The following is a 115,343-nucleotide window of genomic DNA, read 5'->3' as shown; positions in this document are numbered from 1 at the left end:
GGTGCCGTGATGACGTTCGCGCTCTTCGGGTGCTCGGTCGTCCTCACCGCGTGCTTCTTCGCGTGGGTGCCGCGGCGGAAGATGTGGTTCACCGTGCTGGGCGCGGGGACGCTGTACGGCTACCTGCTGCACGGCTTCATCGCGAAGGGCTCGCGGTTCTGGGGCTGGTTCGACGACTACGCCTGGCTGCACAAGCCGCTGGGCGAGGTGTTCGTGACGGTCGTCGCGGCCTCCCTGATCACGGTCCTGTGCACTCCCCCGGTCCAGCGGATGTTCCGGTTCGCGATGGAGCCGAAGATGGGGTGGGCGTTCAAGAAGGACGCGGCCGAGGTGGCGCGGGACCGTGGGCGGGCCCGCGCCTGAGGGCGCGCCGTCGCGGTTCGTCGGGTGCGGGCGCGGGTGCGGCTGCGTGAGAGCTTGTCGCGCAGTTACCCCGCGCCCCTTGTCAGGGCGCGTCGCCTACGCGGTTTCGTCGATGCCCAGTAGCGATCTCATCCCCGCGTACTTCCTTGTCAGGCGCTCTCTCGTCGGTGTGTCCAGGACCGCCAGGCGGGTGGGGTCCGCGTTGTGGGCCAGGTCCGACTCCTTCACCAGCAGTGCGCCCGGAGTGGCCAGAATTCGTTGCGCGTAGGCCTCTTGAGGCTCTCCGGGGCGCTTGGTGAGGGCGAGGACGACGGCCTTCGTGCGGTCCGTGAGGTCCGCCGCGGCCAGCCACTGGGGCGAGAGCGCGTCGTCCTCGATCGCGTCGTGCAGCCAGGCCGCCGCGATCTGCTCGTCGTCGCCGCCCCGGGCGCGTACACCTTCGGCGACCGCCTCCAGGTGCTCCGCGTAGGGGCGTCCGGCCTTGTCCGTCTGGGTGGCGTGGGCCCTGCGCGCCAGGGCCTCCACCTCGGCGAGGGTCAGCATGCGGCCGACCCTACGGGCCACGCGGGGGCGCCGCGGTGTCCGGGTGTACGGGCGGGGGCCGTCAGGGTCGTCATGCGGGCGGCGATCGTCTGCGCGGGCGCGCCGTTCAGCTGGTCCACGATCCGGCCGTCGGCGAGGAACAGGACGCGGTCGGCGTAGGCCGCGGCGGCCGGGTCGTGGGTGACCATGACGACGGTGGCGCCCATGCGGTCGACGGCAGTGCGCAGAAGTCCCAGGATGTCGGCGGCCGTTGTCGTGTCGAGGGCTCCGGTCGGCTCGTCCGCGAAGACGACGTCGGGGCGGGTGATCAGGGCGCGGGCGATGGCAACGCTCCCCCAGTGCCTCAAGGGCCTGGGGGGACCCTCAGCTGCTGGCCGCCGGAGAGCTCGCCGGGGCGCCGCCCGCCCTTGTCGCCGAGGCCGACCCGGGCGAGGACCTCGGCGGTTCGGCGCCGGTCGGGGCGGTGTCCCGCGAGGCGCATGGGCAGGACGACGTTCTGCTCGACAGTGAGCGAGGGCAGCAGGTCGAACGCCTGCAAGACGAAGCCGAGTCGGGTGCGGCGCAGGGCGGTGAGCCTGTTCTCACCCATACCGGTGATGAGGGTGCCGCCGAGGTGGACGGTGCCGTCCGTGGGTCCGTCGAGGCCGGCCGCGCACTGGAGGAACGTGGACTTGCCGGAGCCGGAGGGGCCCATGACGGCGGTGAAGCTGCCGCGGGGCAGGGCGGGGTCGATGCCGCGCAGGGCGTGCACGGCGCCGCCGCCGCGACCGTACTGACGGCGCACTCCGCGCAGCTCGACGACCCACCTGTCGTCACGCGGTGCCACGTCGTGCCGCTTCCTGCCCAGGCCCATGCCGCCCTCTCGCACCCTGCCGGATCCGATGCCCCGAACGTACGGATCGAGGGCCCTGACCGGCCATGAAGGCCGCTGGCGAAACGGGGGTGGGGTTCTCCCCACCTCGACCTCAGAAATGATTTGGTAAGCTAACTATTGACGTGTTCTTGACCTTCTCTTGACCCGAGCGGGTCATCCGACCAAGCCAAGAAACGAAAGAGGAGCGGGCCCATCGGACACGCAGACACCTTGATAGCCATGGGCGGCGCCTTCCTCGCCGCCGCCGTCCTCGCCCGCCTCGGCGGACGCATCGGACTTCCCACCATCCCCCTGTTCATCCTGGCCGGGATCCTCCTCGGCCCGCACACACCCGGCATCGTGCTGGTCGCCGACCCGCACGACCTGGAGATGCTCTCCGCGCTCGGCCTGGTCCTGCTGCTCTTCTACCTCGGCCTCGAATTCCATCTGGACGACCTCAAGGCCGGCGGCCGCAAGATGGCCGCAGCCGGCGGGACGTACCTCGCACTGAACGTCGGCGCGGGCCTCGGTTTCGGATTCGCCCTCGGCTGGGGCACCTCCGAGGCTCTGGTCCTCGCCGGGGTACTGGGCATCTCCTCGTCGGCGATCGTCACAAAGGTGCTGGTCGACACCGGCCGCCTCGGCAATCCGGAAACCAGGCCGATCCTCGGGATCATCGTCGTCGAGGACATCTTCCTGGCCCTCTACCTGGCCGCGCTCCAGCCCATCCTGTCCGGCGCGGACAGCCTGGCGTCGGCGGTCATGGACGGCGGCAAGGCGTTCGGCTTCCTCCTGCTGCTCGCCCTCGCGGCACGCTTCGGCACCCGCGTCGTGGGCCACCTCTTCAACACCAAGGACGACGAACTCCTCGTCATCTCGTTCCTCGGCGCGGCCGTGTTCGTCGCCGGGGTATCCGAGTGGTTCGGGGTCGCGGACGCGATCGGCGCGTTCATGGTCGGCCTGATGCTCGGCTCCACCACGTCGGGCGAGCGCATCCGCAAGCTCGTGCACCCCCTGCGGGACGCGTTCGGCGCGATCTTCTTCTTCGCGTTCGGCCTCTCCATCGACCCGGGCGACCTGCCGACGGTGCTGTGGCCGGTCCTCGCGGCCGTCGCCGTGACGCTGGTGATGAACGTGCTGGCGGGGCTCGGCGCGGCGCGCGTGTACGGGTTCGGGCCCGGCCCCGCCGCGAACATCTCGACGACGCTGCTCGCCCGGGGCGAGTTCGCCCTGATCCTCGCGACGATGGCGGCGGGCGCGGGGCTCGACTCCCGCCTCTCCCCCTTCATCGCGGGGTATGTGCTGCTGCTCGCCGTGCTGGGACCGCTGGCGGCCGGGCAGTCGCGGTGGCTGGCTCGGATCCTGCCGGGCGGGCGGGCCCCGGATCGGGCTCCGGGGGAGGAACGGATCGGCGCGGGCGTGTGAGCGGTGAGCCGCGGTGCGGGGTCACTCCCCGGACCGCGGCCACCCGGCGGCCGGTCCGACGATCGGGGGCTCCTCGGGCGGCTCGGCACGGGGCGGGGCCACCGCGGCGGGCGCACCGTCCGGGAAGGCGGGCGCACCGTCCGGGAAACAGTGGGCCTGCGCCTCCCGCAGCACCGGGAAGTCCTCCAGCGCCCGCGCGAACAGCAGCGCGTACTCCTCGCCGTACGTCCCCGCTGCCGCCCAGAGGGAGTCCAGTGCCGCCCGCAGGGGATCCGGGTCGGCCGCGGCGTACAACGCCGGGGACGCCACCGCCTGTTGCAGCAGCCGCGGAACGCGGCCGTGCACCATCGCCGCGACCCGCACCGTGGTGTGCTCGATCGCGGGATCCCTCAACAGCCGTTCGACGACGTCCTGTCGAGGCGGGAGCGGAGCCTCGGCCTCCACCGCCCTCATCAGTTCCACGAGCCAGGCGACCCGGTCGAGGCCCGCCCGCGCGAAGGCACGGCGCATCGCCCAGTGCGCCACGCTCCGCTGCGTCGCCGCGTCCACCGCGTCGACCGCGTGCACGAGCGCGGGCGCGATTCGCCTGATCCCCGCGATGTCGCCGCCCACGGCGCGCAGCCGCGGGGTGGGCAGGCGGCCACCCCATTCCCGCTTCTCGTACGCGATCTCCCGGTCCCGCCGCTCGCGCTCCTCGCGCTCCCTGGCCTCCCGTTCAGCCGCGGCGCGCTCCTCGGGGGTCGGCGGCGGAGGCAGGCTTCGGGCGACGTCGTGCTGGTGGGCCGCGCTCCGGGACGTCTGCCTCAGGAGGCGGTCGGGGGCGTGCGGTGCCGGCCAGAACTGGAGCAGATGACGTTCGAGGGATCCCGCCAGGTCCAGGTCGACGGCCTCGGCGTTCCGGGACTCGTCGAGGCCGCTGCCGCAGTAGCGCACCCGGTGGCAGACCCGGTCGAGGCCGAGCGGAAAGTAACCGTCGCCTCCCCACAGGTCCAGGGACACGTCGTCGCCGGCGGGTGTGAAGGAGACTTCGACGATCTCCTCCCACGCGTCGTACGTCCCGTCGAGTGCCGGTGCCGACTCGTGGACCTCGACGGTGAACGGGATGCGGCCCGTGTGCAGGCCGGTGGACAGGTACAGGAACCCCGGCAGTGCGGCTCCGACGAGGCCCTGTGTCTGGCCCGCCATGGCCTCGTGCGGGCCGCCGCCGGAATCCGGGCCGGGGTCACTGGTGACGTACAACTGGCCGTAGCTGACCGAGAGACGCTCGCTCAGCACGGTCCGCACTGCTTACGCGTCCCGGCAGATCAGCAGGAGCGCCCGGTCGTCGTTCACGTCCTTGGCCACCGCTTCGATGAGGTGCCAGGCCGCGCCGTGGAACCCGCCGGAGACATAGCGGTCCGCCTCGCCGGTGAGGCGGTCGATGCCCTCGGTGATGTCGCGGTCGGACGTCTCGACCAGGCCGTCCGTGAAGAGCATCAGGACGTCGCCGGGGCGCAGGGAGCCCTTGGTGGAGTCGAACTGGGCGCCGTCGTAGACGCCGAGGAGCGGGCCCTCGGCGGCCTTCTCCTCCCAGCGGCCGCTGCCCGCGCTGAGCTGGAGGCCCGGCGGGTGCCCCGCGGAGAAGAGTTCGTAGTCGCCCGACTCCAGGTCGAGGACGAGGTGGATGGAGGTCGCGAAGCCCTCGTCCCAGTCCTGGCGGAGCAGGTAGCCGTTGGCTGCGGGCAGGAAGGCGTGCGGCGGCAGGGAGCCCAGGAGTCCGCCGAAGGCTCCGGACAGCAGCAGCGCCCTCGACCCCGCGTCCATGCCCTTGCCCGAGACGTCGGTGAGGACCGCCTCCAGCGTGCGGCCGCCGTTCGTGCGGGCCGCGACGACGAAGTCGCCGGAGAAGGACTGGCCGCCGGCCGGGCGCAGCGCCATCTCGCGGTGCCACCCCTGGGGCAGCTGCGGCAGCTTGCTCTGTACGCGGATGCGTTCGCGCAGGTCGAACAGCATCGTGCCGCCGCGCCGCCAGGGCACGCCGACCCGGCTGCGGAACTGGGCGATGAGCAGGCCGAAGAAACCGCAGGCGGCCACGACCAGGACGGTGCCGGGCGTGACCCGGGCGGCGCCCTCCGCGTACGGGCCGAGTCTGACCGACTCCACGATGAGCGCCGCCGCGGCGGCCGCGTACAGGCCGAGGAGGCTGGCCGGGCGCAGCAGCAGGCCGCCCGCCACGATCGGCAGGACGAGCGCCGTCGGGGAACACCAGACCGGGTTGAGGAGGGTGACGCAGGCGATGACCGGGACCGTGAGGAGCAGGCCCACCAGCGCGACCCAGTCGGAACCGTCGCCGCGAAAGTAGTCGACACCCGATTTGCGCAGGCCGATGCGGGCCCGGTGCAGTCTCATCTTCATCCGGGCCGGAAACGTCTCGGCTTGCGCGCGTCGTCCTGCCATTGCTCGTGGACCTTATCCATCGGGCCAGGGGCTTCGCACGGGAGGTCCCACTTGTCCCTCTTCCAGGCAGCCCCGGGCGCCTTCCGCGGCGGGGAAATTCTCTCGCTTCGCCCGCGGCGCCCTGGTAGGGATGGCTCATGACGATGGACGTACGGGTGCTGCGCCAGGACGAGTGGAACGAGTGGTACGGGAAGCTGGAGCTGGCCTTCGGCGGCGTCCCCGAAGCGCCCGAGGAGCGCGCGCTCTACAACGACCTCACCGAGTTCGACCGGTCCATCGGCGTGTGGGACGGCGACCGGTGCGTGGGGACGGCGGGGGCCTTCACGTTCGGGGTGACAGTGCCGGGCGGGGCCCAGGTGCCGGCGGCGGGCGTCACGATGGTGTCCGTCGCGGCGACGGACCGGCGGCGCGGGGTCCTGACGTCGATGATGCGCCGCCAGCTCGACGACGTGCGGTCATGGGGCGAGCCACTCGCCGTGCTCACCGCGTCCGAGCCCGCGATCTACGGCCGCTTCGGGTACGGGATCGCGACGCGGCAGGCAAGCGTGGAGATCGACTCGACGCGGGTGCGGATCAACGCACCGGCGGGCACGGACGACGTACGGCTGCGTTTCGTCGACGTCGCCGAGGCCGCCGCCCGGTGCGAGGCCGTGTACGTGCGGACGATCGGCACCCGGCCCGGCATGCTCGCCCGCAGGCCCGGCTGGGAGCGGCTGCCGCTGCTCGACCCGCCGTCGGAGCGTGAGGGCGCGTCGCCGATGCAGTGCGTGCTGGCCGAGCGGGACGGGGAGACGGTCGGCTACGTCCGGTTCCACAACAAGCCCGAGTGGGACGCGGCCGGACCCAAGGGCGGGATCACGCTGCGGCACATCGACGCGCTCGACCCGGCGGCGTACGCGGCACTGTGGCGCTTCCTCCTGGACATCGACCTGACGTCGACCGTCCAGGCACGCAACCGGCCGGTGGACGATCCGCTGTTCTCCCTGGTCAGCGACATCCGGCGGTGCCAGGTGCGGCTGCGGGACTCGATGCACGTACGGCTCGTGGACGTCGGTGCCGCACTGGAGGCCCGGACGTACCAGGCGCCGGTCGACGTCGTGCTGGACGTGACGGACGAGTTCTGTCCGTGGAACGCGGGGCGGTGGCGGCTGACCGGGGACGCGAAGGGGGCGTCCTGCAAGCGCACGGGAGACAGTGAGGAAGCCGCCGATCTCGCCCTGTCCGTAAGGGAGTTGGCGGCCGTCTATCTAGGCGACACGTCGCTGGCGGCGCTGGCGGCGGCCGGCCGGGTGCGGGAGCTGCGTCCTGGCGCGGTCGCCGAGGCGGCGCTCGCGTTCGGGTCCGTCGTGGCGCCCTGGCTGCCGCACGGATTCTGAGCGGGCGGGGTGTGGCGGGCCCCGGTCAGCGGGGCGGCTGGCACCTCGGGCACCAGAAGAGGTTGCGGGCCGCGAGGGACGCCGTGCGGATCTCCGTGCCGCACAGATGGCACGGCATCGTGGCCCGCCGGTAGACGTACACCTCGCCGCCGTGGTCGTCCACGCGCGGCGGGCGTCCCATCGCCTCGGGGGTGTGCTCCGGGCGGACGGTGTCGATGCGGTTGTGCCGGACGCCCTCGCGCATCAGGGCCACCAGGTCCGTCCAGATCGCCGTCCACTCGTCGGGCGTGAGGTCCTTGCCCGGGGTGTACGGATCGATGCCGTGCCGGAAGAGGACCTCGGCGCGGTAGACGTTGCCGACGCCCCCGATGACCTTCTGGTCCATGAGGAGCGCGGCGACGGTGGTGCGGCTGCGGGAGATACGGCGCCAGGCGCGGTCCGGGTCGTCGCCGTTCCTGAGCGGGTCGGGGCCGAGGCGGTCGTGTATCGCCTGCTTCTCGGCGTCCGTGATCAGGGCGCAGGTCGTGGGGCCGCGCAGGTCGGAGTAGTACGTGTCGCTCAGCAGCCGGAGCCGGACGGTGTCCGTGGGCGGCGGGGCGGGGGTCTCTCCGATGGCGTATTTGCCGAAGAGGCCCAGGTGGATGTGGATCCAGCCGGTTTCCGCGAAGCCGAGGAAGAGGTGTTTGCCGTGGGCCTCCGTGGTGTCCAGGACCTGGCCGTCCAGGAGGGCGGCGCTGTCGGAGAACTTGCCCTGGGGGCTTCTTACCGTTACCGGGTGGCCGGTGAAGCGGTTTGCGTGGTCCTGGGCCAGGCGGTGGATGGTGTGGCCCTCGGGCACGCGTCTTTTCTCCTCGGATGGGTGGGGGCGGGGCGTTGGGAGGTCTTCTCCCCCGGCCCGCCCCTTCCCGAAAGACCGGGGCTCCGCCCCGGACCCCGCTCCTCAAACTCCCCCGGACTCCGTCCGGGGGACCCAAGGGGCTGGGTCGAGGGGGTGAATGGCCTGCCCGGACGAGTAGGTCAGCCCTGCGGGTGGTGGGCGGGGATTGCGGGGAGTTCGCCCGTTTCCTCGTAGCGCGACAGCATCTCGATGCGGCGCGTGTGGCGCTCCTCGCCCGAGTACGGGGTGGAGAGGAAGATCTCGACGAACTTCGTCGCCTCTTCCTGCGTGTGCATGCGGCCGCCGATGGAGACCACGTTCGCGTCGTTGTGCTCACGGCCGAGGGCGGCGGTCTGCTCGCTCCAGGCGAGGGCCGCACGGACGCCCTTCACCTTGTTCGCGGCGATCTGCTCACCGTTGCCGGAGCCGCCGATCACGATGCCGAGGGCGTCCGGGTCCGCCGCCGTGCGCTCCGCGGCACGGAGGCAGAACGGAGGGTAGTCGTCCTGGGCGTCATAGATGTGGGGCCCGCAGTCGACGGGCTCGTGGCCGTGGGCCTTGAGCCATTCGACGAGGTGGTTCTTGAGTTCGTAGCCGGCATGATCCGAGCCGAGGTACACGCGCATGGGTCCGAGTGTGGCACGTCCCACCCCGGCACGGCGCGGTCGGGTCGTTGTCACCGTTCGTTTACGAGCAAACGTCTCGGAGTCGAAAATCACGATACGGAGTCAGGTCTTCCGTCCGGTACGTCCCTGGGTTTGAATGCGTGGGCTCGTGACCCGAGACTTAAGGATTCGTCCATGACCTCGCAACCCTCCCTTGCGAAGGCCGACCAGGCGCCCCACAATCCTGGAGATTCACAGCCCGAGAACGGTCAGACCGGCACCAACGGTTCCGACGGGCTCAAGGCCGGCCTCAAGAACCGGCACCTTTCGATGATCGCCATCGGCGGTGTCATCGGCGCCGGACTCTTCGTCGGCTCCGGTTCCGGCATCGCCGCCGCCGGCCCCGCCATCCTCATCTCGTACGCGCTCGTCGGCCTGATGGTCGTCCTCGTGATGCGGATGCTCGGCGAGATGGCCGCGGCCCGGCCGACCTCCGGCTCCTTCTCCGCCTACGCCGACCGCGCGCTCGGCCGCTGGGCGGGCTTCTCCATCGGCTGGCTCTACTGGTTCTTCTGGGTCGTGGTCCTCGCCGTCGAGGCCACGGCCGGTGCCAAGATCCTCAACGGCTGGGTGCCCGGTGTCCCGCAGTGGGGCTGGGCCCTGATCGTGATGATCGTGCTCACCGCGGCGAACCTGGTCTCGGTCGGCTCCTACGGCGAGTTCGAGTTCTGGTTCGCGGGCATCAAGGTCGTCGCGATCGGCGCGTTCGTCGCCATCGGCGTGCTCGCCGTGTTCGGGGTGCTGCCGGGCTCGGACAACCCGGGTGACGGGTTCGCGCATCTCACGGATTCCGGCGGGTTCATGCCCAACGGCGCCGGGTCGATCCTCACCGGCGTCCTCATGGTCGTCTTCTCCTTCATGGGCAGCGAGATCGTCACGCTGGCGGCCGGTGAGTCGGAGGACCCGCAGAAGGCCGTCACCAAGGCCACGAACAGCGTCATCTGGCGCATCGGCATCTTCTACCTGGGCTCGATATTCGTCGTTCTGACGCTGCTGCCCTGGAACGACAAGTCGATCGTCGAGGACGGCTCGTACGTCGCCGCCCTGAACTCGATCGGCATCCCGCACGCCGGTGAGGTCATGAACGTCATCGTGCTGACGGCCGTGCTGTCCTGTCTGAACTCCGGGCTCTACACCGCCTCCCGCATGGCCTTCTCGCTCGGCCAGCGCGGCGACGCCCCCAAGGCGTTCGCCCGCACCACCAAGCGTGGTGTGCCGCAGGCCGCGATTCTCGGCTCCGTCGTCTTCGGCTTCCTCGCCGTCTGGTTCAACTACCAGTGGCCGGACACCGTCTTCAACTTCCTGCTGAACTCCTCCGGCGCCGTCGCCCTCTTCGTCTGGCTCGTCATCTGCTTCACGCAGCTGAAGATGCGCGGCATCATCCTGCGCGAGGAGCCGGAGAAGCTCGTCGTGAAGATGTGGCTCTTCCCGTATCTGACGTGGGCCACGATCGCCGGCATCTCGTTCGTGCTCGTCTACATGCTCACCGACGACGCGGGCCGCGAGCAGGTCGTCCTGTCGCTGCTCGTGGCGGCCCTGGTGGTCGGTATCTCGCTGGTGCGCGACCGGGCGCAGAAGCGGAAGCAGGTCTCCGCCTGATCCCCGCCTGACCGTCCCTGGACGGTCTCGCCCAGCGGCCCGACATCGCCTTCGCGGCAACCTCCGCGGATGATGTCGGGCCGCTGTCGCGTACGCGGGCTGGGTGCGGTCATGCGGGCTGGGTCCGGTCACGCGGACCGGTTGCGGAGGGGCTGTACGACGTACAAACGCGGAAGAGGCTCGCCGATGTGAAGGCCGCATGCGGCCCGGCGAACCTCTTCCGGAGGAACTACTGCGGGCGCCGAGCGCCCGTCGCGCGAACTACTTGTCGGCGAACTTCCAGGCCGTGGGCAGCACGCCCATCGCCAGGGCCGCCTTCACCGCGTCGCCGATGAGGAACGGAGTGAGGCCCGCGGCGACCGCCTGCGTGAAGGTCATGCCGGTGGCGGCGGCGAGGTAGGGCACGCCGACCGCGTAGATGATCGCGGAGCCGAGGACCATCGTGCCCGCGGTGCGCAGGACCGAGCGGTCGCCGCCGCGCCGCGCGAGCGCGCCCACGACGGTGGAGGCGAGCAGCATGCCGACGACGTAGCCGAAGGAGGCACTGCCCGCGCCGGAGGTGCCCTGCGCGAACCACGGCATGCCGGCCATGCCGACGAGCGCGTACACGGCGAGGGAGAGGAAGCCGCGGCGGGCGCCGAGCGCGGTGCCGACGAGGAGCGCGGCGAAGGTCTGCCCGGTGACCGGGACCGGCGAGCCGGGCACGGGCACGGCGATCTGGGCCGCGATGCCGGTGAGGGCGGCGCCGCCGAGCACGAGCGCGATGTCGCGGGTGCGCGAAGCGGGGAGCAGGTCGGCCAGGACCTTGCCGGGGCGGGTGGAGACGGCAGCCGTACTCATCGGGACTCCGCGGGGGTGAGGGCAGGTTGGGACACCGTGACGCTATCCCAGGGGCCGATCCCCGATCACGGTCACTGCTCGACAAAGGGGGACGGCGGGTGTTGGTGGGCTCCTCACAAAGGGTGTCACTCATGCGCGACTTGGCGTGATGCTCGTCACTGAGGCCAGCGCCGAAACGGGCTGTTTTGCGCCCGGGGGCGGCCGCCGGGGAGACTGTAGGTTCCTGCCAAACCCGCGCGAGCCCCGAAAGCAGTCTGAACCGCCGATGCACGACCAGCTCCCGTCCGAACCGGAACCGCTCGGAGGCGGACTCAAGCAGCGGCATCTGACGATGCTGGGCCTCGGCGGCGTGATCGGGGCGGGGCTCTTCGTCGGCTCGGGCGCCGGGATCGCGGTCGCGGGGCCCGGCATCGTCGTCTCGTATCTGATCGCGGGCGCGCTCGCGATGTGCGTGATGCGCATGCTGGGTGAGATGTCGGCGGCGATGCCGGCGTCGGGTTCGTTCTCCGTGCACGCGGAACGGGCGCTCGGCCGCTGGGCCGGGTTCAGCGTCGGCTGGCTCTACTGGTTCCTGCTCGTCGTCGTCCTCGCCGTGGAGGCGACGGGCGCGGCGCAGATCGCGAACGGCTGGGCGCCGGGCGTGCCGCAGTGGGCCTGGGTGCTGGTGTTCATGCTGGTCTTCACCGGGGCGAACCTGGCGGCCGTGAAGAACTTCGGCGAGTTCGAGTTCTGGTTCGCCGCCCTGAAGGTGTTCGCGATCGTCGCCTTCCTGATCCTCGGCACGCTCGCGGTCTTCGGGCTGCTCCCGGACACCGACCCGGTCGGCTTCACGAACCTCACCGGGCAGGACGGCGGCTTCCTGCCGCACGGCTGGCACGGCGTCATCTCCGGTGTGCTCGCCGTCGTGTTCGCGTTCGGCGGCCTGGAGGTCGTCACGATCGCCGCCGCCGAGTCCGACGACCCGGTGCGCGCGGTCTCGCGGGCGGTGCGCAGCGCGGTCTTCCGCATCCTGTTCTTCTACGTCGGCTCGATGCTGGTCATCGTGACGGTGCTGCCGTGGACGGCGCAGAAGGCGGGCATCAGCCCGTACGTCACCGTCCTCGACGCGATCGGGGTGCCGTCCGCCGGCCAGATCATGAACATCGTGGTGTTCGTGGCGCTGCTCTCGGCGCTGAACGCGAACCTCTACGGCTCCTCGCGCATGGTCTTCTCGCTGGCCGAGCGCGGTGAGGCGCCCCGCGCGCTGCTGAAGGTCGGCGGCGGGGGCGTGCCGCGCCGGGCCGTGCTCGCCTCGGTCGTGTTCGGCTTCGTGTCGGTGCTGCTCAATCTGAAGTGGCCGGACTCGGTGTTCCTCTACATGCTCAACTCGGTCGGCGCGGTGCTGCTGTTCGTGTGGGCGCTGATCGCGGCGTCGCAGCTGCGGCTGCGGCGGCTCGTCGAACGGGAGGCGCCCGAGCGGCTCGTGCTGCGGATGTGGGGGTTCCCGTGGCTGACATGGGTGACGCTCGCCGCGATGGCGGCGGTCATCGCCCTGATGCTCACCGACGACACGGCCCGGCCGCAGCTGCTGTGGTCGACCGGCGCGACCGCCCTCGTCGTGGCCGTCGCGGGTGTGCGGGAACTGCGCGCGCGGCGTTCCTGAACCTTCACGATGTGTGAGCGTCGTGTCCGTATACCGGTCACGTGTTCCCTGTGGGCGGTGTCGCTGCTCAGACTGTGGGCCTTTCCCCCGTCTCAGCTAATGAACAGGGCACATCCATGACCCGGACGTCCGCGCAGTCGCCGGTCGACGCGCAGCCGATCGATCAGTCGCCGGCCGAGCCGTCGCTGTCGCGCGGTCTCAAGCAGCGCCATCTCTCCATGATCGCGCTCGGCGGAGTGATCGGCGCCGGCCTCTTCGTGGGCTCCGGAACCGCCATCGCGACCGCCGGCCCGTCGATCATCCTCGCCTACGCGATCTCGGGCGCGCTCGTGATGCTCGTGATGCGCATGCTCGGCGAGATGGCCGCCGCGTATCCCGCCTCCGGCTCGTTCTCCGTGCACGCGGAGCGGGGCATCGGCCCGTGGGCCGGGTTCACGTCGGGCTGGTCGTTCTGGTTCCTGCTGTGCGTGGCGGTGGGTCTCGAGGGGATCGGCGCGGCGGGCATCGTGCACGGGTGGCTGCCGGGCGTGCCCGAGTGGGCGCTGGTCGCGCTGTTCATGCTGCTGTTCACCGGCACGAACCTCGCGGCAGTGAAGAACTTCGGCGAGTTCGAGTTCTGGTTCGCGACGCTCAAGGTCGGCGCGATCGTGCTCTTCCTCGTCATCGGCGTACTGGCGATCCTCGGCGTCCTGCCTGACGTCTCCGCGCCCGGCATGGACAACCTCACAGGCCATGGCGGCTTCATGCCCAACGGCACGGAGGGACTGATCGTCGGCCTGCTCGCGTCGGTCTTCGCGTACGGCGGTCTGGAGACCGTCACCATCGCCGCGGCCGAGTCCGAGCACCCGGTGCAGGGGGTCGCGAAGGCGGTGCGTACGGCGATGTGGCGCATCGGGCTCTTCTACGTCGGCTCGATGGCCGTCGTCGTGGTCCTGCTGCCGTGGACGGCGAAGGAGATCCCGACCAAGGGCCCGTACGTCGCCACGCTCGACCACCTGGGCATCCCCGGCGCCGGCCAGATCATGAACGTGGTCGTCCTCATCGCCCTGCTGTCCGCCATGAACGCCAACATCTACGGCGCCTCCCGCATGGCCAGTTCGCTGGTCGCCCGCGGCATGGGTCCGAAGGTGATCGGCAAGGTCACCGGCGGTGTGCCGCGCGTCGCGGTCCTGATCTCCGCCGTCTTCGGCTTCGTCTGCGTCCTGCTCAGCTACTGGCGCCCCGACGACGTCTTCGCCTGGCTGCTCAACACCATCGGCGCGATCATCCTCGTCGTCTGGTTCTTCATCGCCTTCTCGCAGCTGGTGCTGCGCCGCAAGCTGGAGCGCGAGGCCCCGGAGAAGCTCGTCGTGAAGATGTGGGCGTACCCGTACCTCACGGTCCTGGCGCTCGTCGCGATGGTCGTCGTCTTCGTCCTGATGGCCCGTGAGCACGACACGCGCGTGCAGCTGTACTACACGGGCGGCCTGACGATCGTGCTCGCGATCGTCGGCTACGTACGCCAGAAGACGGCACAGTCGCGGGCGGCGGCCACCGCGTAACTCCTCCCCGCTCACGAAGGACCCCCGGGCCGTTCGGCCCGGGGGTCCTTCGCATTGCACCACCAACTACTGCTGCTAGCCTGCACTTGCACATAACTTGCAATAAGCTCAGCGGTACGCAGTCGGAGGGCTCGGACATGGCCATTTACACGCTTCCTGAACTTCCGTACGACTACGCGGCGCTCGAACCGGTCATCAATCCGCAGATCATCGAGCTCCACCACGACAAGCACCACGCGGCGTACGTGAAGGGGGCGAACGACACCCTGGAGCAGCTGGAGGAGGCCCGCGACAAGGAGTCGTGGGGCGCCATCAACGGCCTGGAGAAGAACCTCGCGTTCCATCTCTCGGGCCACATCCTGCACAGCATCTACTGGCACAACATGACCGGCGACGGCGGCGGCGAGCCGCTGGCCGCGGACGGCGTGGGCGACCTCGCGGACGCCATCACCGCCTCCTTCGGCTCCTTCGCCGGGTTCAAGGCCCAGCTGACCAAGGCCGCCGCGACGACGCAGGGCTCCGGCTGGGGCGTCCTCGCGTACGAGCCGGTGAGCGGGCGCCTGGTCGTCGAGCAGATCTACGACCACCAGGGCAACGTCGGCCAGGGCTCGGTCCCGATCCTGGTCTTCGACGCCTGGGAGCACGCCTTCTACCTCCAGTACAAGAACCAGAAGGTCGACTTCATCGAGGCCATGTGGCGCGTCGTCAACTGGCAGGACGTCGCCAAGCGGTACGCGGCCGCGAAGGACCGGGCGTTCAACCTGCTGGTCGCCCCCTGAGCACCTGAGCACCTGAGCACCTGAACCGGTGAAGCGTCCCGCCTCGTGATCGTCTTCTCAACCTTCGCGACGGCGGGCGGACAGAGGAAAGACCCCCGCGAGGACATGACTCGCGGGGGTCTTTCGGTTCACGTGCTTCCCGGGGCACCGTGGGCCCATGACGGACCCCTCAAAACGCTGCCAGAACTGCCACGACGAGCTTCAGCTCTTCCGCCGGCTCGAGCCCGAGGAACTCAAGTACGTCACCACCTGGGCCAAGAAGGGCGAGGCGAACAACTACCGGCGCTGCGCGAACGGCACCTGCCGCAGGGTGCAGCATCACTTCCGGTACTGGGACGGCCGCACCCTCCCCGAGACGTTCGCCTGAGCCCAAGCACCCAGGTCCTGGTCGAGGTCCTAGTCGAAGACCGGCCCCTGCGTCCGCGTGCGCTTGATCTCGTAGAAGCCGGGGACCGACGCGACCAGGAGCGTGCCGTCCCAGAGCCTCGCGGCCTCCTCGCCCTTGGGGGCGGGGGTGACGACGGGGCCGAAGAACGCGATCTGCTCGCCGTCCGCGCCGGGTACGGCGATGACGGGCGTGCCGACGTCCTGGCCGACCTTGTCGATGCCCTCCTTGTGGGAGGCGCGCAGCTCCGGCTCGTACTTCGTGCCGTCCCAGTGGTCGAGGAGGGAGGCGGGCAGGCCGACCTCGTCCAGGGCCGCGGCGACGGCCTCCTTCGTGGGGCCCTCGCCGCCGTTGTGGATGCGCGTGCCGAGCGCGGTGTAGAGGTCGCCGAGGACCTCCGCGCCGTGCTCCTGCTGCGCGGCGATGACGACGCGGACCGGGCCCCAGGCCTTCGTCTCCAGGAGCTCGCGGTACTCCTCGGGCAGGTCGTCGAGCTTGTCCTCGTTCAGGACGGCGAGGCTCATCAGGTGCCACCTGACCTCGATGTCGCGGACCTTCTCCACTTCGAGGACCCACCGTGAGGTCATCCAGGCCCAGGGGCACAGGGGGTCGAACCAGAAGTCGACGGGGGTCTTCTCGGACATGGTTCTCCTCGTGTAATCCGTGTCGTTGACTCCTCTCGGCAACGTCCCGCACGGGCGTGCCATTCCCGCTGTCCGCCGTCAGGGGCACATGGCAGGATCGGTCCTGTCCGCACCACAAGTGCAGCCAGTCGAGTCACAAGGGAGTGCCACCCGTGCCCGGAGAGAATCTTTCCCGCGACGAGGCCCGCGAGCGGGCGGGTCTGCTGTCCGTCGACGGGTACGAGGTCCAGCTCGATCTGCGGTCCGCGGTCGGCGGGACCGAGGGCGAGGGTCCCCGGACGTTCCGCTCGGTGACCACGATCCGGTTCCGGGCCACCGAGCCCGGCGCCGCCACCTTCGTGGACCTCATCGCGCCCTCCGTGAACGCGGTGACGCTCAACGGCGAGGACCTCGACACGGCGGCCGTCTTCGACGGGACGCGGATCGCGCTCGACGGCCTGGCCGCCGAGAACGAGCTGGTGGTCGACGCCCAGTGCGCCTACAGCCGCACCGGCGAGGGCATGCACCGCTTCGTCGACCCCGAGGACGGCGAGGTCTACCTCTACACGCAGTACGAGCCGGCGGACTCTCGGCGCGTCTACGCCAACTTCGAGCAGCCCGACCTCAAGGCGCCCTACCGCTTCAGCGTGCAGGCGCCCGAGGACTGGACGGTCTGGTCGAACGGATCGGGTGAACTGACCGACGGCGTATGGCAGTTCGCCGAGACCAAGCCGATCTCGACGTACATCACGGCGATCGTCGCGGGCCCGTACCACTATGTGACGGACTCCTACGAGCGGGTCTTCGAGGACGGTACGAAGCTGGAGATCCCGCTCGGCGCGCTGTGCCGCAAGGGGCTCGCCCCGCACTTCGACGCGGACGACGTGTTCCTGGTGACCAAGCAGGGGCTCGACTTCTTCCACGACCACTTCGACTACCCGTACCCCTTCGGGAAGTACGACCAGGCGTTCGTGCCGGAGTACAACCTCGGCGCGATGGAGAACCCGGGCTGTGTCACGTTCCGCGAGGAGTTCATCTTCCGCGGGAAGGTGACACAGGCGTCGTACGAGCGGCGCGCGAACGTCATCCTGCACGAGATGGCGCACATGTGGTTCGGCGACCTCGTCACCATGCAGTGGTGGGACGACCTGTGGCTCAAGGAGTCCTTCGCGGACTTCATGGGGACGTTCTCGATGGTCGAGGCGACGCGCTTCACCAACGGCTGGATCACCTTCGCCAACAACCGCAAGGCGTGGGCGTACCGCGCCGACCAGCTCCCCTCCACGCACCCGGTCACGGCCGACATCCGCGACCTGGAGGACGCCAAGCTCAACTTCGACGGGATCACGTACGCGAAGGGCGCGAGCGTCCTGAAGCAGCTCGTCGCCTACGTGGGGCGTGAGGCGTTCCTCGAAGGGGCCCGGCGCTACTTCAAGCGGAACGCGTACGGGAACACGCAGCTCGGCGATCTGCTGTCCGCCCTGGAGGAGACCAGCGGGCGCGACATGGCCGGCTGGTCGCGGGCGTGGCTGCAGACGGCGGGCGTCAACTCCCTCACCCCGCAGGTGACGTTGAGCGCCGACGGGCGCGTCACCGAGCTGGCCGTGCTCCAGGAGGCCGCCGAGTCCCACCCCACGCTGCGGCCGCACCGCGTCGCCGTGGGCCTCTACCGGCGCGACGGCGCGGGCGGCGCGCTCGTGCGGTACGCGCGCGCCGAGGTCGACGTGGACGGACCGCGGACCGTGGTGGACGAACTGACCGGCTCCGAGGCGCCCGAGCTGGTCCTCGTCAACGACGACGACCTCACGTACTGCAAGATCCGCTTCGACGAGAACTCCCTGGCCGCCCTGCGCGAGCACCTCGGTGACATCGAGGACCCGCTGGCGCGTGCGCTGTGCTGGTCCGCGCTGTGGAGCCTGACGCGGGACGGGCTCATGCCCGCGCGTGACTTCATCGGCCTCGTGCTGCGGTTCGCCGGGCGCGAGAGCGACATCGGCGTCCTCCAGATGCTGCACACCTGGGCGAACTCGGCGGTCACGCACTACGCGGCGCCCGAGTGGCGCGCCGAGGGCAGCCGGCAGCTCGCCGAGGGTGCCCTGCGGGAGCTGCGGTTCGCCGAGCCGGCCAGCCAGAACCAGCTGACGTGGGCGCGGTTCTTCGCCTCCGTCGCGTCCACCGAGGCCGACCTCCAGCTGCTGCGCGGCCTGCTCGACGGCACGGCGAAGATCGACGGGCTCGATGTCGACCAGGAGCTGCGCTGGTCGTTCGTGAACGCGCTCGCCGCCACGGGCGCGGCCGACGAGTCGGTGATCGACGCCGAGCTGGCGCGCGACGACACCGCGTCCGGCAAGCGGCACCAGGTGCGCTGCCTCGCGGCGCGCCCCTCCGCCGCGGTGAAGGCGCAGGCCTGGGCGCAGGTCGTCGAGTCGGACGCGCTGTCGAACGCGCTGGTCGAGGCGACGATCGCGGGCTTCCAGCAGCCGGCGCAGCGCGAGCTGACCGCGCCGTACGCGGACCGCTACTTCGCGGCGATCGAGCGTGTCTGGCAGGAGCGGTCCATCCAGATCGGCATGGACGTGGTGAAGGGCCTGTTCCCCTCGCTCCAGGACTCGCAGGGCACGCTCGACGCGACCGACGCGTGGCTGGCCGCACACGAGGACGCGGCGCCCGCGCTGCGCCGTCTCGTCCTGGAGGCCCGCGACGACCTGGCCCGCGCCCTGCGCGGGCAGGCGTGCGACGCGACTGCCGGGATGTAGCCCTTCGGAGCACAACAGGGCGGCTGCGGCCGGGAGTTACCGAACGCGGGTACTTCCGGCCGTAACCCGGCGCCCCGCCTGCCCTTCTCGGCAGTCGAACGCTCGTACTTTAGGGCAGGCTTGTCCCTTTTTGTCGACGGGCGTGTAACAGCGGTTAGAGGCCCGGTCGATGCCGGGAATGGCCGGGTCATGAACCACAACACCCCGCTGTCCCCCCGCCCCCTCCAGCACCTCGACGACCGCCGGGAGCGTGTGCTGAGCACCGCCCAGCTCAAGGCGCACGGAGTCAACTCCACAGCCCTGAACGAGCAGTGCAGGCCGGGCGGCCCCTGGCAGCAGCTCCTGCCCGGTGTGTTCCTGCTCCACCCCGGCCGGCCCACCGCCGACGAGCGACTGCACGCGGTCCTCCTGTACGCGGGCCGACCCCAGACCCGCACCGCGGGCGTGCCCACGCAGGCGGACCGCGATGAGCCGCACCCCCCGCAGACCGCGCCGCAGGCCCCCTACGCCAACGCGATGATCACGGGCCTCGCCGCGCTCGCCCTGCACCGCTTCGTGTCCGTTCCCCCGCTGCTCTCCCTCGACCGGATCGACGTCATGGTGCCGCGCACCCGGCGGCTGCGCTCGACCGGGTTCGCCCGGCTCGTGCGCAGTCACGGGATGCCCGCGCCGCAGCGGATCGCGGGGATGCCGGTGGCGCCGGTGCCGCGCGCCCTCGCGGACGCGGTCGCCCAGCTCGCCGACGCGGGGGCGGTGCGGCGCCTGCTCACCGAGGCCGTCCGCGGCGGGCACTGCGAACCAGCCACCGTGGTACGGGAGTTGAACCAGGCCAGGCTGCTCACCCGCCCGTACGTCATCGACGCCGTGGACTCGCTGCTCGCCGAAGGGCGGGCCATCGCCGAGGACCGGCTGTACGAGATGGTGCGCGAGTACGGCCTGCCCGACCCGCTGTGGAACGTGGACCTGCGCCTGCCCGGCGGCCCGTCCCTCGGCGGCATCGACGCGTACTGGCCCGACCAGGCCGTCGCCGTGGAGCTGGACACTTCCCCGGGCTCCCGGCGCTCGGGCAAGGGAGGTCCCCACGCGCCCCGGCAAGGGCTGCGCGTGGAACTCCAGGAGGAGAGCGACGACCTGGAGTGGTCCGAGTACGCCCGCAAGCGCGAGCACCTGGAGCGCCTCGGGATCACCGTCGTCCACATCACGCCGCGCAAGCTGCGCGAGTCCCTCGAACAGCAGGCGACGGTCGTACGGACCGCGCTGATGGCGTCCGACGACCGCGAACCGGCGGCGTACGTGAGGGTGCTGCCCCGCTGAACTCCGCCGGTCCACGGCCGGTCGACCAGTCGGCGGTCTCGGCTACTTGGAACAGAACTCGGCCTCGATGACGGCCTGGCTGTCGCCCGTCCAGTCGCCGTTGAAGTTGAACGAGAGGGTGTGGCGGCCGTCGGGTGTGGTCACGGCATCCGAGTTGGAGCCGTGGATGCCGCCGCTGTGGCCCCAGATCTCCTTGCCGCAGGTCAGCTTCTGCCGCATGAGGGCGAGACCGTAGCCGACCTCGGGCTCCCCCTTCCCCGTGGGCACGGGGACTGTCTTCTTCATCTCGGCGAGCTGTGCGGCGGGCAGCAGCCGGCCGCGCAGGAGCGCCGAGTAGAAGCGGTTCAGGTCCGCCGAGTCGGAGATCATCTCGCCGGCCGACGAGGCGAGGCTCGGATTGAGCTCGGTGACGTCGTACGTCTTCTTGTCCGGGTCGTCGGGGAACTTGGAGTAGGCGCGGCTCGCCGGGCGGGGCACGGTGACGGTGGTGCCGGGCAGGCTGGTGGCGCGCAGGTGGAGGGGCTCGATGATCCGGTGGCGGATCTCGTCGGCGTAGGAGTGTCCGGTGACCTGCTTCACGATCATGCCGGCCAGCACGTAGTTGGTGTTGGAGTAGTTCCAGGACGTGCCGGGCGCGAAGTCTGGCTTGTGGGCCATGGCTACGGACACGAGCTCGCCGGGTGTCCAGGTGTCGTAGCGGTGCTTCAGGAAGCCGTCGCGTGCGAAGACGGTCTGCTGGAAGCCCTTGTCCGACGTGACGTCGTAGATCCCGCTGGTGTGGTTGAGGAGCTGGCGGACGCTGATCTTCCGGCCGTCGTGGCCGTGCCCGGTGACGACGCCGGGCAGCCAGTGGTCGACGGTGTCGTCCAGGCTCAGCCTGCCCTCGGCCTCCAGCTGGAGGAGGACGGTCGCGACGAACGTCTTGGTGATGCTGCCGACGCGATAGCGGTCCCGGTCGCCGCGCGGGGTGTCCGTCCGCAGGTCCCCGAGGCCCGAAGTGCCCTTCCAGGTCCCCGACTTGTCGGTCACCTGCCCCGTCACCCCGGGCACGCCCGCCGCGACGACGGCGTCCATGGCCTGCTGCGTCGCCCGGTGTCCGCCTCCGTTGTCGCCTCTCGTGTCGGCGAGAGCGGGGGTCGCGAGCGCTCCCGCCGTCACCGACGCCATGACGGCCACGCCCACCAGACCGGTACGTACTGACATCTTGTGTCTCCTTCGCCGACGTCCGACAGCTGTGTGCTGCGGTCGGGTTGGGGGACTCGGGTGTCACAGGCAGGGGTTGAGGGCCGTGTTCGGGTTGAGCGGGATCAAGCCGATCTCGGCGCGTACGCCTCAGGCCTCGCCTCTCAGGCCTTGCGCAGGACGAGTTCCGTGTTGCGGTCGCCGGGGGTGCCGGAGAGGGTGGCGCGGGATCCGGGGGCGTTGAAGGAGAGCTCGCGGTAGAGGGCCGCGAGGCCGGTCTGGCTGAGGTCGGTGAAGTCGGTGCGGTGCGGGGCCGCGGACTCGATGAGCGTGGTGAACAGGGAGACCGTGCCGTCGTGGTTGTCGGTGATCTCGATGACACGGGCCAGCTGCGGGAAGTCGACGTGGGACGCGGTCGAGATCTCCCAGAAGGAGCGGCCTTCGGGACCCGCGTGCGGGGTGATGGCGTTCTTGTGGCTGTGGCCGTTGATCCAGGCCAGGACGCTCCGGTGGCGGCCGAGGAGCGCGAGGAGCTCGTCGCCGCCGTGCCGGGCCTCACCGGGGTGGTGCGGGTCCTGGCGGAGGTTGCGCATGGTCTTGCTGGTGTGGTGGCTGAAGACGAGGACGTGGGAGCCGTCGTTCTTCTCGTGCTCCTTGAGGGTGCGCTCCAGCCAGTTGAGCTGGGCCGTGCCGATGGAGCCCTCGTAGTGGCCGCCGGGGTCCGTCGTGTCGAGACTGATGCCGAGGATGTCGTCCGAGACGCGGAAGGCGTAGTGCTGGGTGCCGGCGTCGACGTTGGCCTGTGTGTAGCCATGGCCGTGCGGGCCCGGACCCGTGTGCGCGGGGTCGAGGTGGGCCTTGAGGTACTCGGCCGGAGTGAAGGGGGCGCGGGACTCGTCCGGGGTGACCGAACGCATATGGCGGGCCTGGGACTTGAGGAGTTCCTTGAAGGCGTGGCCCTTGGGGTCGCCGCCCTGCTTCACGTTGTCCCAGATCGCCTTGCCGGCGGAGTCCGGCAGCTCCATCAACTTCCGTCCGCCCACGGCGAATTCGGCGAAGAAGGAGTCGCCGGGCGCGTAACAGCCGCCGGGCAGCGCGTCGTGGTTGCCGACGGTCGAGTACCAGGGCAGGTTGAGCCCCGGGCTGCGCAGTTCACCGATCGCGGCATCCAGGAAGCCGTTGATGCGGGGGAAGCCGGCCTGCTTGTCGGCGTCGCGCAGGGCGTCGTCCGGGTGCCAGTACAGCTTGAGTCCGCTGTCCTGCACGCCTTCGTAGCGGCGCGGGTCGCCGGTGTTCGGGGTGATGCGGCCGCCGCTCATCGCCTTCAGGAACCAGTCCAGCTCCGACTTGGCGTTGTTGTCGGTGTTGTCGCCGGTCGTCATGACGAAGTGCAGGGGCTGCGCGGTGACGGGCGCCCCGCGCAGCGCGTTGACCCGCTCCACGAGGGAGACCGCCCCGGCGACCGAGAGGGACTCCTGGGGGCGCCAGGCGCTGGCGGTCTGGGAGCGCAGGTACTCGTAACGCAGCGGGTGCTGTACGTCGACCAGGTGCAGGTCGGTGAACTGGACGAACGCGGCGAGCGCGGTGCGCCGGCCCTCGCGCCCGGACTTGGCGGACGCGAGGTCGCCGCGGACGACGCGCTGCCAGGCGGGGCCGTCGCCGAGGCGCCGGTAGCCCGGACCCGCCGGGGCGGCGGCGACGGATCCGAGGGTGGTGCCGCGCGTGTAGGGCGCGAGCGGGGCGGCGGGGGCCCGGCGGGAGACGGCGGCCGGGACGGGGCCTGCGGGCGCGGGGCCCGCGGCCGCACTGCCCGTGGCGGGGCCGCCGAGTGCGTAGCCGATCCCGGCCGTCAGGGAGACGGCTCCGGACGCGGCGAGGAAGGTGCGGCGGTCGAGTGCCGAGGCGATGGAGGCGGCCTTGGCGGCGGTGGCTGATGCAGCGGTGTCGGCGACAGAGCGTATGCGCGGCATGGCGCGGTCTCCCCGAGTCGAACGCGTCGGCAGTGGTCGCGGGGCGCTCGCCGTGGCAGAACCACCCGCTCGTACTGGATCGTTGACATCGGGGATGACCTGCGCGTTAACGCGGCCACAACGGGCAACGCCGATCACGCCACGTGGATCACCGGCCACCCTGCGCGGTCACGCACGCCTCGTGTGCCGGAGAGGAGCCGGTCACTCCATGTTCATTTTTCGGGGAAGATGCGGCCCGCGGGGGGCCGCTCGCGCCACAGTTCGAGGCCCACGTCGACGAGTTCGACGCGGGCGAGGCGGGGCACGTCGTCGAGGGCGTGCCAGGCGGCCAGGTCGGTGGAGCCGTTCACCTCGTGGCGCAGCTCGCCGCCGGTGATCCGGCCCTCGTACACGAGGCGCAGGCCGTGGAAGTCGGCGACGGCCCCCAGCGTGCGCGGGTAGCGGCGCAGGACGGAGTGGACGCCGATCAGGGTGACGGGCTCGACGGCGTAGCCGGTCTCCTCGTCGAGTTCACGGACCACGGTGTCGTACGGGTCCTCGCCGTGGTCCATGCCGCCCCCGGGCAGCGTCCAGCGTCTGGTGCCGTCGCCGGCCACCCAGCGGGCGAGCAGCACCTGCCCGCCCCGTACGCAGACTGCGTAGGCCGCGACCCTCAGTTCCCTGTGCACACGGTGACGTTATGCGGTCGGCGGCGGGTCGGGGTGGTGAACGTACGGGTCGGTGCCCCGGCGCGCGGCACCCCGCGTGGGGCCCGGGCGCCGCACTCCGGCGCACACGATTCCCCGTATGCGGCGCTTTGTCCGCGGTGACGTATGGCGGAAGTACGCCACGGCCTGATCACGTCACGGGCAACTCTCCCCAAACAGGCGTCACTTACGTAAAGCTGACCGGTCATCCGGCACCGAATTCCGGACCCTTTCCGACCTTTACGTACAGGGATGCTGATGACCCTCGATCCCCAGCGCGCACCGATATCCGGAGCGAGACGGGCGGCCCGGCTCGCGGCCGCCGCCGGCCTCGTCGCAGCGCTCACCGCAGCCGGGCCGATACCCCTGGCCTACTCCGCGGACACGGACACCACTCCGGCGGCCGACGCACCCGTCAAGTCGGCCGGTGACAAGCTCGGTTCGGCCGACGCGCAGCTCCTCGACCAGGCCGAGGCGGCCGGCGAGAAGACCGTGACCATGATGGTCGCCACCGCGCCCGGCGCGACCGAGCAGGTCGCGCACCAGCTCGACGCCGTCAAGGGCGGCTCCGTCGGCCGGACCTACGACAAGCTCGGCTACGTCCGCGCCACCGTGCCGACCGGCCGGGCGGACGCCGCGATCAAGGCGGCCGAGAAGCTCTCCTCCGTGCAGGGCATCGACCTGCGCCACGAGATCGAGCTCGACGACCCGACCCCGGCCGGCGACACCGCCAAGGGCTCGACGGGCGCCGCGGGCTCGTACGCCGCACCCGGCAGGAACACCCCGGCGAAGAACCCGTACAACCCGTCCTTCGAGACGGGCGCCGTCGACTTCGTGAAGGACAACCCGAAGGCCGACGGCCGCGGCGTCACGATCGGCATCCTCGACTCCGGTGTGGACCTCGGCCACCCGGCGCTCCAGAAGACCACCACCGGCGAGCGCAAGATCGTCGACTGGGTCACCTCGACCGACCCGCTCGTCGACGGCGACGCCACCTGGCGCGCGATGGTCACGAACGTGTCCGGCCCGACGTTCACGTTCGGCGGCCGGACCTTCAAGGCAGCGGCCGGCTCGTACCAGGTCTCGACGTTCAAGGAGTCCGCCACCACCGGCGGCGACGCCAAGGGCGACCTGAACCGCGACGGCGACACCACCGACTCCTGGGCCGTCCTCTACGACGCCAAGGCCGGCACCGTCACCGTCGACCTGAACGACAACGCCGACTTCACCGACGACACCCCGATGAAGCCGTACAAGGACGGCTACCAGATCGGGTACTTCGGCAAGGACAACCCGGCGACCGACGTCGTCGAGCGGATCCCGTTCGTCGTGGAGATCCGCAAGGACGTCCCGATGGACCCGCTGGGCGGCGACTGGACCGGCAAGAAGGCCGACTTCGTCAACATCGGCGTCATCGAGTCCGAGCACGGCACGCACGTCGCGGGCATCACCTCCGCCAACGGCCTGTTCGGCGGGAAGATGAGCGGTGCCGCGCCCGGCGCGAAGATCGTCTCCTCGCGCGCCTGCACCTGGTCCGGCGGCTGCACCAACGTCGCGCTCACCGAGGGCATGGTCGACCTCGTCACCAAGCGCGGCGTCGACATCGTCAACATGTCGATCGGCGGCCTGCCCGCCCTCAACGACGGCAACAACGCGCGCTCGCTGCTCTACAAGCGCCTCATCGACAACTACGGCGTCCAGCTCGTGATCTCCGCGGGCAACTCCGGCCCCGGCGCGAACACCATCGGCGACCCCGGCCTCGCCGACAAGGTCATCTCCGTCGGCGCGTCCATCTCCAAGGAGACCTGGGCCGCCAACTACGGCTCCGGCGTGACCAAGCGCTACGCCATGATGCCGTTCTCGTCCCGCGGCCCGCGTGAGGACGGCGGCTTCACGCCGACGATCACCGCGCCCGGCGCCGCGATCAACACGACGCAGACCTGGCTGCCGGGCTCCCCGGTCGCCGAGGCGGGTTACACCCTGCCGGCCGGCTACTCGATGCTCCAGGGCACCTCGATGGCGTCCCCGCAGGCCGCGGGCGCCTCGGCCCTGCTGCTCTCCGCCGCGAAGCAGAAGCACATCGCGCTCACCCCGGCGAAGCTGCGCACGGCGCTCACCTCGACCGCGAAGCACATCAGCGGCGAGCAGGCGTACGCCGAGGGCTCCGGCCTCATCGACATCGTCGACGCGTGGAAGTCCATCAAGCGCGGCGCGGGCGCCCACACCTACACGGTGAAGGCCCCGGTCGACACCGCGATCGACTACACGCTCCTGAACCCGGGCTTCGGCACCGGCATCTACGACCGCGAGGGCGGCCTCAAGGCCGGCCAGAAGAAGACCTACGACGTCACCGTCACGCGCACGTCGGGCCCGGACCGCGCGGTCCGCCACGAGCTGTCCCTCAAGAACAACTCGGGCTCCACGTTCCGCATCGTCGGCGACGACACCGTCTCGCTGCCGCTGAACAAGCCGGTCACCGTCAAGGTGCAGGCCGCGCCGAGGAGCGCCGGTCTGCGCAGCGCCATCCTCGAGGTGGACGACCCGCGCACCGAGGGCGTCGACCAGCAGGTCATGGCGACCGTCGTCGTCGCGACGCCGCTGGCGAAGCCGTCGTACACCTTCTCGGACTCCGGCTCCGTGCAGCGCAACAGCACGAAGTCGTACTTCCTGACGGTCCCCGAGGGCGCGAAGTCCCTCGAGGTCGCGATGGGCGGCCTGAAGGACAAGAGCCAGACCCGCTTCATCTCGATCCACCCGTACGGCGTCCCGGTCGACGACACGGCGACGCCGAGCTGCTACCCGAACTACAACCCGGACAACGTCTGCCGCCCCGACCTGCGTTCGTACGCGGACCCGCAGGCCGGCGTCTGGGAGATCGAGGTCGAGGCGCGCCGTACGTCGCCGCAGCTCGACAACCCGTACAAGCTGGATGTCGCCGTGCTCGGCGCGGCCTTCGACCCGGCCGTGCAGACCGTCCCCGAGGCCAAGGTCGGCACCCCGGCCGCCGTCTCCTGGAAGGTGACGAACAAGTTCGCCGCGCTCGACGGCAAGCTGAAGGGCGGCCAGCTCGGCTCGTCGAAGACGGCGCGTCCCTCCCTCAAGGAGGGTGAGACGCAGACCTCCACGGTCGTCGTCCCCGCGGGCGCCGAGCGTCTGGACGTCGCCATCGGCGGTGTCTCCGACAACGCCGCCGACCTGGACCTGACGGTCTACGACCAGGACGGCAACCAGGTCGGGCAGTCCGCCGACGGCGACTCCGAGGAGGCCGTCAGCATCAGCAAGCCGGCCGCCGGCACGTACACGGTCGAGGTCGTGGGCTACTCGGTCCCGTCCGGTTCGACGGAGTACGACTACCGCGACGTGTTCTTCTCCCCGACGCTCGGCCAGGTCAAGGTCGACGAGGCGAAGTCCGTGAAGCTCGGCAACGGTGCCGCGACGCAGGTCACCGCCGAGGTCGTCGCCGCGGCCGCCGCACCGGAGGGCCGCGAGTTCTTCGGCGAGGTGCAGCTCCTGAACGGGCGCGGCACGGTCGCCGGGCTCGGCAGCGTGAAGATCGAGAAGGTCACGCCGTAACGGTGACCGAGTGACAGGAGGGGCGGGCGTCCGTACGGGCGCCCGCCCCTTGCCGTCGGACCGTGGCTCACGCTCCGGGGCCACCGCCCTGGCCGCACTTCAGGCCACGGGAGCCGGGGAGCGCGTTGACGATCATGTCGCGCAGGGGCTTGATCTCCTTGCCCGTGGCCCAGTTGTCCGGCTCGTTCGTGCGCTTGGGGACGGTGATCAGCGTGTGGTCGCCCGGCTTCAGGCGGGGCTCCACGTCGCGATCCATCAGGAACATGACCTTCCCGGATCCGGAGGCCGGTTTGTAGTAACGGGTCACGGTCAGCGTGATGCGGTCGTCCCTCCCGCCGGGCTCGGGCGCGACCCGGTCGACCGTGCCCTCGACCATGAGCCGGGAGCACGCCACGAAGCCCTCCGGGGTGAGGTCACCGCCCTCCTGTGCGCCTCCCCCGGCGTCGCCCTTGGCGTCGCCCTTGGCGTCGCTCGCGGACTTGTCGCTCGCGGATTCGCTCATCCCGGGGCCACCGTCCACCGCGAGCCACGCGAGCCCGGCGAGCATCCCGGCCGCGCACACCGCGGCGAGCGCCCCGAACGCGACGGCGAAGGGCCGCCGCCGGGGCCGCGGCGCCACCAGTGGACGGGGCGCGGGCACCCGGCCCGGCCCGGCCCGCGCCGCCAGCGCGTCCCCGATCCCCCGCAGCTGGTCCCCCAGCAGCGCGACATCCGCCTCGGCCGCCGCGTGCACGGCCACCGACTCCGGATCGTCGCGGTCGTCCGGCGGCAGTGGCTCCCCCGTGAGCACCAGCATCAGCATGCGGTCCTCGTGCTCCATGTCACACCACCTCCCCTTCACGCAGTCGCGCCCGCAGCATCCGTACCGCCGTGTGCAGCCTGCTCTTGACCGTGCCCTCCGGGATGCCCAGTTCCTCGGCTATCGCCCGGACCGGCAGATCCGCGTAGAAGCGCAGGACGACGACCTGGCGCTGGGTGTCCGGCAGCTCGTCCAGGCCCTGCGCCACCGCCAGCGACAGGACCCGCGACTCGGCGCCGTCCTCCGTGCGCTGCTCCTGGCGCAGCGACGCGAGGCGCTCGCCGAGCCGTTCCTGGCGGCGGCGCGCCCGGTGCCAGTCCATCGCGAGGTTCGAGGCGACGACGGCGGCCCACGCCGACACGTCGCGCGGGGCCTCGTCCCCGCGCGCGGCCCGCTCAAGGAGTCGCAGCCGCACCTGCTGCACGCCGTCCTGCAGGTCGCCGTGCGGTACCCCGCCCAGCGACAGGACGGCCCGCACCCGGTCCTCCTGCGCGGCGTCCAGCGGATCGACCGCCTCCGCGCGGCGCGTTCTTCTGCGCAGCAATGCCCCTCCCCTCCCCCTGGCTCTCCCGCGTTTCCCCTAGGACGCCGGGACCGGGCGAAACGTTCGCACCGTGAGACGGGGATGAATGTGGCGTCCCGCACCACGGACAATGGATTGGACAAGGCGGACGGGGACAGACGCATCATGGAACGGCACCCCCGCTTTTCTGTTCGTGTATGTCGTGTATGTACGGAGGAATCCCCTGTGAAGGTCGGAATCGTCGGAGCCACCGGTCAGGTCGGCACGGTCGTGCGCAAGATCCTCGTCGAGCGGGACTTCCCGGTCGACGAGCTGCGCCTGTTCGCCTCGGCCCGCTCGGCCGGGACGATCATCGACGGTGTGACGGTGGAGGACGCCTCGACGGCCGACTACACGGGCCTCGACATCGTCATCTTCTCCGCGGGCGGGAGCACCTCCAAGGCGCTGGCCGAGAAGGTCGCGGCCCAGGGCGCGGTCGTGATCGACAACTCGTCGGCCTGGCGCAAGGACCCCGAGGTCCCCCTGGTCGTCTCCGAGGTCAACCCGCACGCGATCGCGGACCGCCCCAAGGGCATCATCGCCAACCCGAACTGCACGACGATGGCCGCGATGCCGGTCCTGCGTCCGCTGCACGAGGAGGCCGGCCTCGAAGCGCTGGTCGTCGCCACCTACCAGGCGGTCTCCGGCTCCGGCCTCGCGGGCGTCGCCGAGCTGCACGGCCAGGCGCAGAAGGTCGTCGCCGAGGCGGACAAGCTCACGCACGACGGCTCCGCCGTCGAGTTCCCCGAGCCGCAGGTCTACAAGCGGCCCATCGCGTTCAACGTGCTGCCGCTGGCCGGCGCCATCGTCGACGACGGCCTGAACGAGACGGACGAGGAGCAGAAGCTCCGCAACGAGTCCCGCAAGATCCTCGAGATCCCTGGCCTCAAGGTCTCCGGCACCTGCGTGCGCGTCCCGGTCTTCTCCGGGCACTCGCTGCAGATCAACGCCCGCTTCGCCCGTCCCCTGTCCGTCGAGCGCGCCACGGAGCTCCTGGCCGGCGCCCCCGGCGTCGCGCTCTCCGACATCCCGACGCCGCTCCAGGCCGCGGGCCAGGACGCCTCGTTCGTGGGCCGCATCCGCGGTGACGAGACCGTGGAGAACGGTCTGTCGCTGTTCGTCTCGAACGACAACCTCCGCAAGGGCGCCGCGCTGAACGCGGTGCAGATCGCGGAGCTGGTGGCGGCCGAGCTCAAGGGCTGACGCCCGCCCCCTGCCGGGCGCCCGCCCCCTTCCGGACACAAGGCCGTTCTACGACTGCGGCCTGCGCACCTCGAACTGGAAGCAGCCGTACTCCAGGGCCCGCACGTGGACGAGCGCCACGTGCGGGTCTGAGAACGCGTCGGCGAACACCGCGTCGAAGCCGGCCGTCGCGTCCTGCGGGATCTCCAGGAGGCGCCCGCCGATGATGTGCCCCTCGGCGTTGTAGCGGCGCACGGTGCGCAGGGCGCCGGGCCGGTCGAAGGGGTAGCCGCCGGCGCGTGGCGCCGGCCCTTCGCAGTCGTCGGCGTGGATGAAGACCGGGCCCTGCTCGTCGTACGCGCCCGGGTGCGCGCCCGTGGCCTCGCTCCAGCGCCGCAGCGGCGCGTACGAGACGAGCGCGACCCGCTCGCCGAATTCGACGGAGCGCAGACAGCAGCGCAGCGGGGAGCCGACGGACGCGTCGTCGGCGGCGGTGAACGCGACGCAGGGGCGCCCCGCGTCGTCGGTGTCCCGCAGTTCCTTGAGGGTGGCCGGTGCGATGGGCTGTGCGGTGTACGTGGTCATGTCCTCCAGGCTGGTCCCGCGCGCGCGGGTTCACCGGCGGAAAACGGACATCGCGCTGGCCGCTTCCCTCGTGGAAGGATGACCGGAACGTCACAAACGTAGACCGGATCTAGGAGATGACCGCGTGCCTGGCACCAATCTGACCCGTGAAGAGGCGCAGCAGCGGGCGAAACTGCTCGATGTCGAGTCGTACGAGATCGATCTCGACCTCTCGGGAGCGCAGGAGGGCGGCACCTACCGGTCCGTGACCAGCGTGCGGTTCGAGAGCGCCGAGGCAGGCGCCCACACGTTCATCGACCTGGTCGCCCCGGCGGTCCACGAGGTCGTCCTGAACGGGCATTCGCTGGACGTGGCCGCCGTGTTCCGCGATTCGCGGATCGAGCTCAAGCACCTGGAGGCCGGGCCGAACGAGCTGCGGGTCGTCGCGGACTGCGCGTACACCAACACGGGCGAGGGCCTGCACCGCTTCGTCGACCCAGTCGACCAACAAGCCTATCTGTACACGCAGTTCGAGGTCCCGGACGCACGCCGCGTCTTCGCCTCGTTCGAGCAGCCGGACCTCAAGGCGACCTTCCGGTTCACCGTGAAGGCGCCGACGGGCTGGACCGTCATCTCCAACTCCCCCACCCCGGAGCCGAAGGACGACGTCTGGCGCTTCGAGCCGACACCGCGCATCTCCACGTACATCACGGCCCTGATCGTCGGCCCGTACCACTCGGTGCACTCCTCGTACGAGGGCGCGAACGGGCAGTCCGTCCCGCTGGGCATCTACTGCCGTCCCTCGCTCGCCGAGTTCCTCGACTCGGACGCGATCTTCGAGGTGACTCGGCAGGGCTTCGACTGGTTCCAGGAGAAGTTCGACTACGCGTACCCGTTCGCCAAGTACGACCAGCTCTTCGTGCCGGAGTTCAACGCGGGCGCGATGGAGAACGCGGGCGCGGTCACCATCCGCGACCAGTACGTGTTCCGTTCGAAGGTGACGGACGCGGCGTACGAGGTGCGTGCGGAGACGATCCTGCACGAGCTGGCCCACATGTGGTTCGGCGACCTCGTGACGATGGAGTGGTGGAACGACCTCTGGCTGAACGAGTCGTTCGCCACGTACACGTCGATCGCCTGCCAGGCGTACGCGCCGGACAGCCGCTGGCCGCACTCGTGGACGACGTTCGCCAACTCCATGAAGACCTGGGCGTACCGGCAGGACCAGCTGCCCTCCACGCACCCGATCATGGCCGAGATCCGCGACCTCGACGACGTCCTCGTCAACTTCGACGGCATCACGTACGCCAAGGGCGCCAGCGTCCTCAAGCAGCTGGTCGCGTACGTCGGCATGGACGAGTTCTTCCAGGGCGTGCAGGCGTACTTCAAGCGCCACGCGTACGGGAACACGCGCCTGTCCGACCTGCTCGGCGCGCTGGAGGAGACCAGCGGGCGCGATCTGACGGCGTGGGCGAAGGCCTGGCTCCAGACGGCCGGTATCAACATCCTGCGCCCGGAGATCGAGACGGACGCGAACGGCGTCATCACGTCCTTCGCCGTCCGGCAGGAGGCGCCCGCGCTCCCCGCCGGCGCCAAGGGCGAGCCGACGCTGCGCCCGCACCGCATCGCGATCGGCCTCTACGACCTCGATGACGAAAGCGGCAAGCTGGTGCGCGTGGACCGCATCGAACTGGACGTCACGGCCACCGAGCTGACCCAGGTCCCGCAGCTGGCCGGCAAGCGCCGCCCGGACGTGATCCTCCTCAACGACGACGACCTGTCGTACGCGAAGGTCCGCCTGGACACGGAGTCGCTCGCGTTCGTCACGGAGCACCTCGGCGACTTCGAGTCGTCCCTGCCGCGCGCCCTGTGCTGGGCCTCGGCCTGGGACATGACGCGCGACGCCGAACTGCCCACCAGCGCCTACCTGGAGCTGGTCCTGTCGGGCATCGGCAAGGAGTCGGACATCGGCGTCGTGCAGTCCCTGCACCGCCAGGTGAAGCTGGCCCTCGACCTGTACGCGGCCCCCGTGGGACGCGACGGGGCGCTGGCGACCTGGACCGAGGCCACGCTGGCGCACCTGCGGGCGGCGGAGGCGGGCAGCGACCACCAGCTGGCGTGGGCCCGCGCGTTCGCGGCGACGGCCCGCACGCCGGAGCAGCTCGACCTGCTGGAGGCGCTCCTGGAGGGCACGCAGACCATCGAAGGTCTGGCCGTCGACACGGAGCTGCGCTGGGCGTTCGTGGAGCGGCTCGCGGCGGTCGGCCGCTACGACGAGCCCGAGATCGCGGCGGAGTACGAGCGGGACCGGACCGCGGCGGGCGAGCGCCACGCGGCGACGGCCCGCGCGGCGCGCCCCACCGCCGAGGCCAAGGCGGAGGCCTGGGCGTCGGTCGTCGAGTCCGACAAGCTTCCGAACGCGATCCAGGAAGCGGTCATCGGCGGCTTCGTCCAGACCGACCAGCGCGACCTGCTCGCCCCGTACGCGGAGAAGTTCTTCGCCGCGGTCAAGGACGTCTGGGAGTCCCGCTCGCACGAGATGGCCCAGCAGGTGGCGATCGGCCTCTACCCGGCGATCCAGGTCTCCGGGTCCACCCTGGAGGCGACGGACACCTGGCTCGCCTCGGCCGAACCGAACGCGGCCCTGCACCGCCTGGTCTCGGAATCCCGGGCGGGCGTGGAACGCGCGCTTCGGGCACAGGCGGCTGACGCGTAGTCCGCGCAGACACGAAGGCGCCCGGTACCGGATTTCGTCCGGTACCGGGCGCCTTCGTGTCCGGGGGAGATCAGTCGTTCAACTCGGCGTACCGGCGGCTCAGTTCGTCGCGCCCCTGCTCCGTCAGGGATCCGTGCAGGCGCATCCGGGCCACGCCGCCGTCCGGGAAGGCGTCGAGGCGTACGTGGGTGGCCACGGCCTGGGCGTGGAGCTTGAAGCGGTGGACGGTGTCGGGCTGGAGGCGGGTGCGGGGGATGATTTCGTACCACTCGCCCGTGTCGCCGTTGCGGCCGCTCAGGGCGATCCAGCCGGCCGAGTTCCCCTTCAGGTACGCCGTGTCGATCTCGACCGCGCGGATCGCGCCCTGCGCGGCGAGGCGGAAGCGCACCCAGTCGTTCGTGCCGTGCACCCGGCGCCTGCGGTTCTCCCAGCCGTCGTCCATCTTGCGGGACGTGCCGGGCAGGATGATCTGCGTGGGCGAGGAGTAGAACTTGTCCGACGCGTCCTCGTACACACCGCCGTTGAGGACCGAGATCAGGTCGAACGTGCCGAGCAGGTCGAGCCACTCGGGGTCGGGGACGACCTCGCCGTGCACGCGCAGGCGGGCCACGCCGCCGTCGGGGTGCTGGCAGAGGCGGAGGTGGGTGTAGCGGCGCTCCGAGGTGATCGTGAAGCCGTTCGCCGCGTGGCCGCGCACCGGCGTCGGAGCGATCAGCTCCTCCCACTTCACGTCGGCCGCGAGGACGTCCTCGGGGCCCGGGGCGCCCGCCACGCACGCCGCCTGGACACTGATGCGCTGCGGGTAGTTGCCGCGGAAGTGCGCGGTGTCCACGACGATGCCGCGGATCACGCCGGGCGCACCGAGCCGGACGATCGCCCAGTCGTGGTCCTCGGGCGCGGGGAACGGGGAGTCGGCGGTGCCGCGGCGACGGCGGGTCTCCCAGCCGTCCATGATCTTGCCCTTGTGGCCGAAGTGCTCGGGGTCGAACACGGCGGGCTCGCGCACGAGGAGGTTCTCGCGCTGGGCGAAGAACTCGTCGTTCGCCGCGATGACTCCCGCGCCCAGGCGCCGGTCCGCGAGGTCCACCAGCTCCGCGTAGCTCTCGATGTCACCGAAGTGGCGGTAGTCGGCGTACGGGTCGCCGCCGGAGTAGGGGGCGGCGTCGTTGGCGTGGGGGTCCTCGTGGGTGTCCTGCGGCGTGGCGTCAGATGTCGTCATACGTCCACTGTCGGACCCACCGAGACCTTAGGTCCATCGAAACTTTTCGACATATACGTTCAGCTGAGCTGAATGGTGGCGTGAACCGTGGAGGGTGAACCGTGGACGGTGGCCGCCTCAGCGTTCCGCCGCCGCTTCCCTCAGCGCGTCCAGCACCCTCGACACCGCCGGCGCCTCCTCCGACCCCCTGCGCACCGCCGCCACCACATGCCTGACCGGGCGGTCCTCGCCCAGCGCGCACATCACGACGCCCTCACGCCCCACCGCCGCCATGCGTGGCACGAGCGCGATGCCCATCCCCGCCTCGACCATCGCCAGGATCGCCGTCCAGCCCGATGCGCTGTGCGCCTGCTCCGGCACGAACCCGGCGGCCTCGCACGCCGCCCGCGTGATCTCCGACCACGGGCCGGAGCCGCCGAAGATCCAGTGCTCGCCCGCCAGCTCGGCCAGGCGCGGGCCCGCCGCTCCCGCCAGCGGATGCCCGGCGGGCAGGGCCACGTCGAGCGGGTCGGCGAGCAGCGGCACCCGCGTGAACTTGGGGTCCCGCGCGGTGGGCGCGTGCGCGGCGAGCGACAGGGCCAGGTCCACATCACCGGCCGAGAGCAGCTCGTACGCCTCCGAGGCCTCCGCCTCGCGCACCCGGACCGCGATCCCGGGGTGGGCGGTGCGCAGGGCGCGTACGGCGGGCACCACCAGGGCGGGCACGGCGGTGGAGAACGCGGCGACCCGCACCTCCCCGGACTCGCCCTGCAGATAGGCGTCCAACTCCGCGTCGGCGCGCTCCAGTTGGGCGAACACGGCTTCGGCGTGCCGCAGGACGAGGTGGGCGGCGTCGGTGAGGCGTACGCGCCGCCCGTGCGCCTCCAGGAGCGGCACGCCGAGCTGTCTGGCGAGGTTGGTCAGCTGCTGCGACACGGCCGACGGGGTCATGAGCAGCGCCTGCGCGGTGGCCGTGACGGTCCCCCGGTCCCGCAGGGCCCGCAGGATCGCGAGCTTCTTGATGTCCCAGTCGGTGGTGCGCATGGGGTCAACGTATCCGGGTCCCGCTCCGGGTCGCGGAGCCGAGGGCGACCCCCGCCAGGATCAGCGCCATGCAGACGATCTGCAGCGGGCCCATGGCCTCGCCGAGGACCGCGTACGAGAGCAGGGCCACGCACACCGGCTGGAGGTAGTAGACGACGCCGGCGCGGGCCGCGCCGATCTGGGCGATCGCCTTGTTCCAGGCGAAGAACGCGACGGCGGACGAGACCACACCCACGTACAGGAGGGGCGAGACCGTCGCCGCCGTCGGCTCGAAGCCGCCCTGCACGGCGAGGCTGACGAGGAACACCGGCAGCAGCATCAGCGCGCCGAGCACGAATGTCGCGAAGAGGAACGCGGGGCCGCCGATCTCCGCCGGCCGGCGCCGCAGCAGCGCGCTGTACGAGCCGAAGCAGACCGCCGCCGCGACCACCCACAGGTCGCCCACCGTGAAGTCCGGCGCCAGGGAACCCTTGCTGACCAGGAGCAGCACACCCGTGCACGCGATGACCGTGCCGGTCACCCGGCGGGCCCCGAGCCGTGCGCCGCCCATGCGTTCGTACGCCGCCATCAGGACCGGCGACGCGGCCATGATCATGCCCATGTTCCCGGCGGACGTCGTCATCGCCGCCTGGTTGACGAGGGTGTTGTAGACGGTCACGCCGAGCAGCGCGGCGAGCAGGAGGAAGCGCAGGTGGGTGCGGAGCAGCGCCCGTTGCCGCCAGGCGGAGCGCGCCGCGAACGGCGCCACCGCCACGATCGCGATGATCCAGCGCCAGAACGCGTGCTGGATCGGGGGCACGCTGTCGTGCAGCGCGCGAGAGGTGACGAAGCTGCCCGACCAGACCACCGTGGCGAGCAGCGCGAGCGCGAGACCGGTGCCGAGCCCGGCGCCCGCGCGGCGCCCTCGCGCCCCTCCGTTCCCCGCTTCGGGCTTCTCGGCGCCGGTGGATGTCCGGTCCAGGACTGCCATCTCGTATCCCCTCCTGAGCTGCGGTCGTACTACGTCCCGACTACCGTCGCAGCCCTCCACCCGTCAGGTCCATCGAAACTTTTTGGGTGTTCTCTTCAGTAGAACTGAAAGGTCGGGGCTGGGTGACAGGGGCGACGGGGGAGACAGAGGTGACAGCGGTGACAGAGGTGACGACAGGGGTGACAGCGGTGACAGAGGTGACCCGGGGCGGGCGCTGGCCCAGCAGCGTCGCGCCGAACGCCAGCGCCATGCCCGCCAGCTGCACCGGCGTCAGCGCCTGCCCGAGCGCCGCCCAGCCGATCACCGCCGCCGTCAGCGGCGAGAGCGGACCGAGGAACGTGACCTGCGTCGCGCTCAGACGGCCGATGCCGCGGAACCACAGCCAGTACGCGACCGCCGTGTTGGCGAGCGCCAGGTACGCGTAGCCCGCGACGGCCCGGCCGTCCAGCACCGGCGGCGCACCCTCGACGAGGAAGGCGATCGGGGCGATGAGCAGGCCGCCGGCCGTGAGCTGCCAGCCGGTGAGCGCCAGCGGACCCACACCCTCCGGGCGGCCCCACCGCTTCGTGAGGACCGTTCCCGTGGACATCGACGCCGTGGAGGCCAGTGCCGCGAGCGCGCCGACCGGGTCGAGCGCGCCCGCCGCCCTGAGCACGACGAGGCTGACGCCGAGCGCGGCCGCGATGCCGGTCAACAGCGTGCGCCGCGTGGGGCGTTCACCGAGCAGGAGCGTCGCGAGACCGGCGACGAACAGCGGGCCGATCGAGCCGACCACCGCCGCCATGCCGCCGGGGAGGCGGTACGCGGAGAGGAAGAGGAGCGGGAAGAACGCGCCGATGTTCAGCGCACCGAGGACCAGGGCCTTCCACCACCAGACGCCGCGCGGCAGCGTGCGGGCCATCGCCAGCAGGAGGAGGCCTGCGGGCAGCGCCCGCATCAGCCCGGTGAACAGCGGGCGGTCGGGCGGCAGGAACTCCGTGGTGACCGCGTAGGTCGAGCCCCAGGAGATCGGGGCGAGGGCGGTCAGTGCGATCACGGCACCGTTGCGCTTGTTCGTCTTCATCGGGTTCTTCATCGGGCGCTCCCCCCGGGTAGCTTCATTGTAAGTAGCTTAGCGTTAAGCCACTTACAGTCAAGCCACTTCCTTCAGAATTACTTCCCACCGAGCTACTTGCTGTCGATCTACTTTCTTGTGAGCTACTTTCTTGCGAGCGGCCGAAACCGGGTCGCATACTCACCCCATGGACAGCAGCAAGGACGCCGTCGACGCGATCGTCGACCAGTGGGCCGAGGTCAGGCCCGACCTCGACACCACCGCGATGGAGGTCTTCGGCCGGGTGTACCGGATCGCGCGCGCCATCGGCGACCGCATCGACAAGACGTACGCGCGCTTCGGCATCGCACGAGGCGAGTTCGACGTCCTCGCCACACTGCGCCGCTCCGGCGACCCGTACACCCTCTCGCCGCGCCAGCTCTCGGCGACGCTGATGCTGACGACCGGCGGCATGACCGGGCGGCTCGACAAGCTGGAGCGGCGCGGCCTGCTGCGCCGCTCGCCCGACCCGCACGACCGCCGCGGTCTCCAGGTGACGCTCACCGGCGAGGGCCGGGCGCTGGTCGACGAGGCGGTCGGCGCCGGGCTCGCCGTGCAGACCGAGGCGCTCGCCTCGCTCGACAGCGAGCAGGCCGGCCAACTGGCCGACCTGCTGCGTCATTTGATGGCGGGTACGCAGGCCTCCTGAGCCCGCGCGGCCCGACGGTCACATCACCGACACCCCGATCGCGTACGGGTCGATGCCCGCCGGGAGATCCGCCGCCGCGTCCGACGCCCAGGCGACGTAACCGTCGGGCCGCACCAGGAGCGACGTACGGCGGTCGCTCGCCCAGTGGGTGACGGCGTAACGGTCGTCGCCCTTGTCGTGGACGCCCTTGGGGACGATCAGGACGAACGTGCCCTGACGCAGGGCCTCGTAGAGGCGGCCCTCCTTGAGCGTGACGTCGGGGACGCGGGTGCCGACGAGGCGGTGCGCGCCGCGCGGGGCCGGGTAGGCGACGCCGATGCCGGTGATCTGGCCGACGATGCGGGTGCGGGCGGGGCGGACCCGGCCGAGGAGCGCGGTGAGGGCCGTGCGGGCCGCAAGGGCCCAGGGACGGTGGGCCATGGCGAGCCTGACGATGCCGCCGCTGCTGCGCAGGACGGCCTTCCCGACGGGGTGACGCTCGGCCTCGTAGGTGTCCAACAGGGAGTCTCCCGCACGGCCGTTGACGACGGCGGCGAGTTTCCAGCCGAGGTTGGCGGCGTCCTGGAGGCCGATGTTCATGCCCTGGCCGCCGGCCGGGGTGTGGACGTGCGCGGCGTCGCCGGCGAGCAGGACGCGGCCGACGCGGTAGGCAGGAGCCTGGCGCTCGTCGCTGTGGAAGCGGGACATCCAGCGGGCCTCGTGCATCCCGTAGTCACGGCCGAGCGCGAGGCGGGTGACCTGCTTGATCTCGTCGAGGTCGAGGGGGGCGGACTCGGGGACGTCGCGCGCGCGGTTCCAGCCGATCACCCGGTAATAGCCGTCGCCGAAGGGGGCGATGAACGCGAAGGCGTCGCCGACCGCGTTGGCCGTGAGGACGTTCTCGGGCTCCTCGGCGAGCTTCACGTCGGCGAGGACGACGGAGCGGATGACGGACTTGCCGGGGAAGGGAAGCCCGACGCTCTCGCGTACGGCGCTGCGCATGCCGTCGGCGCCGACGACGTACGCAGCGCGCAGCGTCGAGGACTCGCCGTCGCCCGTGCGGACCTGGAGCGTCACGCCGTCCGCGTCCTGGGTGAGGCCGGTGACCTCACTCTCGTACGAGAACTTCACGCCCTCATCGGTGGCGCGCTGCCGGAGGGCGGCCTCGACCTCGTACTGCGGCAGGACCAGGACGTGGCGGAAGCGGGAGGGGAGGCCGGTCAGGTCGATGGCGAGGCGGTTGAAGAACTGGAGCCTGTCGAGGGCCTGGCCCTTGGCCTCGACGCGGTCGGCGAGGCCGCGGGCGTCGAGCTGTTCCAGGGTGCGGGCGTGCAGGACGAAGGCCCGGGAGAGGTTGCTGACCTTGTGGGGGCGCTTCTCGACGACGGTGACGGGGACGCCCGCGGCGGCGAGGTCGCCGGCGAGGAGCAGGCCGGTGGGGCCGGAGCCGACGACGATCACGGTGCGAGGAGTGGTGCCGTTCATGGTGGCCTCCTGGTGCCTGCGAGCTCAGGTCGGTTGTACCCGGTCACGCATTGCCAACGCTTGTTGGTCAACGCTTGTTGGCAAACTTAGGCGCACGGCCCTGGACTGTCAACAAGTGTTGGCCTACGGTTGTTGGCATGACAGGAGCCACCCAGCAGGCACGCCGCTCGGACGCCACCCGCACCGCGATCCTCGCGGCCGCCCGCGAACGCTTCGCCGCCGACGGATACGAGCGGGCCACGATCCGCGCCATCGCCAGGGACGCGGCGATCGACCCGTCGATGGTGATGCGCTACTACGGCAACAAGGAGGGGCTCTTCGCCGCGGTCATCGACCTGGACCTGCGGCTGCCGGACCCCGAGACGATCGCGGTCGACGACATCGGCCGGACCCTCGTGCGGCACTTCCTCGACCTGTGGGAGGAGAACGAGGTGCTCACCACGCTGCTGCGCGTGGGCGCCACCAACGCCAAGGGCGCCGAGCGCATGCAGGACATCTTCAAGGAGCAGACACTGCCGCTCGCCCTGAGCGTCTGCCCCGACCCCGCCGAGGCCCCGGTGCGGGCCGCGCTCTGCGCGTCACAGGTCCTCGGCCTCGCGCTCACCCGCTACGTTCTGCGCTTCGGCCCCGCCGTCGGGCTCGGCCGCGACGAGATCGTGGAATGGCTCGCGCCGACCCTCCAGCGCTACCTGACGGCCGAGCGTCCGTAAGACCCCGCGAACGCCCCGGGAACGCACCGGCGACGCACACCGGAAACGCACCGAGGGCGCCCTCGGTGCGCGGTGCACACGAGGACGCCCTCGGCAAAGACGTGAGAAGTGAGAGGTGCGGCGGTCAGCCCTGCTTCTGCGGCTTGCGGGACTTGTCACCGACGATCACGAGGCCGGCGATCACCAGGAACAGCACGATCGGCGCCGCGACATAGAGGCCGAGGGTCTCGATGACCGAGAGGCCCTGACCGGGGTCGTCGCCGTCGTCGCGCGCCAGCGCGAGCGCGGGGGACGACATGAGCAGCATCATCAGCGTCGTACCGGCAGCCAGGGCGCCGGCGCGCAGGGCGTTCTTCTTGTCCACGGTGCAAACGTAGCGAACACCTAAACGGGCCGCGCGCCCGGGGGTGCCGTACGGGGCAGTCCGGACCGCAGGACCTCGATGAGCGCATGCGTCCTCGGTGAGGCCGTGAGTTCCTCGAAGGTGACCGGACGGCCGGTGGGATCGGCGATCGGGAGCCGCCAGTTCGGATACTCGTCCCAGGTCCCCGGCAGGTTCTGCGGGCGCCGGTCGCCGACCGCGTCGGGCAGCCAGACACCGACCAGGCGGGCCGGGGTCAGCAGCAGGAAGCGATGGACGGCACGGATCTCCTCCTCCTCGCACAGGCCCTCTCCCCCGCCGCCGGGCAGCAGTCCGAGGCGCGCGAACAGGCCGGTCCACTCGGCGACTTCCGCGGTGGCCTCGGCCTCCTCCCGCGCGAGCGGCCGCCCGAGCAGGCCGAGGCTGTCCCGCAGCCGCACATGGTCGCCGGTCAGCCGGGCCGCGGTGGACGGCAGGTCGTGGGTGGTGGCGGTCGCCACGCAGTCCGTACGCCACCGCTCCGGCGGCACGGGGCGGCCCGTCCCGTCCCAGTCCCGCTCGAACCACAGCACGGATGTGCCGAGCACCCCGCGCGCGTTCAGGGCCTCGCGGACGCCGGGCTCGACCGTGCCGAGGTCCTCGCCGATCACCAGGGCGTCGGCGCGGCCGGCCTCCAGGGCGAGGACGGCGAGCATCGCCTCCGCGTCGTAACGGACGTACACCCCCTCGGTCGGCGGCTGTCCGGCCGGCACCCACCAGAGCCGGAACAGACCCATGACGTGGTCGATACGGACGGCTCCGGCGTGGGCGAGCAGCCCGCGCAGGAGCGCGCGGTACGGCGCGTAGCCCGCGGCGGCGAGCCGGTCGGGGCGCCAGGGGGGCAGCCCCCAGTCCTGGCCGCGGGAGTTGAAGGCGTCCGGGGGCGCGCCGATGGACATGCCCGCGGCGAAGATGTGCTGCTGGGCCCAGGCGTCGGCGCCCTGCGGGTGCACGCCCACGGCCAGGTCGTGGACGAGCCCGATGGGCATACCGGCGTCGCGTGCGGAGCGCTGCGCGGCGGCCAGTTGGGCGTCGGTGAGCCAGGCGAGGTGGCTGTGGAAGTCGACGCGGTCCATCAACTCGGCGCGGGCGTGGGCGGTTTCGCGGGATCCGGGGTCGCGCAGGGGCTCGGGCCAGGTGTGCCAGTCGGGGCCGTGCCGCTCGGCGAGCGCGTACCAGGTGGCGTGGTGGTCCAGGTCCGCGCCCTGCTCGGCGAGGAAGTCCCAGTAGGCGGCGCGGCGGCCGGGGCTGAGCGGGACGCGCGCGACGAGTTCGAGGGCGCGGCGCTTGAGGTCCCATACGGCGTCGCGGTCGATCAGGGCGCTCTTGTGCAGGACGCCGTCGCGCAGCCGGGCGGCCTCGGCGAGCAGCTCGCGCACGCGGTCGCGGTCGGCGTCGGGCAGATAGGCGTACTCGGGGATGTCCTCGACGCGCAGATGGACCGGGTCGGGGAAGCGGCGCGACGACGGGCGGTACGGGGAGGGGTCCGTCGGCCCCGCTCCACCGGGTACGGCCGCGTGCAGCGGGTTGACCTGCACGAACCCGGCGCCGGCGGTGCGGCCCGCCCAGGCCGCGAGGTCGGCCAGGTCACCGAGGTCGCCCATGCCCCAGGACTTCGCCGACAGGAGGGAGTAGAGCTGCACGAGCAGCCCGTACGCGCGCTCGCCCGGGGTGCGTACGCGTGGCGGGGCGACGATCAGGTGGGCGTCGGCCGTGGCGCCGCCCGGGGCGGTGGCCCGCAGCCGGTGGACGCCGAGGGGAACGGGCCCTGTCGGTCGCCAGTCTTCGACGCGCTCGCCCTGCTCGGTGGCCAGCTGGAGGTTCACCCCTTCGGGTAATTCCCGCGCCCAGGCCGGGGCGGGCTCACCGGACCACAGGACGACCGTCGGCGGCAGCAGGCGCTCCGCGGCCTCCGCCTCGCGCGCGGCCAGCGCGTCCCGTACGGACTCCGGGGTGCGCGCGTCGACACCGAGGGCGGCGAGGACGGCGACGAGCGCGGCGTCCGGGGCCTCGACCGTGCGGCCGGGGGAAGGGGAGTAGGACGGGGCGACCCCGTGCAGCGCGGCGAGCCGGGCCAGCGTCACCTAGACCCCCGAGGAGTCCAGGCCCGCGACCGGTCCCGAGGGGGTCGGCTCGCTGGTGAGGGGCGCTACGTCGATGAGGGCGGGCTCGCTGGTGAGCGGCTGTGTGTCGGCGAGGGGCGGTTCGCTGGTGAGGGGCAGTTCGGCGCCGAACGCGAACTCGTCCGGCAGCGGCAGGGCGGGGGCGGGCAGGATGACGTCCGCCTGTTTGGACAGGGCCGAGAGCAGAAGGTGCGCTGATGCGGCCATGACGGCCTCCTTTTCGCGGTTCTTCGCGGGTCTTGTCGTCGATCTTTTCGTGAGTGACGGTCTCGGCAGCTCTACCCAGCAAGCACGGCCCCAGACATGAACGGCCCGACAAGGTGTTGGTGGTCACATTCTGTTCCATGGGCGGGACCCGGCCGGTGGACGACGCGAATCACCTTCTCCAGCCACTCCCGGCCGGGCAATTGCGGCACAACGGCCACTCCCGTTGACACTCCGGCCCGGTCAGTGGTGGGCTCGGTTGCCACCCTGGGACACCCGTGACCGGTCCCACCACCGTGCCGAGACCAACGAGGAGTGTGCCGTGCAGCTCCGGCGCCGCAGGAAGGGGGCGGCGGCGATCGCTGTCGCCGTCATCGCCAGTGCGCTCGGGGGAGCCTCCGGTGCGGTGGCGGCCCCGCCCGGGCCGTCGCTCGCCACGGGTGACCGGGACAGCGACACGGGGACGCCCGCGGTGTGGCCCCGGCCGCAGTCCCTGCGTACCGCCTCCGGCGCGGAGTCCGTCACCGTGAGCGACGAGGTCGTCCTCGTCACGGGCCGCGGCGTCGACCGGTACGCGGTGGACGCCCTGCGCACCGCTCTGCGCGGGGCGGGTGCCCGGCACATCACCGAGGTCGACGACGAGAGCCGCCTGCCCGCCGGTCCCGCGCTCGTGGTGCGGATCGGCTCCGTGGCCGCCGGGACCGCCGCCGGCGACGGATGGGGAGCGGCCGAAGCGCGCCCCGGCCGGGGACAGGGCCTGGAGACGGCACTCGGCGCCCTCGGCGCGTCGGCCCGCAAGGACCTGCCGTCCGGCGGGTACAGGCTCGCCGTCGGGCCGACGGACGGCCGGGACACCGTCGCCATGGAAGGCGTCGGTGACGACGGCCTGTTCCACGCCGTGCAGACGTTCCGGCAGCTGGTGAGCGGGCGGAAGGTCGCCGGGGTCGTCGTGCGCGACTGGCCGGGGACGGCAGTGCGCGGGATGACGGAGGGGTTCTACGGGACCCCGTGGACGCGTGAAGAGCGGCTCGACCAGCTGGACTTCATGGGGCGTACCAAGCAGAACCGCTATCTGTACGCGCCGGGCGACGACCTGTACCGGCAGGCGCGGTGGCGCGAGACGTATCCGGCCGCCCAGCGCGCGGACTTCCGGGCCCTTGCCGAGCGGGCGCGCGCCAACCACGTGACGCTGAGCTGGGCCGTGGCGCCCGGGCAGGCGATGTGCATGTCGTCGGACGACGACGTCAGGGCTCTGAACCGCAAGCTCGACGCCATGTGGGCGCTCGGCGTGCGGGCGTTCCAGCTGCAGTTCCAGGACGTGTCGTACAGCGAGTGGCACTGCGAGGCGGACGCCAGGACGTTCGGCTCGGGGCCGAAGGCGGCGGCGCGCGCGCAGGCGCGCGTGGCGAACGCGGTGGCGCGCCACCTCGCCGCGCGGCACCCGGGCGCGGAGCCGCTGTCGATGATGCCCACGGAGTTCTACCAGGACGGGTCGACGGAGTACCGCGCGGCGCTCGCGAGCGGGCTCGACGACTCCGTCGAGGTCGCGTGGACGGGCGTCGGCGTGGTCCCGCGCACGATCACCGGGCGCGAACTGGCGGGCGCGCGGACCGCGTTCGGGTCCGCGCACGACCTCGTCACGATGGACAACTACCCGGTCAACGACTACGCGCAGGACCGCATCTTCCTCGGGCCCTACACGGGCCGCGAGCCCGCGGTGGCGACAGGTTCGGCGGCACTGCTCGCCAACGCGATGGAGCAGCCCGCGGCCTCCCGCATCCCGCTGTTCACGACGGCGGACTACGCGTGGAATCCGCGCGACTACCGCCCGCAGGAGTCCTGGAAGGCCGCGATCGACGACCTGGCGGGCGGTGACGCGCGCACCCGCGAGGCGCTCGGCGCACTGGCGGGCAACGACGCGTCGTCCGTCCTCGGCGAGGACGAGTCCGCGTACCTGAAGCCGGTCCTCTCCGGCTTCTGGGACTCCCGTACGAAGATGCTCACCGACCGCGCGCGGTACGAGGCGGCGGCGAAGAAGCTGCGGGACGCGTTCACCGTGATGCGGCGGGCGCCGGAGCAGCTCGAGGCCACTGCGGTGGACGAGGAAGTGCGGCCCTGGAGCGACCAGTTGGCGCGGTACGGGGAGGCCGGGGAAGCGGCCGTCGACATGCTGGACGCGCAGGCCCGCGGCGACGGGGCGGCGGCATGGCGGGCGGCACGGCTCCTGGAACGCCGGCGGGCCGACCTGAAGTCCCGTCAGGTCACCGTGGGCAAGGGGGTCCTTGACCCATTCCTCGACCGGGCTCAGAAGGCGTACGCGGCGTGGGCGGGGACCTCGCACGCGGACGCGGCGGCCGACGGTGAGGCGAAGCTGCCGCGGGCGCGGCGGCTCACGGCGGTGACGGTCCTGGCCGACCCGGGCACCCATGGCACCGTGCAGGTCCATGTGCCGGGCGAGGGCTGGAAGTCCGTGGGCACGCTCGCGGACGGCGGCTTCACCGAGCCGGACCTGGGGCCGAAGGACGTACGGGCGGACGCGATCCGGGTGTCCGGCGCCGCGAAGGGCGCCGTGCGCCATGTCGTCCCCTGGTACGCGGACTCCCCCGACGCCTCGTTCGAGCTGGCCCGCACGGAGCTGGACGCGGAGATCGGCGGGGGCGCGCGAAGGGTGACGGCGCGCCTGACGCCGCAGCGGCCCGGCAACGTGGAGGGCCGCCTCAGCGCGGAGGGACCGCACGGCATCAAGGTGACCCTGCCCGCACAGGCGACGCTCCCGCGTGGCACGCAGGTGAGCGCTCCGGTCGACATCACGGTCCCGGAGAACACCCCGGCGGGCACGTACGACGTCCCGGTCAGTTTCGCCGGCACGACGCGCACGGTGTCGGTGCGGGCGTACCCCCGCACGGCGGGCCCGGACCTGGCCCGCGAGGGCAAGCCCTCGTCCTCGGCCGACGAGACCGCGGACTTCCCGGCGTCCCTCGCCACCGACGGCGACCCGGAGACCCGCTGGTCGTCCCCCGCCGAGGACGGCGCCTGGTGGCAGGTGGAACTGGCGAAGCCGGTGCGCCTCGGCCAGGTCGTACTGCACTGGCAGGACGCGTACGCGAAGGGCTACCGCATCCAGACGTCCGCCGACGGAAAGTCGTGGCGCACGGCGGCGACGGTGAAGGACGGCCAGGGAGGCCGCGAGTCGGTCCGCATGGACGCCCGCGACACCCGCTTCGTCCGCGTCCAGGGCGACAAGAGGGCCACGCAGTACGGCTATTCGCTGTGGTCGGTGGAGGCGTACGCGGTCGCGGAGTGACGCGAGCGGGCCGGCGTACGCCTTGGGCCGTTACTTCGCCATGTTCGGCGACGTGATCGGCGACGCCGCCAGGGACTGCGGGGACGTGCTCGACGCGTAGGCGGACGGGGCCGAGACGCCGGCCGTCGGGTCGGCGGTGGCCTCGTCGCCGGTCAGCAGGGGGAGGCGGCCCACGATGCGGATCCCGGCCTCGTCGAAGGCCAGCTTGATGCGCCAGCGCAGCTCGCGCTCCACGGTGAGGGCCTTGCCGGGCATCGTCTTCGCCGAGACGCCCACGACCATGGAGTCGAGGAGCACGCTGTCCAGGCCGAGGATCTCGACCGGGCCCCACAGCATCTCGTTCCAGGGCTCGTCCTTGCTCATGGCGACGCCGACCTCGGCCAGGGTCTCCTTGACCTTGACCAGGTCCTCGTCCGAGCGGACGGTGACGTCGACGCTCGCGGTGGCCCAGCCCTGGGAGAGGTTGCCGATGCGCTTGACCTCGCCGTTGCGGACGTACCAGATCTCGCCGTCGGCGCCCCGCAGCTTGGTGACGCGCAGGCCGACCTCGATCACCTCGCCGGAGGCGACGCCCGCGTCGATGCTGTCCCCGACGCCGTACTGGTCCTCGAGGATCATGAAGACGCCGGACAGGAAGTCCGTGACGAGGTTGCGGGCGCCGAAGCCGATCGCGACACCCGCGACACCCGCCGAGGCGAGCAGCGGGGCCAGATTGATCTGGAACGTGCCGAGGATCATCAGGGCGGCTGTGCCGAGAATCACGAAGGAGGCGACCGAGCGCAGCACGCTGCCGATGGCGTGCGAGCGCTGCCGGCGGCGCTCCACATTGACCAGCAGGCCCCCGAGCGCCGTGCCGTCGACGGCCTGCGCCGTGCGGTTCATGCGCTCGATGAGCTTGGTGATGGCGCGCCGGATGGCCACTCTGAGGACCGCGGCGATGACGACGATGAGCAGGATGCGCAGGCCGATACCCAGCCAGGTGGACCAGTTCTGCTCGACCCAGCTGGCGGCGTTGGTGGCCTGTTCCTGGGCGTCCTTGAATGTGGTCGGGTCCGAGGATGGATCGGACGCCGACAGGACGGACAAGATCACGGCAGAAACCTCCAGGCATAGCGGCCGCCCGCGAAAGGCGAAGTTACGGGCAGACTCACCACACTAACGGGGCATTGTGTGTGGATCGTTGTCTTGTTCGAGGGAGAGACCGTCCTCACCTGGGGATGTAGGGGCTGTGGTCGAAAACACTCCCAGCCCGTTACCGGGACATGGTGGCGCTTGTGCAGGCCATGAGGGGAAACTGACTACAGATCGTCCCGGCGCGAGCCACGCGCCGCCGGCGTACAAGGAGGCATCCGTGCCGCATGTCCTGGTCCTCAACGCGTCGTACGAGCCACTCGGCGTCGTACCGCTCCGCCGCGCGCTCGTTCTGGTCCTCGAGAACAAGGCCATGTGCCTCGAGGAGTCCGGCGCCTATATGCACAGCGCAACCTGTACCGTCCCTGCACCGAGCGTGGTCCGCCTCAAGCGGTTCGTCCGGGTCCCTTACAGGGGGCCCGTTCCTCTGACCCGGCGGGCGCTGTTCGCCAGGGACGGCGGGCGGTGCATGTACTGCGGTGGTGTCGCAACCAGCGTCGACCACGTCATTCCCAAGAGCCGCGGCGGCCAGCACGCGTGGGAGAACGTGGTCGCGTCCTGCCGCCGCTGCAACCACGTCAAGGCCGACCGTCACCTGGTCGAGATCGGCTGGCGCCTGCGGCACAAGCCGGCCCCGCCGACCGGGCTCGCCTGGCGCATCATCGGGACCGGGCACAGGGATCCGCGCTGGCTGCCGTACTTGCAGCCGTTCGGCGCGGACGAGGCCCTGGCCCGGATCGAAGGCATTTCCGCCTGACCATCGATCCGGGTCTTTGTTTTCACCGGTACGTTCTGCGGGCCCCCCGCAGGACGTACCGCCCGGGCTGTTGCCCGCCTCAGCGCTCGGCCCGGGCTCCGCGCCGGGCGTAGAGCGCGCCGCCGAGCACGAACAGCGTGAGCGCGGCAGCCCAGGCACCGCGCTGCGGCCCCGTCTGCATGGGCCACGAAAGGACCGTCGCCTCCCGCATGCGGGGTGACGAGAACGACAGATAGACGGTCGAGAAGTACAGCATCGCGGGCAGCCAGCTGAGCCGCGCCCCGATGACCACCGCCGCGAGGGCGGTGATGCCGGTCGCGCCGAGGACGTTGCGGGTCATCGCCGGAGCGCCGTAGACCTGCGTGTCGCCCGGCAACGCGAGGGCGAGGACGGCCGCCGCGAGGGCGGTGAGAGCCAGCAGATGGGCAAGCCGCCGTCGCCACCAGGGGCGTACTGCCGTGCGGTCCAGCTCCTCCGCGTGCTGATGAAGGCTGGTGCCGATCGCGGCGGAGGTGAGCAGCGGGGCCAGGGTGAGGAGGGGGACGCGGCGGTACGGGTCGAGGAACGCGTCCGGCTGGGGCCCGGCCCACAGGGTGAAGAGCGCCGCGCACACGAGCATGAGGAGCGTGAGGGGCAGGCCCCGCGAGCGGGCGTAGAGAGCCAGGGGTGTACTCACAGTGACGGGACCTCCTTCGGGTCGGGGGCGCAGTCGCGGGCGGTCGCGAAGTAGCGGCTCAGCCAGGCGCGGCGCGTCTCGGGGGACATGGCCTTGAGGTGGTCCAGGGCCGCCTCGTCGGCGCGGTCCTCGGCGAGTCTCTTCTTGTCGCCCCGGTGCACGACGAGGTTCTGGTCGCGTATCTGCCCCTGGAGGCGGCTGGGGGCCAGCCAACGCGTGACAGCCTGGTCGGTCCGGCCGATCCGTGGGTCCTGGTCCTTCGGCATGGGGCAGTCATCGCGTACGAGGTTCTGGGCGGCCTCCCACGCGTACTGCTGCGGATCGGTCAGCTCCCCGCGCACCACACCCCAGCCGAGCGGCGTGAGATCCGGCAGCTCGGCCTCGTCCTCGTGCGGCCTGCCCGGCAGGTTCTCGAAGCGGACCGGCAGGTTCTGTACGCCGTCGAGGCGGCCCATGAGCCCCGAAAGGGCGTCCGACACCTTGGGCAGCATCCCCGGGTAGGCGGCGCTGACGCAGATGCGCGGAGCGGATTCGTCGCACACCTGGCGCTGGGTCAGCGGGTTGCGCTGCCACATGGAGTCCCCGCTCTGCACGAGGACGACGGCCGCGGCGAGTGCGGCCACGAGCGGGACGAGGGCGGTGGCGCGACGGCGCGCCGCGTGAGCGAGGACGGCCGTCAGGGCGAGTGCGCTCCCCCACAGGGCGAAGACGAGGGGCTGCCACCACACGGGCACCGTGGTGCTGCCGAGCGGGAGCCCTCCGGCGGGCCCGACGAAGCGGATGGCGGAGTCCGCGGTGGAAGCGAGGCCGAAGAGGACGTAACCGCTCAGGGCGAGCACCGGGGCCGCGAGCCGCCACGGCACGAGCCGGCCCGCCACATGCCCGAGCAGTGCGCAGGCGCCGACCGTCAGCGCGTCGCCGAGGAGCACGAGCGGCAAGGGGTGTCCGGCGGAGGTGTAGGGCAGGCTGGCCAGCAGCGAGCCGACGGCCGCGAGGGCGTATCCCGCTGTCACCCACAGCGCGACGGGCAGCGCGCAGACCAGGAACTGTGCCAGCGGGCCCCGGGGCATCGACGCCCTCAGCTCGCCCATCCGCGTCCGACGCTCCCGCCCGCCCTGCCAGGCGCCTGCCGCGAGGGCGAGGGGGACGGCCAGGGCGGCGGCCGCGAGATGCAGGTTGCTCATGGTCCCGGGCCAGCTGCCCTGCCACTGGGCTGCTTTGGACGCCATGAGGCCGCCCACGCTGAGCAGTGCGGCGATTCCGGACCAGGGGGCGAAGCCGCGGAGCAGCTCGGCGCGCAGGGGGTGGTGGGGGCGGCCGGGTGCTTTCGGCGCCGGTGGGGCGGTGAAGGGTGCGTCGACGTCTGTGGTCATCGGCCCGCTCCGGCCGTGGCCGCGCGATGGCCTCGGAGAGCGGCCGTGTAGCCGCGTTCGGTGGCGTTGCCGTCGGCTTCGTCGCCGTCCGTGCCGAGGGCGGCGAGGGACCCCGGGGTGCCGCGGTAGGCGATCCGGCCGGTCTCGATCAGCGTCACCTGGGTGCAGGCCACCGCGACGTCCTCCACGAGATGGGTGGAGACGATGACGGCGGCACCCAGCCCCAACTCCCGCAGCAGTGAACGAAATTCGACCCGCTGCTCGGGATCGAGACCGGCGGTCGGCTCGTCGAGGAGGAGCACCGCCGGGTCGTTCACGATGGCCTGCGCGATGCCGACGCGGCGCACCATGCCGCCCGACAGGTTCTTGATCTTCGCGTCGATACGGTCCGTCAGGCCGACGCGCTCGACGGCCCGCTCGACCGCGTCGGGCGTGAGCGCGGCGGGCATCTCCTTCAGCCAGGCGACGTACGAGACGAACTCGCGCACGGTGAAGCCGGGGTAGTAGCCGAAGTGCTGGGGCAGATAGCCGAGTTGCCGTCGGGCCGCGCTGCGTGCGCGAGCGCCCCGCAGGTCACCGCCGAACATCTCCACCCGGCCGCCGGTCGGTTCGGCGACGGTGGCGAGCACCCGGATGAGGGAGGTCTTGCCGGCGCCGTTCGGGCCGAGGAGGCCGTGGACGCCGGGGCCGAAGTCGAGGTCGACGCCGTCGAGCGCGGGGGCGGGGGTCTTTCGGTGCCGGACGGTCAGTCCGGTCACGTGAATCGTGCTCACGCCTTCTCCAGGTGGTCGTATGCGGAGCGGCGGATGACGAGGACAGCGCCGGACAGCGCCATGGCGGCCGCCCAGCCTGCTTGTGCCGTCGCCCCGTCGAAGTAGAGGGAGATCTGTTCGGTGAGCCGTTCCGCGAGGCGGCCGGGGCCATCGCCGCCTGCGACCGTGGGCACCGCGAGCGCGAGCAGCCAGCCGCCGCCGACGAGGAGCGTCGCGGTGCGGCAGCCGAGGAACGCGGTGAGCGCCAGCGAGGCGAGGGTCAGGGCTAGCCCCGGCAACAGCCAGGCGGCGGCGCCGGGCACCCGCATCTCGTACGGGACAGGCCCGCCGTGGCCCGCAGCCATCGTGCCGGGCAGCAGCAGCCCCGCCACGGTGAGCAGCGGGACGCACACCGCGAGGACGGCGGCCGTGCGCGTCAGGAGCAGCCGCAGCCCGCCCGACGGCGAGGTGGCGGCGAGCTCGTACGCCGGGTCCGCGTGCCGCCCGTAGGACAGGGCGATCCCGGCGACCGGCAGTACGGGGGCCAGGGCGAGCAGCAGGGGCCGGGCGCCCTCGTACCCTCCGGCCTTCCCCAAGCCGACGGCTCCCGCAGCGACGAGCAGCAGGGCCAGGGCCCAGGGCCCGCGCAGCGCGGGTCCGGCGGCCCACAGGAGCCGCCCGCGCCGTGGGTGGTGCGGCCCCGCCGGCAGCGAGTGGGCCTGCGGGGCCGCGGCTCCCTTGACGCCGGCCGGCAACTCCGCCCGGATATCGGCGAGTACGGCCGCGCGGATCTCCGCCAGCTCGGCCCCGGCAGACCCTGCCAGTACCGCACCGGACACCCGCCTGGCGCACGCCCCGCAGCTCTCCACGTGTTTCTCCACGGACCAGTCGTCCGTCTCGGTCAGGTGCCCGTCCGCGTAGCGCGCGGCGAGTTCCTCGCCGACGTGCCAAGCCGATCCGTGCCGTTCGCCGCTCATGCGGTGCCTCCCATCGGCGTCAACTGGCCGAGTGCGATGCGCAGTTCACGCCGTGCCCGCATCGCCCGGGTCTTCACGGTGCCTTCCGGTATGCCGAGCAGGCGGGCGGCCTCGCGGGTGGTCAGACCGTCGACGACCGTGGCTCGCAGCACTTCGCGCAACTCGGGTGAGATGCGGCCGAGCGCGGTGCCCACATCGCCGTACTCGAGGCCGTCGAGCACGTGCTCCTCGACGGAGGGGACGTCGGCCGTGGGTGCGTAGGCGATCTGTTCGGTCCGTTCCTGGACCCGTCGGGCGTCGACGAGCCTGCGTGCGGCGATCACCCAGAGCCAGCCGCCGACCTCCGCGCCCCGGTGCGAGGCGGCGGAGCGCCACACGGTGACGAAGGTGTCCTGCAGGACTTCGCGGACGACTTCGGGATCCGCGCACCGCCGGCTGAGCCGCGCGTGCAGCCATCCGGCGTGCCGGTCGTAGAGCGCGGCCATCGCGGCGGAGTCCCCGCCGGCGACGGCGCGCAGCAACGCCGCGTCCGAGTCGTCGTCTCCCTGGCCCCCCATGGGGCGGAACAGTCTCACACCCCTCTATCGACGGCGCATGTCCGTTCGGTTCACGGGGGCGGGCACGAGCGGAACAACGACTTGGCGCCGCCCTGCCGGACCCTATTGACGCCGCCTTCACCCACGGCTTACGTTCCTCGCACGTCAATAGGAAACCTTCCTAACAGTGATGCGAGGAGACAGGTCATGGCCGGTACGGCTCCGGGAACCCCCGGTACCCCGAGCGTCCTGCGCGCCATGAACGACCGCGCGGCCCTCGACCTCCTCGTCGCGCACGGACCGCTGACCCGCACCCGGATCGGGGAGCTGACCGGGCTGTCCAAGCCCACCACCTCCCAGCTGCTCAGCCGGCTGGAAGCGGTGGGGCTGGTGCGCGCCACGGGCAGCCAGACCGGCCGGCCCGGACCGAACGCCGTGCTGTACGAGATCCACCCCGGCGCCGGACACATCGTGGCCCTCTCCGCGGACCCCACCGGGATCACCGCAGTCGTCGCCGACATCGCCGGCGCCGAGCGCGGCCGCTGCCGCATCGAGGCCGTCGCCGTCGCCGACGACGTACGCAACCGGACCGCCCAGCTCGTCGCCGAGGCCTTCGACGGCGCCCTGCGGACGGCCGGGCTCGGCCACGACGACGTCACCACCACCGTGATCGGCACACCCGGCGCCATCGACACGCACACCGGCCAGCTCCGGTACGCCCCGCACCTGCCGGGCTGGCACTCGCGCACCCTGCTCGCCGAGCTCGCCGAGGTCCTCGGCACCCCGGTCTCCATCGAGAACGACGTCAATCTCGCCGCCATCGCCGAGCAGTACGAGGGCGCGGCGCAGGACCACGACGACTTCGTACTGGCCTATGTCGACGAGGGTGTCGGCGCGGCGATCGTGCTCGGCGGCGTGCTCCTGCGGGGCGCGACCGGCGGCGCGGGCGAGATCGGCTACATGCCGCTGCCCGGTGCCCCCCTGGCGCGCGGCGGCGAGAAGGAGATCGCCGGCGAGGACGCCGGGGGCGGCTTCCAGAGTCTGGTCGCCGCGCCCGCCGTGCGACTGCTCGCCGGGGGCGTCAAGGACCTCGGTGAGGCCCTCACCGACCCGGCCGTCCTCGACGAACTGGCCCGCCGCCTGGCCACCGGGCTCGCCGCCGTCGTCGCCGTCGTCGACCCCGAACTCGTCGTCCTGTCGGGACAGGTGGCCCAGGCCGGCGGCGAGGCGCTGCGCGTCCGCGTCGAACGCGAACTCACCGGGCTCGCCCTGCCGCGGCCCCTGCTGCGGATCAGCGATCTCGACGACGACCCAATCCTCACCGGTGCCCTGCGCTCGGCGCTCACCCAGGCCCGCGACATCGTCTTCGACACCGGCAACGTCTGACCCCGCTCCCCTCCCCCACTTTCTCGTACCTCCTCCAACCCCCGCACACGTAAAGGACGTTCGCCATGCCGCGATGGCGTATACCCCTGCGCGCGCCCGTGGCGCTCGCCGCCGCCGGACTGCTGCTGTCCGGCTGCGCCAACCCGAGCGTCGGCAGCGCCGACGACGACCCGGCGAAGCCCGTGACGCTGAAGTTCTGGCACGGCTGGTCGGCCGACGGCGAGGTCAAGGCGATCAACGACTCGATCGCCCGCTTCGAGAAGCTCCACCCGAACATCAAGGTGGAGTCCGTCGGCAACGTCTCCGACGCCACCGTCAACCAGGCCCTGCGCGCGGGCGGCGACGAGGCCCCCGACGTCGTCTCGTCGTTCACCACGAACAACGTCGGCCAGTACTGCGACTCCGGCATGTGGGTCGACCTCGACCCGTTCATGAAGAAGACCGGGCTCGACAAGGCGAAGGTCTTCCCCAAGTCCCTTCTCGACTACACGAGTTACGACGGCAATCAGTGTGCTCTGCCGCTGCTCGCCGACGCCTTCGGCATGTACTACAACAAGGACGCGTTCAAGGAGGCGGGGATCTCCCGGCCGCCGCGGACCATGTCCGAGTTCATCGCCGACTCCAAGAAGCTCACCGTCAGGAGCGGGAACTCGTACAAGCGGGTCGGCTTCATGCCGAACTTCCGGCTCTACCAGAACAGCCCCGACCGCCTGTTCGCCCAGTGGGGCCCGACGTACTTCGACAGGGACGGGAAGTCCCGGCTCTCGAGGGACCCGGCGACGTACAAGTTCTTCGGCACCGCGAAGAAGCTGGTGGACGCGCAGGGCGGATACGACTCCCTGGAGCGGTTCCGGACCTCCTTCGGCGACGAGATGTCCAACCAGAACGCCTTCCTGAGCGGGAAGCTGGCGATGCACCTCGACGGTGAGTGGCGCGGGCTGATGCTGAACGACGCCAAGGCGAAGTTCAAGTGGGGCGTCGCTCCGCTGCCCGTCCCGGACGACCAGGCCGAGACGTACGGGCGTGGCTACCTCACCGGCACCGTGGCCGGTATCGCGCACAGCAGCAAGCACCAGAACGCCGCCTGGGAGCTGGTGAAGTTCCTGACCGCCGACACCGACCAGGTCGTGAAGTTCGCGAACGCCATCCACAACGTGCCGTCCACGAAGGCGGCCCTCAAGTCTCCGAAGCTGGACGTCGATCCGACGTTCCGCACGTTCCTGGACATCGCGAAGAACAAGTACAGCCAGGTGATGCCCCCGTCGACGAACGGCGGCATGTACGTCGTGCAGCTGCAGGACTTCTCGTACACCGAGGAAGCGGGCAAGGTCCCGGATCTGAAGAAGGGGCTGCAACGCCTCGACAAGCTCATCGACGCCGACACCCTGCAGTCGCAGAACTAGTCGCAGAACTGAGGAATCAGGAACCCCGCGCATGGCACTCACACTTTCCCGGCCCGCGCGCCGCAGACTGCGCACGCTCGGCTTTCTCTCCCCCTGGCTGATCGGCTTCAGCGCCTTCTTCGCGTACCCGCTGCTCGCCACCGTCTACTTCTCGTTCATGCACTACAACCAGATCAAGGCGCCCACGTTCGTGGGGCTGAGGAACTGGAAGTACGTGTTCCAGGACATGCCGCTGTTCGGCCCCGCCCTGTGGAACACGCTGTGGCTGGTCGTGATCATGGTGGCGCTGCGCGTCGTCTTCGGGCTCTCGCTCGGGCTGCTGGTCACGAAGATCAAGACGGGCGTCGGCTTCTTCCGTACCGCCTTCTACCTGCCGTACCTCGCCCCGCCGGTGGCAGCCACGGTCGCCTTCGTCTTCCTGCTCAACCCGGGGACCGGGCCGGTCAACGAGGTCCTGAGCAAGATCGGCATCGACGGCCCGAACTGGTTCAACGACGCGGCCTGGGCCAAGCCGTCCCTGGTGATGCTCTCCCTGTGGGGCATCGGCGACCTCATGGTCATCTTCATGGCCGCGCTCCTCGACGTACCCAAGGAGCAGTACGAGGCCGCCGATCTCGACGGCGCGGGCGCCTGGGGCAAGTTCCGGTACGTGACCTGGCCGTCGATCACCCCGATCGTCATGTTCGCCGTCGTCACCGGCGTCGTCCAGACGATGCAGTACTACACGCAGGCCCTGGTCGCCGGAAAGATCGCCTCCGGCGTCTCCATCGGCCCCGGCAGCGTCATCCAGCCCGGCTACCCGGACCACTCGACGCTCACCGTCCCGCAGCTCGTCTACTCGATGGGCTTCCAGAACTTCAACACCGGCGCGGCGTGCGTCCTCTCGCTCGTGCTCTTCGCCATCGCCATGGCCGTGACCATGCTGCTCATGCGCAAGCGCTCGGGCCTGCTCTCGGCGGAGGACTGAGACTCATGACTACTACGACCCTGCGCCCCGCGCCCGCCGCGGCCTCCGAGGCCACCCCCGATCGAGGCCCCGCCGCCGCCCGCGCCCGCCGCAAGCGGATCCTGAACTGGATCGCCGTGCACAGCATCGCCATCGCCGTGGCCCTGCTGTTCATCCTGCCCTTCGTGTTCGTCTTCCTGACGTCCGTGATGAGCGACAGCCAGGCGATGAGCGGCGACCTGTGGCCGGACTCCTGGCACTGGGAGAACTACAAGGCCGTCTTCGAGACCGACGGCTTCCTCGGCTGGTGGAGGAACTCCCTGCTCTACGCGGGCCTCGGGACCCTGCTCACCGTGTGCTCGGCGATCCCTGTCGCGTACGCGCTCGCCAAGTTCCGCTTCCGCGGCCGGCGGACGGCGATGATCCTCGTCATCTCGACGATGATGCTGCCGCCGCAGGTCATCGTGATCCCGATGTACCTGGTGTGGGCGCAGCAGTTCCATCTGTCGGGGACGCTGTGGCCGCTGATCATCCCGATGGCGTTCGGCGACGCGTACTCGATCTTCCTGCTCCGTCAGTTCCTCCTGACGATTCCCAAGGAGTACATCGAGTCGGCGAAGGTCGACGGCTGCGGTGAGCTGCGGACCCTGCTGAAGATCGTGGTGCCGATGGCCAAGCCGGGCATCGCCGCGATCGCGCTGTTCCAGTTCTTCTACTGCTGGAACGACTACTTCGGGCCGCAGATCTACGCGGCCCAGAACCCGGCATCCTGGACGCTGTCGTACGGCCTCGAATCCTTCAAGTCCGCACACAGCGTCAACTGGAACCTGACGATGGCCGCGACCCTCCTCGTGATGGCGCCGGTCTGCATCGTCTTCTTCTTCGCACAGAAAGCCTTCGTCGAAGGCGTCACTCTCACCGGAGTAAAGGGCTAAGGACTGTTATGAAGCTCGCCGTGGTCGGCGGAGGGTCGACCTACACACCCGAACTCATCGACGGATTCGCGCGGTTGAGGGACACCCTGCCGATCGAGGAGCTCGTGCTCGTCGACCCGGCGGCCGACCGGCTCGAGCTGGTCGGCGGCCTTGCCCGGCGGATCTTCGCCAAGCAGGGGCACCCCGGCGTCATCCGTACGACGAGCGACGTGGACGCCGGTGTCGCCGACGCCGACGCGGTCCTGCTCCAGCTGCGCGTCGGCGGTCAGGCCGCCCGCAACCAGGACGAGACCTGGCCGCTGGACTGCGGCTGCGTCGGGCAGGAGACGACCGGCGCGGGCGGCCTCGCGAAGGCGCTCCGCACGGTGCCGGTGGTCCTCGACATCGCCGAGCGGGTGCGCCGCGCGAACCCGGACGCCTGGATCATCGACTTCACCAACCCGGTCGGCATCGTGACCCGCGCGCTGCTCCAGGCCGGGCACAAGGCCGTCGGCCTGTGCAACGTCGCGATCGGCTTCCAGCGGAAGTTCGCGCGGCTGCTCGACGTGACGCCGTCGCAGGTCCACCTCGACCACGTCGGCCTCAACCACCTCACCTGGGAACTGGGCGTCCGCCTCGGCGGCCCGGACGGCGAGAACGTGCTGCCGCGCCTGCTCGGCGAGCACGGCGACGCCATCGCCGAGGACCTGCACATGCCGCGCGCGATCGTGGACCGCCTCGGGGTCGTGCCCTCCTACTACCTGCGGTACTTCTACCAGCACGACGCGGTCGTGCGGGAGATGCGCACGAAGCCGTCGCGCGCCTCCCAAGTCGCCGCGATGGAGCGGGAGTTGCTGGAGATGTACGGCGACCCGGCACTCGACGAGAAGCCCGAGCTGCTCGCGAAGCGGGGAGGAGCCTTCTACAGCGAGGCGGCCGTGGACCTGGCGGCGTCGCTGCTCGGCGGCGGGGGCTCCCCGTACCAGGTCGTCAACACGTACAACAACGGCACGCTGCCGTTCCTGCCCGACGACGCCGTGATCGAGGTGCAGGCGGCGGTCGGCCACAAGGGCGCGACGCCGCTGGCCGTGCCCGCGCTCGACCCGCTGTTCGCGGGCCTCATCGCGAACGTCACCGCGTACGAGGACCTGGCGCTCGAAGCCGCCCTGCGCGGCGGGCGCGACCGCGTCTTCAAGGCGCTGCTCGCGCACCCGCTGGTGGGCCAGATCGAATACGCCGAGAAGCTCACGGACGAGCTGATCGCCCACAACCGGGAGCACCTCGCGTGGGTCTGACCGTCCTTGCCATCGATGCGGGGAACAGCAAGACCGACGTCGCGGTGGTCGCGGCCGACGGCACCGTCGTCGGCACGGCCCGTGGCGGTGGGTTCCAGCCGCCCAAGGTGGGCGTCGAGGCCGCCGTCGACGTGCTCGCCGAGGCCGTCGGCCGCGCACTCGCCGAAGCGGGCACGGCCACGGTGGAACACGTCTCGGCGTGTCTCGCCAACGCCGATCTCCCGGTCGAGGAACGGGAGTTGGCGACGGAGCTGCGCACCCGCGGCTGGGCCGACTCCGTCGACGTACGCAACGACACCTTCGCCGTCCTGCGCGCCGGGCTCCTGAAGGACTCCGAGCCGCGGGGCGTCGCCGTCGTGTGCGGTGCCGGCATCAACTGCGCCGGGATGCGGCCCGACGGGCGCACCGCCCGCTTCCCCGCGATCGGCAAGATCTCCGGCGACTGGGGCGGTGGCGGCGGCCTCGCCGAGGAGGCCCTCTGGTACGCGGCCCGCGCCGAGGACGGCCGCGGCGACGCGACCGCCCTGATGCGTGCCCTGCCCGCGCACTTCGGACTGCCCTCCATGTACGCGCTGATCGAGGCGCTGCACCTGGGCCGCATCCCGATGCATCGACGGCACGAGCTGACACCGGTCCTGTTCGCCACGGCGGCGGACGGCGACCCGGTGGCCCACGCCCTGATCGACCGCATGGGTGACGAGGTCGTGGCGATGTCGGTGGTCGCGCTGGAACGCCTCGGCCTGCTCGACGAGGAGACCCCGGTGCTCCTGGGCGGCTCCGTCCTCGCGGCCCGGCATCCCCAACTCGACGGCCGAATAAGGCAGATGCTCGCCGCGCGCGCCCCGAAGGCGGTCCCGCACGTCGTCACCGCCCGGCCCGTCCTGGGCGCGGCGCTGCTCGGCCTCGACGCCGTGGGGGCGGACGAGGACGTGCACGCGCGCGTGCGGGCGCACTTCGGGGGCTGAGCCGGTCCCGGTCGCGGGAAAGTCGCGGGGAACGTTTCGCCGGAGCGCGTCCTCCGGAGGGTGCTGGTCACTCATCGCACCCTCCGGAGGACGCACCCATGCCCGCCGACCCCACCGCCCGCCGCGCCGCCACCCTCATCGCCTCCGTCCTGACCTGCGACGCCCTGCTGCACCTCTGCTGGTCCACCGGGTACGGGTGCCGGGGCGGGCCGCGCTCGTTCCGGTGGGGGTGCCCCGTGAGGGCCGCCGTAGTCTGGAACGGCTCACCGCCCTGCTGTGACGGGCGCGCGCCGAGGGAACCGATCGGATCCGCCTCACGTGTTCAAGGGCGGGGCTGCACCAGGACATGACCTACGGCGTGCGACGGGGAGGCGTTCGGCGCGGCGTGTTCGGCGTGGTGGGTTCGCGGGGGTTCGCAGGGGAATCCGAACAAGATCCAGTCAATGGCTGTGCGGATGTCAGTCCCTACGGCAATACTTGCGGCCGTGCACCTTCGCCCGCGCTCCCCGCACGCCGGACGGAAGTGACGGACCGATGACCATGGGGGAGGTCGAGTGAACAACCCGCCGAACGGCAGCGCGGCGCCGCCGGGGACGGTCGGCGCGCCCACGATGCCGTCCGTTCCGCCGCAGGTACGGCCGCCGCACGCGCAGGGCCCGGAGCCCGTGGCGCCCGCGCGCGGCACCGCGTGGGCGGAGGGTGTCGACCGGGTGCGCGCCGCGGCGACGACGGAGCCGGGGCGCCTGCGCATCATCGGCGCGGTGCTCGCGCTGCTCGTCGTCGCGTTCGGCGCGGTCACGGCCTGGCAGATGAGCGACCGCTCGGCCGCCGCCGACGACGTCCTGCACAGCAGCCAGCCCCTGAGCGCCGACGCGGCGGACATCTACCGCTCGCTCGCCGACGCCAACACCGCGGCGTCCAGCGGCTTCCTCGCGGGCGGCCAGGAGCCGGCCGAGACGCGGGACCGGTACGAGAGGGACATCAGGACCGCCGCGGCCAAGCTCGTGACGGCGGCGGCGAACTCGGACCCCGACTCCCCTTCCACGGCGGCCATTTCGAAGCTCAACAAGCTGCTGCCGCAGTACAAGGGCCTCATCGAGCGCGCCCGTGCGAACAACCGGCAGGGCTTCCCGCTCGGCGGCGCCTACCTGCGGTACGCGAACGAGACGATGCAGGAGCAGATGCTCCCCGCGGCCGAGGACCTGTACAAGAAGGAGAACGAGCGGCTCCGCTCGGACTACGACAGCGCCACGCCCTACCCCTGGGCCGCGATCGGCCTGGGCGTCGTCGCGCTCGGCGCGCTCGGCTGGGCCCAGCGGCGCAACTACCGCAGGACGAACCGCGTGCTCAACCACGGCCTGGTCGCCGCGACGGCCGCGTCCACGGTCGTCGTCCTGTGGCTCGTCGTCGGCCACAGCGTCGCCCGCGCGGGTCTCCACGAGTCGTACGACCACGGGGTCCGCTCGCTGAACGTGCTGCACGACGCGCGCATCGCCTCCCTCAAGGCCCGGGGCAACGAGAATCTGACGCTGGTCAGCCGCGGCGCCGAGACCGTCGATGTGAAGGGCGTGAGCAAGGACGCCTTCGACGTGGACTACCAGAAGCAGATGAAGACGCTCGCGACGAAGCTCGGGGACGCGACGAAGCTCGCCGACGACAGCACGGGCAAGCGGCCCGTCCAGGCCGCGGGTGACAACATGCGCGTGTGGCAGGACCGTCACAAGGACGCCCGCGAGCAGGACGACGCGGGCAACTACCAGGGGGCGCTGGACAAGGTGATCGGCTCCGCGCAGGACAAGCCGACCCGCGAGTGCTTCGACAACGTCGACAAGGAACTGCAGTCCGCCCTGGCGCACGAGCAGGCGGAGTTCAAGCAGGCGGCCACCGACGGGCGCGGCGCGATGACGGGGCTCCCGGTGGGCGCCGCCGTACTCGCTGTGCTGGGCGCGGCGGGCGCCGTGCTCGGCGTCGGGCGCCGGCTTTCGGAGTACCGGTGAGAGGAGGCGGGACAGCCATGAGCGCACGGCGTACGCGGATCAGCCTGCGCGGCTGGGGCGGTGTGGCGGCCATGGCGGTCGCCTGCGCCCTGACCGCGGTCTTCGCGCTGCTGCTCCCACTGACCCGGGGCGGCGACGGCAGCACGGGCGTCGGCGGCCCCGGCCTGGCCACGGGTGTGCAGGCCAGGGCCGACACGTGCACCGATCCGGAGCGCAGCCTGAAGCCGTCGGGCGACGAGTCGGGTGCGGCGGTCGAAGCCATCAAGAAGCGCGGCTACCTCGTCGTCGGCGTCGACCAGAACAGCTACCACTGGGGCTATCGCGACCCGAACAAGAAGTCCAGCGAGCTCGAGGGCTTCGACATCGACCTGGCCCACGAGATCGCGAAGAAGATCCTCGGCGACCGCGACCTGATCCGGTTCCGCGCGATCCCGACCAACCAGCGCATCCCGGCGATCAAGAACGGGAACGTCGACATGGTCGTCCGCACGATGACGATCAGCTGCGACCGGCTCAAGGACGTCGCCTTCTCGACGGCGTACTTCCAGACCGGGCAGCAGGTCCTCGCGCCCAAGACCTCCTCGATCACGGGGTACGACAAGTCGCTCGCGGGCAGGCGGATCTGCACGGCGGCCGGCTCGACCGCCTTCGACCGGCTCGACGCGGACCGCAAGGCGGGCACGCTGGCCCCCGGCGCCGACATCTCCACGACCGTGCCGAACCAGCTGGACTGCCTGGTCAGGCTCCAGCTCGGCGAGGTGGACGCCGTGGTCACGGACAGCGCGCTCGCCGCGGGCCAGGCCGCGCAGGACCCGACGGTCGAGCTCAAGGGCACGCCGTTCACCAAGGAGTTCTACGGCGTGGCGATGAAGCGGGGCACGGACGACCTGGTGCGCCGGGTCAACCAGGTCCTGGAGGACTTCCGCAAGGACGGCGGCTGGCAGGACTCGTACGACGTGTGGCTCAAGGACGGTCTCGGCGCGGCCTCCGGGCCGCCCGCACCGAAGTACAAGTAGCCCCGGCCGGGCGCTACTTGCGGCAACGGCACAGCGGCGGCCGGCGTCAGTCGGCGGCAGCGGTGTGAACGAAAGAGGTGATCGATGGGCGTCACGGGACCCCCCGGTCCGGTGATGGACCGGGACGAGGTGGACCGTGCGCTGGCGCGGCTCGGCGCGGAGCACGAGGCGATCGAGACGTCGCTGTTCGCCCTCCAGGACCACGCGGGCCGCAGACTCCTCGAAGGTGCGCGGCTGACCGGCATCACGCAGGAGCGCTGGGCCGCCGCGGACCAGGCGATCACTCTGCTGTGGACGTACTTCGACGCATACACGGCCGCCCTGCGCTCGGCCCGCGAGATACGCGTGCGGCGGCGCTGGTCGAGCCGTGAGGACCTCGTCGAGCTGACCGAGCTGCTGCGCGGCGAGAGCGTGACCGTCGCCGGAAGCGGCCCCTCCACACCCGCCTCGCTCACCGGTCCGGCCCGGCTCAGCGACCGGTTCACGCTCGCCGACCTGGTCGAGCGGATGAACGGCCTGTACGCGAGCTCGCTGGACATGGTGGTCGCCGCCGACGCCGTCTGGTCGGCGCTCCCCGCCCGTATAGACCTCCTCGCCGCCGAGCTGGGCCGCACGCGGCAGCTCGCGCACTCCGTCGGCGTGCGCCCGGGTGAGCACCCCTCGGGCGACGACCTGGAGCGGATCACGCACGCGCTGGCGCGGCTGCGGGAGGACGTCGTGTCCGATCCGCTCGCGTACTGGCGCTCCGCGCCCGGCAGTTCGGCACCCGGTGGCGGCCGGCCCGACACGACCGCGTACGACCGTGAGGCGCAGGCCCTGGAGGAGGTGCGCCGCGAGATCGACGCGGTGCTGACCGTGCGGCAGGACGCGGAGGTCCGGATCGGCAGGCTGCGGGACGTCCTCTCGCGCGCCGACCGCACGCTCGCCGAGGCGCGGTCCGCGCGGGGCGAGGTCCTCGCCAAGATCGCGGCGTTCGAGGTGCCCGCGGTGGGCGGCCCGCCGACGGCGCTCCAGGAGCAGCTGGCGACGGCGGCCGAGTACCGCCGGTCCGCCCAGTGGCACCGGCTCTCACCGCTTCTGGAGAGTCTGGAGACGAAGGCCGAGGACGAACTCCTGCGCGCGCGGGAGTCGTTGACGGCGGTCACCCAGCCGCTGGCGGTCCGTGCCGAACTGCGCGGCCGCCTCGACGCGTACAAGGCGAAGGTGGCGCGGCTCGGTTTCGCCGAGGACCCGCTGCTCGTGGAGCGTTACGACGCGGCCCGGCGGATGCTGTGGAGCGCGCCCTGTGATCTGCGGGCGGCCGAGGACGCGGTCCTGCGGTACCAGCGGGCAGCCGCCGACGTATTGGTCCCGCGGGTGCCCGAACAGGGCGGTCCCGCCGACCGGAGGGGGGAATCATGAGCGAGCAGCGGCAGTGCCAGCGTCCCGGGTGTACGGGGTCGTACGAGGACGTGGGCGGCGGGGAGCTGTACTGCGACACGTGCGGTCTGGCCCCGGTCGTCTCGCCGACGGGCATGGTGGCGTCGTCACCGACAGGCATCACGGGCGGCGGCCGTGGCTCCAACAGCTCCAGTGCGCACAGCAGTTCGCGGTCCTCGCGGGCCAGCTCGCGCTCCTCGTCGCGCTCGTCCCAGTCGCGCCGGTCGGTCTCGGGCCGTCTGTCGCGCTCCCTGTCGGGGCAGTCGACGTCCCGTTCGGTGTCGGTGCGCAGTTCGGGCGCCTCGGCCGCGTCGTCCGGGCGCGGGCGCCTGGGCGTCGGCCTGGTCCAGGTGCCTGACGTACCGCGGCCCGACCCGCGGATGATGGTGCAGGAGAACCCCGAGGTTCCCGAGCGGAAGCGATTCTGCTCGCGCTCGGACTGCGGGGCGCCGGTGGGCCGCGCGCGCGGCGAACGACCGGGCCGCACGGAGGGGTTCTGCACGAAGTGCGGCCACCCGTACTCGTTCGTGCCGAAGCTGCGCACGGGCGACATCGTGCACGGCCAGTACGAGGTGGTGGGCTGCCTCGCGCACGGCGGGCTCGGCTGGGTCTATCTCGCCGTGGACCGCGCCGTCTCCGACCGCTGGGTCGTCCTCAAGGGCCTCCTCGACACGGGTGACCAGGACGCCATGGCGGCGGCGATCTCGGAGCGGCGCTTCCTCGCCGAGATCGAGCACGCGAACATCGTCCGCATCTACAACTTCGTCGAGCACCTCGACCAGCGCACCGGCTCCATGGACGGCTACATCGTCATGGAGTACGTCGGCGGCAAGTCCCTCAAGGAGATCGCCAACGGGCGCCGCACCCCGGCCGGCAAGCGCGACCCGCTGCCGGTCGAGCAGGCCTGCGCGTACGGGATCGAGGCCCTGGAGGCGCTCGGGCACCTGCACAGCCGCAATCTCCTGTACTGCGACTTCAAGGTCGACAACGCGATCCAGACGGAGGGCCAGCTCAAGCTCATCGACATGGGCGCGGTCCGCCGGATGGACGACGACGAGTCGGCGATCTACGGGACCGTGGGCTACCAGGCGCCCGAGGTCGCGGACGTCGGCCCCTCGGTCGCCTCGGACCTGTACACGGTGGCGCGCACGCTGGCCGTCCTGACCTTCGACTTCCAGGGCTACACGAACGTCTTCGCGGACTCCCTGCCCGACCCCGACAGCATCGAGGTCTTCCGCACGTACGAGTCGTTCTACCGGCTCCTCGTGCGCGCCACCGACCCCGACCCGGCGCGGCGGTTCGCGTCCGCGCAGGAGATGGCGGAGCAGCTCACGGGCGTCCTGCGCGAGGTCGTGGCCCTCCAGACGGGCCGGCCGCGCCCCGCGCTCTCGACGCTGTTCGGGCCTGAAGTCAGGGTCACGGACACGGAGTTGTTCGCGCGGCTGACGGGCGAGGTGTCGCGGCTCGGGGCGCGGGCGACGCCGGTGCGGCGACGAGGGCGGGGCGCGCAGCAGGCCGCATCCGTGCTCCCGCCGGCCGGTGTGCCCACCGCGCTCCCGGGCACTCCGGGCGCCACTCTCCCGCCCGGCGCCCCCGCCTCCCCGGGCTCGCTGGTGAAGCCGCTCAACGCCGCCGCCACCGCGCTCGCGCTCCCCGTACCGAGGGTCGACCCCGGCGACCCGAACGCCGGGTTCCTCGCGGGGCTCATGGCGTCCGCGCCGGGCGAGCTGATCACCGCGCTGCGCGCCGCGCCCGCCACGTCCCTGGAGCTGCGCCTGCGCGAACTGCGGGCCCGTCTCGAAATGGGTGAACTGGTCTCCGCCGCCCATGCGTTGGCGGAGCTGGAGGCGCAGCACCCGGACGACTGGCGGGTGGTCTGGTACCGCGGGGTCGCGGCGCTCGCGACCGGCGACCACACGAACGCGGCCCTGTCGTTCGACGCGATCTACGACGCGTTCCCCGGCGAGCCCGCCCCGAAGCTGGCGCTCGGCGTGTGCGCGGAGGTACTCGGCCAGCTGGACAACGCGGCGGAGTACTACCGCCTCGTCTGGGCCACCGACCCCAGCTATGTGAGCGCCGCGTTCGGCCTGGCCCGGGTGCAGCTCGCCGCGGCCGACCGGCACGGCGCGGTGCGCACCCTGGAATCCGTACCGGAGTCGTCGATCCACTACACGGCGGCCCGGGTCGCCGCGGTGCGGGCCAGGCTGCGGCAGCGGATGGCCGAGGCGGCCGCCGCGCACGGGCCGCTGCTCGACGACCTGACGGCCGCGGCGGGCCAGGTCGAGGCGCTGGACGGGTTCGGCCTCGACGCGGTGCGCCGGGAGCAGTTGTCGACCGAGGTCCTCGGCACGGCGCTCGACTGGGTACTCTCCGGTAGTCAAGGTTCCGCTCCGCACCAGGGACCCGTGCGGACCGTGGTGCTGGGGAACGACCTGGACGAGCGGGGCCTGCGTCTCGGCCTGGAGCGCTCGTACCGGACACTTGCCAGGCTCGCTCAGGTTGGCGAGGAGAGGATCGAACTGGTGGAGCGGGCGAACCGTTACCGTCCACGGACGTGGGTGTGAGTTGATGTCGCAGATGCCTCGGCCGACGGCCATGTCGACGTGCCCCAGCTGCGAGGAGCCCCTCGAGTCGGGTGACCGCTTCTGCGGCGCGTGCGGGTACGACCTGTCGGCGGTGCCGGCCCCGCCGGACGACCTGCCGACGGTGACGCCGGGCGCGGATGTCGCCGCGCCCGCGAAGGCGCCCGCCGTGGACTGGCCGTCGGCCCCCGAGCTCGACAGCTCCGACACCCCGGCGCCGGTGCATCTGCCCACCGACCTCCAGGGCACCGACTCGGGCGGCTCCGAACTGCCCTCGGCCGTGCGCTTCGACGGGGTTCCCGAGCAGGCCGGCGAGCCGGGCGTCGCGGGCGACTACACGCTGCCCGCCCCCGATCCCCGTACGGCGCCGCCCGAGGCGCTCGCGACCCCGCCCGCGGGCACGAAGCTCTGCGTGGCGTGCCGCGCCGGGCACGTCGACCCGGACGGCTACTGCGAGAACTGCGGGCACGCGCAGCCGCGCGAGCGCGATCACATGGAGCAGGAGCTGGGCGCGGTCGCCGCGGTCAGCGACCGGGGGCTACGCCACCACCGCAACGAGGACGCGTTCGCTATCGCGTCGGCCGCGCTGCCCGACGGGACGGCGTCCGTCGTCTCGATCGTCTGTGACGGCGTCTCCTCGGCGACGCGCCCCGACGAGGCGTCGCTGGCCGCGTCGCGCGCCGCGAGCGAGGCGCTCCTGGAGTCGCTGCCGCGCGGCACGCATCCGCAGCAGGCCATGCACGACGCGATCGTCGTGGCGGCCGAGGCGGTCAACTCCCTTGCGCAGGAGCCCGGTTCGGCCCGCGAGCACGCCCCGCACCAGAACGCGCCCGCGTGCACGCTCGTCGGCGCGATCATCGCCAAGGACCTGCTGATCGTCGGCTGGGTCGGTGACTCGCGCGCCTACTGGGTGCCCGACGACCGCACGGCCACCGCGGCCCGCCTCACCGAGGACGACTCGTGGGCGGCGCAGATGGTCGCCGCGGGCCTGATGAACGAGGCGGAGGCGTACGCGGACGAGCGCGCCCACGCGATCACGGGCTGGCTCGGCGCGGACGCGTACGAACTGGAGCCGCACACAGCCTCGTTCAAGCCGGACCGCCCCGGCGTGGTCGTGGTGTGCACGGACGGGCTGTGGAACTACGCGGAGGCGGCGGAGGAGATGGCCAGGGTCATCCCGGCCGACGCGGCGCACCGGCCGCTGCACAGCGCCCAGGTCCTGGTGGGCCACGCGCTCGACGGCGGCGGCCACGACAACGTAACAGTGGCCGTGCTGCCGTTCCCCGTCCCGCCGCAGGGGGCAGGATCGGCCTAGCGTCTTTCGTTCGGATCAGGCCGGGCTCGCGCGCCAGACCCCCGCGAGCCCGGCCTGATCCGAACGAGAGGCCCAAGACGGGGCGGCCGCGTGGCAGTCGCTCAGTCGCCGGGGAAGTTCCACGCAGGTGTAGGGGGGACCAACAACCATGGCCAAGTTCTCGAAGTCGAGCGTTCCTCAGTTCTCGGTCGACGTCTATCAGAACGAGTTCCTGCCGGAGGGCGGCCGCGAGGTCAACGCGATCGTGACCGTGACGTCGACGGGTGGCGGCACGGTCGGCGGCGCGGTGGCCGCTCCGCAGTTCTACGCCGCGGGCCGGGGGGCCGACGCGGCGGTCGCGCTGATGGTCGACTGCTCGGGCTCGATGGACTACCCGCCGACGAAGATGCGCAACGCCCGTGACGCCACGGCCGCCGCGATCGACACCCTGCGCGACGGCGTGCACTTCGCCGTGATCGGCGGGACGCATGTGGCGAAGGAGGTCTACCCGGGCGGTGGCCGGCTCGCGGTCGCCGACGCGCAGACCCGCGACCAGGCCAAGCAGGCGCTGCGCAAGCTGTCCGCGGGCGGCGGCACCGCGATCGGCACCTGGCTGCGCCTCGCCGACCGGCTGCTGTGGGCCGCCGACGTCCCCGCGGCCTCGGTGCGTCACGGCATCCTGCTGACGGACGGGCGCAACGAGCACGAGTCGCCCGAGGATCTGAAGGCCGCGCTCGACGCGTGCGCGGGCCGCTTCACGTGCGACGCGCGCGGCGTGGGGACGGACTGGGAGGTCAAGGAGGTCACGGGGATCGCCTCGGCCATGCTCGGCACCGCCGACATCGTCGCCGACCCGGCCGGCCTGGCCGCCGACTTCACGCAGATGATGGGGACGGCGATGGGCAAGGAGGTCGCGGACGTCGCGCTGCGGCTGTGGACGCCGCTCGGCTCCGAGATCAAGTTCGTGAAGCAAGTGGCGCCCACGGTCGAGGAGTTGACGGACCGTCGCGTCGAGGCGGGGCCCCGCGCGGGCGACTACCCGACGGGTTCGTGGGGCGACGAGTCCCGCGACTACCACGTGTGCGTGCAGGTCCCGAACGCCGAGCTCGGCCAGGAGATGCTGGCGGGCCGCGTGTCGCTGGTGATCCCGGGGGCCGACGGCAGCGTCCAGACCCTCGCGCAGGGTCTCGTACGCGCCGTGTGGACGGACGACATGACGGCGTCCACGTCGATCAACCCGCAGGTCGCGCACTACACGGGCCAGGCAGAACTGGCACAAGTCATCCAGCAGGGACTGGATGCCCGTAAAGCGGGCGACGCGGACGGGGCGACGGCCAAGCTGGGACGCGCGGTGCAGCTCGCCGCGGCCTCCGGGAACGCGGATACGGCCAAACTGCTCTCCAAGGTGGTGGACGTGGTCGATGCCGCGGAAGGTACTGTTCGATTGAAGGCCAAGGTCGCCGAGGCTGACGAAATGACCCTCGAGACCCGGTCCACGAAGACTGTCCGTGTCAAGAAGTGACGACGTAGCGAAGTAACGGAGGGGGAAGCGCCGACATGCCGACCTGCCCGAACGGACACCAGTCGGGTTCCGACGACTGGTGCGAGGTCTGCGGTCACCGCATGGCCGGTGCCGTGCCCCCGCCCCCTCCGCCGCCGCCCCCGGCCGCCGGTTACGGCTACCCGCAGGGTGGCCAGACCCCGCCTCCCGGCTACGGCTACCCGCCGCCGGGGAACACCGGGCAGGCCGCTCCGCCGCCGCCCGGCGCCGGCCCCGAGCTGTGCCCGCAGTGCCGCACGCCCCGTGAGGGTGGCGCGCCGTTCTGCGAGGAGTGCCGGTGGAACTTCCTGACGAACACGGCCACGTCCTACACGCCGGCCGCGCCGAACCCGCCGACGCCCGGCCCCGGCCAAGGTCCCGGCCAGGGCCCCGCCGGCCCGAACCCGGCGCTCCGCTTCCAGCAGCAGCCGCCGCAGGGACCGGGTGACTCGTTCGAGTACCAGGGCTCGCGGCCCTCGCAGATGAACCGGCCCGCCGAGCCGATCCCGCCGTTCGGCGGCGACCCGGCACAGGGTCCGCCGCCCCCGCCGGGCCCCCGCACGGGTGGCGCCCCGCAGGCGTTCCAGCAGCCGGGCCCGCCGGCACCCCCGCAGGCGTTCCAGCAGCCGGGCCCGCCGGCCCCGCCCGCGTTCCCGCAGGAGACCAGCCGCCCGCAGGGTCCGCCTCCGCCGGGTCCGTCGGGTCCGTCCTTCGGTGGCGGCGACGACTGGGTGCTCTCGCCCCCGTCGGCCCCCGCGCAGCAGGGTCCCGGTCCCGGCGCGACCGAGGCGCCGGGCGCTCCGCAGGGCTTCCCGCCGCCGCAGCAGACCCAGGCTCCGCAGGCACCCCAGGCCCCGCAGGCGCCCCAGGGTTTCCAGCAGCAGCCGGTGTCCTGGAGCGCGACGATCGGCCCGGACCGCGAGTACTTCATGGCGATGATGCACCGCAGCGGGCCCGAGGCCTCGGGCCTGAACCTGCCCGCGTACTCGCCCGAGCAGCAGCGCCGCCTCACCGGGAACCAGCTGACGATCGGCCGTCGCCGCCACTCCACGGGCGACACCCCCGACATCGATCTGTCGGTACCGCCGGAGGACCCGGGCGTCTCGCACCAGCACGCGGTGCTGGTGCAGCAGCCGGACGGATCATGGGCGGTCGTCGACCAGAACTCGACGAACGGCACCACGGTCAACGGCGGCGACGAGCCCATCCAGCCCTTCGTCCCCGTGCCGCTCCAGGACGGCGACCGGGTGCACGTGGGCGCCTGGACGACGATCACGATCCGCCGGGGCTAGACGCCTCCGCCTACATCCGGTCCGGGCGCAGTGACCAGGCGTACGGCCCTTCGGGGTCGTCCAGCCAGGCCCATTCGTGCTCGCCGCTGACCGTGATGCCGAACCGTTCCCGCTCGGGCCGTCCCTCCCGCTCCCACAGGGCGAGGGCCTCGTGCGGGTCGAGCCGGCCCGCGGTCAGCGAGAGCAGGAACCGGAAGAGGTCGTCGGCGATGACCCTGCGCGGCAGCCCGCCGATGTGCTGCACCGGTTCCTCGCCCTGCGCCGTGCCGCGCAGAGGCACGAAGTAGGCGGGTGTGTGCAGGAAGCGGCCCTCGGCGTGGCCGGGCTCGCGCACGGTGAGCAGAATCAGGCCGGTCGCGAGGGGCGCCAGGATGCGCGCCCCCGGCCGGCACTGCGCGGGCCAGGCGCTGGGCACGGACCGTAGCGCGCAGGTCGCGACGATGCGGTCGTACGGGGCGTGCTCGAGGCAGCCGACCGCACCGTCGCCCGTGACGACGGCGGGCCGGAAGCCCGCGGCGGCGAGGTGCCGGCGTGCCGACTCGGTGATCTCCGGGTCCAGATCGATCGTGGTGACGTTCTCGTCGCCGACGCGGCGGGCGAGGAGCGCCGCGTTGTAGCCGGTGCCCGCGCCGATCTCCAGGACGCGGTTCCCCTCGGTGACGTCCAGTTCGACGAGCATCCGCGCCATCAGGGACGGCTGGCTGCTGGACGACACCAGCTCCCCGTCGCGCACCCGGGTGGCGAGCGGCTCGTCGGCGTAGGCGCCGCGCAGCCAGCGCTCCCGCTGCCGCGGATCGGGATCCTCGCACCACAGCCGCCGATAGCCGGTCGGCGCCGGAAGGTAGTAGTAGGGCACGAACACATGGCGCGGGACCTGCTCGAACACGCCGCGCCAGGCCGGGTCGTCGTCGAAGACCCCGGTCACGGCGATCTCCCGCACGAGCCCGGCCCGCGCCGCGTCGGCTTCCGCCTCCGGGTCCGTGCCCTGTGCGCCCATGAGTCCACTGTGCTGTGCCGGGGACGTAAGAGCGAGCCCCCGTCCGGGGTGTTCACGGGTGCGGGACGGGCGGCGACCCCGGGCAGGGCCTAAGTCTCAAGTCCTCGTCCCGGTCGTCTGAGACGATGGACACGTGCTGCATTTCCCGGGGAACACCCCCGGGCCCCCGGCCGGACAGGCATCGGGGTGACCCGAGCGAGAGTTGTGAGGCCAAGCGACGTGACCGAGATTCCGCGCGGCACGCTTCAGGAGCAGACCTTCTACGAGCAGGTCGGCGGCGAGGAGACCTTCCGGCGCCTGGTCCACCGCTTCTACGAGGGAGTCGCCCAGGACCCTCTGCTGCGGCCGATGTACCCGGAGGAGGATCTGGGCCCGGCCGAGGAGCGCCTCGTGCTGTTCCTGATGCAGTACTGGGGCGGTCCCCGCACCTACAGCGACCACCGGGGCCACCCGCGTCTGCGGATGCGGCACGCGCCGTTCACCGTGGACCGGGCGGCGCACGACGCGTGGCTGCGGCACATGCGCACGGCGGTCGACGAGCTCGGCCTGTCCGAGGAGCACGAGCACACGCTCTGGAACTACCTGACATATGCCGCGGCTTCGATGGTGAACACGGCCGGCTGAGACGCCGTTATCCGATACGGCGCCCCCGTTATCCGGTTCGAACCCCTTCCCCAACTTCGTTCGCTCTGAAAGCATCCGGACAGAGTTTCGGGGGATGTACGGCGTAGAGCGGGTACGGGGGCAGGGGTGTCGGGATTTGTTCTACTCCGGGTGCGTGCGCACCGGTTGCTCCTGACGGCTGCGCTTCTCGCGGTCCTGCTGACGACGTCCGTCCTCGCGATGCTCAGCGCCTTCTCGGGCGCGATCGGTGACGCCGCCCTGCGGAACTCGCTGCGTACCCGCGATGCCGCGACCACCGCCCTGACCGTCAAGGCCGACGTACCCGCCGAGGGCCGCGAGGCGGCGGGCGCCGCGATCCGCTCCGGGGCGCGGGACACCTTCGGCGGTCTGCCGGTGCGCGTGCAGACCCTGATGAGGTCGGGCCCGTACGCGCTGCCGCGCTCGCTCCAGCCACCCGCCGCCCGCTCCGGGAACCCCGACCTGACCCAGTTCGCCGCCCTGGAGCGCGCCGAGGTCCGGATCACGAAGGGGCGCGCCCCCAAGGCGGCCCAGGGGTCCAAGGGGCCGATCGAGGCGGCGCTCCCCGAGGCCGCCGCCCGGCAGCTGAAGCTGCGCCCCGGCGACAAGCTCACTCTGAAGGACCGCGTCGGCGGCCCCACGGTGTCCGTCGTACTCACCGGCGTCTACCGGCCCCTCAGGCCGACCGCCCCCTACTGGACGCTCGACGACCTCGGCGGGCGCGGCATCCAGAAGATCTCCTTCACGACGTACGGGCCGCTGCTCGCCGCCCCCTCCGACCTCACGGCCGGCCGGGTCTCCACCGGGAAGTCTGCCTGGCTGGCGAGCGCAGACTTCTCGTCGGTGACGACGTCGGACATCGGCGCGCTGCGCGCCAGCGCCCGCGAAGGCACCAAGGCGCTGCTGCACGAGAAGGCGCTCGCGGGCACGACCGGGGTGAGCACCTCGCTGCCGGAGACCCTCGACCGGGCCGAGCGCGCCCTGCTCGTCTCCCGCTCCACCCTCCTCATCGTCGCGCTCCAGCTCGTCCTGCTCGCCGCCTACACGCTGCTCCTGGTGGCCCGGCTGCTGAGTACGGACCGTGCGGGTGAGACGTGGATGCTGCGGGCGCGCGGCGGTTCGCGGGCCCGGGTCACCGCCCTCGCGGCGGTCGAGGCGCTGCTGCTCGCGCTGCCCGCCGCCGTGTGCGCGCCGCTCCTCGCCGGCCCGCTGATCCGGCTGCTGTCCTCCTGGGGCGCCCTGTCACGGATCGGGCTGCGGCTCGACGTGGGGGCCGACCGCGGAGTGTGGCTCGTCGCCGTGGCGGTCGCGGTGGGCTGCGCCCTCGCCGTGACGGTGCCCTCGCTGAGCGCCGCGGGGCCCGAGCGCGGCCGGGCCAGGGCGCTGCCCGCCCCGCTGCGGGCGGGCGCCGACGTCGGGCTCCTCGTCATCGCGGCCGTGGCGTACTGGCAGCTGAACCGGCAGACGTCCGGTTCGGGCGCGCTCAGCAGCAACGCCTCGGGCACCCTCGGCATCGACCCGCTCCTCGTCACGGCCCCCGCCCTGGCCCTGCTCGCCGGTACGGTCCTGACGCTGCGGCTGCTGCCGCCCGCCGCGAAGCTCGCGGAGCGGCGCGCGGCCGGCGGGCGCGGGCTGCCGGCGGCGCTCGCGGGCTGGCAGTTCAGCCGCCGCCCGCTGCGCGGCGCGGGACCCGTCCTGCTCCTCGTACTCGCCGTCGCCATGGGCATGTTGGCGATCGGCCAGGGCGCGTCCTGGAACCGCTCGCAGGAGGACCAGGCGGACTTCCGGGCGGGCGCCTCCATCCGGGTCCTCGCGCCGGGCGGCGGGCTCGGCCAGGCCGGGGCCTACGCGGCGGCTCCCGGCGTACGGGACGCCGCGCCCGCCGTGCGCACCACGATGCCGCTCGGCGGAAGCCGGGAGGCGACGGTCCTCGCCCTCGGCACGGCACACGCCACGGACCGTTTGATGCTGCGCGAGGACCTGTCGGAGAAGTCCCCGTCACGGCTGCTGTCGTCGCTGCGCACCGGCGGCGACGACCGCTCGCCCGGCGTCGTGCTGCCCGCCGACGCGGCCGGCGCCTCCCTCACGCTGCGCCTGAGCACGCCCGCCCGGCCGCACGACGCCTCACCGTCCGATGTGAAAGGCACCGTCACCGCGACCGTCGAGGACCGCTACGGAATCCCGTACGACGTGTTCCTGGACAGCCTGCCCGCCGACGGGCGCGCGCACCGGCTCGCCCTGGACCTCGGCGGGGGCGGCGGCTCCTCCCTCGACCGGCCCGCGACCCCGCTGACCCTGACCGGCCTGGCCCTCGACATCAGCCAGCGCGTCGACGAGACGGTGGAACACCGCCTGACCTTCGAGGGAATGCGGTCCGTGAACGCGGCGGGGGCGCAGCAGTCGCTGAAGCTGGGCACGCGGTGGCGCGCGTCCGTGCAGGGCGGCGCGGAAGGAAACGGTGCCAGCCGGCCGGGCGCCCCGGTGCTCGAGCGTCCGTCGGGCGGCCACGTGTCCGTCGGGTTCGACACCGGGCAGCTCAATCCGCTGACCATCCCGTCCGGGGCGCCGCCCAGCATGACCGTCGAGCTCACCGCTAAGCGCCCCGCGGTCAAGGAGGTCACCGCCGTGGCCACCGACCGCTTCCTGCGCTCGTCCGGCGCGAAGGTCGGGTCCACCGTCGCGGTGCCCGTCAACGGAACGCCCGTCAAGGTGCGGATCTCCACGAGCGTACGCGCCCTGCCGACCACGGGACCCGAGGCCGGGGCCGACGCCGGCGCCGGGACGGACACCGGTCCCAAGTCACTCGACGGGGGCGCCCTGTTGCTCGATCTGGGCACCCTGAACCGGGCGCTCGCCGACCGGCACAAGGAACCCGTCCTGCCCGGCGAGTGGTGGCTGAGCACCGAGCCCGGCCGCTCCGCCGAGGCCGCCGCCGCGCTGCGCGCCCGCCCCGACGCCGACCCGGCGCAGGTCGTCGTGCGGTCCGAGATCGCCGAGACGCTGCTCGACGACCCACTCGGCGCGGGACCGCAGTCGGCGCTCGCCGCGGCCGCCGTCGCCGCCGCCCTCCTCGCCGCGGTCGGCTTCGCCGTGAACACGGCGGGCTCGATGCGCGAGCGCGGCGACGAGTTCGCGATCCTGCGGGCGCTCGGCGCGTCCCGGCGCCGGCTCGCCCGCCTCGTCGCCGCGGAGCAGGGCATCCTGGTCGCGCTCGCCCTCCTGGTGGGGCTCGCCCTCGGCGCGTTCCTCACGAGGGCCGTCGTGCCGCTCGTCGTCCTGACCGGGCAGGCCACCCAGCCGATGCCCCGGGTCCTGGTCCAATTGCCCTGGGGACAGGTCCTGTTGCTCCTCGCGGGTGTCGCGGTGACGCCCGTCCTGATCACCGCGGGCCTCGCCCTGCGCCGGCCACCGGACGCCGCCATCACACTGCGCCGTCAGGGGAGTGAGTGACATGACGCCACCGACCGTCGCCCCCTGGGTGCGCACCCGCCTGCGCACCGCTCCCGGCGCCGCCTGCGCGCTCGCCCTCCTGGTCGCCCTCACCTCCTGCCTGGCCGCCGTGTTCCCACGGGCCGTCCAGGACTACGAGGACGCGGGCCTGCGCCACGCGGTCTCGGCCGCGGCACCCCAGCGCACCGTCCTCTCACTCACCACCGCGCAGCCCGGCATCGAACAGGAGGCGGGCGCGCGGAACGAGATGATGCGCTCCAAGTCCATGAGCGCCGCGTACGAGGGCATCGTCAGCTCCCTGAAGGCGCCACTCGCCGTGGACAAGGCGCAGTCCTCGTACGGGCTGCGCACCACCGTGCAGCTGGAGGCCACCGACCCGTGGCTGCCGCAGCCCGACGGGGTGGCCGCCAAGTTCACCCTCTCCGCGCAGAGCGGTCTCGCCCGGCACAGCACGGTGGCGGCGGGGCGGCTGCCGCGCGCGACGGGCAAGGTCACCTGGGAGACGGACGAGGTGGAGGGCGCGGTGACGGCCGCGACCGCCAAGGCGCTGCGCATCGGGCCCGGTTCGGTGATCCATGTGCCCGCCCTGATGAGCGGCGTCGTGTCCGTGCGCATCACCGGTGTCCTGAAGGTCCGGGACCCCGAGGCGTCGTACTGGGCGGCCAATTCGGTCCTCTCCGTGCCCTCGCTGCGGCAGACCGACGGGAAGCCCCCCAAGAAGTTCTGGCTCGGCGGGCTCCTTCTCGCGCCCGACGCCGCGCCCGCGCTGCTGGGCACGGCCGGCGACCCCGAGCAGTTCTGGCAGCTCGCGCCCGACCTGGGCTCCCTCGACGCGCGCACCATGCCCGCCCTCAAGTCCGCTGTCGCCTACACGAGGGACGGCCCGGGTCTGCTCGCGGTGCGCGGGGCCACGGGCGGCGAAACCGAGGTCGCCACCGGCCTCGACGAGTTCATCACCGGCTACCAGGACCTGCGGTCCCGCATCGGCCCGGTCGTCTCCGTCGCCGCGTACGGCACCGGCACGGTCGCCTGCATCGTGCTCCTGATGGCGGGGGGTCTGGCCGCCGAGCGGCGCCGCTCCGAGTTCACCGTCCTGCGCTCGCGCGGCGGTTCGGTGCGCGGGCTCACCGGGCGGCTGCTCGCCGAGACTGCGGTCGTGGCGGTGCCCGCGGGCGCGGCCGGACTCGCGCTCGCGCTGGTCGCCGTCCCGCACGGCAGCCCGCGGCCCGCCGTGCTCGCGGCCGCCGCGGTCGTCCTGCTCACCTGCCTCGCGCTGCCCCTGCGGGCCGCCGCCGCGCACCGCCGCGTCCAGGTGGGCGGCACGCGCGACGACCTCGCCCACGCGCGCCCCTCGCGCCGCCGCACCGTCGCCGAACTCACCCTGCTCGTCCTGGCCGTCGCGTCCATCGTGGCGCTGCGCCGCCGGGGCACGGGCGACGGCGGGAACAGCCTGGTCGCGCTCGCGCCGGTGCTGGTCGGTGTCGTCGCCGCGTTCGTCCTCGTGCGCGTGTATCCGCTGCCGCTGCGCTGGCTGGCCCGCCCCGCCGGGCGGCTGCGCGGCGTCGTCGGCTATCTGTCGCTCGCGAGGACGGGCCGCGCGACGGCCGGTGCCGGTACGGCGGTACTCCCCCTGCTCGCCCTGCTCACGGCGCTGACGACGGCCGCGTTCGGCGGTTCGGTCCTCGCGGGCATCGACCACGAGCGGGACCGGGCCGCGGTCCTCGCGACCGGCGCGGACGCCGTCGTCGAGTCGGGCTCCGCGCTGCCCGGCGCACTCGCCGGGCAGGTCCGGAAGATGCCCGGGGTGCGGGACGTGTCGCCGCTCACCCTGCGGTACGACGCGGAGCCGAAGGACGGCCGGCGCAAGGTGCCGCTCGCGGTCGTGGACACGCCGTCGTACGCGCGCCTGGCCGCCCGTACGGACCTCGGACCGTTCCCCGCCGGCGCCCTGACGACGGACGCCGCGCGGCCCGGCACCGCCGCGTCCCCGCTGCCCGTACTCGCCTCCCCCTCGATGCGGGACCTCTTCGGGACCGGCCCGTTCACGCTGTGGATGGACGGCGAGGACATCGTGCTGCGCGTCTCGGCGGTCCGTACGATCACGCCCGCGCTGTCCGACGACTTCCTCGTGGTCGACAGGACGGCCCTGGGCCGCCGGGTCGGCGTCGGCCAGGAGGCCAACAAGGACATCGCGTACCGCTACCTCCCCACCTCCCTCCTCGTCACCGGCGAGCACATCGACGGGCCCGCCCTGCGCGAGGCCGCGGGCCGCGAGGTGTCGGTGCGGCTGCGCGCCACCGAACGCGCCCGGTACGTCGACTCGCCCCTCCAGACCGGCGCCGCCCGCGTCTACTCGGCGGCCGTCGTCATCGGCGCGGGCTACGCGGCCCTGACCCTGCTCCTCGCCCTTGCGCGCGCCGCCCCCGAACGCACCGCGCTCCTCGCGCGCCTGCGCACCATGGGCCTCACCCGCCGCCAGGCCCGCCGCCTCCTCGTCCTCGAAGCACTCCCCCAGGCCGTACTCGCCGCGGCGGGCGGCGCCCTCACCGGGTGGGCCGCGATCCGGCTCCTCGCACCGGGACTCGACCTGACGGGCCTGGCCCTGGCGCGGGACGACGACGGGGGCCCGGTGGTGGCGCAGCTGCGCACCGACGCCCTGTCGCTCCTGCTGCCCGCGCTGTGCGTCGTCCTGCTCGCCACTGCGGTGGCGGCCGGCCAGGCCTGGTGGACCGGACGGCGGGGATTCGTACGGGAGTTGAGAGCGGGGGAAGCGTCATGAACCGATGGGGGCAGCGGGCGTACGACTACGCCGTCACGACAGCAACAGGATCAGCCAAGGCGAGGGCCGAAGCCGAAGGGACACCGGGAGAGACCTCATGACCACCACCGACCCCACACTCGCCGATCTCGAACGGCGCGCCGCAAGCCGCCGCGACCAGCCCGCGTACGGCCACGACGCCTTGATCACCTGCGACCGGCTGGTGCGGATCTTCTCTACCGACGGCGTCGAGGTGCAGGCGCTCCAGGGGCTCGATCTCCTGGTGCGCGAGGGCGAGTTGATGGCTCTGGTCGGCGCGTCGGGGAGCGGCAAGTCGACGCTGATGAACATCCTCGCGGGGCTCGACGAGCCGACGGCGGGAGCGGCCAAGGTCGCGGGCTGCGACCTGCTCACGATGGGCGCGAAGGAACGCCTGCGCTATCGCAGGGACATCGTCGGCTTCGTCTGGCAGCAGACGGCCCGCAATCTGCTCCCTTACCTGACGGCAGCTCAGAACGTGGCGCTCCCCATGCAGTTGAAGGGCGGCACCAAGCGGTCCCACAAGTCCCGGCGGGCCGTGGAACTCCTCGACCTGCTGGGGGTCGGCGACTGCCGCGACCGGCGTCCGCAGGCGCTGTCGGGCGGCCAGCAGCAGCGCGTCGCCATCGCGGTGGCACTCGCCAACGAGCCGTCGGTCCTGCTCGCCGACGAACCGACCGGCGAACTGGACTCCCACACCGGCGAGCAGATCTTCGCCGCGTTCCGCACGGCGAACGAGGAGCTGGGCACGACCATCGTGATCGTCACGCACGACCAGACCGTCGCCTCCGAGGTCCGCCGCACCGTCGCCATCCGCGACGGCCGCACCTCGACGGAGGTCCTGCGCCGCACGGAGGTCGACGCGGCGACGGGCCAGGAGTCCCTGATCTCGCGGGAGTACGCGATGCTCGACCGCGCGGGCCGGCTCCAGCTCCCCGCGGACCACACGCGGGCGCTGGGAATGCGGGACAGGGTGCTTTTGGAGCTGGAGGAGGACCACATCGGGGTATGGCCGGACGACACGCGCGACTGACCCCGCCCGTATACCTCGCTGTGGGCGGCTGGCGCCACAGCCCAGGTACCGAGTGCCGTCTACAGAGGCGTAAGGGCCAGTCCCCCGACCCCACCCCGACGCAGCGCGACAGACCCATAGGCCGTACGCAAGCGCACCCACGCCCCACAGCTCAACAGATCAAGCGCGTCGCCGCGAAGAAACCCAAGAGACTGGGCCGCGTGAGCGGCCCGAACCGGCACCCCGGTGTCACCGATGGACCGCGACCAGATCTCCCGCCCGATCCGATCCAGCTCGGCGCGAGAGCGCGCGTCGGGAGCCAACTCCTCGACACGCGCCTTGAACTCGGCGACAGCGGCCCGTACGAGTCCGCGTACGACGTCGGCATCCGGGAAGCCGGGAACCAGTTCCCAGCCGCCGCGAGGGGGCAGGACACCGGCCCACGGAGGGCCGGTCACCGCGGCGGGCACGCGCGCGGTCCCGGCCGGCTCGTCGATCGACTCCAGCAGCTCACCGGCCGACACGGTCACGTCCAGCGAGCTGTCGAGCCCGTACTCGTACGGCTTGAGGAGGCGCGCCGTGCGGATCGCGAGGACCTCGAACGACGGCGGCCGCCCGAAGACGGCAAGGGCCTGTCCGCCCGCCTGGAGCCGCACGGCGGCGGCCCGGTCGTAGTGCACGAGCCGGCCGAGGAAGGCGGCGAGATCCGCCCCTTCCCCGGCGTCGGCGAAGTGCAGCACGGGTGCCGTCATGCGGCCAGCGCCCCCGAGCCGCTGTCGGCGCTGTCGTCCATGTACTCCTTGAGGTAAGCCTTCTCCTCGGCGGTGATCCGCCGGGGCCGCTGGGCCTCCAGGTTGAACGGCACGACCACGGTCGAGGCCCGCACGTAGAGCTGGTCCTCGTCCTTGATCTCGTACGCGATCGTGAGCGACGCGGCACCGATCTTCGTCACCCACGACTCGATGGTGACCGGCGTGTGCCGGTGCACCAGCGGGCGTACGTAGTCGATCTCGTGGCGGGCCACGACGGACCCGCCGGAGAACGACGGCGACCCGTCCCCGGGCGCCAGCTGGAACATGAAGTCGATCCGCGCTTCTTCCAAGTACCGTACGAAGACAGCGTTGTTGACATGCCCGAAGGCATCCATGTCCGACCAGCGCAGGGGGCAGGCGTAGATGTGACGCACGATCAGCCTCGCGTCAGCTTCTTGTACGTGGCCCGGTGCGGGCGCGCGGCGTCCGCGCCGAGGCGCTCGATCTTGTTCTTCTCGTACGACTCGAAGTTGCCCTCGAACCAGTACCACTTGGAGTCACCCTCGTAGGCGAGGATGTGCGTGGCGACGCGGTCCAGGAACCAGCGGTCGTGGGAGATGACCACGGCCGCACCCGGGAACTCGAGCAGCGCGTTCTCCAGCGACGACAGGGTCTCGACGTCGAGGTCGTTCGTCGGCTCGTCGAGGAGCAGCAGGTTGCCGCCCTCCTTGAGCGTCAGGGCGAGGTTGAGGCGGTTGCGCTCGCCGCCGGACAGGACGCCGGCCGGCTTCTGCTGGTCCGGGCCCTTGAAGCCGAAGGCGCTGACGTACGCGCGCGACGGCATCTCGACCTGGCCGACGTTGATGTAGTCGAGCTCGTCCGACACGACGGCCCAGAGGGTCTTCTTCGCGTCGATGTTGGCGCGGCTCTGGTCGACGTAGGAGATCTTGACCGTGTCCCCGACCTTGATCGAGCCGTTGTCCGGCGTCTCCAGGCCCTGGATCATCTTGAACAGCGTGGTCTTGCCCGCGCCGTTCGGACCGATGACGCCGACGATGCCGTTGCGCGGCAGCGTGAACGACAGGTCGTCGATGAGGACCTTGTCACCGAAGGCCTTGGAAAGGTTCTGGACCTCGACGACGATGCTGCCCAGGCGCGGGCCCGGCGGGATCTGGATCTCCTCGAAGTCCAGCTTCCGCATCTTGTCCGCCTCGGCGGCCATCTCCTCGTAGCGGGCGAGACGGGCCTTGGACTTGGTCTGGCGCCCCTTGGCGTTGGACCGCACCCACTCGAGCTCTTCCTTGAGCCGCTTGGCGCGCTTCTCGTCCTTGCGGCCCTCGACCTTGAGGCGCGTGGCCTTCTTGTCGAGGTACGTCGAGTAGTTGCCCTCGTAGGGGAGCGCGCGGCCGCGGTCCAGCTCGAGGATCCACTCGGCGACGTTGTTGAGGAAGTACCGGTCGTGGGTCACGGCGACCACGGCGCCCGCGTACTTGGAGAGGTGCTGCTCCAGCCAGTTCACCGACTCGGCGTCGAGGTGGTTGGTGGGCTCGTCGAGGAGGAGCAGGTCGGGGGCCTCGATGAGGAGCTTGCAGAGCGCCACACGGCGCTTCTCGCCACCGGAGAGGTTGTTGACCGGCCAGTCGCCGGGCGGGCAGCCCAGGGCGTCCATGGCCTGCTCGAGCTGTGCGTCCAGGTCCCAGGCGTTGGCGTGGTCCAGGTCCTCCTGGAGCTTGCCCATCTCCTCGAGGAGGGCGTCCGAGTAGTCGGTCGCCATGAGCTCCGCGACCTCGTTGAAGCGGTTGAGCTTCTTCATGGTGTCGGCGGCGCCGTCCTGCACGTTCTCCAGGACCGTCTTCGACTCGTCGAGGTGCGGCTCCTGCATGAGGATGCCGACGCTGAACCCGGGCGAGAGGTAGGCCTCACCGTTCGACGGCTGCTCGAGGCCCGCCATGATCTTCAGCACCGTGGACTTACCGGCACCGTTGGGGCCCACGACACCGATCTTCGCGCCGGGCAGGAAGTTCAGGGTGACATCATCCAGAATCACCTTGTCGCCGTGCGCCTTGCGCGTCTTGCGCATGGTGTAGATGAACTCAGCCAAGAGAAACCGTCCGGCAATCGATGTGTGGGCAGATACACCCCATCTTGCCTGACGTCCATCCCTGGATGGAAACCCGTATGCGCCTGAGGCCCTGAACTGGGCGTTCGACCCCAGTCCGTCACAGCAGAGCCGTCACTGTTGGTCGCCATTGGTCACCCTCGGGCAACCTCGCACGGCCCAGGGACGGCCCGGGATCGCCGGAGACGTCGCAGCGGAAACAGGTGTGGGCCTTACGTGAGCTACTTCCATACGTGCACGACCGGGGCTCCTTCCAGCGGGAGGCGGTCGCGGTACCACTCCGATTCCAACCACTCCTCGATCACGAAGAGCGGTCGCGACAAAAGCGCTTCCCCAACCCGCTGAGCCCTCAGAAGCAGCCCAAGATCAGTCAGAGCGAGGGAGTCATCGGACGTGTACAGCAAGCAGTTCCCGTACTCGGCAGCGTGGTCCAGGAGAAGCTGGTGCGCCTGCTCGGGGTCATGGCCGTCCAGCGCCCGGCCTGCGAGGAAGGCCTGAGGGCCGAGGACCGCATCCAACGCCACGCACGCCAGCCTGCCCTCGCAGTAGAAGACCTTCACTCCGTCGGCGAAGTTCTCCTGCTCGTACGGGCCGCCTACCTGTTCCTGCGGGGCGGAGACCCCGAGCGCGACTGCGACGTCGGCCGAACTCATCCCGAACCGCAAGGGCCCCACACCGACCTCGGGCGCCCACTCCCAGCGCTCCCGTTCACCGTCCGCCGCCATGGCCCCCGCCTCCCCCGGGGATGGCTCACAGCCATCCCCCATTTCACCCCGGACCTTGGTGCCCGCTCAGGGCTCAAAAAGCCAGCCGAGGAACTCAGTCACGCCGGCGCTGCTTCGGACCCTAGTGAGGGTTGACCGGAATCTCGTAAACGATCTCGCACATGGCGGCAGGCACGACGATGTCAGCCGTCTCTACTGGCCGCCCTTGGTCGCTGTAGTACGTCCGCCGAATGTGGGTCACCAGAGCGGACTTCTGGATACCGAGAAGTGAAGCCTCCTCTGCGCTTGCCTGCCTCGGCTCCAGCTACTCGACGGCATGGCTCACGGTGACGCCGATCTGCGCCATCCGGTTCACGACTCCCACACCGGCATGGGGCCCACCTTCGGGGAGAACGACGAGCGTCCCCTCGGTGAGGTCGTACGGTTCCCAACTCGTGGACAGCTGCACAGGCCTTCCGTCGGCGAGGAACTCATACACGGTGCGGACGCAGAGGTCACCCTCAGCGATGCCGAGTCGTCCCGCGATTTCGGCGGACGCCGGCACCTTGGCTTCGGTACGGCTCTCCCAGTCGCCTTGTTTGCCCGCGGCCTTCATGTCCGCACGGAACGGCGACCCGCTGGGCTGCTCACGCGCCGAGGATCGGACCACGCGCACACGCTGACGGGGTGCGGCGACATACGTCCCGGATCCCGCACGGCCTTCCAGTACGCCCTGGGAGATCAGCAACTCCTGGGCCCGGCGGATCACGTTCTCACCGACGCCGCACTCTTCGGCGATCTGGGCGCGGGAGGGAAGCCGGTCCCCCGGCACCCATTCCTGGTCCGCGATCCGACGTCGGAGCACGTCAGCGATGCGGAGGTACGGCGGCTGCTCAGACATATGGAAAATCTAGTCCACTAGCTCTAATCTAGTTAACTAGCTTGACCGAGAGTAATTGACGAGTGACGGGGGCGGAGCTGTGTCTGCTGCTTCGGGTGCAGGCGCCGAAGACATCGCCGCCCGACTGACCGCGCTCGGACTCACTCCCCGCGTGACGGAGCACGCCCGTCACCTGGTGATCGAAGCGGAGGTACCGGATTCGCTCCCCGCCGAGAAGTGGCGGGTGGCCCTGGAAGCAATGGCGGAGGCCGACCGATTCGGGCTCCTGGCCAACAGCCTCAACGGCCGCACGTTATGGGCCGCCGTACATACAGAGGCCCCCGCGACGGGTGAGGTCCGGGGGCCTGGCAGTCAGCGATAGGAGCTGATCAGCGTGTTCAACCGTAGCTGCAGTACCGGGCACCACGCCGATGCTTGGCGTATCCCGCCTTTGGCATTCGTCGTACTGGCAGGGACCTTCTGATGCCGCCCGGCCAGCCCCCTGGCATCACGCACGGAGCGACCGTTCCCTACAGGTCGACCGCGTGCTGGATCGGCACCCACGGTGCGTGTGCTGAGCCCTTCCCCGCCGCCCCCGTGATCGACGCACCTCTGATCTACGAGACGTGCAGTTGTGGTTGCCATTCGATGACCGATGGAGGCAGTGTGCAGGAGGTGCCCCAATGAGGGGGTGGGCGCCCGGCGGCGTGGTGGCTGCACCTGTCGAGATCACGATGGCAAGCGTCCGGCGCGGTGACGTCATCGAGGTCGGAGGCAGTCCACACCGCGTAGCCGATCTGGTTCAACTCCCCGGAGGAGCCAAACAACTCCGGTTCGAGTCTGGGGACCTCCTGACCATGCACTCGCGGACTCGGCTGATCGCCCTCCGAGTGCTGGGAAGGCGGTGACTGACACCGTGCCCTCCCGTCGCCAAGTCATCGCCGACGACATGCGAAGTCAGATCACGACTGGCCAGCTCAAAGCAGGCGAACGCCTCCCGTCCGAGACAAGACTCGCCTCCCGGTACGGGGTGAGTACGTCGACGCTGCGCAACGCTCTGGCACTCCTCCAGAGCGAAGGCCTCATCGAGAAGACCCAAGGCAAGGGGAACTTCGTCGCCCTCACGTCCCGCCGTCTCACGTACGTCGGCGGGGGTCTAAAACCCCTTGCGGCCAGCCCAATCGACTCGGTACTTCGGGTGACCGTCCACACCACTCACCTCCAGGCGCAAGGACATCTGATCCCTCTTCTGCGGGTGCCGGCCAACACCGAACTCACTCAGTTCCTCTGCGTTCGCAATGAGGGGACCTCCCCACACAGCCTTGCCCGGATCTACGTGCCGCGCGATCTGCAGGAGAAGAACCTGCCCTGTGAGCCGCGTTCGTGCGCGAACTTCGAGGCGAGACTGGCGGCTCCCTGCCCACCACTGGCAGAGATCCGAGAACGCCTGGCAGCACGCCTGCCGACGCCCGAGGAAGTGGAAATCCTCCAGATCAGTTCCACCCTCGCCGTCCTCGACATCACTCGCGTAGCGATCGACGGAACAGGTCGCGTGGTCGAGGCAGCACTCCTGGTCCTCCCCAGCCACCGCACAGACGCGTACTTCATCACCCACCCCGTGCCCGAAGAAAGGAAGAGGGAACGATGACGTCACCCAACGAACTGCGGCTCCTCCCATGGTCGGACCCTGAGGGCAGGGCCTGCTACCTGAGCACCGACGACGCCAATGGCTACCTGTCCCGCCTAGCCGACAACACAGAAGCCATCCAGCTGGGGATGGCTGCCGAACTTCTGGAACAGGCATCAGACCTACTCGCCGCGGAGAAGGTGGCATCGGGCGACTTGCGCGCCGTGGCGAGGGACCTCGCGGGGGCTCTGAGGACAACTCTCAGAGTTGCTGCAAGTCGGGGCCAGCGCTTGCCGCAGCCGGACTCCGCCGACCCAGAACGAGGCGATGAGGGCCCCAGACTGCCGGCATCGGCGTTCGTCTAGCCAACCCACGCACGGACGACGGAGAGCATCGGGAACAGCCCGGGCTCTCCGTCAACTGCTGTCTTGACCCACCGGTCGGCGAAGAAGCCGCCGACCAAGTGCTTAGAAAGCGCATGGGTGTTCACGCCAGCTGGGCTATGTGACCTTCACGATCAGCCCGAAGACGCCGCCGATCTGGCTCATTTCGACACGCATTCGACAGCGTCAACGGTTCGCCTCACCGCAGGCTTTGGACCGCTCAGTCCTCGTCGTCACTCGAGTCCGAAACAACCCGACGGACCCATCGGAGCCAATGTGCCTCCTCCATGGGGACAGCGCGAGGGACGATACAGGCGTGACCACCGCATTTAGCAGTTCGGCCGGTCGGGTCCTGCAGAACTTCGACGACGGAAGCCGCACGCCGGGTGCTCCTTCCTCCCACTCCCAGCCGGGCTGGCCGCAGTCAGCGATTCACGATGAGGCTGCCTTTTGCGCAGCGGCACACCGCACAGTGGTGGGGTGTTTGGGGCCGAGGATGCGGAGTGCGTCGGCGTAGGCTCTTTCCGCGAGGGGGGACGCTTCTTCGGTGTCACCACGCAACGCCAGACAGTGGGCCAGATGCCCGCTCGCCCCAATAGTCCAAGGGTGCTCAGCACCCAAGTGCGCGGTGCGAATGTCGATCGTTCTCCTGAACTCGACGATCGCCTTTTCTTGATCACCGTGTGCCCAGGCCGCGAGTGCAAGATTGTGCCGAGCTGCAGCGGTCCGAGGATGGTCAGGGCCGAAATGGACAACGTGAGCGTCAAAAGCTGTCTGTGCTCGCTCCCACACCAGGTCCCAACTAAGCGCCTGCGCTTCGACATCCGCAACGGCATTCGCCTTTGGGGTCGTGATGCTTGCACGCCACGGGCTCTCTGGGGTCCGGGCTACTTGGGCCTGCCACATAGCCGCCGCACTGACCAGGAGGGCACTCGCGGTGACCTCGTCGCTACGCTCACCGTGAAGATTCGGTACCAAGTTCGCCACCTGCCGAGCGAGGCGGAGCGACACTCCGTAGTTTCCCATTAGGTATTGGTTATCCACTTGCAGAACCAACGTCTCCACGGTGTCAGCGTGCGTCGGTCCCAGGACGCGTTGCCTGATTTCGCCAGCCCGATGGAGGAGCCGTATAGCTTCAGCGTTCCGGTCGCTCTTGCCATAGCACAGCGACAACTGAACACATGCGTCGGCCTGGAGCAGCGGCGCTTCCTCTGCCCGTGCCGTCGCCGCATCCAGCGCCCTCTTGAGTACGGGCTCCGCTCCAGCGAAGTCCCCGCTCAGGTGAATGATCTCCCCCAATGCGATGACGTCAGCAACTGCCACGACGTCCTCGGCTGCTTTTCCCCTTGAGAGAGCCCTAACTACTTCTGCAGCGAAGGGGAGAGCGTCCGCCGATCGCCCCGCGGCGTCGTAGGTCTCTCGTACTCGGCGTGCGGCGTCCAGCACTCTGCTAGAGCTGACGTTGTTCTCCAGCAGCGCGAGGAGATGCGGCTCCACCAATCGCGCCGTGCTCGCGTCTCCGCCGTGGAGTACGGCCCGGTTTACCAGTATGGCGGCTGCCCCATACAGCTCTGGTCGCTGCTCTTCAGGTACGCCCGCCGCGATCGTTTCCAGCAAGAGACCGTGCACTGTCACGCACCGTATTCGCCGTCCGCCAACACCACCGGGTATTTCGATGAGGTCGACTAGTGATGCCGACAGCAGGCCGTTCAGTCCTGCTTCGATGCGCTCCGCCGCAAGCCCGGGTACGTCCACAGTCATTACTGCCGACGGGGCCAGCAACGCCACAGGCACCGGAGCATGTCCCCAGCACGCCAACAATCGCAATACGGCCATTGCTTCGGGCAGGCCCCGCTGAGTCAAGGCGTCGAGCGAGAGCTGCCAGGTGCGACTCAGCCGCTCCCGGGCCCCGCTCTCCAGGCCCGCGCCTCGGTCCAGCAGGGCAACAGGATCCTCGCCTAGCCGTTCCAGGTATTCCTCGACCGTCCAGTTTTCGAGTAGCTGTTGGGAGAGGAACCCACCGGCCAAGGTCAGCGCCAGCGGATGGCACCCCAACCGCTGCGCCAATCGCACCGTTGCTTCGGGCTGGTGGTCTCCGGGTGCCAGGTCGTGAAGCAGCTGCGCTGCTTCCAGAGCTGGCAGTACATCTACCCGATGCATCCTTGCCCTCACCCCGGTCCAGGCGGGATCGGCGGCCTGCCGGGAGGTCACCAACACCGTCCCCCGGGGAGAGTCGCGTAGCCATCCATCTCGCAGGGGTCGCGGGTCGTCCGCGTTGTCCAGTACCAGCAGCCATGGCTCCGGGGAGACATCGAGCCGCTGCCACACCAGATCGGCTGCGGCCCGCCGACCTTCCTGCGCGGCCCGTACCTCCTCCGGTGACGCCCCTCGGTCCGCAGCCACCGCCAGCATGCCGGCGCGAAGCTGTGACTCGGTCGAAGCATCCACCCACAACGCCACTCGGGATAGGGCTGCCTGATCGAACAACCACCGAGCAACGGCGGTCTTCCCGCACCCACCGAACCCGTGCAGCACGTGCACCCCGCCACCAGCGCCCAGCGCTGCCAGGAGCTCCTCACGCAGCTCCTCCCTGTCGCGCAGCGCCGCACGCAACGGCGCCGAAAGCGCCACCCTCACCGAGGCAGGGCCGATAGCCGACGCTGACGTGTCCGGCGCGCCATGGTGGTGATGTTCGGTGATTTGAATGTCTCGCTCGGACTGGAAGATTCGCCCCTGCCCATAAGCCGCGGCACGCAGCGAAGCATCCTCACTCATGCACCCTCCACCCCGCTGATGCGCATGTCGCGGCCGGATTGGTAAACCCGCGCCTGTCCGGAGGCGGTGGCATGCTGCGTCACCGCAGGCACCGCAACATCATCTGGAGCCAGTTCAGCGAGCATGGCCCGCAGATCTTCGGTCAGCTCGGGATGGGCGGCGAGCAGCCGCCGGATCCGGCCCTGCCACTCCGCCCTGACCTCAGCTTCGGCCTCCCGGTCGCCTTCGGCCTGAGCGGCGAGCAGCTCATCTCGGGTCGCACCGAGTTCGTCGGCGATGGCCGGCGCTCTGTCGGGCCGGACGCGCTGCCACAGCGAGACGAGCCCGTCCCTGATGCTGTGCCAGGTGTCAGTTGCCAGCAGAGTGACGAGTGTTGTTCCTGCGGTGCCCGCTAACGCAGCGATCTCCGGTTCCATGTCTGTCCCCCTCCATAACACATCGTGAACAGCCTCACCTTAGGACAGGCGCCCTGAACCGAACACTGGTTGATCAGCCGGCTACGGAGTGTCGTGTGCGCGTGCTCCGTCCTCGGATCTACAGGCTCCTGCTCAAGTCTCGTTGCGCCATGAGCTTGGGAATCACTGATCGCTTGAGAGCGATTGAGGCGCCGACCTGGGGAAACGGCCCCATCTAGAGTGAGTTGAGTAGTGTCTGAGCGGCTCGTGGTGACCGCTTTTGACCGGTCATTCTGGTGCCAATCGGGTGCGCTACGGTTCGTCCTCGACGGGCCTGGGAGGGGTCGGTCGTGGACCTCGTGGAACTGATGGAGTGGTTGGCCGAGCGAGGATGCTCGGTGGTCTTCAAGGCTGATGGTGAGCGCGGACAGGGGCACCGCTGGATGGTGATCGTCTCCGGCGGCGCTCTGGGGGCGGAAGCGTTCTTCAGGACTGACCTGTCGTCCGCCGAGGCGTGCGTCGAAGCCACACTCGAGCACTTGGCGAGCCGGCAGATTTCACCCTTCACCTGAGCTTGGGAGGGTGGAGCGCTGCCCTGTAAGGGCGGCTGTGATCTGCGACCAGGATGCCCAGGTCGCTCCGGCTGCAGAGCCAGCCCAGCTCACCTGCACATCTCGACTGTGGCGACCCGCCGTTGACCGTGGTTGACCGCGCTACGTGGCACGCCTGTGGCATGCGCAGAGGGGCTACAGGCTAGATGGCACTTGGCGCAACCCCTGCACCCCTGTTGTCCGGCCACGCGACTTAGGTCAACGAGGCCCAGCCGAACCGTAGTTATGGAAAAATCAGGCACAGGCTCTTGAGCCAAGAAACGACTTGATGGGCGTTGCCAAGCGGTTCTCAGGAAGAAGCACCCATGAGAAATAACAACCGCGCCATGCTGCGGAACACTGCCGACCGTGTGCCGAAGTAAACCCTCGCCACGGCGGTTCATTCGGCAGTACCTGGCCGCGTATTAAGAAATGAGCACGCGGATGACCGTTGACCAAAGTGCACGCGGCGCGGACTTAGTCCCGTCACTCTTGGCAGCTGGCCTAGTCCCGCGTGACGTTCGGAGAGACATACGCTGCGCTCTCTGCGTCGGATTCATCGCCATGGGGTCCCTCACCTGCGGGCCCGTGTGTCTGTTCCTCGGCTTCCAGCATGGCGCGCAGTGGTCCTATGTCCTGTTGGGGGTTGCCTTCTGCGTGTTTGGTGGCTTTCAGCGTTACGACGCTCGGCGGTTTCACCTGCGCGCCCGTCGAGGCATGGTGCCGGCCGATACATCCTTCGACAGCTATCCCACCGGGCAGTACGTCCTCTACCTACGCGCCTTTGACAAGGACACGGACTTTGGTAGGACCGCACCGCTAAGCGATTGGCGCCAGTGGTGGTCTCTTGGAAACTTTTTGGGGTACGCCGATGCAGATCGCGCATTCCGGACAATCGAGGAACGCAACGTCGCCGAACTGAGCCGATTCGGGCCGGTCGTCGCGGTCGGCCGTCCTGGCGAGGACAAGCCGTTCCTAGGAGCCAACCGCGTCTACGTCACGAACCACAATTGGAAATCCGTGGTCACCGATGCCATAAAGAACGCCAGGCTGGTCGTTATGGTGGCGGCTATCGGCTCCGACCGCAAACGGTACGAGGGCACCTTGTGGGAGTACACAGAGATTTTGCGGCTGATGCCGCCCCAGCAAGTCCTGCTCTTGATGCAAGATAACCCTGACGAGTACGAGAACTTTCGCCGTGAAGCCACCCGTCGTTTCCATAAGCAGGCCAAAAAGAGAGGCTGGCGGACGGCTTCGACGGCACCCAACCGAGCGCCGGAGCTTCCTCCAACTCTGCAGCGCTCACTGCGGGTCGGGAGGCACGGTGATTGGCCGCTGCGTGGGCTGATCCGATTTGACGAGGACTGGACCGCCCGGCTATCCCTGCCTGAGGCCGCCGGAAGCCCCTACAGGGGGACACACCGCGCGCGAGCCCGTCGATCTTTTCGCGCGCAGATCGTCCCGGAACTCGACGCGATGGAGGTTACCCTTCCCGGTACTGCCCAGACGGGACGCCGAGGCGTGTTCCGCGCAGGGTTCCATTCGTTCCTGCTGTTTTCTGCGACGTTGATTGTCGGGTGGTGGTGGTTCACCGACGCACCGCTCACCCTCAAGATCGCCGGGATAACGGCGACGATTGGTAGCTCCGTTGGGATTGTTCGCTTGAGCTTGACCCTGAACCGGGGATACCAACTGCTCGATTCACGGGTTGCCGGCTGAAGGTCGGAGGCTCGGCTCGAGGATACTTAGTGCCAGTAGAGGCTATGAGCATCCATCGCGCCCAGGATGTCCATCGGGGGCGATCTCGGAAAGGGTTCTTATGGGGAAGCGTCCAGCACCCAGATCGGAAGAAGAAGTTGTCGAGGCTTACGATCACGGCCGTCGGGACTTCAGAGATATTAAGCTGATCGACGCGGACTTCTCGGGAGTGAACCTGCGTGGCGCATCCTTCATTGGAGCGTCTCTGAAAGGCGCCAATTTCACACACGCCTATCTGACCCATACACAATTTAAGGCTGCAGATCTGGAGCAGGCAAATTTCAGTCACGCCGCCTTCAATGCTACGGATTTGATCGGCGCTTCCTTCGTTCGAGCCATTATGTTCCGGACCGATCTAACAGGTGCAGCACTAAATCGCGCAGACCTTACCGGAGCAGATCTGCGACATGCCAATCTAGGAAATGCGCGAGTCACGGATGCTGCACTGAAGGGCGCTACGTGTGAGGGAATTCACCTGAGTAGTACAAACCTTGGCGACACGGACGTGAGCATACTATGTGACACGAAAAAGATAGATCACGGCGGACCGTCGAACATTGACGCTCGGACAGTAATGAAGTCCTACAGGCATCCGGGGCTCAAGCGATTCATGCGCGCTTGTGGCGTTCCTCCCCTATTTTCAGAATACATGATTGATTGCGCTCGGGCTCTGGGTGAGTCACTAATAAGGAGCCTCATGCAAACCACCTTTATAAGCTACGGTGGACCTGACGAAGGATTCGCAAGAGAAATATACGAGGCCCTTAGAGAGCATGGGGTGGTCGCATTCTTCTTCCCGGAGTCAGCTACCATCGGTGAACGGATTGACAGCGAAATATATCGTCGCCTAGCCGAGCATGATCGGGTCATCCTGGTTTGCTCAGAAGCATCACTGAATCGCCCTGGAGTTCTGCATGAGATTCAGGAGACCTTCGATCGAGAGTCGCGTGACGGCGGGGCAACGTACCTTCTGCCGATCATGCTGGACGATTATGTTATGAATGGCTGGAAGAAGGTACATCCAGTACTTGCCGAGAGGGTGGGTCGCCGAGTAGTCGGTGATTTCCGAGGAGCGACTCGCAGTCGCGGCGATTTTGATTCCGCAGTCGGGCGGTTGATAGACGCGCTTAAGACTAATCGTCCGGCCGTCTAGAGGGCGGGGCAGGCCCGACTTGTAGCCAGTGCGCCTCGAGCACAATCAGGGGGCAGTTCGATGTCACCACTCGAACCGCCCCCTGCCTCACCGGACATGGCACCAGTCACGGACAATAAGAATTAATCTTCTTCCGTGCGCGACTATTGCGGATAAGTCGCTCCCTGGTCTGCCGCCCGTCAAAAGCGTCTTGAATCCAGCTTTGCACCGTTGAGCCACTGTTTGGGTACGCGTAATATCTTGCGTACCCAACATCTTTCCCGTTCTCCCTAATTACGTTGTCATTCACCCTGGAGGGAAGAGCCCCGCCAGCATTTTTACCCGAAGGCAACTGAATGGCCATCAACCCATTTAGGCGATTGACCTTATCCTTGCGCAAAGAGCTATAAATCTCCCAATCAACGAACTTCCTAGCCCAGGTACACTTCCCGACCATGACTATCGTGACAGTAGAATTGGCAAGGTACTTGCTCCGGATTCGGTCCATGATGTAGTCATTGTCTTCGCTCTCGATTACGGGATCGTCCTCTGATACGCCGATGGCCCGCGGAATGAAGTAGTCGCCAAATGACTCGACGAAGGCGAGTACTTCTTCCGCATCCACTGCGTGATAGCTAAGGAAGCATTTATGGCGAACGGATGAGTCTGCCTTGTACTCAAGCTGGCGTGAGATCTCGGTCAGACGAGCCTGGGCTATCCTATTGTGGTAGTCGAGATTCATTCGTTCCTCCTAGCAGCTCTGAGCCCTACTCTGCGAGCCAACCACATGGTATGTTCTCGACTAATAGCTTGCTCAGCTGAAATTACATAGTCTGACCACTTATCTTGGTCCGAGATACTTTCACCCGTCGCTCGCACGAATCCCAGCTCAGCTGCAGTTAGCGCATAAGCTGAGGACAGGTTGTCGTATTGCTTAACCTCCAGCCAAGCACCCCCGGCGGCGATGGCGGCAGCGATGACACCTTCCATGTCAATTGGCGAGATATCTAGCAGAGCGACGACGGTTGCAATGATTCCGAATATTTCGAGCGAGATTAGCGTGAATCGCCAATGCTTCGAGTTTTGCTCATTCTCTTTGGCCTTTTTCTCATACCACGCCTGCTGATCTGATACACGAAATTCTAGATAGGTTGCCTTGCGAGAGGTTAGTTCCAAGTCCCTAACCTGGCGCATTCTCGACGTGACTTGGGTAACGCCGACAGAGAGTCCAGGTAGGTTTGGGGACGCCTCTCTGAAAAGATCCTGAATCCGGGCCAACAAGACTTCTTCGGCCCTGTCGGTTGAGAGACCCATCGGGAACGGTTCCGCTATCGCCATGTATCGCCAAGCAAGCGTTTTAACGGACTCTGCTACCGCTCGTCCGTGATACCAGCGCTCTTCAGGCCTGTCTCGCAAGAGATGAATTTCTAGCATCAGCGCGATGATAAAGGAAACTAGGGCCACACTCACGAAGAGCTTCTCGACCCAGGTTCCATCTTTGCTGCTAGCTGTAATGATGCCGGCAGCAGCTGCTGTAACGGCCAACTGGAGTCGTCCGCGAGTCCAGCGCAGGTACTCTTTCTGCGACTGCTTTGAAATTTCGTCAGCCGACTTGAAGATACCTGGCAACTCGTCTTCGGTGAGAGGGATTTGTAGTAGCGACACATGGTCCCCGTTCTGGCGGCACAACTTGCGATCACAGGTTAACGCCTCCTGTGCATGACTGGGCCTGGCGTGAAGAAGTAGAGGGCGGTGGAACGGCTTTGGGCTGGAGCTGCTTCGGGGCGAGTGATCATGGCCCCTTAAGCTTCCGGCGAGTCGGGCAGTCTGTGGACCTGCCCGGTAAAGCACGACGTTGGGGCCGTGATCTTAGAGGCTCGCCCCAAAGTGGCTGCCTAAAGCCGTGGAGCCGGCCGCCCCAGCCACAGAGGGTGTCTCCCACTTCATGCCCGCAGCTCGCTAGCGCGCCGCCGGGCGCGGCCAGCCGGGGCGCAGACAGGAGGCAGGCCGCGCCGCAGAGGCGGCGCGCGCCCGCGCCGTGCGCGGGCCTTGATGAAGTAGGGAAGGTTCTATCGCGCCGGGGTCAGGTGCTTGCCGTCATGGCTCCGCACATGAGGGCCGGCACCATCGAGGGCGTCCAGGAGCCGGATCGAGTAGACCTCCGCCATGTACTGCGTGACCTCGTCGGGGGTCAGCCACTCAACGGCCGTCGACTCACTCGACGTTCGCTCGATGCCGCCCGCGGGCTTGCAGCGGAATACCAGGGCTACGACGCCTCGGGTCGTGTTCTTGTAGACCCCGGTCAGCTCGTCCACCTCTACGTGGATGCCGGTCTCTTCCCAGACCTCGCGGCGTACGCCTGCCTCGGGAGTCTCTTCGAGTTCGAGTACACCGCCAGGCAGTTCCCAGTGCCCGTTGTCCGCACGGCGGATCGCCAGCAGTCGGCCATCGTCGCGGACCACCACTCCGGCTACGGACACGGAGTGCAGTGGCGTTGACTGGCCTTCCTTGGCGCTGTTACTCATGTACAGGAGCATAGGAGGAAGAGAAGGACTATGGGAACTGCAGCAGGAGAGGGGAGGGCCGTACCTCGGTACGTGCAGATCGCTGAAGACATCGTTCAGCAGATCAGGGGCGGAGTCCTCAAGCCCGGAGACATGGTGCCGAGTGAGTCGGAGCTGGTCGACCGCTACGAGGTCTCAGGCGGCACGATTCGTAAGGCCATGGTCGAGGTGCGGGCCAGTGGGCTCGTGGAGACCCGGCACGGCAAGGGCTCGATGGTGAAGGACCGGCCACCGGTGCGGCATCGCTCCTCGGATCGCTTCCGCCGCTCGCACCGCCAGAGCGGCAAGGCTGCCTACCTCGCCGAGTCCGCCCAGTCCGGCGCCACTGCCAAGGTCAGTGTTCTCTACATCGGGCCGATGGAGGCCCCGGAGGATGCGGCCGAGCGGCTCGGGGTTTCGGCCGGCACTCAGGTCCTCGCGCGTCGCCGCCTCTACTTCCGCAACGGCACTCCGGTCGAGACCGCTTCCTCCTACCTTCCGTGGGACGTGGTGAAGGACATCCCCGAGCTGTTCGCCGAGAACCCCGGCGGCGGTGGCATCTACGCCCGACTTGAAGACCATGGACACGAGTTCGCCGAGTTCGTCGAGACGCTGCAAGCGCGGCCGGCCTCCAAGGCAGAGGCGTCCGAACTGGCGCTGAGCCCCGGTGCGCCAGTGGTCCATCTGATCCGTGAGGCCCGTACGACCGAAGGTCGCGTGGTCGAGGTGTGCGACACCCTCATGGCCGCTGACCAGTTCGTTTTCGAGTACCGGATCCCCGCCGCCGACTGACGCGCGCTCAACTCCTTGCAGCCCGCCGTGACTTATCCGTCGCGGCGGGTTGACTCATGTATAGGAGTGATGCACTCTTCTTCATGTCACTCATGTATATGAGTGACGGAGTTCAACCTCTACATAGGAGTGATCCTCTGTGCGTCAGATTCCCGTCGACACCTCCTCCGCCACCGTGATGGTCGCCAAGACCCCGCAGACCAAGATCAAGGACCGCCGGACCGGTGAGATCGCCCTGGATGCCGAGACCGGCGGCAAGTTGATGACCGTGGACGTGATGTTCGCGGCCAACGACGAGGTGGAGATCCTGTCCGTCACCGTCCCCGAGACCGGCGTCTCCGACGAGCTGACCATGGGTACCCCGGTCGCGCTCACCGGCCTGATCGCTCGCCCGTGGGAGAACGAGTTCAACGGCCAGAAGCGGCACGGCATCGCCTTCCGTGCCGTCGCCGTCACCTCGCTGGTCGCTGGTCGCCGGTGCGGCTAAGGCCAAGGCGGCCTGAACATGGGCGAGTTCATCGTCATCATGCTCGTGGTGGTGACCGTCGCCGCAGGTCTTCTGCGGTGGCGGCGCCCCGCCTGGTACTGGCTCTGCTTCGGCGCCGTACTCGCCTCGGTGCGGCTCCTGGTCCGCTACACCTCCGTGATGGAGGCCTGCGGCCTCACGGTCCCGCCCTCGCGCTAGCGCCTCGCATTCGCCCGAATGGCCAACCGGCCCGTACCGGAGTCGCGTTCGCCGCGCATCCAGCGCCTGCGTCCCACCCGGACCGGCCTCGTCTTACGGCTCAAGCTCCGCCCCGGACAGGACGCCTTCGACTTCTCCGCCGCCACCGACCGTCTGCGCCACTCCTTTGCGATGTACGGCGTCAGTTCTCGCGAACTCCGATCCGGCGTGGTCGAGTTGAGGATGACCGGCTATGACGTCCTCCAGCGGGTCCAGATGCCTGCCCCCAAGGCCTCCGCGAGCACGTCACCGCTCCGCGTTCCGGTCGCCCTGCGCGAGGACGGAGCGATCCACTACCGCGACTACCGCGCCGTTCCGCATGGCCTGACCCACGGCGCCACTGAGTCCGGCAAGTCCGTCTACCAGCGCAATCTCGTCTGCGGCCTGGCCCCGCTCGACGTCGCTCTGGTCGGCATCGACTGCAAACAGGGCGTCGAACTCTTCCCGCTCGCCCGCCGTTTCTCGGCCCTGGCCGACAACCCTGACACCGCGCTCGACCTCCTCGAAGCCCTCGTCGTCCACATGGCCGACGTCTACCAGCTCATACGCGCCGAACAGCGCGTCAGCGTCGCCGTCCCGGACGCGGAGATCGCCGCCGACATCTGGGACCTGCCCGCCGACCTGCGCCCAACCCCGGTCGTCGTCCTGGTCGACGAGGTCGCCGAACTCGCCCTCTTCGCCAGCAAGGACGAGGAGAAGCGCCGCGACCGCATCATCACCGCCCTGGTCCGCCTCGCCCAGCTCGGCCGCGCGGCCGGCATCTATCTGGAGATCTGCGGCCAGCGCTTCGGCTCCGAACTCGGCAAGGGCATCACGATGCTCCGTGCCCAGCTCACCGGCCGTACCGCGCACCGCGTCAACGACGAGACCAGCGCCAACATGGCCTTCGGCGACATCTCCCCGGACGCCGTGATCGCCGCCATCCAGATCTCGCCCGACACCCCCGGCATCGCCGTCGCCGGTGACTCGACCGGCGGCTGGGCCCGCATCCGCGCCCCGCACACCTCGCTGCGCGACGCCGTGAACCTCTGCAACGCCCACGCCGACCGCGCCCCGGACCTTCCAGCGCTCGCCGCCTTCCGGCCCGCCGTCGCCGCGTCCTCCCCGACCACCGTGCCGCTCACCAAGGCCACCCCGGTCACGGCCTGACCTCTCCCCGCTCCACGGTCGGCGCGACCGCCCCGCGCCACGTCCCTACCCCGCCCATGCCAAAAACAGGAGGCCAACCCATGGACGCCAACGAGGACTTCGCCCGCACCGCCGCCCTCCTCGGCGCACTGGACCTCTACGAGCGGCGCTACGAGACCGACTCCGCGTTCGTCGAAGTCCTCGCCCCCGCGCTCGCCCTGTCCCTCCCGATCGGAGTCCTGCCGCCCATGCCGCACCGCGACGGCAACGACCCCACGGAGGACTGACCCCTGACGGCCCGAACCGCGCTCCGCCCGGACGCCGTCCTCGTCCAGGCCGTCATCGCCGGAGCCCTCTCCTTCGCCCACCTCCACGACCTGGCCGCCGCTGCCGGACAAGACGGCTGGAAGGCATGGGCCTACCCGGTCAGCGTCGATCTGCTCCTGGTCGCCGCCTGGCGCCGACTCCGCGCCGACCGCCGATCCCGGCTCGCCTGGTGCTGGTTCGCCGTCGCGCTGTTCGCCTCACTCGGCGCCAACGTCGCCACCGCCGGACTGCTCGACGTCGAGCACCCGCCCGCCTGGCTCCGGATCGGCGTCGCCGGATGGCCCGCGATCGCCTTCCTCGGCGGCACGCTCCTCGCCCACACCACCACACCGATACCGACCGCGCCGGTCCCGCCGGCACCCACGGCCGCCCCGGAACCCGAACCCGAGATCCAGGAGCCGACACCTCCGACCCCCGAGGCCGTCGAGCCCCCGGCCCGCGAGGAAGCCCCAGCTCTCCCGGCCGCCGCCGAACTCGCGGATCCCGCCCCCGCCGTCCCGGCCGCCCTCGTCGCCCATGCCCGCAAGGTCGCCGATGACCACCAGACCCGTACCGGTACCGCGATCGACACCGACACCCTGCGCGCCCGCCTCGGCGTCCCGCCCCAGCTGGCCGACGCCATCGCCGCTCAACTCACCTGACCTGAAAGGAGAACCACCGTGCGCGCTCACGACCACTTCCACTCGGTGCTGCAGATCGGCCCGGTCCAGATCGGCACCCACCGCGACCGTCACGGCCGCACCAAGCACGCCGCCGTGTGCACGGCCGACCGCTGTGGCTGGTCCTCGGACTACTCCAGCCAGTCCGCCGCCCAGCTCGCCGCCCGCACCCACCGCTGCAAGGTCCGCTGAGGAGATAGCCATGGACGTCCCGCTCTGGTTCTTCGTCGCCTGCGTCGGCGTGGTCGGCATCAAGCTCATCCGCCCGCCCTGGTGGCTCGTCGCCCTCCTGCTCCTCGGCGGCTACCTCCTCGCCCCGGCCATCGACACCGCCGTCAAGTAACCGCCCGCCGAAAGGAGAACGCCCCGATGCTGCGCCCCAAGGTCCCGACCATGCCCGTCCCGACCGGCCAGATCACCCCGCCCGCCGTCGTCGAGCCGACTGCCATCACGCCATCCGCCCCGGTGGCCGCGCCGACCGCCGCGCCGACCTCGAACCGCCCCACGATTCAGCTCACGTCCGGCGGACTGATCACGCTCGTCGTCGGCGGCACGACCGTCGTCCTGGTCCTGGGCGCCGTCCTGGTCTCGCTGCTCCTCGCGGTCGCCATCACCGCCGGATCAACCGCCATCACCGCGCTCGTCATCCGCTCGCTCATGAACAGCGACACCAAGCGCCGCTAACCGGCCCCCGGGCGGCCTGATACCGCCAAGCATCCACCGCCCGGGAGTCGTGCCCCCACCGATCCAAGAACCGGAAGGAACCACCAGCATGGCCCACCGGACCCGCTCCCCGCACGGGCACGAGAGGGCTCCCGTGCCCGACGCCCTGCTCGACCCGATCACCCTCGGCGACCTGCTGAGGGTGGCTTCGGCCTCCGACTTCGACCGCTGGCAGGACCAGATCCGCCGCACCGGTGGCTGCTCCGACCCCATCCATCTCACCGGCTGGACCCTCACCAAGGACAAGACCACCGGCGAGACTCTGCACCACTACTCCACCGAAACCGAACCCGGCGGCCGCCTCCGCCTCGCCTGCGGCAACCGCCGCGCCTCCCGCTGCCCCTCCTGCGCCTGGACCTACGCGGGCGACACCTACCACCTCATCCGAGCGGGCCTCGCCGGAGACGACAACCGCGACGTCCCCTCCACGGTCCGCGACCACCCCCGCATCTTCGCGACCCTCACCGCCCCGTCCTTCGGCCCGGTCCACAACCGCCCCGACCGAGGCGTCTGCCGCTGCGGGACTCACCACGTCTCGGACGACCCGACCCTGGGCACGGCCCTCGACCCGACGACGTACGACTACGCCGCCGCCGTCCTCTTCAACAACCACGCAGGCGACCTGTGGATGCGCTTCACGACCCGCCTCCGCCGCGAGATCGCCGCCCGCGCCGGCCTTTCCCAACGAGAGCTGAAGGAGTCGGCCCGGCTCTCGTACGGCAAGGTCGCCGAGTTCCAAAAGCGCGGTGCCCTGCACTTCCATGCCGTGATCCGCATCGACGGCCCGGAAGGACCCGAGACGCCGCCGCCGTCCTGGGCCACGGTCACGCTCCTCACCGACGCGATCCACGCAGCCGCAGCCCACAGCTACACGTCCGTGTCCGTCCCGGCCGCCGACGACCAACCGGCCCGCACCTTCCGCTGGGGCACCCAACTCGACGTACGCCCCGTCAAAGCCTTCGGCGACGGCTCCGACATCACCGAACAGGCCGTCGCCTCCTACGTCGCCAAGTACGCCACCAAGGCCGCCGAGAACACCGGCACCCTCGACCGCCGCATCGGCGAACTCGCCGAACTCGACCGCCACCAGATCCCCGACCACACCCGCCGCCTGATCGAAGCCTGCAAGACACTCGACCCGCTCTACCCGGACCGGCGCCTCTGGGCCTGGGCTCACATGCTCGGCTTCCGGGGCCACTTCTCCTCGAAGTCCCGCCGCTACTCGACCACCCTCGGCGAACTCCGCCAGGCCCGCGCCGACTTCCGCGCCGCCCAAGAACGCGAAGCCCTCGGCACGCCCGACTTCGAGCCGGATACCGTCCTCGTCCTGGCCGACTGGCAGTACGCCGGCCACGGCCACACCCCCGGCGAATCCGCCCTCGCCGCCACCATCGCCCGCGACCTACAGCACAACCGCGAAACCGCCCGGGAAGAACTTCGAGCAGCCCCCGGCGAGAGGGAGTGGTGACCATGGCAACACGGCTCCCCGTCCGCTACCTGACGCCTGACGACCTGGTGGAGATGTTCGACCTGCCCAGCGTCGAAACGGTCTACCAGTGGCGTCGCAAGCGCGTCGGTCCCCGTGGCTTCCGAGTCGGCCGGCACCTGCGCTACGACCCGGATGACGTCCGAACCTGGGTCGAATCCCTGCAGGAAGGGGCTGCCGCCTGATGGCCGGACACATCCAAGACCGCTGGTACAAGGTCGAGACCGGAGCGGACGGCAAGACCCGCAAGGTGAAGAGCGACCGGTACGGCATGGGTCTCCGCTACCGCGCCCGCTACGTCGGCCCGGACGGCACCGAGAAGTCGAAGAGCTTCCCGGACAAGCAAAAGCGCTTGGCCGACGCCTGGCTGACAAACATTGAGGCTGACATGGCTCGCGGCCAGTACATCGACCCGCGTGCCGGTCGGACGACCTTCCGCGAGTACACCGAACGATGGATCGCGGCACTGACCACCGACCTGACGAGCCGGGCCGCAGTCGAGGGCCGCCTACGGCTTCATGCCCTGCCCTACCTGGGAACGCGCCCGATCGGTTCGTTCCAGCCGGAGCACATCCGAGACTGGAATCGTCAGCTCGAAGATGCCGTGGCGTCAGCCTCGTACCGGCGTCTGATCTTCGATGCGGTCTCCTCCGTGCTCACGGCGGCCGTAGATGACCGTCTGCTCGCCTCAAATCCCTGTCGGGCTCGATCGGTCAAGGCGCCGCGTCCCGCGCCGACACGCGTCCGTCCATGGTCGGCTTCGCAGGTTTTTGCCGTGCGGACCGGACTGCCTGAGCGCTACCGGGCCGTGGCGGACGTTGGCGCGGGTTGTGGACTCCGTCAAGGCGAGATCTTCGGTCTGGCGGTCGACAACCTCGGTGATCTCGGCTGGCTCTACGTGCGGCAGCAGGTCAAGAAGGTCCGCGGATCGCTGGTCTTCGCGCCGCCCAAGCGCGGCAAGCTCCGTGACGTGCCGCTGGACCCCGAGGTGTTGGCGGCCTTGGCCGACCACATGGAGCGATTCCCGCCGGTTGAAGTGACCTTGCCCTGGCTGACGCCGACCGGGCCGAGGGTTACGCATCGGCTCGTCTTCACGAGCGGTATCGGCGCTGCCCTTTGGAGCAACGGGTTCAACGATCAATCGTGGAAACCCGCGCTGGCGTCCGCCGGAATCATCCCGGTTCCCGAGAAGGGGCAGCGGTACGCGGCGGCCCGCGAGCACGGCATGCATGCCCTGCGGCACTTCTACGCCTCGGTCCTCCTGGACGCCGGGGAGAACATCAAGGCGCTGAGCCTGTACCTCGGTCACGGCGATCCAGGTTTCACGCTCCGCGTGTACACGCACCTGATGCCGAGCAGCGAGACCCGGACCCGCAAAGCCATCAGTGCGATGTACCGGGCCGCCGGTCACGCCCACGACGGCCCAGAGACGGCCCAAGCCGCCTGACACGGCCCCTCATCGACGGGAAACCGCCTGGTGAGGGGCCTTTTCATGCCCTCTCGCGGCAAGTAACACCCCATCTTGCCTGACGGCTACCCCATGGGGGAAACGAGTACGGCCACGGGTCCATGACCTGGCCGTTCCTGGGTCGTCTCGGTAGCTGAACAGTCACCGGCTGTCGTCGCCCGGGAACTCATACGGCCCCGGCCGCCGAGGAGGCGGGCCGGGGCCGTGGTCAGGCGTGGTGGGGGTCAGTCCTGGGTCGGGGCCTTCTTCTTGCGGACCAGGAAGACCGCTCCGCCGCCGATCACCAGGAGGCCGATGGCGATGCCCGCGATCAGCGGGGTGGCGTTCGAGCTGCCGGTCTCGGCGAGGTCGCCGGACTTGATGCCGGTGCCGCCCACGGAGGCCGGGCTGGGCTGCGACGACGGGTGCTCACTGCCGCCCGTGCTGCTCTCGGTCTTGCAGTCGAGGACGCCCTTGAAGCGCTTCTCGAAGCCGTTCGGACCCTTGATCGTGAAGTCGTACGCCTGGTCCTCCTGCAGCGGGATCGTCACCGTCTGCGAGGCACCGGCCGCGATGGTGTGCTCAAGGCCCATCAGCTTGAAGGTGAACGGCTCGTCGCCCTTGTTGGTCGCCGTGATGTCCACGCCGCCCTTGGCGCAGTTCTTCTGGGCCGACAGGGCGGGGGCAGCGCCCTCCTTCGCCCAGTTCGCCGTGGCGGTCGCGGAGACCGTGGACTCGCTGGAGCCGGCGAGGATCTGCGTCTGGCTGCGGGTCTCGGAGGCGAAGGCCCGGCCGACCGGCACGGTGGTCGAGGCCTGCACCGTCAGCGCTGCCGTGCCGTCGGCGGCGCCCTCGGGGATGTCGAAGAACAGCTGCCCGCCGTCGGCGGCGGACGTCAGGGGCTTGCCGTCCTTGTCGACGATCTTGACCCCGCTGGCGGCCGCGTCGGCGGGCGGCGTCACGCTCACGGCGGCGGCGTTCGTACGGACCGTGACCGGGCCGAGCCGGTCACCGGCGCGGCCGGAGACGGCGGAGGGCTCCAGGTTCAGCGAGGCCTTCGGCTCGGCGAGGGGCTGGGCGCTCTTCTGCAGATAGTCGGCGAGCTTCTCCGCCGCGGGGCTGACCGCGTCCACGTCCGCGCCGTCCGAGTAGCGCCAGATGGCGACCTGGGTGCCGGCCGCGGCGTCCTTCTCGGTGAGGCTGCCGGCGCCGGCCTTGCGGGCCAGCTCGGCGAGGTCGTTGACCTGGGGGTAGGAGTTCTGCAGGATCCAGCGGATCTTGCCCGCGTCCGCGTTCCCGTTCAGCGACGTGCCGCTCCAGGGGGTCTCCTGGTACTTGGCGTCCCGCTGGGTCGGGTTGTGGATGTCGATGCAGTACGTCTGCAGCGTGCCGCCGTTGTCGACGGACATCTCGAACAGTCCGGCGGAGACGGGCTGGTCCTGGCCGTTGTCGTGGATGACGGCCTGACCGTAGGTCTTGAGCCCGCCGATCGTGGCGGTCGCGCCGCCCTGCTGCTGGGGGGCCTCGTCCGCAGAGGCCGCACCGGCGCCGGATATCGCGGCGGTGGCCACGAGTCCTGAGACCAGGGCCGCCGCGGCGAGGCGGGCGGCGCCCCGCCCGCGTGGGGTGACCGCCGACAACACAGATACCGCAGAGAACACAGAATTCCCCTTCAGGCGGGAGACGTTGACACGAGGGGGGTGACGTCCCGCCGACAGAACGACGTGTGAATCGGACACTTGAGCAGACGTCCGAATCAATGGCCCCGTGGGCTACGCCCGGAATCTTAAGGAAGCCGCGCACCACAGGCCCCAGGTCAGAGCGGTACGAGGACGATCCGACTCGGAATCGTTATCGCCGCTAATGATTACGGCCCTGGCTTATCGACAAATCAACGGCATGGAACCGGTGTTCATTCGCCGATAAGCCGCACTTCGGGCCGCATTCTGGCCGCGCCGCGTTGTGAGGGCGCAGCGGTCTCTTTCAGCCGACAGCGGCCGGTTCTCGCTCTTCGCTCTGCTCTCCGGACTCCCCATGCTCCATGGGTGGCTTGGGTTCCTTGGGTTCCCCATGCCCATTGGGCTCGACGGGCTCTTCTTGCGAGGCGCTCTCCCCTTGCGGTTCGATCTCGAACGACGGCTCGTCGGCGTCCGGTTGGCGCCCGGGCCGGCCCCGGTTGCGCCGGAACGCGGTCGTCCCGCGCGACAGGTCGTGCCCGACGGTGGACGCCTGGATGTCCGCCGACGTCCAGTGCTGCCCGCCCCGCTCCTCGTCCCGCACCCTCAACCTGCCCTGGACGAGCACCGGTTCGCCGATGGACAGCGAGCCCTGCACATTCGTGCCGAGCGCTCCCCACGCCCACACCGTGAAGAAGTTCGTGTGTCCGTCCACCCACTCGTTACGCACCCGGTCGAAGCGCCGGGCGGTCGCCGCGAGCCGGAACCGCGACACCGGCCCCTTCGGCAGCTCCCGGTACACCGGCGTCGTCGCGACGTTCCCCACGACCGTCACCGTCGTCTCGCTCATGTCGGTCCACCCCTCCCCTGCGCACGGACGCGTACGGGCCCGTCCCGCACGGCCTCGTCCGTACCGCGATCCCGGTCGGTTCCGGGTCGCGATCTCAGAGTGCCTGTGCCGGGACGAGCCCGCTGGCGCCTGTGTTCTACCGGCCGGTTGTGGAAATCCGCGTCACCCAGCCAGGTGGCGACTCACGTCCGCGAGGGTCACCGGGTCATCCCGTCACCTTCACGTACTGCTCCCGGACCTCCCGGTACCGCAGCAGCTCGGCGGCCACCGGATCGAGGACGCGGGCCCGGCCGCAACCCGCCGCCGCCTCCCGCAGGCGCCGTTCCGCGTCGAGCCCGTAACGCCGCGCCGGCCCCTTCGCCGCCATCCGGCACGACCACTCCACACACGGTCCGCCCACGATGCCGCACAGCATCAGCAGCACCGGCACCCCGAGATTCGGGTCGAGAACCCCGATGATCTGCCCCAACAACCACAGCCCTCCGACGACCTGAAGGATCGTCATGGAGATCTGGGCGAGGACCGCGACCGGCCACCAGCCGGGCCTCGGCAGCCGTCCGGGCGGCGCCCCCGCCGAGACCGCCAGGTCGTCGAGCGCCTCCGGGAGCCCCTCGGCCCCCCGTGTCGCCGCCTCGCGCACCGCCTGCCCCCAGGGCCCCGGCAGCCCCGCCGACGCCCGCTCGCCCACGATGCGCACCGCGTGCTCCACGCGCTGGCGCGCCGTCGCCTCGTCGTCGGAGGGCGCGGGCCTGACCGTCAGCGTGGTGCTCGGGGTGCCCCGGCCCTCGTACCAGTGCCAGAGCCGCAGCCAGGGGGTGCCGCACGCCTTGTTGGCGTTGCGGCGCCAGGCACGTTCGGCCGCCTGTCCCGCCGCTTCGGCGCCCACTGCGTCGGCGAGCCGGTCGGTGAACTCCTCGCGGGCGTCCTCGCTGAGCCCGCTCTTGCGTCCGGTCGCGTAGACGGGCCGCAACCGCAGCGCCGCCGCGTCGATGTCGGCCGCGATGCGGCGGGCGGCGGCACCCTGCTCGCGCGTGAACTGGTCGAGGGAATCGCGCAGTTCATCGACACCGTCGCCGGTGAGGGCGGACAGGGACAGCACGGTCGCGCCCGGTTCGCCGTGCTCGCCGAGCGCGATCCCGTCCTCGTCGAGGAGGCGACGAAGATCGTCGAGTACGAGGTCGGCGGCCTCGCCGGGCAGCCGGTCCACCTGGTTGAGGACGACGAAGCTGACCTCCGCGTGGCCGGCCAGGGGACGCAGATAGCGCTCGTGAAGCATCGCGTCGGCGTATTTCTCCGGGTCGACGACCCAGATGACGGCGTCGACGAGCGCGAGGATCCGGTCGACCTGGTCACGGTGCTCGACGGCCGCCGAGTCGTGATCGGGCAGGTCCACCAGGACGAGCCCCTTCAGTGGCGCGTCCACGTCCTGGGGGCCCTGGCCCTGGAGAGGGCGGCGGCGCAGCCGGCCGGGGATCCCGAGCCGGTCGAGGAGCCCCGCCGCGCCGTCCGTCCAGCTGCACGCGATGGGCGCGGAGGTGGTGGGCCTGCGCAGTCCCGTCTCGGACAGGGGCACGCCCGCGAGGGCGTTGAAGAGGGTCGACTTGCCGCTTCCGGTTGCGCCCGCGATGGCGACGACGGTGTGCCGGTCGGAGAGCCGGCGCCGGGCGGCCGCCTGGTCGAGCACGTGGCCCGCCTCGGCGAGTGCCGCGCCGTCGACGCGGGCGCGGGAGAGACCGACGAGTTCGCGCAGCGCGTCGAGGCGCTCGACGAGCTCCACGTCGGCGCCGTGCGGCTCGTCCGCGTGGGAGTACGGACCGGGGACGGCCTCGACGTCGAAGACGCCGGAGTCCGCGGCGCGCCGGGCGATGAGCCCGTCGTCCCAGACCGCGCCGCCGGAGCTGTCAGCGCCCTCCGGGGTCCGATCCACGCGCCCTTCCGGTTCCGTGCCGGCGACGTGCTCGGCCTGATCGGTGTGCTCGGGCTGATCCGTGTGCTCGGCGCGGTCGGTGTAGTCGGGGCGGTCGGTGTAGTCGGCGCGGTCGGTGTGCTCGGCATGCTCGGTGTGGTCCGTGACGGCGGTCACCACGGTCACCTCTCCTTCTGCAGTACGGACAGCGCGGCGATCAGTTCGGCCTGGGACTCGGGGTGTACGTCGAGCGCGTCGAGCGGCGCGAGTCTGCGGGCGCGCTCCACGGCGAGCACCTTGTCCAGGTAGTCGGTGAGCAGCCGCCCGCCTCGGTCGCGCAGGCACAGGGCTCCTTGGGCGCCGATGCGGTCGGCGAGGTTCTCGCCGGCGCTGCGGGCGCGGTTCCCGCCTAGGAGGACGGTGGCGAGGAGGGCGGCGACAAGTTCGGTGTCGGGCGGCGGGGTGGTGTCCAGGGTGCGCACCTGTTCCTCCGCGTACTCCTCGAGCATGCGGCGCCAGCGGCGTACCGCCATGCCGATGCGGTGTTCCGCGGTCTCCAGGTCGGGGTCGCGGTCGGCGAGGCCGTCCGCCGCGCCCGCGGGATCGCGGTGCCAGGCCTCGTCGATGCGTTCGTCGGCGGCGGTGACGGCGCACAGCAGCAGCGCGCCGAGGCTCTCGGTGAGCGCGTCGAGCAGTTCGGCGGGCGCGCAGTCGAGGGGGTAGCTGCGCCACCGCTTGAGGGCGTCCCCGGCGAGCACGCCACCGCTCTGGAGCCGGGTCCGCAGGCGCGCGTACTCCTTCTCGTACGTCTCGTCGACCGTGGCGGTGAGCCGCAGGGCGGCGGCGTACTGGGAGGCGACGGCGCCGGCGAGTTCGGGGGTGCGGACCCTGAGGGAGTCGATGACTCCGTTGGCGGTGCGGGAGATGGCGGCGCAGCGGGCGGTGGGGTCCTGCACGCGGTGGCTGAGCCAGGCGCGCAGGGGGGCGACGGCGGTGGTCGGCAGGAGGCCGCCGCCGCCGGTGGACTCGGGCAGTTCGGGGACGGTGAAGCGCGGTACGTCGCCGAGTCCGGCCTTGGCGAGCAGAGCCCCGTACTGGCGGGAGACCTCGGCGACCATCTGGTGGGGCACGCGGTCGAGGACCGTGACGAGGGTCGCGTTGTTCTCCTTGGCGCTGCGCAGCAGGCGCCAGGGCACGGCGTCGGCGTAGCGGGAGGCGGTCGTGACCATGATCCAGATGTCGGCAGCACTGATCAGCTGGGCGGCGAGTACGCGGTTGCGGGCGACGAGGGAGTCGACGTCGGGTGCGTCGAGGAGGGCGAGCCCGCGGGGCAGGTTGCCGGAGGTCTCCACACGCAGGACGTGTTCGCCTTCGTCCGCGGGTGCGGAGGCGCCGAGTTCGGTGTCGTCGGGCTGCCGTGGCGTCCAGACGCGGGTGAGGTCGGGCAGGACGCGGGCCCCGGAGAACCAACGGTGGTCCTCGGGGTGGCAGACGAGAACGGGGGTGCGGGTCGTGGGCCGCAGCACCCCGGCCTCGCTGACTTTCCGTCCGACCAGGGAATTGACGAGGGTCGACTTCCCTGCGCCGGTCGACCCGCCGATGACGGCGAGCAGGGGGGCTTCGGGGTCTCGCAGCCTCGGCACGAGATAGTCGTCGAGCTGCGCGAGGAGTTCCACCCGGTTGGCACGCGCACGCGGCGCCCCCGGGAGAGGGAGGGGAAAGCGCGCGGCGGCGACACGGTCGCGCAGCGCGGAGAGTGCGTCGAGCAACTGAGGCCGTACGTCCAAGGTCACCACATGCGAAGAATGCCCAATTTTGGCGGCTTTCTGAAGCATATGGACGTCTCTGCGCGCCGATGCGGCCCATCCGGTCCATGGGACGGAAGGGACGACTGGGGCGCAGGCATAACGAGTGCACAACACCCGGGGCGCGAGACGCCAAAAGCGGTGCAGGATTCGTACCTGCCTGCGATTATCAGGACCGCTTCACCGAACCTCCACATCGCGCCACGGAGGCGAAGCAGCAAGGACAGGGATCCGGGAGCCCTATCCTTGGTCCCGGCAAGGTCACGGATCTCCCCCACATCCGTCCCGAGCCACCGGCCACACACCGGCCCCCGTAGCTCAGTGGATAGAGCAGGCGCCTTCTAAGCGCTTGGCCGCAGGTTCGAGTCCTGCCGGGGGCGCCTCTCTCCGCCTCTCCTTCGGGAGGGGCTTTTCGCAGGTCAGAGTACGCGTCGGCACCGCATCGCAGTAGCCGGACCGCCCCCGAGTGGTGGCAGGAGCGGTCCGACACTGTCCGGCTGTTACCCGGTTCCTGCGGGTGGCCACGGTGAATACGCGGGGAAGTTCTCCGAGGGCTCAGCGAGCCTCACACGGGGATCTCTGGAAGTTCTCCCCTCGCCTCGATCCGCTTCTTGAGGTCCGTGAGCTGACCCGACACGCACCAGGTGTAGATGGCAAGCAGCACCGGCACGCTGTTACCTGCCCACTCCGCGACCTGCGCGGCCGGCACCCCGTCGTTAAGCCAGTTCGTGAGGCAGGTGTGCCGCAGGTCGTACACCCGCTTCCCGAGCGGCGATTCGAACTCCTCGGGCGTGAGGACCTTGACCCGTGCGGACCGCCAGGCGCGGCGGATGACCGAGCCAGCGAGCATCTCGCCCTTCTCACCCGGGAACAGCAGATCTCCGGGCTTCAGCTTCTGAGCCTTGATGTGCTCGCGAAGAATCCTGGTGAGCGATGGGTGCGCGGGACAATCCGCGTATCGTCCGCGGCCCGCCCCTTCAAGCCTCGCTTTTCGTGGATCGCTCCGGTGTCGGTCCAGTTCTTGCCAACCTCTGGTTGAGCGGTGTGGAACACGAGCTCGCTCCACTGGTCTCGGGCGTCCTCATCAGGCAGATGAACGTCCACCACCCGCATCGCTACGACTTCCTCCGGGCGCGGCCCGGCGTAGTACATCGTGGCGAAGAAGGCGTGCAACCGCTCGCCGCCGCGAGTACGATGCCGGATCCAGCCCAGCAGGCGCGCCGCTTGCACGGCGTTGAGTAGGGATCGCTTATCAACCGCAGACGACGTCTTGGGGGCAGTTCCTCTCCCCTTTGGGAGCGGATTTGAGCGCAGAACCCGGTGCGTAACGGCGTACTCCATGGCCACGTTCAGGATGCGCCGCGTGCGCTTGACGGAGCTGGCCGCGGCCGGGGTCCCATCGAGCCTGATGGACAGTGCGCGAAGTACCTCGTCGACCTTGGCAGGGTCCTCCCATGCGGCCATCGAAAGCGCGTTGCGCTCAACCCACTTGAGGATCACTGCGCCTTCCGGCGGCGCCTCCTCGCGCCTCCTCGTGTTGAACGCGAACTCCCGCAGCGCAGTGCGCACACCGACCGCCTTGAAGGTACTCGCGGGCGTACGCAACAGCGCGATAGTCGTTGCCGCCAGGGCTTTGGACACGTTCTTGCGGTTGCTCCCCGAGGTCCGACGTCACTGAGCGTCGCAGAACTGAACGGCGAAGGCGTACCAGTTCACCGCGCTCGCACCTAATTGGCAGCCGAGTCGTCGTGGGGCGTCGGGCGGCCAATCAGTGGAAGCCACAAGCGGCAGAACTTTGAAAGCCACACCCGACGCCCCTGGCGTGGGCCAACCATACGAAGGGCTCGCCCGGTCCCGTAGAACAACGTAGGGAACTTTGACCGGCTGCCTAGATGTCGCCGACGGCAAACTGGTCGATCGTCGCGTCGTAGCTGGTGACGCCCCCCAGCACGCATCCTGCGCCGAGCTCGGTCAGATTGGAAGTGGTACGGACATTGGCACGCGCGGTGCCTCCCGCGAAGCTGCCGTTGGCGATCGAGCCGCCCTCCAGGGAGAAGGACTGCGCGTCGCCACGGAACGTCGTCTGGTCGATGACCGTCTTGCTTCCGTCGTTCCAGTTGATCGTCGCCTTGGCGTAGCCGGGCCCGTAGGGGCCGGGGCACTGGGCGGGAAGGCTGGCTTGGAATTGGATCGTGCCGCCGGTGATCTTCGGGTGGGAGGTGGATGTGCAGATACCCATGTTGCCGTTGGCGGACAGCTGCACGATTTTCCTGGCGAAGGTGATGCCGGGGTTGAACTGCACGCTGAGGGCGCCGCCGTAGCAGGCGACATGGCCGATGTCGGCCGGGGCTGCGGCCGATGCCTGGCTGAGGGGGGGGACAGAGCGACCACCGCGGCGGCAGCAACAGCCGCCGACATGAGGGGACTACGCACGTGAGCGCCTCGATCCAACTAGCTGGATGGGGCGAACACGGGAAGCGAATCCGATTTCGCATGAGCCAGCCCGCGCCGCGCCACCGGGCTGTCGCAACGCCACCCGACCGGAGCACGCACCGGAACCGCGCAGGTCAGGCGCCCGGCAGCGAGGCCGGGCACCTGCTTCCACTTCGGCGGTCGTCGGCCTGGCTCGGGGGCCAAACGGGGGGCCAAACGGTGAAGCCGCGTAGGGAACATCCCGGTCTGCGTGCGCGTCTATCTGCCGACTACTGCTCCGGTTCCCGCTTGAGGAGTCTCCTGAACGCCCTCGATGACGCCGACCCCATGTGCCGGAGCACGACAGCAAGCGTCTGACACCAACGCGACAGAACTTTCTCTACTTCACTCAAGGCACCCGGCTGCACTCCGCTCCGCCCGCGCTGCGCCGACACGCGCCCACTGGTGGATAGGGCCGGAGGCCATGAACTGATCAACTGCATAGAACGGCGCGCGGTCAGAGACCATGCCTCCGGCGGGGGATCGGCCGGCACCGGGATGAAGGGGCGCCGCTGCCGACTGCGGGACCGTAGGCGCGTGTGTGGGGTGCTCCCAACAGAGCCGAACAACCGTGGTCCAGGGTGTGTGGGTCGACGGCGGACGGGATGGGAGCCGGGGAAGGTGTGGGCGACGCAGGGTGCTGCTGTCTCAACACGAGCTCGCTAGACAAACAGTGATTCATCACGGACGTTCCAGACAGCCTTCACTCCCAGCTGGTGCTCGCATCCGGCACCTTCGCAGGGCTGCGTGAAGTCCTCAACTTCTTGCACGGAAGAAGTCTGCTCTGTCTGCCTACGTAGGACAGTCGGCTCGATACCTCCGAGCCGTTGCTGAAAGTCGACCTGCAGTCGGTCCAATGTATCGAGAAAGTCCTTCAGATAAGGCAGTTCCTGATGCACCGTTTCTCGTTGCAAGCTGCTCTTCTGGGGAGCGTTCAGGTGGGTGCGCGTTGAAGTGGAAGCGCTGGGGTGCACTGGGGGCACGGTAGGACTGGTAGCGCAGGCACAGCTTCGATGGGCGCTGGACTCGGCGAACGGAAAAGACGTATCTGCTGTCACGCCCTCACAACGATCTTCCTCCGTGCCGGAAACGAGGCATTCGAGTGGCTCGCCGCAAATGTCCGCCTCTCTGGCCGCAGCCAGGGCGGCTTCAAGTTCCCGGTAGGGGCGGGCTGTCGGTGATGCCCCAGATCCAGACGGCGTGTTCGGGGGCATCCCGGATCGCTCGGGTGGCCTTGGCCTTCAACGCATGCGGTGGTTGTGGGATTTGGTCTTCGTGCCGACGAACTCCGGTACGAAGACCACGGTCCCCTGCGACGGGTCAGTGGTTCAGCAGCGGATCACTGCGGACAAGCTGGTCCGCATCAACGTCGACGGTTCCAAAGGGGCGAACGGAGTGGTCGCCTGGCAGATCGACGCCCCGGGATCCGGGCGCAGGGCGCCCTAGCGGCGCTGCTGGCCTCAGTGAGTGTCTAACTGCGTGACAACGCAGACGCACAGCCGCGAACAACGGTGGACGCCAGCGGACCATCAGCGCAGGTGACAGGCACAGCAGCCCAAGAGCAGCGAGCATCCCAAGTTGCTTCGGGACGAAGAGGTCGTGGTCTCACGGCATGGAGCGGCGGACGGGCTCATCACTACGAGGCGGCCTGAGGTCGTGATTCCCCCAGGCGTCCCCCAAGGGGCGTCTGTGGCGGACGGCGATCGAGCCTCTCACTCTGCCCATCCGCCGCAGGTCAACGTAGTGCGGGGCTCTTTCATGTCCGGATGCGCAATCGCTGCGAGAGCAAGCGCCTTGACCGTCCACGAGCGCGGACACCCGCTCCGCGGCACGCCCTCAGCCGGACGACGTCCGCCGGTTCGTCGCTGAGCACGGCCCGGCGGCCTACAAGCCGCTTCGCCGGGTGCACGTGCCCGGCGACGACGGCATGAACATCGGACGGTGTGGGTCCGCGCCGTGGACGCGGCCTACGCCGACGAGCGCGTCAGCGCGTGCCCGCACTTCTTTCAGTCCTGTGTCACTTCGGCGCTTTCGACTTCGCACTCGACGCAAACGGCCGATGGTGGTTGGTTCCTGGAATGCCACCCCAACGGGCCATGGGCGTTCGTCGACGATCTCACTCGCCGTGCCATCACGCAGCGCATTCGCAGACACCTTGCAGATTGACGTCGCAACGGGCTCACAGGCCCGGACCCGTCCGGCAGAGCGCGGGGGTGGGTCGTCGAGCAGCGCGGGCCGCTCAAGCTATGGGACGCGATCGAGGACGCGGTCGAGGCCTGGACAGCGGCTGACTCTTCCCACGTCGAGGCTTTCGGACTCACGATCACTCGCGATGGACAAGCGTGTGGCTCGGCACTCCCGACGGCCCGAGCTGGCAACTGCCCGCGTGAAGATCCCACCCCAGTACATCCATGCGCAATGCACGTATGTTCGCCATGGGGCAAATGTCCAGCACCCGGCGGGCATTGAACTCCTCTGCGGAGCCAATGTGCGGGCCCAGATCCCAGCGGTCGGAATCGAGCGGATCGTAGATCTCCGCCAGCCGCGGGTGTCCATGCGACCGAAGGCATGTGGAGGATGCGGAAGGGGTGCCCTTCCCGACAGCGGAAGGGCACCCCCAAGGACGGTCAGCGGTGGTCGTAGCGGTCGTGGCCCCAGCGGCCGTCACGGTGGCCGCGGTGGTGACCCCAGCGGCCGTCACGGTGGCCGCGGTGGTGACCCCAGCGGCCGTCACGGTCGTCGCGGTGGTGACCCCAGCGGCCGTCGCGGTGGTGGCCCCGGTGGCCGTCGTGGTCGCCGCGCCTGTAGTCGTCACCGTGGTCGTGACCACGGTCGTACGTGGCATGAGAGGCCACCGGAGGCGCGGCGGCGGCGCTGGCGCCAGTGGCGCCGCCCACCAGGATGGCGCCCGCGACGCCCAGCGCGGCAGCAAAACGGGAAATCTGCATTCCATGCTCCTTTCACGGCAGGTGCCTGATGCGCCTGCCTGGGTCGGACACATGCATGTTCACGCCCGCAATGAACCGTTACGTCCGACTCGCCATCAAGGGCACCTTATGTAGCGAAAAATCGTTGAATTGGGAACCGACCCATGGCGCGTCGGCGTCACGCGCGCGCGTACCGGTGGCTCCCCCGTCCATCAGGGTGAACTTGCACCTCACGATCCCGCCGAGTTCGCGCTCCCTACGAACCACCTCTCCGCGGGTACCTCCAGCAGCAGCCCCCACCCCCGACTCGTCCCGCACCACCGGTCCGGCACATGCGGGTAGGTATCAGCGCCCGTGGACTGTCCCTGGACAGGCAGCCGTCGAGGCTGGACTGTTCCCCCGAGAGTCTGATCACTACTACCGACGGCGTCCTGGGCGGGTTCGGAGCAGAGATCTCAACGCTCCAAGACGCCTCCGCCGAGCGCGTCTTCGCTGCGGTTCAGCGTGTTGTCCTGGCCCCGAACGCCGTCAACAGCGAGCTCGCCGGCCAACAGCGCGAGCGGAAGTGCGCAGTTCAGCGGTGTCCCCACCCGCACCTTCCAAGGAGCGGGGGGGCCGTCGCGCAGCGCGGACCGCTCAAGTTGTGGGACGCGATCGACGGCACGATCGAGGTGAGGACGGGCGCCGGCTCCCCCACGTCGTGGCGTTCGGACTCGCGATCACTCGCGAGGGACAACGCGTGTGGCTCGGCACCCCCGACGGCCAGAGTCGGTGCTGCCCGTGTGTAGATCCCACCCCGGCACACCGTCGACATGCCCCGGCGCTCCTTCTTTCAGGGACGGTCAGCTTTCAGGGACGGTCAGCAATTCACTTCTGCTGGACCGGCGGGCACGTGCCCGTGTCCTCGCCGATGGAATTGATCTCGGCATTGGAACGCGGGTCGCCCGCGTAGTCGACCTGGTCCGTGCACTTCGTGTCGGGGTCCTTCGGCGTACCCGACGCCCCGTCGGACTTCTGCGGCACAGGGCACGTGCCCTTGTCCTCGCCGATGGAATTGATCTCGGCGTTGGAGCGGGAGTCGCCGGCGTAGTTGAGCTGGTCGGTGCACTTCGTGTCGGTCGGCGACTTCTGGACCGGCGGGCAAGTGCCTGTGTCCTCGCCGATGGAGTTGATCTCGGCGTTGGAGCGCGGGTCGCCCGCGTAG

The 115,343-nt window shown here is 70.3% G+C and carries 97 protein-coding genes, 1 tRNA gene and 3 pseudogenes (2 of these 101 cut by a window edge); 52 read left to right on the top strand and 49 right to left on the bottom strand.

Annotated features, from left to right (window positions below; genetic code table 11):
* Positions 1–363 carry the end of an acyltransferase family protein gene (locus tag ACIPWY_RS12210; protein ID WP_401532999.1) on the top strand. Its footprint begins 786 nt before the window's first position, so 363 of the gene's 1,149 nt are visible here — the last part of the coding sequence; its start codon lies beyond the left edge, outside the window; the stop codon is at positions 361–363.
* A 96-nt stretch (positions 364–459) separates the two neighbouring features.
* Here the strand turns inward: ACIPWY_RS12210 and ACIPWY_RS12205 are convergent, their stop codons facing one another.
* Entirely contained in the window at positions 460–906 is a 447-nt protein-coding gene (locus tag ACIPWY_RS12205) for an HD domain-containing protein (protein ID WP_401532997.1), read from the bottom strand.
* Positions 900–1,759 (bottom strand): annotated as a pseudogene (locus tag ACIPWY_RS12200) (ABC transporter ATP-binding protein). Before ACIPWY_RS12200 ends, ACIPWY_RS12205 begins: the two are co-directional and overlap by 7 nt.
* Before the next feature lie 240 nt (positions 1,760–1,999).
* Between ACIPWY_RS12200 and ACIPWY_RS12195 the strand changes: the two are divergent.
* Positions 2,000–3,184, top strand: coding sequence for a cation:proton antiporter (locus tag ACIPWY_RS12195; protein ID WP_362902496.1), 1,185 nt, complete (start codon positions 2,000–2,002; stop codon positions 3,182–3,184).
* Positions 3,185–3,205: 21 nt separating this feature from the next.
* On the opposite strand, the gene ACIPWY_RS12190 is transcribed toward ACIPWY_RS12195, so the two are convergent.
* Together ACIPWY_RS12190 and ACIPWY_RS12185 are read right to left on the bottom strand one after the other, a co-directional pair.
* The gene (locus ACIPWY_RS12190) at positions 3,206–4,459 is read right to left on the bottom strand and encodes a hypothetical protein (RefSeq protein WP_401532995.1); all 1,254 of its coding nucleotides are present in this window, start codon (positions 4,457–4,459) and stop codon (positions 3,206–3,208) included.
* Positions 4,460–4,471: 12 nt separating this feature from the next.
* A complete protein-coding gene (locus ACIPWY_RS12185) occupies positions 4,472–5,620 on the bottom strand; it encodes a PP2C family protein-serine/threonine phosphatase (RefSeq protein WP_393701936.1) in 1,149 nt (382 codons plus the stop codon).
* Between the two features lie 137 nt (positions 5,621–5,757).
* Here ACIPWY_RS12185 and ACIPWY_RS12180 point away from each other — a divergent pair, with 137 nt between their 5' ends.
* Positions 5,758–6,996 (top strand): GNAT family N-acetyltransferase, encoded by a 1,239-nt coding sequence (locus ACIPWY_RS12180; protein WP_362902490.1) that lies wholly within the window; start codon positions 5,758–5,760, stop codon positions 6,994–6,996.
* Between the two features lie 25 nt (positions 6,997–7,021).
* Here ACIPWY_RS12180 and ACIPWY_RS12175 read toward each other — a convergent pair whose 3' ends face one another.
* Positions 7,022–7,834, bottom strand: a complete 813-nt coding sequence (locus tag ACIPWY_RS12175; protein WP_362902488.1) for a DNA-formamidopyrimidine glycosylase family protein — start codon at positions 7,832–7,834, stop codon at positions 7,022–7,024.
* 179 nt (positions 7,835–8,013) lie between these two features.
* Complete coding sequence (locus ACIPWY_RS12170; RefSeq protein WP_227294665.1) at positions 8,014–8,499, bottom strand: ribose-5-phosphate isomerase; 486 nt, start codon at positions 8,497–8,499, stop codon at positions 8,014–8,016.
* 174 nt (positions 8,500–8,673) lie between these two features.
* On the opposite strand from ACIPWY_RS12170, the gene ACIPWY_RS12165 reads away from it, so the two are divergent.
* Entirely contained in the window at positions 8,674–10,137 is a 1,464-nt protein-coding gene (locus tag ACIPWY_RS12165) for an amino acid permease (RefSeq protein WP_362902486.1), read from the top strand.
* Positions 10,138–10,398: 261 nt separating this feature from the next.
* Here ACIPWY_RS12165 and ACIPWY_RS12160 read toward each other — a convergent pair whose 3' ends face one another.
* The gene (locus ACIPWY_RS12160; protein WP_362902484.1) at positions 10,399–10,977 is read right to left on the bottom strand and encodes a biotin transporter BioY; all 579 of its coding nucleotides are present in this window, start codon (positions 10,975–10,977) and stop codon (positions 10,399–10,401) included.
* Between the two features lie 265 nt (positions 10,978–11,242).
* Between ACIPWY_RS12160 and ACIPWY_RS12155 the strand changes: the two genes are divergently transcribed.
* The 4 genes from ACIPWY_RS12155 to ACIPWY_RS12140 all read left to right on the top strand — a co-directional run bounded on the left by ACIPWY_RS12155 (position 11,243) and on the right by ACIPWY_RS12140 (position 15,306).
* Positions 11,243–12,619 (top strand): amino acid permease, encoded by a 1,377-nt coding sequence (locus ACIPWY_RS12155; protein ID WP_393701931.1) that lies wholly within the window; start codon positions 11,243–11,245, stop codon positions 12,617–12,619.
* 116 nt (positions 12,620–12,735) lie between these two features.
* Entirely contained in the window at positions 12,736–14,160 is a 1,425-nt protein-coding gene (locus ACIPWY_RS12150) for an amino acid permease (protein ID WP_401532990.1), read from the top strand.
* A 137-nt stretch (positions 14,161–14,297) separates the two neighbouring features.
* Positions 14,298–14,939 carry a superoxide dismutase gene (locus tag ACIPWY_RS12145; protein WP_362902480.1) on the top strand — a complete coding sequence of 214 codons (642 nt, stop codon included), beginning with the start codon at positions 14,298–14,300 and terminating at the stop codon, positions 14,937–14,939.
* 157 nt (positions 14,940–15,096) lie between these two features.
* Positions 15,097–15,306, top strand: coding sequence for a hypothetical protein (locus ACIPWY_RS12140; protein ID WP_362902479.1), 210 nt, complete (start codon positions 15,097–15,099; stop codon positions 15,304–15,306).
* Positions 15,307–15,335: 29 nt separating this feature from the next.
* Here the strand turns inward: ACIPWY_RS12140 and ACIPWY_RS12135 are convergent, their stop codons facing one another.
* Positions 15,336–15,968 carry a DsbA family protein gene (locus tag ACIPWY_RS12135; RefSeq protein WP_362902477.1) on the bottom strand — a complete coding sequence of 211 codons (633 nt, stop codon included), beginning with the start codon at positions 15,966–15,968 and terminating at the stop codon, positions 15,336–15,338.
* A gap of 152 nt (positions 15,969–16,120) precedes the next feature.
* Between ACIPWY_RS12135 and pepN (ACIPWY_RS12130) the strand changes: the two genes are divergently transcribed.
* A complete protein-coding gene (gene pepN / locus ACIPWY_RS12130) occupies positions 16,121–18,703 on the top strand; it encodes an aminopeptidase N (RefSeq protein WP_393701927.1) in 2,583 nt (860 codons plus the stop codon).
* A gap of 189 nt (positions 18,704–18,892) precedes the next feature.
* Positions 18,893–20,017 carry a hypothetical protein gene (locus tag ACIPWY_RS12125; protein WP_362902473.1) on the top strand — a complete coding sequence of 375 codons (1,125 nt, stop codon included), beginning with the start codon at positions 18,893–18,895 and terminating at the stop codon, positions 20,015–20,017.
* 42 nt (positions 20,018–20,059) lie between these two features.
* Here ACIPWY_RS12125 and ACIPWY_RS12120 read toward each other — a convergent pair whose 3' ends face one another.
* The 3 genes from ACIPWY_RS12120 to ACIPWY_RS12110 all read right to left on the bottom strand — a co-directional run bounded on the left by ACIPWY_RS12120 (position 20,060) and on the right by ACIPWY_RS12110 (position 23,837).
* On the bottom strand, positions 20,060–21,220 hold the full coding sequence (locus ACIPWY_RS12120) for a serine hydrolase domain-containing protein (protein WP_362902471.1): 1,161 nt from the start codon (positions 21,218–21,220) through the stop codon (positions 20,060–20,062).
* 143 nt (positions 21,221–21,363) lie between these two features.
* Entirely contained in the window at positions 21,364–23,169 is a 1,806-nt protein-coding gene (locus ACIPWY_RS12115; RefSeq protein ID WP_362902469.1) for a TIGR03767 family metallophosphoesterase, read from the bottom strand.
* A 212-nt stretch (positions 23,170–23,381) separates the two neighbouring features.
* Positions 23,382–23,837: an NUDIX hydrolase gene (locus tag ACIPWY_RS12110; protein WP_393701924.1), complete on the bottom strand. Its 456-nt coding sequence runs from the start codon at positions 23,835–23,837 to the stop codon at positions 23,382–23,384.
* Between the two features lie 276 nt (positions 23,838–24,113).
* Between ACIPWY_RS12110 and ACIPWY_RS12105 the strand changes: the two genes are divergently transcribed.
* Positions 24,114–27,428: a S8 family serine peptidase gene (locus tag ACIPWY_RS12105; RefSeq protein WP_401532985.1), complete on the top strand. Its 3,315-nt coding sequence runs from the start codon at positions 24,114–24,116 to the stop codon at positions 27,426–27,428.
* Between the two features lie 67 nt (positions 27,429–27,495).
* Here the strand turns inward: ACIPWY_RS12105 and ACIPWY_RS12100 are convergent, their stop codons facing one another.
* Together ACIPWY_RS12100 and ACIPWY_RS12095 are read right to left on the bottom strand one after the other, a co-directional pair.
* A complete protein-coding gene (locus ACIPWY_RS12100) occupies positions 27,496–28,248 on the bottom strand; it encodes a hypothetical protein (RefSeq protein WP_401532983.1) in 753 nt (250 codons plus the stop codon).
* Position 28,249: 1 nt separating this feature from the next.
* Entirely contained in the window at positions 28,250–28,771 is a 522-nt protein-coding gene (locus ACIPWY_RS12095) for a sigma-70 family RNA polymerase sigma factor (RefSeq protein ID WP_362902464.1), read from the bottom strand.
* Positions 28,772–28,975: 204 nt separating this feature from the next.
* On the opposite strand from ACIPWY_RS12095, the gene ACIPWY_RS12090 reads away from it, so the two are divergent.
* A complete protein-coding gene (locus ACIPWY_RS12090; protein WP_362902462.1) occupies positions 28,976–29,992 on the top strand; it encodes an aspartate-semialdehyde dehydrogenase in 1,017 nt (338 codons plus the stop codon).
* A gap of 48 nt (positions 29,993–30,040) precedes the next feature.
* On the opposite strand, the gene ACIPWY_RS12085 is transcribed toward ACIPWY_RS12090, so the two are convergent.
* Positions 30,041–30,556: a DUF1203 domain-containing protein gene (locus tag ACIPWY_RS12085; protein ID WP_362902460.1), complete on the bottom strand. Its 516-nt coding sequence runs from the start codon at positions 30,554–30,556 to the stop codon at positions 30,041–30,043.
* 124 nt (positions 30,557–30,680) lie between these two features.
* On the opposite strand from ACIPWY_RS12085, the gene pepN (ACIPWY_RS12080) reads away from it, so the two are divergent.
* Positions 30,681–33,251, top strand: a complete 2,571-nt coding sequence (pepN, locus tag ACIPWY_RS12080; RefSeq protein WP_362902458.1) for an aminopeptidase N — start codon at positions 30,681–30,683, stop codon at positions 33,249–33,251.
* Between the two features lie 70 nt (positions 33,252–33,321).
* On the opposite strand, the gene alc is transcribed toward pepN (ACIPWY_RS12080), so the two are convergent.
* From alc to ACIPWY_RS12060, 4 genes are all read right to left on the bottom strand, one after another.
* The gene (alc, locus tag ACIPWY_RS12075; protein ID WP_362902456.1) at positions 33,322–34,470 is read right to left on the bottom strand and encodes an allantoicase; all 1,149 of its coding nucleotides are present in this window, start codon (positions 34,468–34,470) and stop codon (positions 33,322–33,324) included.
* A gap of 117 nt (positions 34,471–34,587) precedes the next feature.
* On the bottom strand, positions 34,588–35,493 hold the full coding sequence (locus ACIPWY_RS12070; protein ID WP_362902454.1) for a LysR family transcriptional regulator: 906 nt from the start codon (positions 35,491–35,493) through the stop codon (positions 34,588–34,590).
* A gap of 4 nt (positions 35,494–35,497) precedes the next feature.
* Entirely contained in the window at positions 35,498–36,463 is a 966-nt protein-coding gene (locus ACIPWY_RS12065; protein ID WP_362902452.1) for an EamA family transporter, read from the bottom strand.
* A 40-nt stretch (positions 36,464–36,503) separates the two neighbouring features.
* Positions 36,504–37,538 (bottom strand): EamA family transporter, encoded by a 1,035-nt coding sequence (locus ACIPWY_RS12060; protein ID WP_393701915.1) that lies wholly within the window; start codon positions 37,536–37,538, stop codon positions 36,504–36,506.
* 166 nt (positions 37,539–37,704) lie between these two features.
* Between ACIPWY_RS12060 and ACIPWY_RS12055 the strand changes: the two genes are divergently transcribed.
* On the top strand, positions 37,705–38,205 hold the full coding sequence (locus ACIPWY_RS12055) for a MarR family transcriptional regulator (protein WP_362902448.1): 501 nt from the start codon (positions 37,705–37,707) through the stop codon (positions 38,203–38,205).
* An 18-nt stretch (positions 38,206–38,223) separates the two neighbouring features.
* Here the strand turns inward: ACIPWY_RS12055 and ACIPWY_RS12050 are convergent, their stop codons facing one another.
* Complete coding sequence (locus ACIPWY_RS12050; RefSeq protein ID WP_393701912.1) at positions 38,224–39,669, bottom strand: FAD-dependent monooxygenase; 1,446 nt, start codon at positions 39,667–39,669, stop codon at positions 38,224–38,226.
* 137 nt (positions 39,670–39,806) lie between these two features.
* Between ACIPWY_RS12050 and ACIPWY_RS12045 the strand changes: the two genes are divergently transcribed.
* Positions 39,807–40,379 carry a TetR family transcriptional regulator gene (locus ACIPWY_RS12045; protein ID WP_362902444.1) on the top strand — a complete coding sequence of 191 codons (573 nt, stop codon included), beginning with the start codon at positions 39,807–39,809 and terminating at the stop codon, positions 40,377–40,379.
* Positions 40,380–40,503: 124 nt separating this feature from the next.
* Here ACIPWY_RS12045 and ACIPWY_RS12040 read toward each other — a convergent pair whose 3' ends face one another.
* Genes ACIPWY_RS12040 through ACIPWY_RS12030 form a run of 3 tightly spaced genes read right to left on the bottom strand, consistent with a single transcriptional unit; the run spans position 40,504 to position 43,109 of the window.
* Positions 40,504–40,743, bottom strand: coding sequence for a hypothetical protein (locus ACIPWY_RS12040; RefSeq protein WP_362902442.1), 240 nt, complete (start codon positions 40,741–40,743; stop codon positions 40,504–40,506).
* Positions 40,744–40,763: 20 nt separating this feature from the next.
* Entirely contained in the window at positions 40,764–42,863 is a 2,100-nt protein-coding gene (gene malQ, locus ACIPWY_RS12035) for a 4-alpha-glucanotransferase (RefSeq protein ID WP_393701909.1), read from the bottom strand.
* Positions 42,864–43,109, bottom strand: coding sequence for a hypothetical protein (locus ACIPWY_RS12030; protein ID WP_362902438.1), 246 nt, complete (start codon positions 43,107–43,109; stop codon positions 42,864–42,866). It lies immediately after the preceding gene.
* Positions 43,110–43,428: 319 nt separating this feature from the next.
* On the opposite strand from ACIPWY_RS12030, the gene ACIPWY_RS12025 reads away from it, so the two are divergent.
* Complete coding sequence (locus ACIPWY_RS12025) at positions 43,429–46,410, top strand: beta-N-acetylglucosaminidase domain-containing protein (RefSeq protein WP_401532976.1); 2,982 nt, start codon at positions 43,429–43,431, stop codon at positions 46,408–46,410.
* Positions 46,411–46,440: 30 nt separating this feature from the next.
* Here the strand turns inward: ACIPWY_RS12025 and ACIPWY_RS12020 are convergent, their stop codons facing one another.
* The gene (locus ACIPWY_RS12020) at positions 46,441–47,502 is read right to left on the bottom strand and encodes a mechanosensitive ion channel family protein (RefSeq protein ID WP_362902434.1); all 1,062 of its coding nucleotides are present in this window, start codon (positions 47,500–47,502) and stop codon (positions 46,441–46,443) included.
* 259 nt (positions 47,503–47,761) lie between these two features.
* On the opposite strand from ACIPWY_RS12020, the gene ACIPWY_RS12015 reads away from it, so the two are divergent.
* Positions 47,762–48,298 (top strand): HNH endonuclease, encoded by a 537-nt coding sequence (locus tag ACIPWY_RS12015; protein ID WP_100594167.1) that lies wholly within the window; start codon positions 47,762–47,764, stop codon positions 48,296–48,298.
* A gap of 79 nt (positions 48,299–48,377) precedes the next feature.
* Here the strand turns inward: ACIPWY_RS12015 and ACIPWY_RS12010 are convergent, their stop codons facing one another.
* From ACIPWY_RS12010 to ACIPWY_RS11990, 5 genes are read right to left on the bottom strand one after another with little or no spacing between them, the layout of a single operon-like run.
* The gene (locus tag ACIPWY_RS12010; RefSeq protein ID WP_393701904.1) at positions 48,378–48,974 is read right to left on the bottom strand and encodes a hypothetical protein; all 597 of its coding nucleotides are present in this window, start codon (positions 48,972–48,974) and stop codon (positions 48,378–48,380) included.
* Positions 48,971–50,347, bottom strand: a complete 1,377-nt coding sequence (locus ACIPWY_RS12005; protein ID WP_401532973.1) for a hypothetical protein — start codon at positions 50,345–50,347, stop codon at positions 48,971–48,973. The genes ACIPWY_RS12010 and ACIPWY_RS12005 overlap by 4 nt, the downstream gene beginning before the upstream one ends.
* Entirely contained in the window at positions 50,344–51,120 is a 777-nt protein-coding gene (locus ACIPWY_RS12000) for an ATP-binding cassette domain-containing protein (protein ID WP_401532971.1), read from the bottom strand. The genes ACIPWY_RS12005 and ACIPWY_RS12000 overlap by 4 nt, the downstream gene beginning before the upstream one ends.
* Positions 51,117–52,076 carry a zf-HC2 domain-containing protein gene (locus ACIPWY_RS11995; protein WP_401532969.1) on the bottom strand — a complete coding sequence of 320 codons (960 nt, stop codon included), beginning with the start codon at positions 52,074–52,076 and terminating at the stop codon, positions 51,117–51,119. Before ACIPWY_RS11995 ends, ACIPWY_RS12000 begins: the two co-directional genes overlap by 4 nt.
* Positions 52,073–52,633 carry an RNA polymerase sigma factor gene (locus ACIPWY_RS11990; protein WP_393701898.1) on the bottom strand — a complete coding sequence of 187 codons (561 nt, stop codon included), beginning with the start codon at positions 52,631–52,633 and terminating at the stop codon, positions 52,073–52,075. Before ACIPWY_RS11990 ends, ACIPWY_RS11995 begins: the two co-directional genes overlap by 4 nt.
* 186 nt (positions 52,634–52,819) lie before the next feature.
* Between ACIPWY_RS11990 and ACIPWY_RS11985 the strand changes: the two genes are divergently transcribed.
* The 13 genes from ACIPWY_RS11985 (at position 52,820) to ACIPWY_RS11925 (ending at position 70,661) form a co-directional block, all read left to right on the top strand.
* Positions 52,820–53,998 carry an ROK family transcriptional regulator gene (locus ACIPWY_RS11985; protein ID WP_362902424.1) on the top strand — a complete coding sequence of 393 codons (1,179 nt, stop codon included), beginning with the start codon at positions 52,820–52,822 and terminating at the stop codon, positions 53,996–53,998.
* 65 nt (positions 53,999–54,063) lie between these two features.
* Positions 54,064–55,401, top strand: coding sequence for an ABC transporter substrate-binding protein (locus ACIPWY_RS11980; protein WP_393701896.1), 1,338 nt, complete (start codon positions 54,064–54,066; stop codon positions 55,399–55,401).
* 31 nt (positions 55,402–55,432) lie between these two features.
* Positions 55,433–56,368 (top strand): sugar ABC transporter permease, encoded by a 936-nt coding sequence (locus ACIPWY_RS11975; RefSeq protein WP_362902420.1) that lies wholly within the window; start codon positions 55,433–55,435, stop codon positions 56,366–56,368.
* 5 nt (positions 56,369–56,373) lie between these two features.
* The gene (locus tag ACIPWY_RS11970) at positions 56,374–57,282 is read left to right on the top strand and encodes a carbohydrate ABC transporter permease (RefSeq protein WP_362902418.1); all 909 of its coding nucleotides are present in this window, start codon (positions 56,374–56,376) and stop codon (positions 57,280–57,282) included.
* A gap of 8 nt (positions 57,283–57,290) precedes the next feature.
* Positions 57,291–58,556 carry a 6-phospho-beta-glucosidase gene (locus ACIPWY_RS11965; protein WP_362902416.1) on the top strand — a complete coding sequence of 422 codons (1,266 nt, stop codon included), beginning with the start codon at positions 57,291–57,293 and terminating at the stop codon, positions 58,554–58,556.
* Positions 58,547–59,521: an N-acetylglucosamine kinase gene (locus ACIPWY_RS11960; protein ID WP_393701890.1), complete on the top strand. Its 975-nt coding sequence runs from the start codon at positions 58,547–58,549 to the stop codon at positions 59,519–59,521. Before ACIPWY_RS11965 ends, ACIPWY_RS11960 begins: the two co-directional genes overlap by 10 nt.
* Before the next feature lie 554 nt (positions 59,522–60,075).
* Positions 60,076–61,518: a hypothetical protein gene (locus tag ACIPWY_RS11955; RefSeq protein ID WP_401532964.1), complete on the top strand. Its 1,443-nt coding sequence runs from the start codon at positions 60,076–60,078 to the stop codon at positions 61,516–61,518.
* A 17-nt stretch (positions 61,519–61,535) separates the two neighbouring features.
* Entirely contained in the window at positions 61,536–62,534 is a 999-nt protein-coding gene (locus ACIPWY_RS11950) for a glutamate ABC transporter substrate-binding protein (RefSeq protein ID WP_362902410.1), read from the top strand.
* 84 nt (positions 62,535–62,618) lie between these two features.
* On the top strand, positions 62,619–63,935 hold the full coding sequence (locus ACIPWY_RS11945) for a hypothetical protein (protein ID WP_401532962.1): 1,317 nt from the start codon (positions 62,619–62,621) through the stop codon (positions 63,933–63,935).
* Positions 63,932–66,517 carry a tetratricopeptide repeat protein gene (locus ACIPWY_RS11940; protein WP_393701885.1) on the top strand — a complete coding sequence of 862 codons (2,586 nt, stop codon included), beginning with the start codon at positions 63,932–63,934 and terminating at the stop codon, positions 66,515–66,517. The genes ACIPWY_RS11945 and ACIPWY_RS11940 overlap by 4 nt, the downstream gene beginning before the upstream one ends.
* Positions 66,518–66,521: 4 nt before the next feature.
* On the top strand, positions 66,522–67,850 hold the full coding sequence (locus tag ACIPWY_RS11935; protein ID WP_393701883.1) for a PP2C family serine/threonine-protein phosphatase: 1,329 nt from the start codon (positions 66,522–66,524) through the stop codon (positions 67,848–67,850).
* Between the two features lie 148 nt (positions 67,851–67,998).
* On the top strand, positions 67,999–69,351 hold the full coding sequence (locus ACIPWY_RS11930) for a VWA domain-containing protein (protein ID WP_393701881.1): 1,353 nt from the start codon (positions 67,999–68,001) through the stop codon (positions 69,349–69,351).
* 35 nt (positions 69,352–69,386) lie between these two features.
* Entirely contained in the window at positions 69,387–70,661 is a 1,275-nt protein-coding gene (locus ACIPWY_RS11925; protein WP_393701879.1) for an FHA domain-containing protein, read from the top strand.
* Positions 70,662–70,671: 10 nt separating this feature from the next.
* On the opposite strand, the gene ACIPWY_RS11920 is transcribed toward ACIPWY_RS11925, so the two are convergent.
* The gene (locus ACIPWY_RS11920) at positions 70,672–71,658 is read right to left on the bottom strand and encodes a methyltransferase domain-containing protein (RefSeq protein ID WP_401532957.1); all 987 of its coding nucleotides are present in this window, start codon (positions 71,656–71,658) and stop codon (positions 70,672–70,674) included.
* A 219-nt stretch (positions 71,659–71,877) separates the two neighbouring features.
* On the opposite strand from ACIPWY_RS11920, the gene ACIPWY_RS11915 reads away from it, so the two are divergent.
* From ACIPWY_RS11915 to ACIPWY_RS11900, 4 genes are all read left to right on the top strand, one after another.
* A complete protein-coding gene (locus tag ACIPWY_RS11915; RefSeq protein WP_362902397.1) occupies positions 71,878–72,282 on the top strand; it encodes a globin in 405 nt (134 codons plus the stop codon).
* Between the two features lie 126 nt (positions 72,283–72,408).
* Entirely contained in the window at positions 72,409–75,750 is a 3,342-nt protein-coding gene (locus ACIPWY_RS11910; protein WP_401532955.1) for an ABC transporter permease, read from the top strand.
* A gap of 1 nt (position 75,751) precedes the next feature.
* A complete protein-coding gene (locus tag ACIPWY_RS11905; RefSeq protein ID WP_401532953.1) occupies positions 75,752–78,529 on the top strand; it encodes an FtsX-like permease family protein in 2,778 nt (925 codons plus the stop codon).
* Between the two features lie 97 nt (positions 78,530–78,626).
* Entirely contained in the window at positions 78,627–79,580 is a 954-nt protein-coding gene (locus ACIPWY_RS11900) for an ABC transporter ATP-binding protein (protein ID WP_362902392.1), read from the top strand.
* A 59-nt stretch (positions 79,581–79,639) separates the two neighbouring features.
* Here ACIPWY_RS11900 and ACIPWY_RS11895 read toward each other — a convergent pair whose 3' ends face one another.
* From ACIPWY_RS11895 to ACIPWY_RS11875, 5 genes and pseudogenes are all read right to left on the bottom strand, one after another.
* Positions 79,640–80,311 carry a hypothetical protein gene (locus ACIPWY_RS11895; protein WP_362902390.1) on the bottom strand — a complete coding sequence of 224 codons (672 nt, stop codon included), beginning with the start codon at positions 80,309–80,311 and terminating at the stop codon, positions 79,640–79,642.
* Complete coding sequence (locus ACIPWY_RS11890) at positions 80,308–80,748, bottom strand: thioesterase family protein (RefSeq protein WP_362902698.1); 441 nt, start codon at positions 80,746–80,748, stop codon at positions 80,308–80,310. Before ACIPWY_RS11890 ends, ACIPWY_RS11895 begins: the two co-directional genes overlap by 4 nt.
* Positions 80,748–82,412, bottom strand: coding sequence for an energy-dependent translational throttle protein EttA (gene ettA / locus ACIPWY_RS11885; protein WP_362902388.1), 1,665 nt, complete (start codon positions 82,410–82,412; stop codon positions 80,748–80,750). The genes ACIPWY_RS11890 and ettA overlap by 1 nt, the downstream gene beginning before the upstream one ends.
* Positions 82,413–82,651: 239 nt before the next feature.
* The gene (locus ACIPWY_RS11880) at positions 82,652–83,155 is read right to left on the bottom strand and encodes a hypothetical protein (RefSeq protein ID WP_393701870.1); all 504 of its coding nucleotides are present in this window, start codon (positions 83,153–83,155) and stop codon (positions 82,652–82,654) included.
* 121 nt (positions 83,156–83,276) lie between these two features.
* Positions 83,277–84,035: pseudogene (locus tag ACIPWY_RS11875) on the bottom strand (GntR family transcriptional regulator).
* A gap of 79 nt (positions 84,036–84,114) precedes the next feature.
* On the opposite strand from ACIPWY_RS11875, the gene ACIPWY_RS11870 reads away from it, so the two are divergent.
* Positions 84,115–84,396, top strand: coding sequence for a hypothetical protein (locus tag ACIPWY_RS11870; RefSeq protein WP_393701866.1), 282 nt, complete (start codon positions 84,115–84,117; stop codon positions 84,394–84,396).
* Positions 84,397–84,918: 522 nt separating this feature from the next.
* Positions 84,919–85,662, top strand: a complete 744-nt coding sequence (locus tag ACIPWY_RS11865) for a GntR family transcriptional regulator (RefSeq protein ID WP_393701864.1) — start codon at positions 84,919–84,921, stop codon at positions 85,660–85,662.
* A 794-nt stretch (positions 85,663–86,456) separates the two neighbouring features.
* Here ACIPWY_RS11865 and ACIPWY_RS11860 read toward each other — a convergent pair.
* On the bottom strand, positions 86,457–88,799 hold the full coding sequence (locus ACIPWY_RS11860) for a tetratricopeptide repeat protein (protein ID WP_393701860.1): 2,343 nt from the start codon (positions 88,797–88,799) through the stop codon (positions 86,457–86,459).
* Positions 88,796–89,215, bottom strand: a complete 420-nt coding sequence (locus tag ACIPWY_RS11855; RefSeq protein WP_393701858.1) for a hypothetical protein — start codon at positions 89,213–89,215, stop codon at positions 88,796–88,798. Before ACIPWY_RS11855 ends, ACIPWY_RS11860 begins: the two co-directional genes overlap by 4 nt.
* Before the next feature lie 329 nt (positions 89,216–89,544).
* On the opposite strand from ACIPWY_RS11855, the gene ACIPWY_RS11850 reads away from it, so the two are divergent.
* The 3 genes from ACIPWY_RS11850 (at position 89,545) to ACIPWY_RS11840 (ending at position 92,695) form a co-directional block, all read left to right on the top strand.
* Positions 89,545–89,766 carry a hypothetical protein gene (locus tag ACIPWY_RS11850; RefSeq protein ID WP_393701856.1) on the top strand — a complete coding sequence of 74 codons (222 nt, stop codon included), beginning with the start codon at positions 89,545–89,547 and terminating at the stop codon, positions 89,764–89,766.
* Positions 89,767–90,372: 606 nt separating this feature from the next.
* On the top strand, positions 90,373–91,503 hold the full coding sequence (locus ACIPWY_RS11845; RefSeq protein WP_393701854.1) for a hypothetical protein: 1,131 nt from the start codon (positions 90,373–90,375) through the stop codon (positions 91,501–91,503).
* A gap of 100 nt (positions 91,504–91,603) precedes the next feature.
* Positions 91,604–92,695, top strand: coding sequence for a toll/interleukin-1 receptor domain-containing protein (locus ACIPWY_RS11840; protein WP_351986463.1), 1,092 nt, complete (start codon positions 91,604–91,606; stop codon positions 92,693–92,695).
* Between the two features lie 106 nt (positions 92,696–92,801).
* Here ACIPWY_RS11840 and ACIPWY_RS11835 read toward each other — a convergent pair whose 3' ends face one another.
* From ACIPWY_RS11835 to ACIPWY_RS11825, 3 genes are all read right to left on the bottom strand, one after another.
* Complete coding sequence (locus ACIPWY_RS11835; protein ID WP_393701852.1) at positions 92,802–93,416, bottom strand: TIR domain-containing protein; 615 nt, start codon at positions 93,414–93,416, stop codon at positions 92,802–92,804.
* Positions 93,413–94,363, bottom strand: coding sequence for a DUF4231 domain-containing protein (locus tag ACIPWY_RS11830; RefSeq protein WP_393701850.1), 951 nt, complete (start codon positions 94,361–94,363; stop codon positions 93,413–93,415). Before ACIPWY_RS11830 ends, ACIPWY_RS11835 begins: the two co-directional genes overlap by 4 nt.
* A gap of 380 nt (positions 94,364–94,743) precedes the next feature.
* A complete protein-coding gene (locus ACIPWY_RS11825) occupies positions 94,744–95,211 on the bottom strand; it encodes an NUDIX hydrolase (protein ID WP_266670122.1) in 468 nt (155 codons plus the stop codon).
* Between the two features lie 18 nt (positions 95,212–95,229).
* On the opposite strand from ACIPWY_RS11825, the gene ACIPWY_RS11820 reads away from it, so the two are divergent.
* From ACIPWY_RS11820 to ACIPWY_RS11770, 11 genes and pseudogenes are all read left to right on the top strand, one after another.
* Positions 95,230–96,009: a GntR family transcriptional regulator gene (locus ACIPWY_RS11820; RefSeq protein ID WP_393701848.1), complete on the top strand. Its 780-nt coding sequence runs from the start codon at positions 95,230–95,232 to the stop codon at positions 96,007–96,009.
* A gap of 139 nt (positions 96,010–96,148) precedes the next feature.
* Complete coding sequence (locus ACIPWY_RS11815) at positions 96,149–96,496, top strand: hypothetical protein (protein ID WP_393701846.1); 348 nt, start codon at positions 96,149–96,151, stop codon at positions 96,494–96,496.
* Positions 96,497–96,514: 18 nt separating this feature from the next.
* A pseudogene (locus ACIPWY_RS11810) lies at positions 96,515–97,882 on the top strand (FtsK/SpoIIIE domain-containing protein).
* An 80-nt stretch (positions 97,883–97,962) separates the two neighbouring features.
* A complete protein-coding gene (locus ACIPWY_RS11805) occupies positions 97,963–98,148 on the top strand; it encodes a hypothetical protein (RefSeq protein WP_266670130.1) in 186 nt (61 codons plus the stop codon).
* Between the two features lie 3 nt (positions 98,149–98,151).
* On the top strand, positions 98,152–98,829 hold the full coding sequence (locus ACIPWY_RS11800; protein ID WP_393702037.1) for a DUF2637 domain-containing protein: 678 nt from the start codon (positions 98,152–98,154) through the stop codon (positions 98,827–98,829).
* 18 nt (positions 98,830–98,847) lie between these two features.
* Positions 98,848–99,039 (top strand): mobile element transfer protein, encoded by a 192-nt coding sequence (locus tag ACIPWY_RS11795; protein ID WP_393701844.1) that lies wholly within the window; start codon positions 98,848–98,850, stop codon positions 99,037–99,039.
* Positions 99,040–99,049: 10 nt separating this feature from the next.
* Positions 99,050–99,190 (top strand): hypothetical protein, encoded by a 141-nt coding sequence (locus ACIPWY_RS11790; RefSeq protein WP_393701842.1) that lies wholly within the window; start codon positions 99,050–99,052, stop codon positions 99,188–99,190.
* Positions 99,191–99,216: 26 nt separating this feature from the next.
* Positions 99,217–99,531 carry a SpdD-like protein gene (locus tag ACIPWY_RS11785; protein ID WP_393701840.1) on the top strand — a complete coding sequence of 105 codons (315 nt, stop codon included), beginning with the start codon at positions 99,217–99,219 and terminating at the stop codon, positions 99,529–99,531.
* A gap of 133 nt (positions 99,532–99,664) precedes the next feature.
* Positions 99,665–101,038, top strand: a complete 1,374-nt coding sequence (gene repSA / locus ACIPWY_RS11780; RefSeq protein ID WP_401533086.1) for a replication initiator protein RepSA — start codon at positions 99,665–99,667, stop codon at positions 101,036–101,038.
* A gap of 2 nt (positions 101,039–101,040) precedes the next feature.
* Positions 101,041–101,241 (top strand): helix-turn-helix domain-containing protein, encoded by a 201-nt coding sequence (locus ACIPWY_RS11775; RefSeq protein WP_393701838.1) that lies wholly within the window; start codon positions 101,041–101,043, stop codon positions 101,239–101,241.
* Entirely contained in the window at positions 101,241–102,503 is a 1,263-nt protein-coding gene (locus ACIPWY_RS11770) for a tyrosine-type recombinase/integrase (RefSeq protein WP_393701836.1), read from the top strand. Before ACIPWY_RS11775 ends, ACIPWY_RS11770 begins: the two co-directional genes overlap by 1 nt.
* 245 nt (positions 102,504–102,748) lie before the next feature.
* Here ACIPWY_RS11770 and ACIPWY_RS11765 read toward each other — a convergent pair whose 3' ends face one another.
* The 4 genes from ACIPWY_RS11765 to ACIPWY_RS11750 all read right to left on the bottom strand — a co-directional run bounded on the left by ACIPWY_RS11765 (position 102,749) and on the right by ACIPWY_RS11750 (position 108,770).
* A complete protein-coding gene (locus tag ACIPWY_RS11765) occupies positions 102,749–104,164 on the bottom strand; it encodes a Cys-Gln thioester bond-forming surface protein (RefSeq protein WP_362902386.1) in 1,416 nt (471 codons plus the stop codon).
* A 322-nt stretch (positions 104,165–104,486) separates the two neighbouring features.
* Positions 104,487–105,029 carry a single-stranded DNA-binding protein gene (locus ACIPWY_RS11760; RefSeq protein ID WP_362902384.1) on the bottom strand — a complete coding sequence of 181 codons (543 nt, stop codon included), beginning with the start codon at positions 105,027–105,029 and terminating at the stop codon, positions 104,487–104,489.
* A 205-nt stretch (positions 105,030–105,234) separates the two neighbouring features.
* Positions 105,235–107,112: a GTPase gene (locus tag ACIPWY_RS11755; RefSeq protein WP_393702033.1), complete on the bottom strand. Its 1,878-nt coding sequence runs from the start codon at positions 107,110–107,112 to the stop codon at positions 105,235–105,237.
* Between the two features lie 5 nt (positions 107,113–107,117).
* A complete protein-coding gene (locus ACIPWY_RS11750; protein ID WP_362902382.1) occupies positions 107,118–108,770 on the bottom strand; it encodes a dynamin family protein in 1,653 nt (550 codons plus the stop codon).
* A 277-nt stretch (positions 108,771–109,047) separates the two neighbouring features.
* Here ACIPWY_RS11750 and ACIPWY_RS11745 point away from each other — a divergent pair.
* Positions 109,048–109,120 (top strand) — tRNA-Arg (locus tag ACIPWY_RS11745).
* Between the two features lie 185 nt (positions 109,121–109,305).
* Here ACIPWY_RS11745 and ACIPWY_RS11740 read toward each other — a convergent pair.
* The 4 genes from ACIPWY_RS11740 to ACIPWY_RS11725 form a co-directional block, all read right to left on the bottom strand.
* The gene (locus ACIPWY_RS11740; RefSeq protein ID WP_401532942.1) at positions 109,306–109,590 is read right to left on the bottom strand and encodes a hypothetical protein; all 285 of its coding nucleotides are present in this window, start codon (positions 109,588–109,590) and stop codon (positions 109,306–109,308) included.
* 38 nt (positions 109,591–109,628) lie between these two features.
* Entirely contained in the window at positions 109,629–110,381 is a 753-nt protein-coding gene (locus tag ACIPWY_RS11735; RefSeq protein WP_393701831.1) for a hypothetical protein, read from the bottom strand.
* A gap of 247 nt (positions 110,382–110,628) precedes the next feature.
* On the bottom strand, positions 110,629–111,042 hold the full coding sequence (locus ACIPWY_RS11730) for a hypothetical protein (protein ID WP_401532940.1): 414 nt from the start codon (positions 111,040–111,042) through the stop codon (positions 110,629–110,631).
* Positions 111,043–111,874: 832 nt separating this feature from the next.
* Entirely contained in the window at positions 111,875–112,186 is a 312-nt protein-coding gene (locus ACIPWY_RS11725; RefSeq protein WP_393701827.1) for a hypothetical protein, read from the bottom strand.
* Between the two features lie 301 nt (positions 112,187–112,487).
* Here ACIPWY_RS11725 and ACIPWY_RS11720 point away from each other — a divergent pair, with 301 nt between their 5' ends.
* Entirely contained in the window at positions 112,488–112,658 is a 171-nt protein-coding gene (locus ACIPWY_RS11720) for a hypothetical protein (RefSeq protein WP_393701825.1), read from the top strand.
* Positions 112,659–113,839: 1,181 nt separating this feature from the next.
* Here the strand turns inward: ACIPWY_RS11720 and ACIPWY_RS11715 are convergent.
* Complete coding sequence (locus ACIPWY_RS11715) at positions 113,840–114,160, bottom strand: hypothetical protein (protein ID WP_362902372.1); 321 nt, start codon at positions 114,158–114,160, stop codon at positions 113,840–113,842.
* Positions 114,161–115,006: 846 nt separating this feature from the next.
* A protein-coding gene (locus ACIPWY_RS11710; protein WP_393701823.1) for a hypothetical protein crosses the window boundary here: on the bottom strand, positions 115,007–115,343 show its 3' portion. The gene runs 215 nt beyond the window's last position; only the last 337 of its 552 coding nucleotides appear in the window; the start codon falls outside the window, past its right edge; it ends in the stop codon at positions 115,007–115,009.

Origin of the sequence: Streptomyces sp. NPDC090032, from assembly GCF_044748025.1 — a bacterium.
Classification (GTDB): domain Bacteria; phylum Actinomycetota; class Actinomycetes; order Streptomycetales; family Streptomycetaceae; genus Streptomyces.
The sequence above is the reverse complement of the archived record's forward strand: the minus strand, read 5'-3'. Positions and strand labels throughout refer to the sequence as shown.

Bases quoted from the DNA above. Each gene is read 5' to 3' on its own strand.
- ACIPWY_RS11805 (WP_266670130.1), top strand. From the start codon at position 97,963: ATGGACGCCAACGAGGACTTCGCCCGCACCGCCGCCCTCCTCGGCGCA.
- ACIPWY_RS12055 (WP_362902448.1), top strand. From the start codon at position 37,705: ATGGACAGCAGCAAGGACGCCGTCGACGCGATCGTCGACCAGTGGGCC.
- ACIPWY_RS12060 (WP_393701915.1), bottom strand. From the start codon at position 37,538: ATGAAGAACCCGATGAAGACGAACAAGCGCAACGGTGCCGTGATCGCA.
- ACIPWY_RS11770 (WP_393701836.1), top strand. From the start codon at position 101,241: ATGGCCGGACACATCCAAGACCGCTGGTACAAGGTCGAGACCGGAGCG.
- ACIPWY_RS11775 (WP_393701838.1), top strand. From the start codon at position 101,041: ATGGCAACACGGCTCCCCGTCCGCTACCTGACGCCTGACGACCTGGTG.
- ACIPWY_RS11880 (WP_393701870.1), bottom strand. From the start codon at position 83,155: ATGGCGGCGGACGGTGAACGGGAGCGCTGGGAGTGGGCGCCCGAGGTC.
- ACIPWY_RS12085 (WP_362902460.1), bottom strand. From the start codon at position 30,556: ATGACCACGTACACCGCACAGCCCATCGCACCGGCCACCCTCAAGGAA.
- ACIPWY_RS11945 (WP_401532962.1), top strand. From the start codon at position 62,619: ATGGGCGTCACGGGACCCCCCGGTCCGGTGATGGACCGGGACGAGGTG.
- ACIPWY_RS12125 (WP_362902473.1), top strand. From the start codon at position 18,893: ATGAACCACAACACCCCGCTGTCCCCCCGCCCCCTCCAGCACCTCGAC.
- ACIPWY_RS12120 (WP_362902471.1), bottom strand. From the start codon at position 21,220: ATGTCAGTACGTACCGGTCTGGTGGGCGTGGCCGTCATGGCGTCGGTG.
- ACIPWY_RS12135 (WP_362902477.1), bottom strand. From the start codon at position 15,968: ATGTCCGAGAAGACCCCCGTCGACTTCTGGTTCGACCCCCTGTGCCCC.
- ACIPWY_RS12115 (WP_362902469.1), bottom strand. From the start codon at position 23,169: ATGCCGCGCATACGCTCTGTCGCCGACACCGCTGCATCAGCCACCGCC.
- ACIPWY_RS12195 (WP_362902496.1), top strand. From the start codon at position 2,000: ATGGGCGGCGCCTTCCTCGCCGCCGCCGTCCTCGCCCGCCTCGGCGGA.
- ACIPWY_RS12170 (WP_227294665.1), bottom strand. From the start codon at position 8,499: ATGCGCGTGTACCTCGGCTCGGATCATGCCGGCTACGAACTCAAGAAC.
- ACIPWY_RS11750 (WP_362902382.1), bottom strand. From the start codon at position 108,770: ATGCTTCAGAAAGCCGCCAAAATTGGGCATTCTTCGCATGTGGTGACC.
- ACIPWY_RS11740 (WP_401532942.1), bottom strand. From the start codon at position 109,590: ATGCTCGCTGGCTCGGTCATCCGCCGCGCCTGGCGGTCCGCACGGGTC.
- ACIPWY_RS12100 (WP_401532983.1), bottom strand. From the start codon at position 28,248: ATGGAGCACGAGGACCGCATGCTGATGCTGGTGCTCACGGGGGAGCCA.
- ACIPWY_RS11895 (WP_362902390.1), bottom strand. From the start codon at position 80,311: ATGACGGCACCCGTGCTGCACTTCGCCGACGCCGGGGAAGGGGCGGAT.
- ACIPWY_RS11820 (WP_393701848.1), top strand. From the start codon at position 95,230: ATGGGAACTGCAGCAGGAGAGGGGAGGGCCGTACCTCGGTACGTGCAG.
- ACIPWY_RS12065 (WP_362902452.1), bottom strand. From the start codon at position 36,463: ATGGCAGTCCTGGACCGGACATCCACCGGCGCCGAGAAGCCCGAAGCG.
- ACIPWY_RS11930 (WP_393701881.1), top strand. From the start codon at position 67,999: ATGGCCAAGTTCTCGAAGTCGAGCGTTCCTCAGTTCTCGGTCGACGTC.
- ACIPWY_RS12050 (WP_393701912.1), bottom strand. From the start codon at position 39,669: ATGAACGGCACCACTCCTCGCACCGTGATCGTCGTCGGCTCCGGCCCC.
- ACIPWY_RS12105 (WP_401532985.1), top strand. From the start codon at position 24,114: ATGACCCTCGATCCCCAGCGCGCACCGATATCCGGAGCGAGACGGGCG.
- ACIPWY_RS11785 (WP_393701840.1), top strand. From the start codon at position 99,217: ATGCTGCGCCCCAAGGTCCCGACCATGCCCGTCCCGACCGGCCAGATC.
- ACIPWY_RS12145 (WP_362902480.1), top strand. From the start codon at position 14,298: ATGGCCATTTACACGCTTCCTGAACTTCCGTACGACTACGCGGCGCTC.
- ACIPWY_RS11900 (WP_362902392.1), top strand. From the start codon at position 78,627: ATGACCACCACCGACCCCACACTCGCCGATCTCGAACGGCGCGCCGCA.
- ACIPWY_RS12155 (WP_393701931.1), top strand. From the start codon at position 11,243: ATGCACGACCAGCTCCCGTCCGAACCGGAACCGCTCGGAGGCGGACTC.
- ACIPWY_RS11855 (WP_393701858.1), bottom strand. From the start codon at position 89,215: ATGGAACCGGAGATCGCTGCGTTAGCGGGCACCGCAGGAACAACACTC.
- alc (WP_362902456.1), bottom strand. From the start codon at position 34,470: ATGACGACATCTGACGCCACGCCGCAGGACACCCACGAGGACCCCCAC.
- ACIPWY_RS12160 (WP_362902484.1), bottom strand. From the start codon at position 10,977: ATGAGTACGGCTGCCGTCTCCACCCGCCCCGGCAAGGTCCTGGCCGAC.
- ACIPWY_RS12140 (WP_362902479.1), top strand. From the start codon at position 15,097: ATGACGGACCCCTCAAAACGCTGCCAGAACTGCCACGACGAGCTTCAG.
- ACIPWY_RS12165 (WP_362902486.1), top strand. From the start codon at position 8,674: ATGACCTCGCAACCCTCCCTTGCGAAGGCCGACCAGGCGCCCCACAAT.
- ACIPWY_RS11935 (WP_393701883.1), top strand. From the start codon at position 66,522: ATGTCGCAGATGCCTCGGCCGACGGCCATGTCGACGTGCCCCAGCTGC.
- ACIPWY_RS11965 (WP_362902416.1), top strand. From the start codon at position 57,291: ATGAAGCTCGCCGTGGTCGGCGGAGGGTCGACCTACACACCCGAACTC.
- ACIPWY_RS12045 (WP_362902444.1), top strand. From the start codon at position 39,807: ATGACAGGAGCCACCCAGCAGGCACGCCGCTCGGACGCCACCCGCACC.
- ACIPWY_RS12205 (WP_401532997.1), bottom strand. From the start codon at position 906: ATGCTGACCCTCGCCGAGGTGGAGGCCCTGGCGCGCAGGGCCCACGCC.
- ACIPWY_RS12185 (WP_393701936.1), bottom strand. From the start codon at position 5,620: ATGGCAGGACGACGCGCGCAAGCCGAGACGTTTCCGGCCCGGATGAAG.
- ACIPWY_RS11825 (WP_266670122.1), bottom strand. From the start codon at position 95,211: ATGCTCCTGTACATGAGTAACAGCGCCAAGGAAGGCCAGTCAACGCCA.
- ACIPWY_RS11975 (WP_362902420.1), top strand. From the start codon at position 55,433: ATGGCACTCACACTTTCCCGGCCCGCGCGCCGCAGACTGCGCACGCTC.
- ACIPWY_RS12150 (WP_401532990.1), top strand. From the start codon at position 12,736: ATGACCCGGACGTCCGCGCAGTCGCCGGTCGACGCGCAGCCGATCGAT.
- ACIPWY_RS11860 (WP_393701860.1), bottom strand. From the start codon at position 88,799: ATGAGTGAGGATGCTTCGCTGCGTGCCGCGGCTTATGGGCAGGGGCGA.
- ACIPWY_RS11790 (WP_393701842.1), top strand. From the start codon at position 99,050: ATGGACGTCCCGCTCTGGTTCTTCGTCGCCTGCGTCGGCGTGGTCGGC.
- ACIPWY_RS11760 (WP_362902384.1), bottom strand. From the start codon at position 105,029: ATGAGCGAGACGACGGTGACGGTCGTGGGGAACGTCGCGACGACGCCG.
- ACIPWY_RS11905 (WP_401532953.1), top strand. From the start codon at position 75,752: ATGACGCCACCGACCGTCGCCCCCTGGGTGCGCACCCGCCTGCGCACC.
- ACIPWY_RS11835 (WP_393701852.1), bottom strand. From the start codon at position 93,416: ATGAATCTCGACTACCACAATAGGATAGCCCAGGCTCGTCTGACCGAG.
- ACIPWY_RS11990 (WP_393701898.1), bottom strand. From the start codon at position 52,633: ATGGGGGGCCAGGGAGACGACGACTCGGACGCGGCGTTGCTGCGCGCC.
- ACIPWY_RS11995 (WP_401532969.1), bottom strand. From the start codon at position 52,076: ATGAGCGGCGAACGGCACGGATCGGCTTGGCACGTCGGCGAGGAACTC.
- ACIPWY_RS11925 (WP_393701879.1), top strand. From the start codon at position 69,387: ATGCCGACCTGCCCGAACGGACACCAGTCGGGTTCCGACGACTGGTGC.
- ACIPWY_RS12070 (WP_362902454.1), bottom strand. From the start codon at position 35,493: ATGCGCACCACCGACTGGGACATCAAGAAGCTCGCGATCCTGCGGGCC.
- ACIPWY_RS11940 (WP_393701885.1), top strand. From the start codon at position 63,932: ATGAGCGAGCAGCGGCAGTGCCAGCGTCCCGGGTGTACGGGGTCGTAC.
- ACIPWY_RS11840 (WP_351986463.1), top strand. From the start codon at position 91,604: ATGGGGAAGCGTCCAGCACCCAGATCGGAAGAAGAAGTTGTCGAGGCT.
- ACIPWY_RS11970 (WP_362902418.1), top strand. From the start codon at position 56,374: ATGACTACTACGACCCTGCGCCCCGCGCCCGCCGCGGCCTCCGAGGCC.
- ACIPWY_RS12005 (WP_401532973.1), bottom strand. From the start codon at position 50,347: ATGACCACAGACGTCGACGCACCCTTCACCGCCCCACCGGCGCCGAAA.
- ACIPWY_RS12030 (WP_362902438.1), bottom strand. From the start codon at position 43,109: ATGGCCGCATCAGCGCACCTTCTGCTCTCGGCCCTGTCCAAACAGGCG.
- ACIPWY_RS11715 (WP_362902372.1), bottom strand. From the start codon at position 114,160: ATGCAGATTTCCCGTTTTGCTGCCGCGCTGGGCGTCGCGGGCGCCATC.
- ACIPWY_RS11980 (WP_393701896.1), top strand. From the start codon at position 54,064: ATGCCGCGATGGCGTATACCCCTGCGCGCGCCCGTGGCGCTCGCCGCC.
- ACIPWY_RS11920 (WP_401532957.1), bottom strand. From the start codon at position 71,658: ATGGGCGCACAGGGCACGGACCCGGAGGCGGAAGCCGACGCGGCGCGG.
- ACIPWY_RS11950 (WP_362902410.1), top strand. From the start codon at position 61,536: ATGAGCGCACGGCGTACGCGGATCAGCCTGCGCGGCTGGGGCGGTGTG.
- ACIPWY_RS11985 (WP_362902424.1), top strand. From the start codon at position 52,820: ATGGCCGGTACGGCTCCGGGAACCCCCGGTACCCCGAGCGTCCTGCGC.
- ACIPWY_RS12180 (WP_362902490.1), top strand. From the start codon at position 5,758: ATGACGATGGACGTACGGGTGCTGCGCCAGGACGAGTGGAACGAGTGG.